General features: G+C 62.0%; 84 protein-coding genes (1 of these 84 only partly in view). 19 read left to right on the forward strand and 65 right to left on the reverse strand.

Annotated elements, in window-relative coordinates; all coding sequences use genetic code 11:
* From guaA to guaB, 4 genes are all read right to left on the reverse strand, one after another.
* Positions 1-1,368, reverse strand: the 5' portion of a protein-coding gene (gene guaA / locus H2510_RS04025) for a glutamine-hydrolyzing GMP synthase (protein ID WP_186626992.1). It extends 222 nt beyond the left edge of the window; the window shows 1,368 of its 1,590 coding nt (coding positions 1-1,368); its start codon is at positions 1,366-1,368; the stop codon falls past the left edge of the window.
* A 67-nt stretch (positions 1,369-1,435) separates the two neighbouring features.
* On the reverse strand, positions 1,436-3,166 hold the full coding sequence (locus tag H2510_RS04030) for a GMC oxidoreductase (protein WP_186626993.1): 1,731 nt from the start codon (positions 3,164-3,166) through the stop codon (positions 1,436-1,438).
* Positions 3,167-3,408: 242 nt separating this feature from the next.
* A complete protein-coding gene (locus tag H2510_RS04035; RefSeq protein WP_186626994.1) occupies positions 3,409-4,548 on the reverse strand; it encodes a GuaB3 family IMP dehydrogenase-related protein in 1,140 nt (379 codons plus the stop codon).
* Positions 4,549-4,611: 63 nt separating this feature from the next.
* The gene (gene guaB / locus H2510_RS04040; protein WP_176224708.1) at positions 4,612-6,135 is read right to left on the reverse strand and encodes an IMP dehydrogenase; all 1,524 of its coding nucleotides are present in this window, start codon (positions 6,133-6,135) and stop codon (positions 4,612-4,614) included.
* Positions 6,136-6,435: 300 nt separating this feature from the next.
* On the opposite strand from guaB, the gene H2510_RS04045 reads away from it, so the two are divergent.
* A complete protein-coding gene (locus H2510_RS04045) occupies positions 6,436-6,840 on the forward strand; it encodes a DUF5319 domain-containing protein (RefSeq protein ID WP_084348502.1) in 405 nt (134 codons plus the stop codon).
* 116 nt (positions 6,841-6,956) lie between these two features.
* On the opposite strand, the gene H2510_RS04050 is transcribed toward H2510_RS04045, so the two are convergent.
* The 3 genes from H2510_RS04050 to H2510_RS04060 all read right to left on the reverse strand — a co-directional run bounded on the left by H2510_RS04050 (position 6,957) and on the right by H2510_RS04060 (position 9,504).
* Entirely contained in the window at positions 6,957-7,970 is a 1,014-nt protein-coding gene (locus H2510_RS04050; protein WP_186626995.1) for an anti-sigma-D factor RsdA, read from the reverse strand.
* The gene (locus tag H2510_RS04055) at positions 7,963-8,541 is read right to left on the reverse strand and encodes a sigma-70 family RNA polymerase sigma factor (protein WP_084348435.1); all 579 of its coding nucleotides are present in this window, start codon (positions 8,539-8,541) and stop codon (positions 7,963-7,965) included. Before H2510_RS04055 ends, H2510_RS04050 begins: the two co-directional genes overlap by 8 nt.
* Positions 8,542-8,664: 123 nt before the next feature.
* The gene (locus H2510_RS04060) at positions 8,665-9,504 is read right to left on the reverse strand and encodes a hypothetical protein (RefSeq protein ID WP_315901211.1); all 840 of its coding nucleotides are present in this window, start codon (positions 9,502-9,504) and stop codon (positions 8,665-8,667) included.
* 808 nt (positions 9,505-10,312) lie between these two features.
* Here H2510_RS04060 and H2510_RS04065 point away from each other — a divergent pair.
* A complete protein-coding gene (locus H2510_RS04065; RefSeq protein WP_186626996.1) occupies positions 10,313-10,606 on the forward strand; it encodes a WhiB family transcriptional regulator in 294 nt (97 codons plus the stop codon).
* A gap of 79 nt (positions 10,607-10,685) precedes the next feature.
* On the opposite strand, the gene groL is transcribed toward H2510_RS04065, so the two are convergent.
* The 3 genes from groL to H2510_RS04080 form a co-directional block, all read right to left on the reverse strand.
* Positions 10,686-12,299, reverse strand: coding sequence for a chaperonin GroEL (gene groL / locus H2510_RS04070; protein WP_186626997.1), 1,614 nt, complete (start codon positions 12,297-12,299; stop codon positions 10,686-10,688).
* Positions 12,300-12,395: 96 nt separating this feature from the next.
* On the reverse strand, positions 12,396-12,695 hold the full coding sequence (groES, locus tag H2510_RS04075; RefSeq protein ID WP_008718149.1) for a co-chaperone GroES: 300 nt from the start codon (positions 12,693-12,695) through the stop codon (positions 12,396-12,398).
* A gap of 219 nt (positions 12,696-12,914) precedes the next feature.
* Positions 12,915-13,454, reverse strand: coding sequence for a potassium channel family protein (locus H2510_RS04080; protein ID WP_315901212.1), 540 nt, complete (start codon positions 13,452-13,454; stop codon positions 12,915-12,917).
* 220 nt (positions 13,455-13,674) lie between these two features.
* Between H2510_RS04080 and H2510_RS04085 the strand changes: the two genes are divergently transcribed.
* A complete protein-coding gene (locus tag H2510_RS04085; protein WP_186626998.1) occupies positions 13,675-15,414 on the forward strand; it encodes an Hsp70 family protein in 1,740 nt (579 codons plus the stop codon).
* Here H2510_RS04085 and tsaD read toward each other — a convergent pair.
* The 8 genes from tsaD to glmS form a co-directional block, all read right to left on the reverse strand.
* A complete protein-coding gene (tsaD, locus tag H2510_RS04090; protein WP_186626999.1) occupies positions 15,411-16,454 on the reverse strand; it encodes a tRNA (adenosine(37)-N6)-threonylcarbamoyltransferase complex transferase subunit TsaD in 1,044 nt (347 codons plus the stop codon). The two genes, H2510_RS04085 and tsaD, sit on opposite strands and share 4 nt — an antisense overlap.
* Positions 16,451-16,927 carry a ribosomal protein S18-alanine N-acetyltransferase gene (rimI, locus tag H2510_RS04095; RefSeq protein ID WP_186627000.1) on the reverse strand — a complete coding sequence of 159 codons (477 nt, stop codon included), beginning with the start codon at positions 16,925-16,927 and terminating at the stop codon, positions 16,451-16,453. The genes tsaD and rimI overlap by 4 nt, the downstream gene beginning before the upstream one ends.
* A complete protein-coding gene (gene tsaB, locus H2510_RS04100; RefSeq protein WP_186627001.1) occupies positions 16,924-17,586 on the reverse strand; it encodes a tRNA (adenosine(37)-N6)-threonylcarbamoyltransferase complex dimerization subunit type 1 TsaB in 663 nt (220 codons plus the stop codon). The genes rimI and tsaB overlap by 4 nt, the downstream gene beginning before the upstream one ends.
* Before the next feature lie 47 nt (positions 17,587-17,633).
* Positions 17,634-18,146, reverse strand: a complete 513-nt coding sequence (gene tsaE / locus H2510_RS04105) for a tRNA (adenosine(37)-N6)-threonylcarbamoyltransferase complex ATPase subunit type 1 TsaE (RefSeq protein ID WP_261392687.1) — start codon at positions 18,144-18,146, stop codon at positions 17,634-17,636.
* Positions 18,139-19,179: an alpha/beta fold hydrolase gene (locus H2510_RS04110; protein ID WP_186627003.1), complete on the reverse strand. Its 1,041-nt coding sequence runs from the start codon at positions 19,177-19,179 to the stop codon at positions 18,139-18,141. Before H2510_RS04110 ends, tsaE begins: the two co-directional genes overlap by 8 nt.
* Positions 19,176-20,372 carry an alanine racemase gene (gene alr, locus H2510_RS04115; protein WP_315901240.1) on the reverse strand — a complete coding sequence of 399 codons (1,197 nt, stop codon included), beginning with the start codon at positions 20,370-20,372 and terminating at the stop codon, positions 19,176-19,178. Before alr ends, H2510_RS04110 begins: the two co-directional genes overlap by 4 nt.
* Positions 20,373-20,514: 142 nt before the next feature.
* Positions 20,515-21,948 (reverse strand): NAD(P)H-hydrate dehydratase, encoded by a 1,434-nt coding sequence (locus tag H2510_RS04120; protein WP_186627005.1) that lies wholly within the window; start codon positions 21,946-21,948, stop codon positions 20,515-20,517.
* Between the two features lie 36 nt (positions 21,949-21,984).
* Positions 21,985-23,847: a glutamine--fructose-6-phosphate transaminase (isomerizing) gene (gene glmS / locus H2510_RS04125; protein WP_186627006.1), complete on the reverse strand. Its 1,863-nt coding sequence runs from the start codon at positions 23,845-23,847 to the stop codon at positions 21,985-21,987.
* A 111-nt stretch (positions 23,848-23,958) separates the two neighbouring features.
* Here glmS and H2510_RS04130 point away from each other — a divergent pair, with 111 nt between their 5' ends.
* Entirely contained in the window at positions 23,959-24,813 is an 855-nt protein-coding gene (locus H2510_RS04130) for a dienelactone hydrolase family protein (RefSeq protein ID WP_186627007.1), read from the forward strand.
* Positions 24,814-24,819: 6 nt separating this feature from the next.
* On the opposite strand, the gene H2510_RS04135 is transcribed toward H2510_RS04130, so the two are convergent.
* The 3 genes from H2510_RS04135 to H2510_RS04145 all read right to left on the reverse strand — a co-directional run bounded on the left by H2510_RS04135 (position 24,820) and on the right by H2510_RS04145 (position 27,373).
* On the reverse strand, positions 24,820-25,062 hold the full coding sequence (locus H2510_RS04135; protein ID WP_186627008.1) for a hypothetical protein: 243 nt from the start codon (positions 25,060-25,062) through the stop codon (positions 24,820-24,822).
* Between the two features lie 71 nt (positions 25,063-25,133).
* Positions 25,134-27,056, reverse strand: a complete 1,923-nt coding sequence (locus H2510_RS04140; RefSeq protein ID WP_186627009.1) for a hypothetical protein — start codon at positions 27,054-27,056, stop codon at positions 25,134-25,136.
* On the reverse strand, positions 27,053-27,373 hold the full coding sequence (locus tag H2510_RS04145; RefSeq protein WP_186627010.1) for a type VII secretion target: 321 nt from the start codon (positions 27,371-27,373) through the stop codon (positions 27,053-27,055). Before H2510_RS04145 ends, H2510_RS04140 begins: the two co-directional genes overlap by 4 nt.
* A 149-nt stretch (positions 27,374-27,522) precedes the next feature.
* Here H2510_RS04145 and H2510_RS04150 point away from each other — a divergent pair, with 149 nt between their 5' ends.
* Positions 27,523-28,563, forward strand: coding sequence for an LLM class F420-dependent oxidoreductase (locus H2510_RS04150; protein ID WP_186627011.1), 1,041 nt, complete (start codon positions 27,523-27,525; stop codon positions 28,561-28,563).
* 36 nt (positions 28,564-28,599) lie between these two features.
* On the opposite strand, the gene glmM is transcribed toward H2510_RS04150, so the two are convergent.
* The 8 genes from glmM to eccCa form a co-directional block, all read right to left on the reverse strand.
* A complete protein-coding gene (gene glmM / locus H2510_RS04155; RefSeq protein ID WP_186627012.1) occupies positions 28,600-29,937 on the reverse strand; it encodes a phosphoglucosamine mutase in 1,338 nt (445 codons plus the stop codon).
* Between the two features lie 108 nt (positions 29,938-30,045).
* Positions 30,046-30,582: a 30S ribosomal protein S9 gene (gene rpsI, locus H2510_RS04160; protein ID WP_084348454.1), complete on the reverse strand. Its 537-nt coding sequence runs from the start codon at positions 30,580-30,582 to the stop codon at positions 30,046-30,048.
* Positions 30,579-31,022 (reverse strand): 50S ribosomal protein L13, encoded by a 444-nt coding sequence (gene rplM, locus H2510_RS04165; protein ID WP_084348504.1) that lies wholly within the window; start codon positions 31,020-31,022, stop codon positions 30,579-30,581. Before rplM ends, rpsI begins: the two co-directional genes overlap by 4 nt.
* Positions 31,023-31,186: 164 nt before the next feature.
* Positions 31,187-31,534, reverse strand: coding sequence for a TraR/DksA C4-type zinc finger protein (locus tag H2510_RS04170; protein ID WP_186627013.1), 348 nt, complete (start codon positions 31,532-31,534; stop codon positions 31,187-31,189).
* Between the two features lie 137 nt (positions 31,535-31,671).
* Positions 31,672-31,962, reverse strand: coding sequence for a WXG100 family type VII secretion target (locus H2510_RS04175; RefSeq protein WP_084348455.1), 291 nt, complete (start codon positions 31,960-31,962; stop codon positions 31,672-31,674).
* 91 nt (positions 31,963-32,053) lie between these two features.
* On the reverse strand, positions 32,054-32,362 hold the full coding sequence (locus tag H2510_RS04180; RefSeq protein ID WP_186627014.1) for a WXG100 family type VII secretion target: 309 nt from the start codon (positions 32,360-32,362) through the stop codon (positions 32,054-32,056).
* 165 nt (positions 32,363-32,527) lie between these two features.
* On the reverse strand, positions 32,528-34,141 hold the full coding sequence (locus H2510_RS21045; protein WP_186627015.1) for a type VII secretion-associated protein: 1,614 nt from the start codon (positions 34,139-34,141) through the stop codon (positions 32,528-32,530).
* Positions 34,138-38,136, reverse strand: a complete 3,999-nt coding sequence (gene eccCa, locus H2510_RS04190) for a type VII secretion protein EccCa (RefSeq protein ID WP_186627016.1) — start codon at positions 38,134-38,136, stop codon at positions 34,138-34,140. The genes H2510_RS21045 and eccCa overlap by 4 nt, the downstream gene beginning before the upstream one ends.
* Before the next feature lie 242 nt (positions 38,137-38,378).
* Here eccCa and H2510_RS04195 point away from each other — a divergent pair, with 242 nt between their 5' ends.
* From H2510_RS04195 to mycP, 3 genes are all read left to right on the forward strand, one after another.
* The gene (locus H2510_RS04195; protein ID WP_186627017.1) at positions 38,379-39,368 is read left to right on the forward strand and encodes an LLM class flavin-dependent oxidoreductase; all 990 of its coding nucleotides are present in this window, start codon (positions 38,379-38,381) and stop codon (positions 39,366-39,368) included.
* A 135-nt stretch (positions 39,369-39,503) separates the two neighbouring features.
* Complete coding sequence (gene eccD, locus H2510_RS04200) at positions 39,504-40,970, forward strand: type VII secretion integral membrane protein EccD (RefSeq protein ID WP_186627018.1); 1,467 nt, start codon at positions 39,504-39,506, stop codon at positions 40,968-40,970.
* 20 nt (positions 40,971-40,990) lie between these two features.
* Positions 40,991-42,415, forward strand: coding sequence for a type VII secretion-associated serine protease mycosin (gene mycP, locus H2510_RS04205; RefSeq protein ID WP_186627181.1), 1,425 nt, complete (start codon positions 40,991-40,993; stop codon positions 42,413-42,415).
* On the opposite strand, the gene eccB is transcribed toward mycP, so the two are convergent.
* Positions 42,364-43,815: a type VII secretion protein EccB gene (eccB, locus tag H2510_RS04210; RefSeq protein ID WP_186627182.1), complete on the reverse strand. Its 1,452-nt coding sequence runs from the start codon at positions 43,813-43,815 to the stop codon at positions 42,364-42,366. The genes mycP and eccB overlap by 52 nt on opposite strands.
* A gap of 262 nt (positions 43,816-44,077) precedes the next feature.
* Between eccB and eccE the strand changes: the two genes are divergently transcribed.
* Positions 44,078-45,763 carry a type VII secretion protein EccE gene (gene eccE, locus H2510_RS04215; protein WP_315901214.1) on the forward strand — a complete coding sequence of 562 codons (1,686 nt, stop codon included), beginning with the start codon at positions 44,078-44,080 and terminating at the stop codon, positions 45,761-45,763.
* On the opposite strand, the gene H2510_RS04220 is transcribed toward eccE, so the two are convergent.
* The 22 genes from H2510_RS04220 to rplN form a co-directional block, all read right to left on the reverse strand.
* Positions 45,733-46,290, reverse strand: coding sequence for an NADPH-dependent FMN reductase (locus H2510_RS04220; RefSeq protein WP_186627184.1), 558 nt, complete (start codon positions 46,288-46,290; stop codon positions 45,733-45,735). The two genes, eccE and H2510_RS04220, sit on opposite strands and share 31 nt — an antisense overlap.
* Positions 46,291-46,341: 51 nt before the next feature.
* Positions 46,342-47,232: a tRNA pseudouridine(38-40) synthase TruA gene (truA, locus tag H2510_RS04225; protein WP_186627019.1), complete on the reverse strand. Its 891-nt coding sequence runs from the start codon at positions 47,230-47,232 to the stop codon at positions 46,342-46,344.
* Positions 47,233-47,237: 5 nt separating this feature from the next.
* The gene (gene rplQ, locus H2510_RS04230) at positions 47,238-47,828 is read right to left on the reverse strand and encodes a 50S ribosomal protein L17 (protein ID WP_088943014.1); all 591 of its coding nucleotides are present in this window, start codon (positions 47,826-47,828) and stop codon (positions 47,238-47,240) included.
* 34 nt (positions 47,829-47,862) lie between these two features.
* Positions 47,863-48,927, reverse strand: a complete 1,065-nt coding sequence (locus H2510_RS04235) for a DNA-directed RNA polymerase subunit alpha (protein WP_084348463.1) — start codon at positions 48,925-48,927, stop codon at positions 47,863-47,865.
* Positions 48,928-49,024: 97 nt separating this feature from the next.
* Complete coding sequence (rpsD, locus tag H2510_RS04240) at positions 49,025-49,630, reverse strand: 30S ribosomal protein S4 (RefSeq protein WP_084348464.1); 606 nt, start codon at positions 49,628-49,630, stop codon at positions 49,025-49,027.
* Between the two features lie 21 nt (positions 49,631-49,651).
* Positions 49,652-50,065 (reverse strand): 30S ribosomal protein S11, encoded by a 414-nt coding sequence (rpsK, locus tag H2510_RS04245; protein WP_084348465.1) that lies wholly within the window; start codon positions 50,063-50,065, stop codon positions 49,652-49,654.
* A complete protein-coding gene (gene rpsM, locus H2510_RS04250) occupies positions 50,065-50,439 on the reverse strand; it encodes a 30S ribosomal protein S13 (protein WP_084348466.1) in 375 nt (124 codons plus the stop codon). The genes rpsK and rpsM overlap by 1 nt, the downstream gene beginning before the upstream one ends.
* Before the next feature lie 214 nt (positions 50,440-50,653).
* Positions 50,654-50,767, reverse strand: a complete 114-nt coding sequence (gene rpmJ, locus H2510_RS04255) for a 50S ribosomal protein L36 (protein ID WP_025347279.1) — start codon at positions 50,765-50,767, stop codon at positions 50,654-50,656.
* Between the two features lie 106 nt (positions 50,768-50,873).
* Positions 50,874-51,095, reverse strand: a complete 222-nt coding sequence (infA, locus tag H2510_RS04260; RefSeq protein ID WP_005140011.1) for a translation initiation factor IF-1 — start codon at positions 51,093-51,095, stop codon at positions 50,874-50,876.
* Positions 51,096-51,509: 414 nt separating this feature from the next.
* Complete coding sequence (map, locus tag H2510_RS04265; protein WP_186627020.1) at positions 51,510-52,304, reverse strand: type I methionyl aminopeptidase; 795 nt, start codon at positions 52,302-52,304, stop codon at positions 51,510-51,512.
* The gene (locus H2510_RS04270) at positions 52,304-52,858 is read right to left on the reverse strand and encodes an adenylate kinase (protein WP_186627021.1); all 555 of its coding nucleotides are present in this window, start codon (positions 52,856-52,858) and stop codon (positions 52,304-52,306) included. Before H2510_RS04270 ends, map begins: the two co-directional genes overlap by 1 nt.
* Positions 52,855-54,177 carry a preprotein translocase subunit SecY gene (gene secY, locus H2510_RS04275; RefSeq protein ID WP_186627185.1) on the reverse strand — a complete coding sequence of 441 codons (1,323 nt, stop codon included), beginning with the start codon at positions 54,175-54,177 and terminating at the stop codon, positions 52,855-52,857. Before secY ends, H2510_RS04270 begins: the two co-directional genes overlap by 4 nt.
* A 295-nt stretch (positions 54,178-54,472) precedes the next feature.
* Complete coding sequence (gene rplO, locus H2510_RS04280) at positions 54,473-54,916, reverse strand: 50S ribosomal protein L15 (protein ID WP_084348470.1); 444 nt, start codon at positions 54,914-54,916, stop codon at positions 54,473-54,475.
* 2 nt (positions 54,917-54,918) lie between these two features.
* Positions 54,919-55,098 (reverse strand): 50S ribosomal protein L30, encoded by a 180-nt coding sequence (rpmD, locus tag H2510_RS04285; protein WP_186627022.1) that lies wholly within the window; start codon positions 55,096-55,098, stop codon positions 54,919-54,921.
* Positions 55,098-55,769 carry a 30S ribosomal protein S5 gene (gene rpsE, locus H2510_RS04290; RefSeq protein ID WP_088943009.1) on the reverse strand — a complete coding sequence of 224 codons (672 nt, stop codon included), beginning with the start codon at positions 55,767-55,769 and terminating at the stop codon, positions 55,098-55,100. The genes rpmD and rpsE overlap by 1 nt, the downstream gene beginning before the upstream one ends.
* Positions 55,770-55,803: 34 nt before the next feature.
* Positions 55,804-56,220: a 50S ribosomal protein L18 gene (rplR, locus tag H2510_RS04295; protein ID WP_088943008.1), complete on the reverse strand. Its 417-nt coding sequence runs from the start codon at positions 56,218-56,220 to the stop codon at positions 55,804-55,806.
* 1 nt (position 56,221) lies between these two features.
* Positions 56,222-56,761, reverse strand: coding sequence for a 50S ribosomal protein L6 (gene rplF, locus H2510_RS04300; protein WP_084348474.1), 540 nt, complete (start codon positions 56,759-56,761; stop codon positions 56,222-56,224).
* Between the two features lie 14 nt (positions 56,762-56,775).
* Positions 56,776-57,174 carry a 30S ribosomal protein S8 gene (rpsH, locus tag H2510_RS04305; protein WP_084348475.1) on the reverse strand — a complete coding sequence of 133 codons (399 nt, stop codon included), beginning with the start codon at positions 57,172-57,174 and terminating at the stop codon, positions 56,776-56,778.
* A gap of 594 nt (positions 57,175-57,768) precedes the next feature.
* Positions 57,769-57,954, reverse strand: a complete 186-nt coding sequence (locus H2510_RS04310) for a type Z 30S ribosomal protein S14 (RefSeq protein ID WP_084348476.1) — start codon at positions 57,952-57,954, stop codon at positions 57,769-57,771.
* 4 nt (positions 57,955-57,958) lie between these two features.
* A complete protein-coding gene (gene rplE / locus H2510_RS04315) occupies positions 57,959-58,531 on the reverse strand; it encodes a 50S ribosomal protein L5 (protein WP_084348477.1) in 573 nt (190 codons plus the stop codon).
* A 1-nt stretch (position 58,532) separates the two neighbouring features.
* Positions 58,533-58,850: a 50S ribosomal protein L24 gene (gene rplX / locus H2510_RS04320; protein ID WP_084348478.1), complete on the reverse strand. Its 318-nt coding sequence runs from the start codon at positions 58,848-58,850 to the stop codon at positions 58,533-58,535.
* Positions 58,851-59,219 carry a 50S ribosomal protein L14 gene (gene rplN / locus H2510_RS04325; protein WP_084348479.1) on the reverse strand — a complete coding sequence of 123 codons (369 nt, stop codon included), beginning with the start codon at positions 59,217-59,219 and terminating at the stop codon, positions 58,851-58,853.
* 307 nt (positions 59,220-59,526) lie between these two features.
* On the opposite strand from rplN, the gene H2510_RS21050 reads away from it, so the two are divergent.
* From H2510_RS21050 to H2510_RS04340, 3 genes are read left to right on the forward strand one after another with little or no spacing between them, the layout of a single operon-like run.
* A complete protein-coding gene (locus H2510_RS21050) occupies positions 59,527-60,540 on the forward strand; it encodes a DUF559 domain-containing protein (protein WP_186627023.1) in 1,014 nt (337 codons plus the stop codon).
* Positions 60,537-61,214, forward strand: a complete 678-nt coding sequence (locus H2510_RS04335) for a hypothetical protein (protein WP_186627024.1) — start codon at positions 60,537-60,539, stop codon at positions 61,212-61,214. Before H2510_RS21050 ends, H2510_RS04335 begins: the two co-directional genes overlap by 4 nt.
* A complete protein-coding gene (locus H2510_RS04340; protein ID WP_186627025.1) occupies positions 61,214-64,393 on the forward strand; it encodes a helicase HerA domain-containing protein in 3,180 nt (1,059 codons plus the stop codon). The genes H2510_RS04335 and H2510_RS04340 overlap by 1 nt, the downstream gene beginning before the upstream one ends.
* A gap of 148 nt (positions 64,394-64,541) precedes the next feature.
* Here H2510_RS04340 and rpsQ read toward each other — a convergent pair whose 3' ends face one another.
* The 11 genes from rpsQ to rpsJ are packed head-to-tail and all read right to left on the reverse strand — an operon-like array spanning position 64,542 to position 69,850.
* Positions 64,542-64,820: a 30S ribosomal protein S17 gene (rpsQ, locus tag H2510_RS04345; RefSeq protein ID WP_084348482.1), complete on the reverse strand. Its 279-nt coding sequence runs from the start codon at positions 64,818-64,820 to the stop codon at positions 64,542-64,544.
* Positions 64,817-65,062, reverse strand: coding sequence for a 50S ribosomal protein L29 (gene rpmC / locus H2510_RS04350; protein ID WP_072806568.1), 246 nt, complete (start codon positions 65,060-65,062; stop codon positions 64,817-64,819). Before rpmC ends, rpsQ begins: the two co-directional genes overlap by 4 nt.
* Complete coding sequence (rplP, locus tag H2510_RS04355) at positions 65,062-65,478, reverse strand: 50S ribosomal protein L16 (RefSeq protein ID WP_084348483.1); 417 nt, start codon at positions 65,476-65,478, stop codon at positions 65,062-65,064. The genes rpmC and rplP overlap by 1 nt, the downstream gene beginning before the upstream one ends.
* 2 nt (positions 65,479-65,480) lie before the next feature.
* Entirely contained in the window at positions 65,481-66,287 is an 807-nt protein-coding gene (gene rpsC / locus H2510_RS04360) for a 30S ribosomal protein S3 (protein ID WP_088943003.1), read from the reverse strand.
* Positions 66,287-66,718 carry a 50S ribosomal protein L22 gene (gene rplV, locus H2510_RS04365; RefSeq protein WP_084348485.1) on the reverse strand — a complete coding sequence of 144 codons (432 nt, stop codon included), beginning with the start codon at positions 66,716-66,718 and terminating at the stop codon, positions 66,287-66,289. Before rplV ends, rpsC begins: the two co-directional genes overlap by 1 nt.
* Positions 66,715-66,996 carry a 30S ribosomal protein S19 gene (gene rpsS, locus H2510_RS04370; RefSeq protein WP_008718309.1) on the reverse strand — a complete coding sequence of 94 codons (282 nt, stop codon included), beginning with the start codon at positions 66,994-66,996 and terminating at the stop codon, positions 66,715-66,717. Before rpsS ends, rplV begins: the two co-directional genes overlap by 4 nt.
* A gap of 13 nt (positions 66,997-67,009) precedes the next feature.
* A complete protein-coding gene (gene rplB / locus H2510_RS04375; RefSeq protein WP_084348486.1) occupies positions 67,010-67,849 on the reverse strand; it encodes a 50S ribosomal protein L2 in 840 nt (279 codons plus the stop codon).
* Between the two features lie 39 nt (positions 67,850-67,888).
* On the reverse strand, positions 67,889-68,194 hold the full coding sequence (gene rplW, locus H2510_RS04380; protein ID WP_027496310.1) for a 50S ribosomal protein L23: 306 nt from the start codon (positions 68,192-68,194) through the stop codon (positions 67,889-67,891).
* Positions 68,191-68,868 (reverse strand): 50S ribosomal protein L4, encoded by a 678-nt coding sequence (rplD, locus tag H2510_RS04385; RefSeq protein ID WP_186627026.1) that lies wholly within the window; start codon positions 68,866-68,868, stop codon positions 68,191-68,193. Before rplD ends, rplW begins: the two co-directional genes overlap by 4 nt.
* On the reverse strand, positions 68,865-69,530 hold the full coding sequence (gene rplC, locus H2510_RS04390) for a 50S ribosomal protein L3 (RefSeq protein ID WP_088943058.1): 666 nt from the start codon (positions 69,528-69,530) through the stop codon (positions 68,865-68,867). Before rplC ends, rplD begins: the two co-directional genes overlap by 4 nt.
* A gap of 14 nt (positions 69,531-69,544) precedes the next feature.
* Positions 69,545-69,850, reverse strand: a complete 306-nt coding sequence (rpsJ, locus tag H2510_RS04395; RefSeq protein ID WP_003938093.1) for a 30S ribosomal protein S10 — start codon at positions 69,848-69,850, stop codon at positions 69,545-69,547.
* A 507-nt stretch (positions 69,851-70,357) separates the two neighbouring features.
* On the opposite strand from rpsJ, the gene H2510_RS04400 reads away from it, so the two are divergent.
* The 7 genes from H2510_RS04400 to H2510_RS04430 all read left to right on the forward strand — a co-directional run bounded on the left by H2510_RS04400 (position 70,358) and on the right by H2510_RS04430 (position 76,739).
* Positions 70,358-70,861: a hotdog fold domain-containing protein gene (locus H2510_RS04400; RefSeq protein WP_186627027.1), complete on the forward strand. Its 504-nt coding sequence runs from the start codon at positions 70,358-70,360 to the stop codon at positions 70,859-70,861.
* A gap of 36 nt (positions 70,862-70,897) precedes the next feature.
* Entirely contained in the window at positions 70,898-71,794 is an 897-nt protein-coding gene (locus H2510_RS04405) for a prephenate dehydrogenase dimerization domain-containing protein (RefSeq protein ID WP_186627028.1), read from the forward strand.
* Positions 71,791-72,744 (forward strand): diiron oxygenase, encoded by a 954-nt coding sequence (locus H2510_RS04410; protein WP_186627029.1) that lies wholly within the window; start codon positions 71,791-71,793, stop codon positions 72,742-72,744. Before H2510_RS04405 ends, H2510_RS04410 begins: the two co-directional genes overlap by 4 nt.
* A 134-nt stretch (positions 72,745-72,878) precedes the next feature.
* A complete protein-coding gene (locus H2510_RS04415; RefSeq protein WP_186627030.1) occupies positions 72,879-73,922 on the forward strand; it encodes an ATP-binding cassette domain-containing protein in 1,044 nt (347 codons plus the stop codon).
* Positions 73,919-74,764: an ABC transporter permease gene (locus H2510_RS04420; RefSeq protein WP_186627031.1), complete on the forward strand. Its 846-nt coding sequence runs from the start codon at positions 73,919-73,921 to the stop codon at positions 74,762-74,764. The genes H2510_RS04415 and H2510_RS04420 overlap by 4 nt, the downstream gene beginning before the upstream one ends.
* On the forward strand, positions 74,761-75,618 hold the full coding sequence (locus tag H2510_RS04425; RefSeq protein WP_186627032.1) for an ABC transporter permease: 858 nt from the start codon (positions 74,761-74,763) through the stop codon (positions 75,616-75,618). The genes H2510_RS04420 and H2510_RS04425 overlap by 4 nt, the downstream gene beginning before the upstream one ends.
* A 152-nt stretch (positions 75,619-75,770) precedes the next feature.
* On the forward strand, positions 75,771-76,739 hold the full coding sequence (locus tag H2510_RS04430; RefSeq protein WP_186627033.1) for a triacylglycerol lipase: 969 nt from the start codon (positions 75,771-75,773) through the stop codon (positions 76,737-76,739).
* Positions 76,740-76,832: 93 nt separating this feature from the next.
* Here H2510_RS04430 and H2510_RS04435 read toward each other — a convergent pair whose 3' ends face one another.
* Both H2510_RS04435 and H2510_RS04440 read right to left on the reverse strand, forming a co-directional pair.
* Positions 76,833-77,894, reverse strand: coding sequence for an alpha/beta hydrolase family protein (locus H2510_RS04435; protein WP_186627034.1), 1,062 nt, complete (start codon positions 77,892-77,894; stop codon positions 76,833-76,835).
* Between the two features lie 106 nt (positions 77,895-78,000).
* Positions 78,001-86,733 carry a non-ribosomal peptide synthetase gene (locus tag H2510_RS04440; protein ID WP_315901217.1) on the reverse strand — a complete coding sequence of 2,911 codons (8,733 nt, stop codon included), beginning with the start codon at positions 86,731-86,733 and terminating at the stop codon, positions 78,001-78,003.
* Positions 86,734-86,748: the final 15 nt, after the last annotated feature.

The following is an 86,748-nucleotide window of genomic DNA, read 5'->3' on the forward strand; positions in this document are numbered from 1 at the left end:
CGCGAGCAGCACGACCGGGCACTGCCATATCTGGCTGTCGAGATCTGCCATCGTCAGTTCCTCGCGCACGATGGAATCGGCATGACGGAGCGTGGCGAGGCGGTCGCGGGTGATTTCACCGACGATGCGGATGGCAAGTCCCGGCCCGGGGAACGGCTGGCGTGCGACGAGATCCTCCGGCAGACCCAGCTCACGCCCCACGGCCCTGACCTCGTCCTTGAACAGCGCGCGTAGCGGTTCGACGAGGGTGAACTGGAGATCGTCGGGTAGACCGCCCACATTGTGATGGCTCTTGATGTTCGCGGTTCCGGAACCGCCACCGGACTCGACGACGTCGGGGTACAACGTTCCCTGCACGAGGAAGTCGACGCCGCTCCCCTGCTCGGCGTTCTCGCCGAGGACCTCGGACACTGCGCCTTCGAAGCTGCGAATGAACTCGCGTCCGATGATCTTGCGCTTTTCCTCCGGGTCGGACACTCCTTCGAGCGCACCCAGGAACGTATCCACAGCATCGACTGTGACGAGTTTGGCGCCGGTGGCAGCAACGAAATCCTGCTGAACCTGTTCACGCTCGCCTTCGCGCAGCAGACCGTGATCGACGAACACACAGGTCAGCCGGTCGCCGATTGCGCGCTGTACCAGCGCTGCTGCCACTGCGGAGTCGACGCCTCCCGACAATCCACAAATGGCGCGACCACTGTCACCGACCTGTTCCTGGACGCGTTCGACGAGTGCGTCGGCGATATTGGCTGCCGTCCACTCGGGCTTGATTCCCGCTGTCTCGTAGAGGAATCGACGGAGGACTTGCTGGCCGTGCGGCGAGTGCATCACCTCGGGGTGATACTGCACCCCGGCAAGACGCCTCTCCGTGTTCTCGAACGCAGCTACGGGCGCACCGGCACTGGTTGCGGTGACAGTGAATCCGTCGGGCGCCTCGGTGACCGCGTCACCGTGGCTCATCCAGACCGGCTGCGTCGCAGGCAGGCCGTCGTGCAGGACTCCGCCGTCGACGGAGAGTTGAGTGCGTCCGTACTCCCTGGTCCCGGTGTGCGAAACCGTGCCGCCGAGAGCTTGCGCCATGGCCTGGAATCCGTAGCAGATACCGAAGACGGGCACATCGAGATCGAAGACTTTGGCGTCGAGCGCCGGTGCATCTTCTGCGTACACGCTCGACGGGCCACCGGACAGCACCAGTGCAATCGGATTCTTGGCGGCGATCTCTTCGACGGTTGCCGTATGTGAGATCACTTCCGAGTACACGTGCGCCTCACGGACTCGACGCGCGATGAGCTGCGCGTATTGAGCACCGAAGTCGACGACGAGTACGGGGCGGGGCTGGGCTGGATCAGGCTGCGGCGTGGCGGTCACCCGATCAGCTTAGTGGGCAGGCTCGGGAGAGCGACGCAGCACTCGACCGGGACGACCCGGCGAAGGATCACGCACCTTCCGACATGGCAGTCTTCGATGATCGAATCTCCACGATCGGCAGACGCAAAGCCGCAGGCGCCGATACGGGGACAACCGGGCTGACAGGCGCGATGGGATCGAGCCGTCGGTACGGCTCACCCTGACGTGGACGGAGATCCTGCTCGCCCTTGTTCGGCCACAACGCGGCAGACCGCTCCGCTTGCGCGGTGATGGTGAGTGACGGGTTGACTCCGAGGTTGGCCGAGACGGCCGAGCCGTCGACGACGCTCATCGTCGGGTAGCCGTACACGCGCTGGTACGGGTCGATGACTCCGTGCTCGGTATCCGAGGCGATCGCGCAGCCGCCGAGGAAGTGGGCGGTGAGTGGGATGTTGAACAACTCGCCCCACGTTCCGCCTGCAACGCCGCCGATCTTCTTCGCTACCCGACGCGTCGCATCGTTGCCCTCGGGGATCCACGTCGGATTCGGCTCGCCGTGGCCTTGTCTGCTCGAGACCTTGCGTCCGAACAGACCGCGCTTGGTGAACGTGGTGATCGAGTTGTCGAGGTTCTGCATCACCAACGCGATGATGGTGCGCTCGCTCCAGTTCTTGACGCTGACGATTCGCACGAAGTCGAGGGGATGTGCGATCGCGGTGACGAGGAATTTCAGCCACCGCGGGATACGTCCTCCCCCGTCGGTCATCAGGGTCTGCAGCAATCCCATCGCGTTGGAACCCTTGCCGTAACGCACGGGCTCGATGTGCGTGTTCGGCGACGGGTGGAACGACGACGTGATGGCCACGCCGCGCGTCAGATCCATTGCCGGATCGACCTTCAACTTGGCTGCGCCGACGATGGATTCGGAGTTGGTACGTGTCAACTCACCGAGCGTGCTCGACAGCAACGGCAAAGCGCCGTCGTCCTTCATTCGATGCAGCAGATTCTGTGTACCCCAGGTCCCGGCGGCCATTACGACGTGGGCGGCGGTGTACGTCTTGGCATCCTTGCGTACCCACGCTCCGGTCCGCTCGGTGGCGACGTCCCATGTGCCGTCCGGAAGCGACCGAAGACCGCTCACGGTTGTCATGGGGATGATGTCGACTCCGGCGCGCTCCGCGAGCGCGAGGTAGTTCTTCAGAAGTGTGTTCTTTGCCCCGTGCCTGCACCCGGTCATGCACTCGCCGCACTCGATGCAGCCGGTGCGCTCGGGCCCCACACCGCCGAAGTAGGGATCGGCGACCTTCTTGCCCGCCTCGTCTCCGAAGAACACACCGACCGGAGTCTGAATGAAGGTCTCGCCTACGCCCATGTCCTCGGCGACGGACTTCATGACCTCGTCCGCAGGAGTCATGTGGGGGTTGCGGACGACCCCGAGCATGCGAGTGGCCTGGTCGTAGAACGGGGTGAGCTCACTGTTCCAGTCGGTGATGTGGGCCCACTGCTTGTCTTTGAAGAACGACTCCGGCGGCTGGTAGAGCGTGTTGGCGTAGTTGAGTGAACCGCCCCCGACACCCGCGCCCGCGAGGATCAGGCAGTCACGCAGCAAGTGCACACGCTGAATGCCGTAGCACCCGAGCTTGGGCGCCCACAGAAAACGCTTGAGGTCCCAGCTGGTCTTCGCGAAATCCTTGTCCTCGTACCGGCGACCGGCTTCGAGAATGCCTACGCTGTAGCCCTTCTCCACGAGCCGCAACGCGGTGACGCTGCCACCGAAACCGGATCCAACGATCACAACGTCGTAATCGGTCTTTCGCATCTTTCGACCTCCACCTCGTACGTACCGCAACCAGCCTCGTTTGCCGACCCGCCACACCTACCAGGTGATCGAAACCACATGGTAGGTGACAGAAAGCGCGAACTGACCACATGGCTGTGACAGTTGACACTCGCCACCTTAGCTGTAACTACAGTTAGCACCATCTTCGGGGCCGACCCGAGAATGCACAAAAGGCGCGCACCCCAACAATCGGGGTGCGCGCCTTCCGCAAGAGACGAAGCTCAGCCTCTGACGTTCAGGCCCACCTTCTGAAACTCCTTCAAATCGGAATAGCCCGACTTTGCCATCGAACGACGCAGTCCACCAACAAGATTGATCGAACCGTACGGCTCACTCGAGGGCCCGTGAAGCACCTGATCGAGGCTCGGCCGCTCCCCTGCCGCAACCGGCAACAATGCACCGCGAGGCATGGACGGATGCGCAGCCGCCGACGGCCAGTACCAACCCCTACCGGGAGCCTCCGCTGCGGCAGCGAGTGGAGCCCCGAGCACCGCGGCATCCGCTCCACACGCGATGGCCTTCGCCAACCCACCCGAAGTGGTGATGCCACCGTCGGCGATCACGTGGACATAGCGTCCGCCGGTTTCGTCGAGATAATCCCGCCGAGCAGCAGCGGCGTCTGCGATCGCAGTCGCCATCGGCACTCCGATGCCCAGGACCTCACCGGTCGTCGTGCCACCCTCCACAGAGCCGTACCCGACGATCACGCCCGCCGCACCGGTCCGCATCAGATGCAGCGCAGTGCGATGGTCGCTGACGCCACCTGCGATCACGGGAACGTCGAGATCTGCGATGAACGTCTTGAGGTTCAATGGTTCGTCGTCACTGTGCGCAACATGCTCGGCCGAAATGATCGTGCCCTGAATCACCAGAAGATCGATGCCGGCCGCAATCAGAGCAGGAGTCAAGCTTCTCGCGCGCTGGGGACTCACCCGAACTGCCACCGTCACCCCCGAGGCACGAACCTGCGCGATGGCGGCTGCGAGTAGTTCCGGCTGCAGTGGAGCCGCATGCAGCTTCTGCAGAAACGCTACCGGCGCATCGGCGTCGAAATCGCTTCCAGCGATAGCAACCAACTCGTCGATCTTCGCTTGGACGTCGGAATGCCGCGCCCACAAACCTTCGCCGTTGATGACACCGAGCCCACCCTGTTTACCGAGTTCGATAGCGAATTCGGGTGACACCAAAGCGTCGGTGGGGTGAGCCAACACCGGAATGTCGAAGCGGTATGCGTCGAGCTGCCAGGCCGTCGAGACCTCCTTCGACGACCGTGTGCGCCGGGACGGCACGATGTCGACGTCCTCGAGCTGGTAGGTGCGCCGGGCTTCTCTGCCCATGCCGATTTCAACGAGGTCGCGCACGGGTGCGCCCCTTTCTCGTGAGTTACAGGTGAATGCTTCAGCACGCCGGATCGGCGCAGCGCATCACCGAGTGGTGTAGTTGGGAGCTTCCGCAGTCATCGTGATGTCGTGCGGGTGGCTTTCCTTCAGACCCGCAGCAGTGATCTGTACGAACTGTGCGTTCTGCAGTTCCTCGATGGAGTTGGACCCGGTGTAACCCATCGCTGCACGCAAACCACCGGTGAGCTGATGAATTACCTGAGACAACGGCCCTCGGAACGGCACGCGTCCTTCGATGCCCTCCGGAACCAACTTGTCCTCGGCCAGCACGTCGTCCTGGAAATAGCGATCCTTGGAGAACGACTTGGCTGCACCACGGCCCTGCATTGCCCCGAGCGAACCCATCCCACGGTAGCTCTTGAACTGCTTGCCGTTGACCAGAATGAGCTCACCGGGCGACTCGGCTGTGCCTGCCAGAAGCGATCCGAGCATCGCGGTCGACGCGCCTGCCGCGAGGGCCTTGGCGATGTCGCCGGAAAACTGAAGCCCACCATCGGCGATAACAGGAACGCCGTGCGGTTTGCAGACTGCAACTGCCTCGAGAATCGCCGTGATCTGAGGTGCGCCCACGCCTGCGACGACGCGAGTGGTGCAGATCGACCCGGGTCCGACCCCGACCTTCACCGCATCTGCTCCGGCTTCGACCAAGGCAAGTGCCCCCGCGCGAGTGGCAATGTTGCCGCCGACGATCTGAACGCGCTCACCGATCTCGGCCTTGAGCTTGCTGACCATCTCGAGGACCTGAGAGTTGTGACCGTGAGCGGTGTCGACTATGAGTACGTCCACACCCGCATCGGAGAGCGCCATCGAGCGCGCCCATGCATCCTGACCGACGCCTACCGCTGCACCGACAAGCAATCGACCGTCGCGATCCTTGGTGGCGAACGGATGCTGTTCCGTCTTGACGAAATCCTTGACCGTGATCAAGCCGGTGAGCGCACCCTGGCCGTCGACGATCGGTAGCTTCTCGATCTTGTGACGCCGAAGGAGCCCGAGGGCTGCGTCCGCCGTCACGCCCTCGCGGGCGGTGATGAGTGGCGCTTTGGTCATGACCTCGTCGACTCGGCGATTCTGGTCGACCTCGAAACGCATGTCGCGGTTGGTGATGATGCCGACCAGCGCGCCGGTTTCGTCGGTCACCGGCAGGCCGGAGATACGGAACCGCGCACACATCGCGTCTACTTCGGCGAGAGTGTCGGTGGGCTTGCATGTCACCGGATCGGTCACCATGCCTGCCTCTGAACGCTTGACGGTCTCCACCTGTGCGGCTTGGTCCAGCAGCGACAAGTTGCGGTGCAGCACTCCCATGCCACCTGCGCGTGCCATGGCGATTGCCATGCGCGCCTCGGTGACGGTATCCATCGCCGAGCTGACGAGGGGAACTCGAAGTCTGATGTCACGGGTTATCTGGCTCGACGTATCCACTGCGCTCGGAATCAGGTCCGACGCGGCGGGCAGCAGTAGGACGTCATCGAAGGTGAGACCGAGCATGGCGACCTTGTTGGGATCGTCGCCACCGGTACGGACATGGGCTCCTGGACTACTCATGTGGATCTGGCCCTCCCTAGAGCCTGGGTGCGCATCGGGCCGCGTCGGGGAGACGCGATATGCGATACGCGTGTGGAAAAAGAACGGATGGAGTACATGATGCGTGCGCGCGCTCGGCCGCGGCGCCTTGTTCCATGGTATCGGCTCCCCGCAGCCAGCGTGAACGCGCACTGTGAAGCCGCCCCGAACGCTCTGCGAACCTCGCCGGAATCGGCAAAACCAGACGAATCGAGCATGTTTGTCGGCGACTCGAGCGTGAACGGCTGGCGCATACCCACCAGTCCTGCGTACCGTGGAGGCGTGCGCGATCAATTGCCTCCAGGTTTACCTCCGGATCCGTTCGCCGGTGACCCCGCCGACCCATCGGCCGCCCTCGACGCTATCGAGCCGGGACAGCCGTTGGATCCTCAGGAGCGGCTAGCCGTCGAGGAGGATCTGGCTGATCTGGCCGTCTACGAAGCGCTGCTCGGCCACCGCGGTATTCGCGGTCTCGTCGTGTGCTGCGAAGACTGTCAGCAAGACCACTACCACGACTGGGACATGCTTAGAGCGAACCTGCTCCAACTGCTGGTCGACGGTACGGTCCGACCCCACGAGCCCGCATACGACCCAGTACCGGACGCGTATGTGACGTGGGACTACTGCCGCGGCTTCGCAGATGCCTCGATGAACGATGCCCTGCACAGCGACGGGTTCGACAGCTGACCTACACCGAAATCTGATCGACTCCAACAACAACGAAGAAAGGCCCGACACGAGAACTTCGTGTCGGGCCCTTCTTGTCGTGTCCGGCGTCTGTGCTGACGTGTCTGCGATTGGACCTAGCTGCCGTCGAGTGTATCGACGCGCTGCTGCGAGGTGCCTCCCCCGCCGGTCGACCCACTGGCAGCTGCCGTGGTGGGACTCGGTTCCTTCACGATCGTCGGCGAAGGTGGCGGGGTTTCGGTGACCGGCGGCGCCGACGTTGTCGGCGGTTCTGTCGGAGTAGAAACCGGTGGCGGCGGTGGCGGAACCTCGACCGGTGACGTCAGCACCGGAGGAAGCGGAAGCTCCTGCGCCGGCACCTGCATAGGAGGGATGTCGGAAGGAATGTTCTCCGGCAGCGGAACGATCGAATCGGTCGCGGGTGGCGCAAACGGCGGGAGCGTGGGAAGCGTCGGGATCAATGCTTGTAATTGATCCATCAGACGGTGCAGCCACATCTCGAGATCTGATCGCTGGGCTCGATCGGTGACCGAATCCGTCGTCGAAGTCGCACCGTCGAGCAAGGTGCGCGCGCCCTGGACATCACCGGCGGCAATCAACTGCTCTGCCTGCTCCAACTTGGATGTCGTATCGATCTGCGCCACTGTCGAATCCGCCTGCTGAGCGAACACTACCGATTTGACGCTCCACAGCGGATCACCCGGCGCGGAGTTGTACGAGAAGACGACCAACCCGCCCATCACGACAGCGATTGCTGCGGCAGCACCCGCAATCGGACGTAGAAAACTGGACCGGCCCCGACGGGAGTTTCTCCGAGACAGATCCGCGGCAGCGATCTCCTGTTCGACAGCGATAACGACTTCGTCGACGCTCGGGGCGCTGGGCAGCGCAGGCGAGACGACCTCGGCTCTCCAACCGGCCAAAAGCAACGCGAGGCGGTACTCGTCTGCGTTGTCCGTGGAGACCGGACCGTCATTCCTGAGAGCCTCGATGAACTGGTCGTCACGACGCACTGCAGCGATGTCGACGGGACCCGCATCGGTGTACGGGTCATTTCCGGGCGATGGAGACGACGACCCGTCGGGTCGACCGATACGGGGAATGCCATCACGGCCGTTGTTCCTAGCCATACATTTCACCCGCTTTCACAACTTCGTTCTTCAACTTCGCGAGGGCTCGATGTTGAGCCACGCGGACAGCGCCTGCAGTACTCCCGACTGCTGCCGCAGTTTCCTCTGCCGACAATCCGACGACAAGGCGAAGCACGAGAATCTCGCGATGCTTCGCCGGGAGGGTTCCCAGCAGTGCAGTCATCTGTCGGCTCGACTCGGATTCCAAAGCTCGCTGCTCGGGTCCGTGTTCGGTGGAGACGACATCTGGTACTTCGGCGGCTGGGTCCGATTTGTTACGTGATGCGCTTCGGTGTGCATCTGCAACCTTGTGAGCGGCAATGCCGTAGACGAAGGCCATGAACGGTCTGCCCTGATCCTGATAGCGAGGCAAGGCGGTCATGACGGCCAAGCAGACCTCCTGCGCAACGTCGTCTGCCGAGAGTTGACCACGCTCGGCGGACCCCACTCGAGCGCGGCAATACCGCACGACCAGTGGACGAATGATTTCCAATACCCGGGAGAGCGCAGCTCTTTCGCCCTGCGCAGCAGCAACGACGAAGGAGTCCAACTCCTCACCCGTGTTGTTCATCGCTCAAGGATTCCCCGCGTTACAGTGACGCCGCCCGGATCGACTGGCGCTCCCACCCGCAGGTGGAACCTAGTAAGGATAGCGACCCTCCCCGTTCATAATCGAACCGCTCGGTCCGCGTTGTCACACAGCGATAACGTCACCACCGCGTCGGCCGAGAAGTGCAGCACTCTCGGCAACGACCTTCTCCGCGGCGCTCCCTTCCCCGATGCCGTACGCCAGCATGGCACTCGCCCAACGCAAAGGGAGGAGTCCTATCTCCGAGCAGGCATCGAGCACCGAATAGGCGAGCGCGCGAGCACCGTCGAGGTCCCCCACCGAGCTGTATGCGGCGGCGGCGACCAGATCGGTCTTCACTCGGTGCCGTAACGAAACGATATCGGTTGCGCGTTCGCGTGCATCGAGTGCGTGTCGCACCGCCGCGGGTCCGTCGCCCGAGAACATCGCCAGCTCTGCCATGACCCACCGAAGTCTCAACTGTGGTCGCCACAGATCCCAGCTCGGGTACTGCGCGAGCGTGCTACTGCATCTGTCGAGAAATGCCGAGGACAAGGCGAATCGCCCCGAACCCAGTGCGTCGGCGGCCAGCCCGGTGAGCGCATCACATCGCGCCTCGACCAGCAAGGGGCATTCGACTCCGCCGGTCACGCCCACCAGAGCAATGGCGAGCCCGTCGAATCGCTCTGCAGTTCGGTGATCACCGATCTGTCTCGACCACGACGCGCGTGTCGATCCAGCAAGCGAGAGCACCGTGCGCCCCGCCGGGAGTGTGTTCTCCAGCGTGTCCAGTTCGGCGCGACCCAGCGCATAGCGCCCCTGTCCCCCCAGCGCAATCGCTCGGAGCCACATCGAAGTCGGGTCGTGCGCCGACGGGAGCGGCCACAGACCGGGATTCGCCCCGAAGGCGGCCGACTGCAGGACATCGACCGCCGTCGGGACACGTTCTGTATCGGCCAGGTGCACCGAGCAAGAGTACCTTCGGGCAACAACATGGTCCGAAATTGGGATCCACCGAGCAGAGCGAATGCGTCGTTGTTCCCGATACCTCGACCATTTACTTGTTTCGCAAACCGAATTCGAACTATTCCGCGACTTGTTTCACAGAATTAACATTTCCTCCGGCGACGAATGCATGAATAATTCCGATCGTTTGTGAACGGAAGGTTAAACCGCTTTTGTGCGCCACAGGTAAAGACCCAGTGCCTTAGCGAACGTGCTGGATATGTACGAGACCAACTCGTTCGCTACCTGCGTTTCGATCTCGACTGTCCCCTGATCGTCCGCAGGCGCGGATTCGCGAGAGCCTCTCACGTTTACCGAGCGCAACCTCAGCCGGTCTACCAGCAAGGATGCCGGAATTCACAGGTCAACTCTCTGCTGATCCCGTAGTGGCCCACCGGGTGCACGACCTTCCATCGCCGGTGAGGGTGTGGACACTCACCCGTCGCGCTGCAGCCACGGCAACTTCTTCGACCGTACCGCCATGCACGAGATTGTTCCGAAGTAAATAACCAACAAGTAAAAGTTTCGTGATTGCCTATGCACATCGACACGGTGAGAAACTATTGACTCGTTTTCCTCGACTCACATAACGTTGTGGATGTTCCGACAAGGTCGGTGAACGCGTACCGACCCGAACTTCAATCATGCTCAGTTCTTGTCGCGGGCCTTGTAAAGAAAGTTCAAGTCGACACCGATGCCATCCCCGCTTGCCGCTCTACCCCCACTCGCCGACTTCATAAGAACGCGAGCCTGCACCCTAGGAGTAGTCATGCCACAGCCGAACCACCTCCCTGGGCCCAATGCCGACATCTGGGACTGGCAGATGCACGGCCTCTGCCGTGGAGTCGACTCGTCGATGTTCTTCCACCCGGACGGGGAGCGAGGACGCGCTCGCGCTCAGCGAGAGACGCGCGCCAAGGAAATGTGCCGCAGTTGCCCCGTACTCGCACAGTGTCGTACACATGCGCTCAGCGTTTCCGAACCATACGGAATCTGGGGCGGAATGTCGGAGAACGAGCGGGACACCCACGTCCGCCACCACCGCCGTCGAATCGCGGTGTAGCCGAAGAACTCGCGCCAAACGCGATGGACCCCCTCCGTTTCGGAGGGGGTCCATCGCGTTTGTTCGTACAGCGGGTCGATCAGTGGTTGTGTCCGTGCCCGCCTGCGGGCTCCTCGTAGTCGACCGGCTTCTCGACGATCGCACTTTCGGTCGTCAGAATCATCCGTGCGACCGAGGCCGCATTGACGACGGCCGAGCGAGTCACCTTGACCGGGTCCACCACGCCGTCGGCGAGTAGATCTCCATAGGTCAGGGTCGCGGCATTGAAACCGTGGCCCTTGGGGAGCTCGGCAACCTTGCTGACCACGACGGAACCGTCGACACCAGCGTTGGCTGCGATCCAGAACAGCGGGGCATTCAGAGCCGTACGCATGACTGCGACACCGGTAGCCTCGTCGCCCGTCAGCCCGAGATCGTCCACGAGCGAAAGAGCAGCCTGCGTCAGTGCCGACCCTCCACCGGGAACGATGCCTTCTTCGACCGCGGCCTTGGCCGCATTGACCGCGTCGTCGACACGGAACTTGCGTTCCTTGAGTTCGGTCTCGGTCGCTGCGCCCACCTTGATGACCGCAATGCCACCGGACAGCTTCGCGAGGCGCTCCTCGAGCTTCTCCCGATCCCAGTCCGAGTCTGTGTTCTCGATCTCGCGACGCAACTGTCCGACGCGTGCATCGATATCGACCTGCGTGCCTGCTCCGTCGACGATCGTGGTGTCGTCCTTGGTGACGACAACCCGACGCGCCTGACCGAGAAGCTCGAGTCCTGCTTCCTTGAGGCTGAGGCCGACGTCAGCCGTGATGACCTGTGCTGCCGTCACCACTGCCAGGTCGTCGAGGAACGCCTTGCGACGATCACCGAAGAACGGTGCCTTGACGGCTACGGCCTTGATGGTCTTGCGGATGGAGTTCACCACGAGTGTCGAGAGAACTTCGCCCTCGACGTCCTCGGCGATGATCAGTAGTGGCTTGCCACTCTCGGCGACCTTCTCCAACAGCGGAAGGAAGTCGGGAAGGGAGGTGATCTTCTCGCGGAAGAGCAGGATGTATGCGTCCTCGAGAACAGCCTGCTGCGCATCGAGGTCGGTCACGAAGTACGGCGACAGGTAGCCCTTGTCGAACTGCACCCCTTCGGTGACCACGAGTTCAGTGCTCAGCGTCGAGGACTCTTCCACCGTAACCACGCCGTCGGAGCCGACACGGGTGAGTGCCTCGCCGACCAGTTCACCGATCTCGGGGTCGCGTGAGGACACTGTTGCAACCTGAGCGATGGCCTCTTTGCCCTCGACCGGAGTCGCGGCAGCGCGCAGCGCTTCGGCAACCTTGTCGGCAGCCTTGGCGATTCCCGATCCGAGTGCAATCGGATTCGCGCCGGCGGCGATGTTCTTGAGTCCACCGCGAACGAGTGCCTGTGCAAGCACGGTTGCTGTCGTGGTTCCGTCGCCTGCGACGTCGTTGGTCTTGGTTGCGACGCTCTTGACGAGCTGGGCACCCAGGTTCTCGAACGGGTCTTCGAGGTCGATCTCACGGGCGATCGAGACGCCGTCATTGGTGACCGTTGGGCCACCGAAAGCCTTGGCCAGCACAACGTGCCGTCCACGGGGTCCGAGCGTCACCTTGACCGCGTCGGCGAGTTTGTCGACTCCACGCTCGAGGGCGCGGCGAGCTTCCTCGTTGAATCGGATTTGCTTTGCCATGTTTTCGGTGTTTCTCCTTCGAGTCGGGACTCGATCGAACGCACTCCGCCCCGGGACCGAAATGAATCGGGTTCCGGGGCGGGGTGCGTATGTGACTTACTTGGCGATGACGGCCAGCACGTCGCGTGCCGACAGAATCAGGTACTCCTCGCCGGCGTACTTGATCTCGGTGCCGCCGTACTTGCTGTAGATGACGGTGTCGCCTTCTTTGACGTCGACCGGGATCCGGTTGCCCTTTTCGGTGACACGGCCTTCGCCGACTGCGACGACGGTGCCTTCCTGAGGCTTCTCCTTGGCTGTGTCGGGGATGACCAGACCGGAGGCGGTCGTCGTCTCGGCCTCATTGGCCTGGACGAGGATCTTGTCCTCGAGCGGCTTGATTTTCACGCTCGCCACGTTGAGCCCTCCATTGTTATGGGGTACGCGTCCGGGGTCGGATCCCCGGACAGCTGTGTTGGGTCGTACATCTTCTACGTTCGTAGCCCTGCGCTCGTTTCCGTCGTCGCGGGTGCCGGAAATTCACTCAGTGCCAACTAGCACTCTATACACGCGAGTGCCAGCACTCAAGGTCTGGGTTCTCCGTTGCCGAAGAGCCGACCATGCCGCGCGCACCGATCAACCGGCGTTTCGTGCCTGCCCTCTCCTTATCGCGGCCAAGAGAAGTCGACCGCCGAGCGCGATGAGCACCAAGTTCCCCACCATCTGTAAGGAAACGACAGCGCGCGCAGAATCGGTCGATGCGGCGATATCACCGAATCCAACGGTGGAAAACACGGACAGGCTGAAATAGAGGCTCCCCATCCGAGACACCGGTTCGGTGAAGTTTTCGTACGCCGCTTGGGACATCAGGAAGTAGACGGTAGAAAAACCGACGAGATACACCGGAACGATCGCCGCGGTTGCTTCGATCGCCTGGACTGTCGGATAGTCGGCCTTCAATACCTTCGTGACCTGCCATGCGGTCACGACGCCCACCCCGATCAGTACGACGCCCAGGATGGTGAGGGAACCGACGTCGGCGATGTCTTTCATCGGGGCGACGAAGTAGAAGGCCGTCAAGAGGACTGCTGTGACGACGGGCCGAAACAAGGCGCGGCACAGAAGTACACGCCGTTCCTTGTCGCCCAGCCGGGAGTAGGGCGTAGAACCAGCCACATTCGGCCCCTCGCGAGAATTGATAGAAACGCAGACCTCCTTGTCATAGCGGTATCGCGGGGCGGAAGTTCACGTTCCGTCGAAAGATTCTGTAACGTTCGGATAACGAGACGATATAGTTCCGATAGTGAACTTCTGACGCAGTACCGGGCTGCCGTGACACGGAGCCGCAACAGCGTCCGGACATGTAGTCGATTTCGAACAGGGTGGGAGGTGCGCGATGAAGGTTGGAATAGGGGTTTCTGCCGGAACGGAGGTCGTGTGCGCTGCCCTGGTCGTGGTGGACGAGGATGGTTCGCACACCGTCGAATACCGCACCGTGTCCGCCGACAGTGAGGCCAATACCGACATCGGTCAGCTGGTCACATCTGCAATCGAATTGATGGCGACCCTGTCTCCTGCACCCGCGGGGCAAGGCGCACATTCGACTGGACGGCGCGAGCCGGACACCATCGCGGTGGCGTATCGCACTGCCGATCAGTCTTCATCCATACGTTCGGCATGCAGCAATTCACACCGTGCGCTCTCGTTGGTACCCGAATCTGCGGCTTCCCACGCGTTCCTTGTCGAGTCCGGGCTCATTGCGCGCTACGGCACCGTCTCAGTTGTCGACCTGGGCGCCTCGGGCTCGACCGTGACGATCATCGACGCCCAGTCCGGTGTCGTCCACGCCTACGAACGCAGCGCCGACTTCGGCGGTGACGCGGTCAACAGTCTCGTCAAAGATCTTGTACGCAGTAAATCGGAACGCGAAAGTCGAGCGCGTGAGGACGCCCGCAGTAACGATTCTGCGCGGTACCGCACGGTCAAAGAACAACTGTCGACATACGATTCGGCATCCATCAGCCACGACGGGGTGACGACCACTGTGGCTCGGACGGAATTCGATGCGCTGATCCGCCCGTCGGTGACAAAGGTTATGCGCCGTGTCACACAGGCGTCCGATCGGACGGGCCGTGCACCCGAAGCGGTGGTACTCATCGGCGGCGGCGCCCACATACCGCTGGTGCGGACCGTCTTCGAGTCCGAACTCGGGCTTCCGGTCCTTACCGTCGACGAACCCGATGCCGCCCTTGCTACAGGTGCCGCTCACGTAGCCCTGACCGCTGCTCAGGGTCTCTACCCCACGGTCGGTGCCACGGCCGGATCGCCGGCTCGATCGGTCGGTCGTTACTCCGGAGCGTTGGTCGGCGCTCTCCTTGTCGCCGGAATCGTCCTCGTCTACGGAATTCAGGCATTGACCCCGTCCGATGACACCGGCTACTCCCCCGCAGGCACCGAAATTCCATCCGAGCAGTACAGCGATCAGAGCACTACCTCGATCGCAGACACCACCAACGCGGCCGATCCGCGGGCCACGACAACCTCCCTCGAGGTCTCGACCGGGAACTCGACTTCAGCCCCGACGTCGGCATCGACCACATCCGAGCGCGGCAACGTCACCGACACGACGCCGACGCCCACCAGTTGGCCGGCGGCATCGACTCCCACGCCGACGCTGCACCCGGCACCGGATCTTCCGTTGATTCCGTTTCCAGCTCCGCCGAATTGGGACGCGATCGTTCCGCTCCCCGACAGCACCACGCCCGTGCCGCCCTCGCCGACTCCGAGCATTCCGGAATCGACGCTGCCTGAGTCGACCCCTCCGCAAGCCACCCCGCCTCAGTCCACCCCGCCTGAAACGACCCCGACCGAACGACCTTCGGTGACGTCGAGCGAGTCCGTTGCGGTCCTCCCGCCTGACACACCGGACGTTGTCCGCACGACAGAAGCCGGCGGGGCACCCGCACCTCAGGCTTCGCCGGAGCTGACGCCCCCACCGACCGTGTGGTCACCGCCCGCTGTTGTTCCAGCGAACCCGGCTTCGCCCTCGGAGGAACCCGCAGTCAGCGTGGCAGAGCCACCGGCGCAACCAGCCCCTGGTCCAGAGACGGCGAATCAGCCGGTCACGACCAACTAGGCGCGGCCCGATATCAGGCTGGTGGACACCGGGAGCCCCGGGTCGGTCGCCGCTCGCAGGTCGGATGCCTCAGCCCCACCCGCTATCAGGTGCGCGCCGAGCGTGGCAATCATGACTCCGTTGTCGGTGCACAACCGAGGCTTCGGAATTCTCAAGGTCAATCCCGCTGCGCTGCACCTAGTTTCGACCAACGAGCGGATTCTTGAGTTTGCGGTGGCTCCGCCCCCTAACACGAGGGTGTTCACATCGACATCCTGAGCTGCGCGCACCGCCTTCATGGTCAGCACATCGGCCACGGACTCCTGAAAAGACGCAGCGATGTCGGCGACGGGAATGCTGTCTCCTGCGCGCCGACGTGCCTCGACGAATCTGGCAACCGCCGTCTTCACCCCGGAGAACGAGAAGTCGTACCGTGCGTCGCGTGGACCCGTCATGCCTCGAGGAAACGCAATAGCATGCGGATCACCTTCCCGCGCAGCATCATCGAGCGCTGGGCCGCCCGGGTAACCCAAACCGAGCAACCTGGCAACCTTGTCGAACGCTTCACCCGCTGCGTCGTCGACAGTGGTGCCCAACTCTACGATCGGAGCACCGAGATCATCCACGTGCAGCAAGTGCGTATGCCCGCCGGAGACCAGTAACGCGACGCACGGCGGCATCGGCCCGTGCTCGAGGGTATCGACCGCCACATGGCCACCCAAATGGTTGACGGCGTAGAACGGCACACCCCATGCGGCCGCATACGCTTTGGCTGCGGCGACGCCGACGAGCAGGGCGCCCGCCAATCCGGGGCCGATCGTCACGGCCACTGCGTCGGGCCGATCGATATCAGCCGTTTCGAGCGCACGCCGCATCGTAGGAACCATCGCCTCGAGATGCGCGCGTGACGCTACCTCTGGGACAACACCGCCGTATCGTGCATGCTCGTCGACACTGGACGCGACCTCGTCGGCGAGCAACTCGCACACACCGGAATCACGCCACCGGACGACACCCACACCTGTTTCGTCACAAGAACTTTCGATACCCAACACGATCACGAGAGCGTGCCTCCATTCCCGACTTCGCGCCGCATCGTGTACGCGTCCGCACCGCTCGGCTGGTAGTACTTACGCCGAGTCCCGACCACCACGAACCCGGTACGGGTGTAGAGCTCGATAGCCGGTTCGTTGTCGGTACGCACTTCGAGGAACACCGGTCCGCCATGACTGTCGGCTACCGCGAGCAAATCGGCCAACAATGCCCCTCCGATGCCGCGGCGGCGCGCGAGAGGATCGACTCCGATGGTGTGTACTTCCGACTCCGCCGACTCCCCCTTGCCCAGCAAGGCGACCCCGGCGTAACCCACCAGCGTGCCACCCTCGCGCGCGGCAACGTAATGATTTTGCGGCGCAGCAAGTTCCGACAGAAAAGCCTGCGCGGTCCATGGGCCGTCCCCGGGAAACAACACGCTCTCGAGTTCGGCGCAACGCTCGGCATCTGCTCTGAGCAGTGGCGACAGAATTACGGTCAAGGTGTCACCGCCTTCGCTGCTGCGCGCTCCTCGAGAGTTTTCGCGTCCGGCCGGCGAAGGTATAGCGGCACGATCGGTGCCGGCGCGGATCCGGCTGCTAGGTGCTCTAGAGCCGCCAGTACCAACCCCTGAGGCGACGGCGACTCCACTTCTCGGACAGGAACTTCGAACAGCGCGACATGAGCCGGAGACCCAGCAGCCGCACTCGCCCCGGCAACATCGAGCAGAGCAGGAGCAACGACTTCCGGGCCTGCGTACCGGACCGCATGTCGGTACCGCGCCCAATACACCTCGCGGCGCCTGGCATCGGTGACGACCACCAGATCGGGCTCGTCGGGAAGTTCGGCGGCAATCGCGTCGAGACTGCAGACACCGTGGATCGGGATGCCCAGTGCGTCGGCAAATGCGGAGGCCGTTGCCATTCCGACGCGAAGTCCGGTGAACGGGCCGGGACCGACACCGACGACTACGGCCTGCAGATCCTGTGGTGTCAGTGACGCGTCGGCCAGACATTGGAGAATGTTGGGCGTGAGGACCTCGGCGTGAAGTCGAGGGTCGACCACGATTCGCTGAGACAGGGTATGCGGCTGCCCGTCGGTGACGCGAACCACACCGGCGGTGACTGCGGGCGTGGAGGTATCGACAGCGAGAACGAGCACGGTTTCTCAGAGTACCCGCATGTCACCGCGGGCCTACCGCGGCACCGTCAGTCCTGCACCGAATGTTGGACTCGGTTCAATTCGACGCACCTGTCATCGGTGTCGAGGTCGCGTCGAATGCGGACCGACACATGAGAGTCGGTGAGCTTCTCGACCAGTCCCTCGCCCCATTCGACGACGACTACAGCAGCTTCCAGATCGGTGTCGAGATCCAGCGCATCCAGTTCGTCGAGGGCAGACTGCCCCGTCATTCCCAGCCGGTACGCGTCGACGTGAATCAAGGACACGGGGGCTCCACCGTTCGGCCGAATCCCGGCCCGGTGTTCGCGTGCAATGACGAACGTCGGCGAGCTGACCCTGCCCTGCACCCCGAGCCCGGACGCAATACCCCGCGTCATGGCGGTCTTCCCCGCACCCAGCGGCCCATCGAGGATCACGAGGTCGCCGGCGACGAGGGTTTGGGCCAGCCGGTATCCGAAGTCTTCCGTGTCGGCCGCCGTCGGCAAGATCAGTGAGCGCCCATCGAAATGCAACGTGGACGGCGGCGGGCGCTCAGCCAATGCCGCGCCATCCGCTTCGTCGACGTGCCCGCACAGCGCTCGCACGGGTGAGGAGGCGAACCAGGGCGGCATTGACTTTGTCCGGAAACTCGAGCTGCACGAGATGACCTGCTTGAGGCACCCGAACGACTTCGGCTTCGGGCAGGGCTCGAGCCATCGCCAACGTGCTCGCGAGCGGGATGATCCAGTCCTCGTCGCCACACATGACGGTCACCGGAATGCGCGCGAGGTGCGACAGCGCATCCTTCTCGTTGTGCAACTCGAGGGTCTTCAGAAAGTTGACGATCGTGACTACCGAGGTGTCGTCGATCATCGATTGCGAGAAGGCGACCAAGCGCGGACTCACCCGCGTTCCGTACGACGCCGCACGAAGCACCGGCGAGATCAGCGCCCGTACAGCCCCGCGTCCGAGCTGGACCACGCCGGGCGAAGTGCGGACAGCAAAGCGAAATGCGTCGATGACGGGATTGTTCAGGCTTTTGCCCAAGCCTGTTTCGGCAAGTCCAGCCGCTGTCGTCGATAACAAGGCAACGCCGACGACCCTGTTCTTGACCAGCTCCGGACGCTGACGCGTGAACGACAGAATCGTCATTCCACCCATCGAGTGACCGATGAGGACGAGATGACCGCGCGGTGCGACTGCACGAATGACTGCGTCGAGATCGGATCCGAGCTGTTCGATGGTGCAACTTTCGGGCGTCGGTTCACCGGACTTGCCGTGGCCGCGCTGGTCGTAGAAGACCATTCGGACCGATGAGCCCCACTCTTTCTCCAGCGCTTGGCGCTGAAAGTGCCACGAGGACATGCGAAGGCAGTACCCGTGTACGAAGATCGCGGTGATGGGGGCGTCGGTGGGCCCGACTTCGCGAACCGCGAGTGGAACTCCGTCGTCGGCGGTGACGATCGATCCGCGATCGGCGTCCATCAGCTCGAGGTTCTCGTTGGCCAGAGGATCCTTGTTCGAACGCAGCACGGTTTCACGCAGGGCTATCCCGACGCTGTTGACTATGCCTAGATGTCCGAGCACATTCATCTGGTCACCTCACCCGCTCTCATCTCCGGTAGTCCCGCGCCGCTGCCCTCGTACGACCTGCGCACACGGCCCCGAATTCCGGTGACTATCTCGTAGTGGATGGTGCCCAACCGATCCGCCCAGTCCTGTGCACGTGGCCCTCCGCCGTCGCCGGATCCGAAGAGGACCGCAGTATCGCCTTCGGCGACCCCTGACCCGCTCGGCCCGAGATCCACCATGCACTGGTCCATGCATACCCGCCCCACCGAAGGAAACAGTCGCGAACCGATCTGCACGTCGAAACGCCCGCTCAGGTTACGTACGACCCCATCGGCGTACCCCATCGGGATGAGCGCGACCGTGGTGTCCTTCTCAGCGGTCCAGGTGTGCCCGTAGGACACTCCGTCACCAGCGCGGACCTTCTTCACCAACGCTACCGGTGCCGACACCGTCATCGCGGGTTGCAGGCCGAAATCCCCGAGTTCCGGTATCGGCGACAAGCCGTACATCGCAATGCCGGGCCGGACCATGTCGAAACGAAGATCGGGACGAGTAACAGTGGCCGCCGAATTGGACAGATGAACCCTCTCGGGCTGCATACCGGCCGCCCGTACGCGAGCAAGAGCAGCACGCAAATTCTCTGCCTGGCGATCGTTGGCAGGATGCTGCGGACTGTCCGCGCACGCCAGATGAGAGAAGATTCCGCGTAAGTGGACGGACTCCTCCGCCACGGCCCTACCCAATGCCTCGATCACCTCGTCCCACTGTTCTACGGGAATGCCGTTTCGGTTCAAGCCGGTGTCGACCTTCAACGACACGACTGCGGAGACGTTCGCAATGCGAGCATCGGCTACTACTGCCGACAGTTGGGCGGCCGAGGACACACCGATTCCGACCCCCGCCGAGATCGCCGGAGCGAAGTCGGTGTCGTGTCGGTGCAGCCAGGCAAGAATCGGGGCAGTGACGCCGGCCCTGCGCAGTGTGAGCGCTTCGTCGAGTGTCGTGACACCCAGTTCTTCGACTCCCGCGTTCAGCGCCACTGTTGCAACCGCCAGCGCACCGTGGTTGTAGCCATCCGCCTTCACCACGGCCATCATCGAGGCTTCACCAGCGTATTCACGGAGAACAGCGACATTGTGGGCGATCGCGTCGAGATCGATGGTGGCAGTCGCACCTGTACCGGAGTTGGGGTCCTCTGCGCTTACTGCTGCCACATCGACTACCGGCACGAGTTCACTGTCCACAACGTTCGATGATGCCACTCGCAACACATCGCTCTCTACTCGGTGCACCGAGGTCCTCGTTCCACTTCGCGCCGATCGTGACCGAAGACACCATAGATTTCTGGCCCACGCCTCACCCTGTGACAGAACGCAGAATCCTGATGGCCTCGGGGAGCGCCGACAGGAGTGGACCGGCCGAAATCGGTGCCGCGAACTCGCCCCTGGACCCATGCGCTGCCGTCGCCGCCGCCAGCGAGTGCGCCCGGGCCCCACACGCTGCAGCAACGGACGCATCGAGGCCGGTAGCCAGTAACGCCCCCAGCACTCCGGACAGAACATCTCCCGATCCTGCCGTCGACGCTGCGGATCCGCCCGCATCATTGACGAGGACCCTACCGTCCGGGTCGGCGATAACCGTCGCTCTGCCCTTGAGCAGCACGGTCACACCCCAACTCGACGCCAGATCACGTACCGCGGACACCTTGTCGGCGCCGGGCACCCGGCCGGTCAACCGCTCGAATTCACCGGCATGCGGTGTGAGCAAAGTCGGTGCCGTGCGCGAGCGAACCAGCTCTGGTTCCGACGCCAGAACGGTGAGGGCATCTGCGTCGACCACCACGGGCAGATCGGAGGAGAGGATATCGGACAACCACTCCCTAGACCTGTCCCCGGTGTCGAACCCTGGACCGACCACCCATGCTTGCACGCGTCCAGTACTCGCCGGATCGGCTGAGACGATGACCTCTGGATAATGAGAGACAACCTCTGCGGCCGCGCTGCCCACGTACCTCACCATGCCCGATGTCGCGGCCACCGCAGCTCCGGTGCACAACAATGCAGCCCCCGGATATCGCTCACTGCCCGCGGCGATCCCTACGACACCCTGCGAATACTTGTCGTCCTCGGCTGTAGGAATCGGCCAGAGGGCGCCGACGTCGGAGGGCTCGAACGCACGAATGTACGGATCAGGCAAGGTCAACCCGATCTCCACGAGTTCGACTCTGCCGCAATGCGGCACCGCAAGCACATGCACGGGTTTGCGCGCACCGAAGGTCACGGTCACCGCAGCTCGAACGGCTGGACCATCCACGCTGCCCGTCATCGGATCGACACCGCTGGGAATGTCTGCGGAAACGATCGGAGCGTCGAGCGCGGAAACGATGGCGGCCGCGTCGGATCGAAGCGGCCCGGTGCCGGAGATGCCGACGATGGCATCGATGACCAGGTCGGGATTGTCCGGTGCGTCCACGACTTTGCCGCCGGCACGTCGAAACGCCGCAAGGCCTTCCGGGTGCGTGCGGTCCGGTTTCAGCAGGACCGCACTGACCGCTACCCCCCGGGCGCGCAGGATGGCGCCGGCCCACAGTCCGTCGCCACCGTTGTCACCGGACCCGACGAGAATGCTCACCCGTCGACCGACGACCCCGCCTGTCCGGCCCACCAACTCGCGCGCCACTACCGTTGCCAGACCGTAAGCTGCACGGCGCATCAGAACCCCCGGCGGCAACGCGTCGAGGAGCGGTCGCTCCGCGTCGCGAACCTGATCAGGCGTGAAATAGTGCCGCATAAACAGTCTCCCGTCGGACGTTCACCTACGTTGCCGCTACTCGACAGTGACGGACTTCGCCAGGTTCCTCGGCTTGTCGACGTCGTATCCCCTGGTCTGGGCCACTTCGGCGGCAAAGACCTGCAACGGCACAGTCGACAGCAGTGGCTGCAGGAGAGTCGGAGCCACCGGGATCTCGATCAGGTGGTCGGCAAAGGGACGGACAGTTTCGTCACCCTCCTCCGCGATCACTACTGTTCGAGCACCACGCGCCTGGATCTCACGAATGTTGCTGAGCATCTTCGAGTGAAGGACCGCGCGCCCCTTCGGCGAGGGCATGACCACGATCACGGGCAACCCGTCCTCGATCAGCGCGATGGGACCATGTTTGAGTTCACCTGCAGCGAAGCCCTCGGCGTGCATGTACGCGAGTTCCTTGAGCTTGAGCGCGCCTTCGAGTGCCACCGGGTAGCCGACGTGGCGGCCGAGAAACAGGATCGTCGGCGACATAGCCAATTCTCGTGCAAGTTCACGCACCGGTTCCACCGAATCGAGCACTTTCTGCACGAGTTCGGGCATCGCTTCGAGGTCAGCGAACTCCCGTGCGACTTCGTCGGGGTACTTCGTTCCGCGAGCCTGCGCCAGGGCAAGTCCGACGAGGTAGTTGGCAGTGACCTGAGCGAGAAACGCCTTGGTCGACGCGACGCCGATCTCTGGACCCGTTCGCGTGTACAGGACTGCGTCGGCCTCGCGCGGAATTTGAGAGCCGTTTGTGTTGCACACGGCGAGAACTCGCGCGCCCTGATCTTTCGCATGGCGTACGGCTTCGAGCGTGTCCGCGGTTTCGCCGGACTGCGAAATCGCGACCACGAGAGTGGATCGATCGAGAACCGGATCTCGGTAACGAAACTCGCTGGCGAGTTCGACCTCCACCGGAAGCCGTGTCCAATGCTCGATGGCGTACTTCGCAAGCAGCCCGGAATGATAGGAACTTCCGCAGGCCACAACGAAGATCTTGTCGACCTCACGTAGCTCCTGATCCGACAACCGCTGCTCGTCCAAGACGATCCGCTGATTCTCGAAGTGCCCGAGCAAGGTGTCCGCGATGGCAGCGGGCTGCTCCTGGATCTCCTTGAGCATGAAGTAGTCGTAGCCGCCCTTTTCGGCCGCGGCCAGATCCCAATCGATATGGAAAGGGCGTCCCGCCGCTACGTTGCCGTCGAAGTCGGTGATCTCGTATCCACCGGCAGTGATGACCACTACCTGATCCTGGCCGAGTTCGACAGCCTCGCGCGTGTGCTCGATGAATGCAGCCACATCCGAACCCACGAACATCTCGCCGACACCTACTCCGACGACCAGCGGCGTCGACCGACGCGCAGCGACAATAGTGTCGGCATGATCGGAATGGGTGAACACGAGAGTGAACGCACCCTCGAGTCTGCGCAACACCGCTTTCGCGCTGGCGACGAAATCGCCCTTCGTCGGGCCCTCCTCGTACGCGCACGAGACGAGGTGGACTGTCACCTCGGTGTCGGTGTCACTGGAGAATTCGATGCCCCGGGCTTCGAGTTCGGCGCGGAGCGGTCCGAAGTTTTCGATGATCCCGTTGTGCACGACCGCGACCGCCCCCGAAACGTCGCGGTGTGGATGTGCATTTCGATCGGTCGGACGCCCGTGAGTTGCCCACCGGGTGTGACCCATACCCGTCGACCCGACGAACCTCTCGGCGCCGACTTCTTCCAGTTCGGCCTCCAGATTCGCCAACCGACCCGCCTTGCGTTCGACGGCGGTGTTCCCGGCACCGTCGAGTATCGCAATCCCCGCTGAGTCGTATCCCCTGTATTCCATACGCCGAAGCGCCTCGACCACTACACCCAGAGCTTGGCGGTGGCCGACGTATCCCACGATTCCGCACATGGTGCTTGAGGGTACTCGGAGACAGACGGAGATCCTCGCGGGAGAACGCGAGAACCACTACTCGGCCCCTTACCCCCGCCGATCACACCCGATCCGATAGCGTCTACACCCGTGGCGACACCTAAGAAGCTCGCAGCAGAACTCAGCAAGCGCGGTCCGCACGAAGTGCTCCGCGGCGACCTCGCCCTCGCCGGCCAACCCGGCGTCGTCTACACCCCGGCGGAGGGCTACAACCTGCCCGGAGTCGCTTTCGGGCACGGCTGGCTGTTGCGCGGCGACCATTACACGAACACCCTGAAGCACCTAGCGTCATGGGGCATCGTCGCCGCGGCGCCCGACACCGAACGCGGGCCGTTTCCGTCACACCGCGGTCTCGCCGCCGACCTCGGCACAGTGCTCGACATCATGACCGGAGTGCGGCTGGGAACCGGAAACATCAGCGTGCACCCCGACAAACTCGCCGTCGCCGGCCACGGCATGGGAGCGAGCGTTGCAGTTCTCGCAGCCGCATCACGCTCGGACATCAAAGCCGTGGCCGCGCTCTTTCCGGCACCGACGGTGCCCAGCGCGGAAGACGCAGCGCAATCCTTGTCGGTGCCCGGTTTGGTGCTGGGAGATTCAGCCATGACCGACTCGCTGAACGACAACACACTCGCGCTCGCCGGCGCATGGGGAGGGCCCTCGACATTTCGACGCATCGACAAAGCGTCGTCCGACGGCATGGTCGAAGGAAGACGGCTACTCAGCCCCCTCGGCTTCGGCGGTACCGAGAAGTCGACAGTCGAGGTCGTCCGCGCGCTACTGACTGCATTTCTGTTGTTCCACATTTCCGGCGACAAGAAGTACGAAGAACTCGCCGGCGCAGCGGAATTGAAGAACACGCGAGTAATCGATCCCCACGCACCGATTGCGGAGCAGCCGAAGCCGAGCGCAATCTCAGCAGTGCGTGCAGTGATCGGTCGCTGACCCTCTTCACCTCAGCCAGCTCGAAGGCGGGTCGTCCTCGGCTCGGGTTGCCTGCACTGCTGCCTGCACTCGCGTATCCAGGTTCGCCGGCAACAGATACGACCGGTATGCGTCCACGGATCGATCTTCCTCGACGTTCTCGTTCGAAACTCCACTCGGTTCCGGACGCGGGCCGTGATCGTCAATTGCGGCCGATGACGGCCCGACACCGGCCGTGGTGCGCGCAATCGTGTCGAGTCGATCCGACACCCGATCCACCGCGGCTCGGTGCTCGGCCCGAATGTGCTGGATTTCGCTCCTCCACGTGCCCCCACCGCCGGTCACAGCGGCCCGGCTTCGGCAAGGTGTGCACCCGAGTCCAACGGTGGTCCCTCTGCGTCCTGCTCCGCCGCTGAAGGTGCCGGACCCTCTGCTGGTGTCCGGGGTTGCGACGGAGTTCCTATCGGGGGTCCTATCGGGGCGGCTTCACCCTCGGCACTCCCCTCGTCCGGCGTGCACACACCAGGTTCGAAATCTTCAGGTTCGGGGTCTTCGGTTACGGAGTCTTCGGTTACGGAGTCTTCGGTCGTACCGAGGTCCGGTACGACGGGTGCAGGCTCCGGCTCGGGCCCTTCCTCCGGTTCCACCTCCGGCTGCTCGACGTTCGATTCACCCGTAGGTCGTTCGGGATCTCGCTGTTCTGGAGCCGAGCCGAGAGCTACGGGCGGAGGTTCGGGAGTCTCGACGATCACGGGAAGCCCGAGCGGACCCATCCGAAGTTCGAATCGACGTACTCCGCCGTCCGGACTGCCGAGTTCCAATGACACCGTTCCATTCTCTGCCACCGCGAGCTTCGCGCTGTGGCCATCCAATTCGGCCTCGAGGTGCCCTCGCTCAGGCGACACTCCACCCGAGTCCGGTTCCACCGGACCAGCAGTCGGCGGAGGCGTATCGGCGTTCACTGGTCCCGCGTCAGCCTTCGGCGGCTCCACGGAATCTGGTGAATTTTGTTCCCGTACAGAACCATTCGAGCTGAACTGCCCCTCTCCACCGTTCGGCGGGGTCGGTGCCTCACCGGATTCGGAATCGAGAATGCGATCCAAGGCCGAGCGAATATCGGCAGTGAGCGGTTCCATCACACGTTGCACCGCCGACTCGATTGCGGCCGCCGAGTCGGGTGAACCGGCTGAACCGGAGGGGCCAGTGCGACTTCCGGTGTCGATGTCCGGGCTCCGCTGCGGCTGTGGCACTGGCATGCTGCTGGTCGCGGGGGCTGTTGTCGGCACAGCCTGTAGCGGTATTGCGGACTGCTGCTGCGCGGGCAGCGGCTGAGCGGGCAACGGCAGTGTCGACTGAGGCACCGTGCCCGGGGCAGAATTCGGGAGACCGTCGGGCGCAATTCGACACCGAGGGTCGGTTCGATCCACAGCCGAGTCGTCGATATCGGTGGACGGAAATTCGGAATCATCGATGGCCTCGGCTGTGTTCGCCACGACTGCCAGAAGATCTCGAACACCGGTGTCCGTAGCCGTGCAGATTTCCACGAATGCAAAGCAGGTCTCGCTGACCGCGGGCCGGAAAACGTCGTTCAGCCACGCATTGCAGACCCTTCGAACCTTGCTCAGTCCCACACTGTCGAGGGGTGTTCGCGTGTCGACCACCTCCGCGACCTCCGGCAACGCAGCCTCGACCGCAGCCAGAAAGGCATTCGCGACCGGTCCGATACTTTGGATGGAATCAGGGTCCAGGCCTGCGAAGTACGCAATGGCGTCGATCGACTCGATCGCTTTGCCGCCGACTCGAGAGAAGTCCATCGATCCCACGACGGCCGCCTTGTCCCGCACGATTTCGCCGATGACATCTGCTGCGGTGTGCATGGATTGGTACAGCTGATCGATCGAGTCCACACGCGAAAGCGCGCGCTGCAGGTCCGATTCCATGTCCGACATCGCCGCCTCGCCGGCCGGGCCCGACCACGAACGGGCCAGTACCGCGCACAGACGCCGCTGTTCCTCGATCTGCGAACGTGCAACCTCCAGCACTCGGCCCAACACGTCGGCATCGGCAGTCAAGGCCGCAATATCCAACCCTCGTTGCTCGTCGTAGCGTGCGCACATTTCGGCGTACGTCCACTCCAGAGAACCATCGATCCGATGCAGCGTCGGGAGGTGACGTTCGAAATACAGCAAGCCACGGGTGCCGCCGTCGAGAAGGCTGTCGACCGAGACCACAGACTCCACACCCGGCATCGTCGGTGATGTCATCGAGGCGATTCGATTCGGGGTTCGTGCAGGGACGTCGACAGCGCATCGTCGACAAATCGATATCCGTCGACGGCGGTACGGAGCCGGTCGGCGTTGTCCTCGGACGCCTCACTCCAGCGTCGTAGCGACGACCCCACAAGTCCGCCGACCGCTGCGATGCGCACACCGAGGTCGCCGTAGTTCCGGCCGGCGACCACCGGACCGAAAGTGAGCCCGCTCGCAATCTCGGCAGCCGACGCAATGGCCTGAGCGGTGTCGCCGAAAGCTCCGCTGACAGCACCGACCGCCTCCGCATCGATATCCAATTCGTCACACATCTCGCACACCACGCTTCCACGTCCGTCGGGCGAAATACCCCTGTCATGTTCGACGCAGCCCGCATGGAATCGGTTCCCTCCGGTACCGGTAACGTCCCAGGTATACAGCTCGGGTTACAGATAACACGCTCACACCTGCGAGGAGTCTCATGCATATCGGAACCACGCTCAACTACTCGGGCGGATTCAAAGAAACCGTGGCCGAGGTAGAAGAACTCGAGAAGTCGGGCCTCGATATCATCTTCGTTCCCGAGGCTTACTCCTTCGACGCTGTCAGCCAACTCGGCTTTCTGGCGGCGAAGACGACGACGATCAAGATCGCGTCGGGCATCTTCCAGATCTACACCCGCACACCATCGTTGACCGCGATGACTGCGGCCGGCCTCGACTACGTCTCCGACGGGCGCTTCGTTCTCGGCCTCGGCGCGTCCGGCCCCCAGGTCGTCGAGGGTTTCCACGGCGTGAAGTACGACGCACCCATCGCCAGGACCCGCGAGGTCATCGAGATCTGCCGTCAGGTGTGGCGTCGCGAGAAGGTCGTCCACCAGGGCAAGCACTACCAGATCCCCTTGCCCGCAGACAAGGGCACCGGCCTGGGCAAGCCGCTCAAATTGATCAATCATCCTGTGCGCGAGAAGATCCCGGTAGTCATCGCCGCACTCGGACCAAAGAACGTCGAGCTCACCGCAGAAATCGCCGAGGGCTGGCAGCCGATCTTCTACTTCCCGGAAAAAGCGGATCAGGTGTGGGGAGACGCGTTGAGCGCAGGCAAGGCCAAGCGAGACCCGTCCCTGGGCGACCTGGAGGTCTTCGCAAGCCCGACTCTCGCCATCGGCGAGGACGCGGAGAAGTACCTCCCATGGGTCAAGCCCCACCTCGCCCTGTACATCGGCGGAATGGGTGCCAAGGGAAAGAACTTCTACAACGATCTCGCTCGACGGTACGGTTACGAAGCCGAGGCCGAGAAGATTCAGGACCTGTATCTGGCAGGCAAAAAGGAAGAAGCAACGGCCGCGGTGCCCGACGAGCTCGTGCGCGCCATCAACCTGATCGGGCCGGAAAGCTACGTGAAGGAACGCGTCGCGGCATTCGCCGAGGCCGGTGTCACCACACTGAACGTCCAACCCCTGGCTGAAAACACCGCAGGACGTGTCGCACAGTTGACCGCGCTTCGTGCTCTGACGGACTGATCCGACCGAAAACACGGATCTCGGGGACGGCCCGAGTCAGACCTGCCCGACCCGATTCGCCAACTCCTCGGCGAGTCGACGGGCGAGGTCCGGCTCGGCCGCCTCCACCATCACCCGCACCAACTGCTCGGTGCCACTGGGCCGCAACAACACTCGACCTGTCTCCCCCAACATCCGCTCCACCTCGGCCACACCCTCGAGCACCGAAGGCGCCGTCGCCACAGCTGCTTTGTCCGACACCTTCACATTGATGAGCACCTGCGGAAGTGTGGTCATTGCCGAGGCCAGATCGGCCAAAGAACGACCGGTCTCGGCCATTCGCGCCATAATTCGCAGCGCGGTGAGCGTTCCATCACCGGTGGTCCCGAAACCGGGAATGACAACATGGCCACTTTGCTCGCCCCCCAAGGCGTAGCCCCCAGCTCTCAAATCCTCGAGAACATACCGGTCGCCTACCGCTGTGGTGCGCATGTCGATATCAGCGGCGCGCATCGCGATGTGCAAACCGAGATTGCTCATGACGGTGGCCACCAGCGTGTTATCGGTGAGCTCGCCGGATTCCTTCATACCGATGGCCAGTATCGCCATGATTGCGTCGCCATCGACAATGCGTCCGGAGGCGTCGACGGCGAGGCAACGGTCGGCGTCGCCGTCGTGAGCGATGCCCAGGTCCGCTCCATGGGACACCACGGCCGTCTGCAAATCCTCCATGTGCGTGGATCCACAGCCGTCGTTGATGTTGAGACCGTCCGGGTCCGCGTTGATCGCGATCACCCTCGCCCCCGCTGCCTCGTACACCGGGGGTGCGACGGCGGACGCAGCACCGTTCGCACAATCGACGACAACGGTGACGCCGTCGAGCCGAATCGACAGTGCCGAGCCGAGATGCGCCGCATATTCCTCGGCGGCACCCGTCATCATTCGGACGCGGCCGATACCCGAACCGGTAGGTGCGGGCATGGCACCGTCTCCGGCTACGAGGGTCTCGATTCGATCTTCGACGTCGTCGTCGAGCTTGTGTCCGCCTGCCGCGAAAATCTTGATTCCGTTGTCCGGCATCGGATTATGAGACGCAGAGATCATGACACCCAGTTGCGCACCGCGCACCGATGTCAGGTACGCAACGGCAGGTGTCGGGAGAACCCCGACGTCGAGCACGTCGACTCCCGACGCCGTCAGGCCTGCGGTCACCGCAGCTGCGAGCATCTCACCACTCGCTCGCGGATCGCGACCCACCACCGCGACGGGGCGTTCCGTCGCTGAAGCCGGCGTCAGGACGGTTGCGGCAGCCCTGGCCACCTTCACCGCCAACTCAGGAGTCAACAAGCCGTTGGCCAGCCCCCGCACGCCATCGGTACCGAAAAGTCGAGTCATCTGGAATTCGTCCCCCTTCGCCAGAAAAAAATTGATCTTCAAACGCCGCGAGGGCAGGCATCCGAAAATTCTGGACGCCTGCCCTCGCGGGTAGAACTGGAAAGAACGTCAGCGCTTGGAGTACTGCGACGCCTTACGTGCCTTCTTCAGACCGTACTTCTTGCGCTCCACCGAACGCGCATCACGCGTGAGGAAGCCGGCAGCCTTGAGGGGCGGACGGTCTTCCGGGGTGAGCTCGATGAGGGCGCGCGCGATAGCCAGACGCAAGGCGCCTGCCTGTCCGGACGGGCCGCCACCGTGAAGCAGGGCGACGATATCGAAGGACTCTGCCCGATCGACGAGGACCAGCGGAGCCTTGATCAGCTGCTGGTGCACCTTGTTCGGGAAGTAGTCTTCGAGGCTACGGCCGTTGAGCTTGAACCCACCGCTGCCCGAGGAGAACCGCACGCGAGCGACGGCTTCCTTACGACGACCGACCGTCTGGATCGGGCGATCGAACAGGATCGGTGCAGGCGCTGCAGCAGCGGCCTCGATCTCGTCGACTACCTCAGGCTCTTCGACTGCCACGAACTCGTCCGCGGCGATCTCGACGACCTCTTCGGTGTTCTCCTGCGACGTCACGTCATTTCCCTCCGGCGCCGTCACTGGGACACCTGCTTGATCTCGAACGGAACGGGCTGCTGAGCTGTATGCGGGTGGTTCGGTCCCGCGTAGACCTTCAGCTTGCCCGCGATGGCACTGCCGAGCTTGTTCTTGGGGATCATGCCGATGACGGCTTTTTCCACGAGGCGATCAGGGGTCCTGTCGAGAACCTCGCCGACCGTGCGCGACTTCAAACCGCCCGGGTGGCCGGAGTGGTGGTAAAGAAACTTGCCATCGCGCTTGTTACCGCTGATGGCAACCTTCTCCGCGTTGATGATGACGACGAAGTCGCCACCGTCTACGTTGGCTGCATAGGTGGGCTTGTGCTTGCCACGGAGCAAGTTTGCTGCCTGGACGGCGAGCCGACCGAGTACAACGTCCGTAGCGTCGATCACATGCCAAGTCCGGGTGGTGTCCCCGGCCTTCGGGCTGTATGTAGACACAAAAATTCCTGTCTTCATGATGTCGCTGCTGGCCAAGACGTGTGTATCCCCTCGGCGGCCAGTTGAGACCCGAGAGCAAGTGATCGCCGCACAACTAGCGCGACGATCTCATCCACGCCATCGTGGGACAATACCGGTTGGACCTGCAGCAGGTCAAAACGCCTTCACCGAAGTCGCACGCAGACTATGCAGCGCCGAGCCGCGGGGAGCGCTTCCAAGCGGGGATCGGCGATAGCTGACCCGCACCGCTCGCACACTCCATAAGAACCTGACGCGACGCGTTCCTGAGCTGCATCGAGCTCACGAACTTCGTCCTCTGCATCACGCGCCAGCCCGATCACCTTTGCTCGCTCGAAGGCGATGGTCGATCCTTCCGGGTCGTGCTCGTCGTCATCGGTGGTCCACTCGGAGCCCGCCACGATCACATCGAACTGTGCACGCAAAGACTCCAGCCGACCCTGCGCTGCACTCCGCGCATCGGCTATGAGCCTGCGTGCTTCGACGGGGTCCATGCTTTCACCTCACAGTTACGACGACGTAGAAGCAACCCGAGTCGAGTATCGATCAGCACTCGGGTTGCTGGTCCTGCGGACACGACACGGCCCCGGCATCGAGCGCAAATGCCGGGGCACATGGCCACACGACTACCTCACGAGAAACGGGACCGGTTCATAGCTTCCTGTTCCATCATCTTCTGGTTGCCGGAGTTGACCGCGCCGATCAGGCTCTGCAGGACCGTGGTGAGCTCGGTCTGCGCCGAATTCCATTCCCCTTGCTTGACCTGGTAAGCGTCGGCATCGGCACCCTGCCACGTCGCAACGAGAGGTTGAATCGACGACTTGATCTCGTCGAGTTTGTCGTTGAGCGACTGCCATTTGTTGGTCATACCTCCGGCCAGATCGGTGATCGAGCCGAAGTTGTATCTGATTTCGCCGTCCATAGTCAGTTCCTCGTTTCCGTTCGGTGGGGCAAGTGATGGACTCTCATGAGATGTGTTCGAGCGCTTCGCAACCGCGAAGCATGCTCGGACATCACAGGTTCAGCGTGCCTGCGACCGAATTGATCGACGAGACGTTGTCCTGCTCGGACTGGTCGTACTCGATACCACTGGTCTTGATCGACTGACTGATGCCCGCGAGCGCATTCTCGAGTTTGAATGCACTCGAATCCCAATTGGTCATGACCTGACCGAACGAGGCCGACGCCTTTCCTTTCCAAATTCCCGATGCCGCAAGGTCGACATCCGAGCGAAGCAGCCTCAGCAGCCCTCCGATCTGGTCGCGCAGGCCGTCGACCTTTGCGGCCACGGCGATCATGGTTTCGATATTGGCTTCTGCCATGTCAACTCCTCGATGTCTTCGGTTCCGAGTATTCGGTCGAGTGCTCGGACTGGGCAGCGGTTCGCCTTCGGAGCAAGTGCGATTCCCCCCTACATCTGATTGGACGCACGCGCGATGCCCTTCGGTTCCATGGATGTGGAAATTTTTGAACGAATTGTTCGCAGTTCACTCGGGTGCGACCGTCACAGTGGAGACGACCCCGGCGCATTCGGCATCGAGGAGGTGCTGCTCACCACGCCGACTCTGGCAACCGATGCTGATCTGTAGATCGTTCTCGACGAAGATCTGCCAGTTCACCGTCGAGTCGATATCGGGAGATTCCGTGTACGACAGTGCTACTCGGCCGCCGATGTCCCTCGCCCGTACCAGATCGCCGACCACGCCATCGGAAGCACGGGCGGCCACCATCGCGGACAGATCGTCGGCTACCTCGTCGAACGATGCACCTGGACGAAGAACGGTGGTGCTGACCACGATTCTGCGATCAGGCAGATCCGGCGGCACCAGAATCGACCGCTCGGCTTCCTCCCGGTGCGACCAGCCGTCCGGAATCCGAAGCTCGACGCGGCCGTAGGTGTATTTCGTCGACGGTCCGTCTTCGACTCCTCTCGGCGCCGAGATAGCGGGTGCGGCGGTGCTCGGCGCCGGCAGGGATGAGGTAACGGGACCGGGCACCGAGGCGGACGGGATGGTCACCGATGCCGAATTCGCGTGCGAGGGATCGGCGAGCCGATCCGGTTCTCCACGCATCGACACGAGGGCCACCAACACCGCCGAGCTCATCGCCACCGCGACCGCCACCAGGACCGCCTGCTGCACCTTCCGACGACGACGGTCACCCGACACCGCGCCGCTATCTACCTCGTCGAGCCAGGCTGCCGCACGGACAGGCATGGGCGTCATCCTCGCCCAGCGATCCTCCGTCTCGCCCTCGAAGCTGCCCGAAGAACCAGCGTCATCCGCTGGGTCCGCCCTCGACTGCCCCGGGCTGTCCGCTGGAATCGACAGCCCTGCACGAGCCGCCATGGACCGAACGATGTCCACGCCGCGCATTCGATGGATGCGATACGGCGATTCGGCGAGTACTTTCGCGTCACCGCCGGCCGTAGTGTCCAGTACGAATACATCCACCCCCTCCCGATGGCGTTGCGTGGCAACGAATGACGAGACCCGGTCGAGAATCGAAGCCTCGGCCCCTCGATCATCACCCAAGTCGCGCGTGCCCTGCACATCCCATCTGCATGTCCTGGTGTATCCGCCTCGGCCGTCGGCGGTGACCGCACACACCACCGAATCGAGTTCTGCCAATTCGACGACGATGGCGTACGAAGGCGCTCGCTGACCGACGGAGTGGGTTGCCGCGCTTGCGGCATCGACCACGATCACCTCACGCGCCAAAGGCATGGCGGCAGCGCGAACGTCGCGCACAGCGACGGGACCCCAGTGCGACGGACATGCAATTTCGAGGACATCGACGATCGGTGGCGCACCGGCCGCAGCGAGCGATGCACCGAGAACGCCGTGCATCAGCACTGCCGTGGGTAGAACGATCGAACCGACAAGGCACTCGGCGTCCTCGACGAAGCTCATGGGGTACGCGTGCGCAACCTCCGGTGGGGTATTCCGCCCGAGTTCGGTTACCAGGTACTCGGGTGTTCCGTCACGCATCGTCACCGTAGGTCGAAACTCGAACTCCGCGGAGCCGAGACCCGACACCGTCAATACCGACACCGGACCGTCCCCGAGACTTACTGCCGCGTAGCTGCTTTCGCCGATCACCGCGCGGTCCACGCCAGCTGAACAAGCGACTGGCCTCGCCTGTCTACCAGCGTGCCACGCCCGGGCGGCATGGCGCTCGGCTTGACCGAACCGATCAGATTCCCCTCGTCGCGACTGCCGCTCATGACCAGACCAGGCGACACGAGATCACGCATACGTGAAATGACGGGGTCGTACAACGCCCGCGATGCCCCGCCCGATCTCCGCGAGAGCACCACGTGCAACCCGATGTCGCGGGCGTGTGGCAGATACTCGACGAGAACGGTCAACGGGTTTCCTGTCGACGTGGCCACCAGGTCGTAGTCGTCGACGATCACGAATATCTCCGGTCCACTCCACCAGGTGCGCTCACGAAGTTGCTGTTGGGTGACGTCGGGCCCAGGCATCCGATCAGCGAGTTTGGCGGCGAGCTCGGTCATCATCGTCATCAGAACAGCTTGCGAGGCTGCATATCCCGCGAGATGGTCGGTGTCGACGGTGCCGAGCATCGTGCGGCGGTAGTCGGCGAGTATCAACTTTACCTGCGACGGCGTGTTGGCTTCGACGAGAGAACTGCAGATCGACTCGAGCAACGCCGTCTTCCCGCACTCGGTGTCACCGAATACCAGGAAGTGCGCCTGCTCGGCGAAATCGAGTGTCACCGGATCGAGTTCTGCCTCGTCGATTCCGATGGGAACCCGCAATTCAGGCACCGACCCGCGTGAGCGTGGCCAGCGGCCGACAAGAAGATCGAGAAGCTCGCCTCGCGGCAGACTCGCGGGAAGCATCCGCACAGGTGGCGCCGAAAGACCGACGTAGGCCTGCGCAACGGCAGCGACCGCATGCTGAATACCGACACCGAGATCGACGGTCGACGAGGAGCCGTCGAGACGCGGCAATCCTACGAGGAGGTGCAACCCCTCCTTCGTGATTCCCCGACCGGGCCTGCTGTCCGGAACCCGTGCGGCCTTCACTCTCCCGAACTCGGAATCGGACGCGTCACCCAACTTCAGTTCGATCCTCGTTCCGACGAGATCCTTTGTTGCAGGACGAATCTCGGCCCACCGCGACGCGGTGAGGATGAGGTGAACGCCATACGACAAACCCTGCGCTGTCAGCGCGGCAAGCTGGGGCTCGAGGGCTTCGAAATCGGATCGAATACTGCCCCAGCCATCTACGACCAGGAAGACGTCTCCGAAACCATCCTCGTCGTCGATCAGTTGCTCGGCGCGACGACGACGAAATTCGACGATCGAGTCGATACCCCGTTGTTGGAATATTCTCTCGCGTCGTCCGATCACTGCCGCGACTTCGGCGACCGTCCGGCGCACCCGGTCGACGTCGAGCCTGTTCGCGACGGATCCGACGTGTGGAAGAGAGGCGAGTCCGCCGAGCGTTCCTCCGCCGAAATCGAGGCAGTAGAACTGCACCTGCGCAGGCGTGTGGGTCAGTGCGAACGACATGATCAGTGTTCGCAGCGCCGTCGACTTTCCGGACTGTGGCCCTCCGACGATCGCGAGGTGGCCTTGGGCCGCCGACAAGTCGACCACCAGTAGATCGCGCCGTTGATCGAACGGGCGGTCCACGATGCCGATCGGTGCCCGTAGCGATGCGATCGCCGCAACCGGCGCCGACAGAACCGAATCGGGGATCATTAGATCGAGCGTGGGCGGCAGATCGAGCGGAGGCAACCAGACCTCGTGGGCCGCACAACCGCTACCCTGCAGTCGTTCGACGACGACGTCGAGCACCGTCCGGCTGTCGGGCCTTACTTCTTCCTCCTGTAGGTGGTGGTCGTGCGGGGCGCCGATATCGTCGACCGACGGTTCGACGGCATCCATCTGCACCGGATAGGCGCTGAAGATCCGCGGTCGAGCGGTCACCGAACTCTGACTGCTCCCCCGTACTGCATCTCGAGGGCGAACGTAGGGCCCGGACACGTATGCCGCCGCGAAGCGGACGATCTCGGCAGAATCGCATTTGAGATACCCGGCGCCAGGTTGTGCCGGTAGATGATACGCATCCGGAACACCGAGAACCGAGCGAGACTCGTTGGCGGAGAATGTCTTCAACCCGATCCGATACGACAGATGACTGTCCAACCCGCGCAGCTTCCCTTCCTCCAGACGCTGACTCGCCAACAAGAGGTGCATGTGCAGTGACCGCCCCAACCGCCCGACGGCGACGAAGAGGTCTGCGAACTCGGGCTGTTGGCTCAGCAACTCCGAGAACTCGTCGACGACGATGAACAACGCAGGCAATGGCGCGAGCGCGGCACCAGCAGCCCTTGCCTTCTCGTAATCGGACACATTGGCATAGTTGCCCGAATCGCGGAGTAGCTCCTGACGGCGATTCATCTCGCCCGCAATGGCGTCCTTCATCCGATCCACCAGCGACAGGTCTTCGGAGAGGTTGGTGATCACCGCAGCAACGTGTGGCGCTCCTTCGAGCCCGGCGAACGTCGCACCACCTTTGAAGTCGACGAGTACCAGATTGAGCTGGTCCGGGTCGTGTGTGGCAATCAGACCCAGAACGAGGGTTCTGAGAAACTCCGATTTTCCCGAACCGGTTGCGCCGATGCACAACCCATGCGGGCCCATACCATTCTCGGCCGACTCCTTCAGGTCGATCTCCACCGAGCTTCCGTCGGGTGCGATTCCGATGGGTACACGAAGGCGATCACGGCCACGACGGGTCACCCACGCGCGACTCGGGTCGAGGAGACCGACGTCGGCGATTCCGACAAGATAGTTCCAGCTCGAGATCGACTCTGTGTCCTCTCCCCCGGAATCGATACCGACATCGACTGCGGTTCGATACGGAGACAGTCTTCGTGCCACGGTTTCCGCCTGTGCGACGCTCATCGCGTCCGAGACGCCGAATACCTCGACGCGTGAGCCGCTGACAGCGCCGATCGAACCGTTCTCGGAGAACAGACGAATGCCTCGACTGGCAGCAAGCCCGGTGCAGAAGTCGGACAGATCGACGATCGTCACCGAATCGAGCCCTGTTCGCGAAAGATCGGTCCCACTGTTGTCGAGTAAGCCACCGTCGACGATGATCACCAGTTGCGAGACTCCCGCGGCCGGCGAGCCACCACGGGCGAATCTGTTTCTCAGTGAAAGGTGTTCGCCGAGCGAGGATTCGAGTTCGAGGAACGATCCATAGATCATTCGCGCAGTGCCTGCACCGTCCCTGGAAACATCGTGCTGAGTGTGGGGAAGCCATTTGGTCCAGTCCCAGAACGCAACCGTGTCGGGCCCGCAGACCACTGCGAGCCGCAACTGGTCGGGATCGTGGAACATACAGAGCGCCGCCACCATCGAACGCACCATGGCCCGTGAAGAATCACGATCGCCGGACACGGAAATGGCAGCGAATCCGCGAAGCGACACCGCGGTGGGGAGACTACCCACAACGGAATGTGCCCGCACGAACCGCCGCAGTGACACCGCAGAAACTGGTTCGAGTTCTTCGACGGGCCCGGTCTCCGGGGGAACGAGGCGCGTCGCCAGACGCTGGTCTCCCCGACCTATCCGAACATGACAGAAGTCCGGATCGGAGGTGCGACGCTCCCACATCCGCGGGGTGCCCGCATACGACCACAGAATCGCCGGGTCAGGGTGCGACCACTCGAGCGCCTTGCGCTGACTGGTCGCGGTTGTCGCCACATCCCTGCGCAGTTGGTCGAGGTAGCGCAGATAGTCCTTGCGGTCTTCGTTGGACTCCGCCGTTCTGGCGCCACCACCTCGACCACCACCGGCAACCATGCCCAGCATCGATACCAGCATCATCGCCGGAAACATCAGCATCATCGGGTTGGCTGCCATACCGGAGGTGAACATCAACGCGACCATGCCGACCATTGCTGCCACCATCACCAGGGGCATCAGCTTCATCAGCAAGTTTCCCGGGACCACCCGAGGTATCTCCGGTGGCGTCTGAAGCGTCACCTCGCCGCCCGGAGTGCGTGGAACTTCACGCCGCGCACCACGAACGAACCGAACAGTATTCACGCCTCGATGCCCCCACCGGTCGGTATCCCCACTACCGCGCACACTTCACGTTTCCCCAACGAGCAGTATGTTTCGCGAAAGGCTAACTCATTCGGTGCGCCACTGCCACCGACCACCCGCTGCTCACCGAGGCGGAATAGGACTACCTCTCGCACGGTTGACTACCTGAGGAAGTGAGACTCACACTCTTACCGGTGTGTCACTTCGCACTCGAGCTCCTCCGCGAAAGGCAGGCGTACACCGTGTCCGTTCCACTCTCGATTCTCGATTTGGCCTTCATCGGCGAAGGCGAGAGCGTCAAAGACAGTTTCGACGCCAGCGTGGAGCTCGCGCAGCGAGCCGAAGAATGGGGCTACCAACGTATTTGGTATGCCGAGCATCACAACATGACCACGATCGCCTCGTCGGCGACAAGCGTCCTGATCGGGCACGTGGCTGCGAACACCAGCCGTATTCGGTTGGGGTCCGGTGGCGTGATGCTGCCCAACCACGCCCCGCTGACCATCGCAGAACAGTTCGGCACGCTGGCCACTCTGCACCCGGACCGAATCGATCTCGGTCTCGGACGTGCACCGGGCAGCGACCAAGCCACCATGCGCGCAATGCGCCGCGACCCGTCTTCGGCTGAGCGATTCCCACAAGATGTGCAAGAGCTGCAGGCATACCTGTCGGACGAATCGTTGATTCCAGGAGTGCGCGCCACCCCAGGAGCGGGAACGCACGTGCCCCTCTACATTCTCGGTTCTTCGCTTTTCGGCGCCCAGCTCGCCGCCGCACTCGGACTCCCCTTCGCGTTTGCATCGCACTTCGCACCCGACGCGCTCGAGCAGGCCGTCGCAATCTATCGACGTGATTTCAAGCCGTCGACACAGCTGGAAGCACCACACGTGATCGCCGGCGTCAACGTCATCGCCGCTGATACCGACGAGGACGCTCAGCGACAATTCCTCGCCACCAAGCGAAGCCGAGTGAGCCTCCTCCTCGGCCGCGGACGCAAGTTCACCGACGAAGAAGCCGATATGTTGCTCGATTCGCCCCAGGGACGCCAGATCAACCAAATGACGACGTATTCCGCCGTCGGCACGCCCGAGGTAGTTCGTGAGTACTTGGACGGGTTCGCGCGCCACGCGAACGCCGATGAGCTGATCGTTGCCTCCGGCGTCGTGGATCGACAGTCGTGGTTGCGCTCGTTCGAGCTCCTCGCCGATGTCAGCAATCTGTCCCCCGTCTGATCTCGGCTGCGGCCTGAGCTTCGTTCGCGGTAGCTGATACACCCTGTACGACGCCGGGACGGTACAGTCTCTCGCTGCCGGCATTCGTGCGGAATGCGGCGGTGATTTGCCGTAATCAATTCCGGGGGGAACTTGATGACAGGGAACGAGCGTCGGCACTCGGTCGGTGCGTCCGCGCCGATCGCGGCGATGGATTTGTGCCGACTGACGATTCTTGCCCGGTCGGTCCAAGTGGACATGGCGCTTCCCACCGATGTGCCGATCGCGCTACTGATCCCGGGGATCGTCGATCTGGCCGGGAATCGAGCAGTGCGCGGCGAGGCTGCAGACACCGAGAGCCGTCGGCCGGGGTCATGGGTTCTTTCCAGAGTCGGTCAACCGCCGCTGGAGGCAACTCAGACGCTGAGCGACGCGGTTGTCCGCGACGGTGAACTCCTCGTCCTCGGTGATGCCGAATTTCCAGCCCCGCCACCACTGTTCGACGACTTGATGCATGCCGTTGCGATGTCGGGAGCTACCGAGAGTCGCCTGTGGACGCCGCGGACTGCCCGGTCGGTCGGGTTCGGTATTGCCGCTGTCGCACTTGTGATTGCCTGTTTCGGTCTTCTTCGAGAGCCGTTGTCTCGAGGTCCCGGGTATACCGCGAACATCTTCCTTGCTATCGCAGCAGCAATCGTGGGACTGCTGTTCTTGGTCGCCGGCTCGATAGTAGGACGTGCCTACTCGGACGAACGCACCGGAATTTTCTTGTCGGGATGCTCTCTGCCACTGGTGTTCACCTCGGGTGTGCTTTTCGTGCCAGGTGCGCTAGGCGGTGCGCATCTGATGCTCGGCTCCGCGGTCGCGGGAGCAGTCGCTGTCCTTGCCCTCCGCCTCGGTGGACATGGCGGGGCATTGTTCACCGGTATTGCTGCGCTTTCAGGCATTGCTGTTTCAGCTTCTGCAGTGATGCTGTTCGGCTCTCTTTCACCGTCCGCAGTCGGTGCCGGCGCCACCGCGGTGGCGTTGTTGGGGCTTGCCGCCGCACCGAGGATGTCGATGATGCAGGCGCGAATGCCGCTGCCCCCGGTGCCGACCGCTGGTGCATCGCTCGACGGAGAGGGTGAGACGGATTCGAATTCTTTTCAAGATCTGGAGGACGTCTCACGCACTGCGCGTAGCTACCTCACCGGTTTCGTCTGCGCTTGTTCGGCTGCCGCAACCGTCGGGGCGCTCGTTGCAGCATTTTCCGGCCACCCGATTTCCGAGATGTATTGGCCGGGAGTCGTCCTGGCGTTGCTGACTGCGTTCGTACTCTTCCTTCGCGGGCGAACGTTCGCCGAACTCGACCATGCAGTCCCCGTTGTTGCTGCCGGATCGATCATCGTTCTCGCCGTGTCGACGGCATGGGTGTTTGCCATTCCCGATCGACCGATCATCCCCTTCGCGGCTGCCATCGGTGTCGCCGTAATCGCACTCGTCTTCGGATCGTTTGTTCCGCAACGCGAATACTCACCAGTGCTCCGACGCGCCGGAGAACTCGTCGAGTACGCGGCGATCGCTGCGATCGTTCCCATCGCCTGCTGGGTCTGCGGCCTGTACGCGGCGATGCGCGGGCTGTGAAAGCCCTGACACGACGGACTATGGGTGCGATCGGTGTCGCGGTCGTCGTGGCTGCATACTTTCTCGGCGGCGGAGCGGCATCCGCGGACAGGCCGTTCGTCGACCCCGCGCTGCTCCCCGAACCGGCTCCACCTGCGCCACCGGAGCCAACCGAACAACGAAATCTCTGCGTGCCCGCTTCGCCCACCCCGGACGGCCCCGCCGTACCCGATGCACAGGGCGTACTCGATTTCCGTGCCGTGTGGCCGATCACGCGTGGTGCCGGTCAAATAGTCGCTGTCATCGATACCGGGGTCTCACCGCATCCTCGGCTACCCGGCCTCCGGCCGGGAGGAGATTATGTATTTACCGGCGACGGGTTGTCGGACTGTGATGCGCACGGAACTTTGGTGGCGGGACTCATCGCTGCACAAAGTGTCCCCGGCAGCGGTTTCGCCGGTGGGGCTCCCGACGCCCAAATTCTGTCGATACGTCAGTCCAGCAACGCATTTCAACGTGCCAGAACTGCAGGGGACGAGGAGGCGGAGACACCAGCAGACAACGCATCCGGATATGGCAACGTCATGACGATGGCGCAGGCCGTGCGCACCGCCGCAGATTCCGGCGCTTCCGTCATCAACATCTCCGAGGTCGCGTGCGTTCCGAGCGGTAAGGGGATCGCCGACGGGCCCCTCGGCGCCGCGATCGACTACGCCGCTCGCATCCGCAACGTGGTCGTCGTCGCGGCCGCCGGCAACACCGGTGGTAGCGGTGAAGCTCAATGTCGCAGTCAAAACCCTCCACCCGATCCAGCCGATCCCGATGCCGAGCAATGGGATCGAATCGCAACCATCGCCACCCCTGCGTGGTTCGACGAGCAGGTATTGACCGTCGGCTCGGTAGACCCGGACGGCCGGCCCTCTGCCTTCACCCTCGGTGGCCCCTGGGTGGACGTAGCAGCGCCGGGCACCTCGATGACCTCACTGTCCCCGACGGGCAGTGGGTTGACCAACGGCACAGTCGACGGGCAGGGCAATACTGTGCCGATCCAGGGCACCAGCTTCGCCGCTCCCCTTGTCTCCGCAGTAGCAGCGCTGATTCGGGCTCACCGACCCGAGCTGACCGCAATGCAAGTGATCGAACGTATCGAGGCCACAGCGCACAAGCCCGCAGATGGCTGGAATCCGCTGATCGGTCACGGAATCGTCGATCCACTCGCGGCCGTAACCGCACAAGTGGAGGGAATCGCATCGGCAGCCGCGGTCGACCCGGTGTCGATGCAGGCGCCCGTCGTACCCGACCCACCGGATCTTCGGCCACGGACGATCGCTACGACGGGATCCATCCTCGTAGGGGTAATGCTCCTGCTGGGGTTGGGAATCGCGATGCCACTTCGGCGCCGAAACCCCAACGGTCAGCCGGCCGGGAGTCGCGCCGCATCGGGATCGGGTCCGACACCGTCGTGAGCAGTCAGTGCCGCGGCACGACTCAATGTGGGCCCAGTGCCCAATAATTGGACGATCTGCCACGGCGCCGGGGCAGGCACACCGAGACCCAACGCATCGACGGCATCAGCGTCGGGCACGCCGAACCGAACTCCGGTATCGGCAACGAAGAACGACGCGTCCTGTCGCACACTCGTCGGTTCGATGCCGGTGGTCTGCACGAAACCACCGCTGCCAGGCTCGAGATAGACCTCATCGGCAGCCGCTCCTCCCCCGTCTGCCTGCGCAAGACGCACCGGACGCGCCGAGTCGACGATAGGAAGAGTGCGCCCAGCCGACATGACCAACTGCGCAGTAGGACCACCGTCGGGGGCAGCCTGAGGAACCCACGTCAAGCATCCGACCGGCTCCGCGGCCGTATCCACGATCCTCGGGGCCACCCGCGGATACATCTCGACCGGCAACCCTGTCACCGTCGGCGCCGAAGGCAACACGTCGGGGTTGAGGGAATCGATCTCGGGGCTGCCCTGCGAATCGGCAAACTTGATCAGCTGCGCCGTCGACTCCGTGATCGCCTGGATACCGCTTTCCAACACGACGTAGTACCGAACGTCGACACCCGACACCTTCACGACCGAACCGATCGTCTTCCCCGCAATCGGGTAGGTCGGAATCTCGCCAGCACGCGCGATCGCCGGTGGCACGATCGCCGGGACCACAGGAACAGCATTCGCAAGTCCGTCACTGACACTCGACGGCCGTACACCTTCGAGACCGAGTGCACGCACGACCGAGCGATCGCCCAGATCGATCCGCGCCCGAACACCGTCGTACACCAGGTAGGTTCCGTCCGTCGTGCTCCAGAGGAAGGCTTCCCCATCCTCGAGTGGACCGATTCTGTCGTCGTAGCGCGGGTCCCCCACCACTACGGTCGTACCGGCGACGGCACCCGTGGAGTCGAGCGTGTCGCACACGGTCCATGACTCCGGCGAGCCGGACTCCCCATGCGGCAGGCTCGACGGCGCTCCTGGTATTCCGACCAGCGAACCCCGATCAAGTTTGGCCAGCTCGGATTCCTTGACGATGACAGGGCTGTCCGGGCTACCGACGATCAACCGCGCCGAGGCCAGATTCAGAACCGGATGAAACGCTTCCTCCACTCGGACGAACATCGCACCCGAGTCCTTCCCCACCGCGATCGTCGCGTCGCCGATCTTGTCCTGGGGCCGAAGCAATGCCAACGCGGCGCATCCGGCAAGACCCAGACACGCGACCACGAGGCCTACCGCCAAAGCCCTCGATTGTGAGCGCATCGGATCGTGCAGCATGCGCACATCGCGACGCACCAAGGCGTGTTCCATCCGTCGGACTAGAAATCGATACCCGCCGACCTGCCACTTGGTTGTAGGCGTTGCCGCCACGAGACCCCCCTGCTGCGCTGCGGGCTCGATCCCCATACGAGCCCTTCCCGCGCGAAAGACTACAGCCCCCAGGCGAAGAGAAGGTCCTCCGCGCCCGTGGCACCTGACGAGGGCAGCGCGCGGGAAGACCCGGTACAGTCTCGGACACGAGTCGACGAGCTGCTCTGCTGCTCGACTACGTGGCCTTCGGGGGGAGGAAAAGTAAATTTTGTCTGCGCCAACACGTTCTCGTGGCAGATCTGGGTCGGGTGACAACCGTCAGGTGTCCGCGCGTTCCTCGATGTACTTCGTTTCGCTGCGGGTTCCCCGGATCGCCAGATTGGTCGGACTCGAGACAGTCCTTGCTGTCGGCGTGGCGATCGCGGTGGCGTTCGACGCCTCGCTTGCCATCATCGTGTCGGTCGCTGCACCCGCAACGGCAGTTCCATTTCTGGTGATCGCCGGGCGGCCGGTCCTCGACTGGGCCACCACGGCGTCACGTTACGCATCGCGCACGTCACCGAATCCCGGAGTCACACAGGACTACTCGGAAGACGATGGTCGAGCAGCTGGAATTCACTGGCGAAGTGGAACCGTATCGTGTGTTCTCGAACTACACCCTCCCAGTGCGGCGATGACAAGGCTCGGCCGCGCGGAAGCATCCACCGATACCGGGCTCGACCTCTCTGCGCTGGCTGAGTGTCTCTCTCAGCACGATATTTCCGTGAGCAGCATCGACATCGTCGCTCACGGTATGCGCACAGCGTCGGGTACACCGGCAACCGACGTCTACGAACGATTGATCGGACCGCTTCCAGCAGTCGCGACGCGCACGGTGTGGGTCACCGTCACGCTGAAGATCTCGCACAATCGTGCTGCGATCGACGCGCGCGGAGGCGGCCAACTGGGGGCATCTCGTGCTGTGTGGGTCGCAACCCAGCGGGTCGCCCGCGCCCTCGACGCGAGGGGAATCAGTTCGCGGATACTGGTGCGCAGCGAGATTCAGTCCACGGCTTCCCACATGTGTCGGGGTGTCGCCGCCAACCGTCTGACCGAGAACTGGGGATCCGCACCACTTCCCGGTGTGATCGACACCGGATTCGGATTCGACTGTCGCAAAATCGATACCGCTGTCCTCACCGAGTTGTGGGCAATTCCGTCGCTGTCGACAACGATCGCGTTTCGCCTGACCTCGGGTTCGAGCTCCAACCGTGTACGCATCAGTGGCGCATGCCGTTTCGTGAACCGTGGAGCCACTCCCCGACCCGACCTGCCCGGCGCTGTATCGATGAACGGGCGCCACCGTGAAGCATTGATTGCGTCCCTCCCACTCGCAATCATCGCTCGTGACCATGCAGAACCTATCCGAGACCTTCCTTACGGCATCGTCGAACGCCTGGACATTCCGATCTCCGGGTGCGGCCAACTTCTCGGGTCGGACACCGCAGGCCATGGCGTCGCAGCACGGGTATATGGAAGAGGCGTCGACACCGTGTTGGTGGCAGGCGAACTGTATTTGGCTCAGCAACTCGTATTTCGCGCACTTTCGACCGGTGCACACGTTCTGATCAGGTCCGATCGACCCCACGCATGGGGACCCCTCGTCGACTCGATCGCGACACCGGACAGGCTACTCATCGACGGCGGCCCACATCGAGGCACCGGAGGATTCGACGTACTCGTGCAGGATTTCGCCGACGCCGTCGTGGTGCCCGCGCGCTCGCAACCCGGCGGCACCACGGTGATGACCGTGACCGAAAGACCACCTCGCGAACCGATGTCGGATCCCGACCTTTCCATCGTTCAACCCGGCGCCGCAGGTGACCGCATCATGGTTCGCGCCGGTCGAAACGAAACCGAGTTGATGCTCGTGACGATTTCGCAGGAAACCGCATTCATCGGCAGGCCCCGCAGCGTGCGAAGCGCCGCCGATCTCACTCAGCCAGGATACGGAAACGCTCTCGACTGAACTTTCGATGCCGTTGCCCACCAATGCAATTGGCTCAACATACGGCCGGCAGCGTCGACCGCAGCACTGTCGTCGGTATGACCGTTCTCATCGAACGCAGTGCGTACCCGGTGAAAACCGACACTGTCGCGGACCGCCACCATGTGCAACTCTGCAGCGACCTGACGCAGTTGCTCCGTTGCGCGCAGTCCTCCACCGAGTCCGCCGTACGACACGAATCCGATCGGCTTGCCCCGCCACTGATATTTCACAGTATCGAGTGCCGTCTTGAGCGCCCCGGGATATCCATGGTTGTATTCGGGCGTCACTACCACCACCGCGTCGACCGCGCCGATCGCCGCTGCGAACGCCTCCCCTGCAGGAGACGGCGACAAGTCCGCGGGGAGCGCGGCATCCATCAGGTCGATCTTCGTAGCCACGACGTCGTTGCGCTCGGAAACGGTCCGTAAGAACCAATCAGCAACAACGGGCCCGACGCGTCCTGGCCGGACACTGGCTAGGACGACGGCAAGTCCGATCGGGTCCATGGTCACTGTGAAAGTCTAGTAGCCCGGTCCCACCATCAACCGACCGATCGGCTAACAGCACCCGCCAGGCTGGGTGATGGCCGAGCGCACTTCGCGTGTCGCCTGGTTCCGCGCTACGAGGTCACCCTCGGGCGGATAGTCGACCGCCATCAGCGATAGTCCGTGCGCGGGCGCAACGGTTACTTCACTCGACCGCGATCGCGTGTTCAGAAGCGCCTCGGTCCACTCCGGAGTCCGACGACCTTCACCCACTGCTTGCATCGCTCCCACGAGACTGCGAACCATGGACCAGCAGAACGCGTCGGCGCTGACGTAGGCACTGACGCGGTCTCCAGTGCGTTCCCAGTCGAATCGTTGGAGCTCGCGGACGGTGGTCGCGCCATCCCTGCGCTTGCAGAAGGCCGCGAAATCGTGCAGGCCCAACAACCTCGACGATGCATCGCGGATCGCGTCGAGGTCGATCTCTCGCGCCCATCCCACCACGCCTCGCACTTCGAGTGGGTCGACTCCGTAGCGAGCGGTACTGAACCTGTATTCGTAGTGCCGGCGAAGCGCCGAGAAGCGCGCATCGAAATCTTCGGACACCACCGAGATCGCCTTCACTCGAACATCAGTGGGCAAGAACCTGGCCATCCGACGTACCAAACGCTCCGGCTCGTCGATACCCCCCACGACATCGAAGTGTGCAACTTGCCCGAAAGCGTGCACACCGGCATCGGTTCGGCCCGCGACCGTCAGCTCGATGCGCTGCCTCAGCACGGTCGAAAATGCGTCTTCCAGCACTCCGCACACAGTCCTGATGCCGGGCTGTCGTGCCCAGCCGGAGAAATCCGTGCCGTCGTATGCAATGTCCAAGCGAACTCGGGTAGCGGACCGCAAAGAAGCGGACCCGCCATCCTCGGAAGGAATGGCGGGCCCGCTTCGGTCGTGCAAGGAACTCAAGAGGACTAGTCCTTCTTGGCTTCGGTTTCAGTCGACACAGCCTCGGCATCGGCGGCGTCCGACGCGTGAGCGTCGTTGTCCTCGATACCATCGACTACAGCTTCGGCGTTCTCGACCTCGGCCTCGGTCGCGTCGGCCTCGACGGCCTCGACGACGTTGTCCGCGGCAGGTGCCTCGGCAGCTGGAGCAGCCTGCGAAGCCTTCACGCGACGAGCGCGATCTGCTTCGTTGGACACCGTCTGCTCGTTGACGAGCTCGATGATGGCCATCGGCGAGTTGTCACCCTTGCGGGGAACTGTCTTGATGATGCGCGTGTAGCCACCGTCGCGATCGGCGAAAAACGGCCCGATCTCGGCGAAGAGCTTATGTACGACATCTTTGTTGTTGATGATCTTGAGAACCTCACGACGATGAGCGAGATCGCCATGCTTTGCATGGGTCACGAGCTTCTCGGCGTGGGGACGAAGGCGCTTGGCCTTCGACTCGGTGGTGGTGATGCGGCCGTGCTCGAAGAGTGCCGTCGCGAGGTTGGCCAAAATGGCCTTCTGGTGCGACGCCGACCCGCCGAGACGGCGGCCCTTGGTGGGCTTGGGCATGTTGAATCTCCTAGTAAGAGCTCCAGCGAGCTGGTTACAGCTGTTCTGTCTCGGCGTAGTCCTGCTCGGCGCCTTCGCTTTCAGCGAAGGATCCGGCGTCGGTGTCGCTCCACGTACCCGTGGTGGCGTCGTATCCGGGCACGGTCGTCGGATCGAAGGACGCGGGGCTGTCCTTGAGTGAAAGACCAAGCGAGTGCAGCTTGACCTTTACCTCGTCGATGGACTTCTGTCCGAAGTTACGAATGTCCAGCAGATCGGACTCGGTACGACCAACCAGCTCGCCGACGGTGTGAACACCCTCGCGCTTGAGGCAGTTGTAGGAACGGACTGTGAGGTCCAGATCCTCGATGGGGAGTCCGAAGGAAGCGATGTGATCGGCCTCGGCGGGCGAGGGTCCGATCTCGATTCCTTCTGCTTCGACGTTCAGCTCACGGGCGAGGCCGAAGAGCTCAACCAGGGTCTTGCCCGCCGAAGCGAGCGCATCCCGCGCGGTGATGGAGTTTTTGGTCTCCACGTCGAGAACGAGCCGATCGAAGTCGGTGCGCTGTTCGACGCGAGTGGCCTCCACCTTGTACGTGACCTTGAGCACGGGCGAGTAGATCGAGTCGACCGGGATACGGCCGATCTCGGCGCCTGATGCCTTGTTCTGGACGGCAGGGACATAGCCACGACCGCGCTCGACTACGAGCTCGATCTCCAACTTGCCTTTGTCGTTCAAAGTCGCGATATGCAGATCCGGATTGTTCACCGTGACGCCGGCCGGAGGAACGATGTCGCCTGCGGTGACAGCGCCTGGGCCCTGTTTGCGGACGTACATGGTGACCGGCTCGTCCTCTTCGGAGCTCACGACGAGGCCCTTGAGGTTCAGGATGATGTCGGTGACATCTTCCTTGACTCCCGGAACAGTGGTGAATTCGTGGAGAACGCCGTCGATACGGATGCTGGTGACAGCAGCGCCGGGGATCGACGACAGCAGGGTACGGCGGAGCGAGTTGCCGAGTGTGTAACCGAAGCCAGGCTCGAGCGGCTCGATGACGAATTTCGAGCGATTGTCGGCGATGACCTCTTCGGTCAGCGTCGGGCGCTGTGAAATGAGCATTGTGTGTTCCTCCTGTACGGACGTCCGCTATTTGACGTCCAGGTGTGGAGACGCATACGCATGTGAACTTGTCGAAAGCTCACATGCGTGGTGCGTCTTACTTCGAGTAGAACTCGACGATGAGCTGCTCCTGGAGCGGCACATCGATCTGTGCGCGCTCCGGCACCCGGTGAACGAGGATGCGAAGACGGTTCGGAACTACCTGCAACCATGCGGCCACCGGACGATCCCCGTAGCTCTCACGAGCGATCTGGATCGGCAGTGTCTGCGCGGACTTCTCGCGGACATCGATGATGTCGTACTGCGATACGCGGTAGCTAGGGATGTCCACTCGCTTGTTGTTCACAAGGAAGTGACCGTGGGTGACCAGCTGGCGTGCCTGACGGCGCGTGCGTGCCAGACCGGCGCGGTACACGACGTTGTCGAGACGCGTCTCCAGGATTGTCAACAAGTTCTCACCGGTCTTGCCGGGGCGACGGTTGGCTTCCTTGTAGTAGAGACGGAACTGCTTCTCCATGACGCCGTAAGTGAAGCGAGCCTTCTGCTTCTCCTGCAGCTGGAGCAGGTACTCGCTCTCCTTGATCCGCGCGCGGCCATGCTGGCCGGGCGGGTAGGGACGACGCTCGAATGCCTGGTCGCCTCCAACAAGGTCAACGCGCAGACGACGAGACTTGCGGGTGATAGGACCGGTATAACGTGCCATTTTCTAAACCTTTCCTTCCCGCTAGACCCGACGCCGCTTCGGCGGACGGCAACCGTTGTGCGGCTGGGGGGTGACATCGGAGATGGTGCCGACCTCCAGGCCTGCGGCCTGAAGCGAACGAATAGCGGTCTCACGGCCGGAGCCGGGACCCTTGACGAACACATCGACCTTCTTGACACCGTGTTCCTGCGCCTTGCGAGCAGCACTCTCGGCTGCAAGCTGGGCCGCGAACGGAGTCGACTTACGCGAGCCCTTGAAGCCCACGTGGCCCGAGGACGCCCAGGAGATGACGTTGCCTGCGGGGTCGGTGATCGAGACGATCGTGTTGTTGAACGTGCTCTTGATGTGAGCAGATCCGTGCGGGACGTTCTTCTTGTCCCTGCGACGCGTCTTCTGTGTCTTCTTAGGACCTGTACCGCGTGCTTTAGGGGGCATTACTTCGCCTTCTTCTTGCCGGCAATGGTGCGCTTGGGGCCCTTGCGGGTGCGCGCATTGGTCTTGGTGCGCTGTCCTCGGACGGGCAGACCACGACGGTGGCGAAGGCCCTGGTAGCAGCCGATTTCGATCTTGCGACGAATGTCGGCCTGAACCTCGCGGCGCAGGTCGCCCTCGACCTTGAGGGACTCCTCGATGTACTCGCGGAGCTTGCCCAGATCTTCATCGGACAGGTCCTTGCTGCGCAGGTCGGGATTGACCCCTGTCGCAACCAGGATTTCCTTGGAACGGGTACGGCCAACGCCGTAAATGTATGTCAGTGCGATCTCCATGCGCTTTTCGCGCGGAAGATCCACACCTGCGAGACGTGCCATGTGGCAATCCTTTTCGTGTCCGGAGGTCTGCTCCCAGTCCGTCCCCTGTGCCTCTGTACTGCCGAAAACAGATCCTTCTCGAAGCAACCGTCTTCTAAAACTCAGTGGGGCCCCGGCCTCCGTGCCGGGGGTATGCCGCAACGCGTATGTCGCGGTTGGTGCTGGGAGGTCATCTTCTAGCTATGTGCCAAGCAGAAAGCGAAATGCTCGGTGGTTATCCCTGACGCTGCTTGTGACGCAGGTTGTCGCAGATCACCATGACTCGCCCGTTACGGCGGATCACCTTGCATTTTTCGCAGATCTTCTTGACGCTCGGCTGAACCTTCACGTCGTTGATCTCCTGTGTGTAGCTCGTGCGCATCGGCCCGTTCACGAAGAACGAATCAACACGTTCGAGCATGGTTCTCTTCGACCGGACCTGGCCGAAGAAGCTCTTACTTGTAGCGGTAAACGATGCGCCCACGCGTGAGGTCATATGGAGAGAGCTCCACTACGACGCGATCCTCGGGAAGGATACGGATGTAGTGCTGCCGCATCTTCCCACTGATGTGAGCGAGTACCTTGTGGCCGTTTTCGAGCTCGATGCGAAACATCGCATTGGGCAAGGGTTCGACAACTCGGCCCTCTACCTCGATGGCGCCGTCTTTCTTTGCCATATCCTCCGCGATCCTGGCTTTGTACACCTGGTTGATTGCATATGTGATTCGTTTACCGTGATGCTCACGCCGCCGCTCAGCCGAGGCTGGCAACTTCAACTTTCAGAACCGCAACATCCATTGCACGAGCAGCAATTTCTATTGTCTGAGCTGGCAGTATCAGCCGGTTGACCGCTAGCCAACTTACGTAGGCATGCGAGCAACCAGCGCGCATGGCGCACCGTCGACCTATGTTACCGGCAAACCCTCACCAGGCCAAATGAGGTCATCCGTAAGTGAGCGAAAGAGGCGGAGATTCGTCCGAATTGGCCTTGATGCGCCGCACCCGAAGCAGCACAGAAATGAGACGCCTGTCACCCGAGATCAGGTCGGCAAACGCTCACGGACACACTGCTACGCGGCGGCCGAAGCAATTCAGGGGCGCAGAGTCAGGATCCGGGGACCGTCGTCCGTGACCGCAACGGTGTGCTCCCAATGCGCCGCCCGCGAGCCGTCAGTTGTCACCACGGTCCACTCATCGGACAGGATCTCGGTCTCGTAGGTACCGAGTGTGAGCATCGGCTCGATTGCCAACGTCGATCCCACGACCAGTTCAGGCCCCTTGCCCGGAGCGCCCTCGTTCGCAAGGAACGGGTCCATGTGCATTTCACGTCCGATGCCGTGACCGCCGTAACCGTCGACAATTCCGTAAGCGCGACCGTGAGCCTTTTCCGCCGCGCGTGTTCCGTTTTCGATAGCGTGCGAAATGTCGGTGAGCCGATTTCCTGGGAGCATCGCTGCGATTCCAGCTTCCATCGACAGCCGCGTCGCTTCGCTGAGCAAAGCGTCGGCCTCGATGAGGTCTCCGATTCCGAACGTCCACGCCGAGTCGCCGTGCCAACCATCGAGAACTGCACCGCAGTCGATCGAGACCAGATCTCCGACGACGAGGATCTCCTCGGCCGACGGGATTCCGTGCACAACTCGGTCGTTGACGGACGAGCAGATACTTCCGGTAAACCCGTGATACCCCAGGAAGGAAGGGACCGCACCGGCGTCACGAATGACAGCCTCGGCCACCTTGTCCAATTCGAGGGTCGACACTCCCGGCTTGGCCGCATTCCGCACGGCTACCAACGCTGAACCGACGATCGCGCCTGCTGCAGCCATGGCGTCCAACTCGCCCGCGCTGCGGAACGGAACTACCTTACGTTTACGACCGAAAGCCATCAGTTGTCGAGATCCTCGATCGCCTTCAACGCGCGAGCGCTGACTTCTTCGACCTCACCAATTGCATCGACGGTGAGGATCCGGTCCTTGTAGTAGTCGAGCAGCGGCGCCGTCTCATCGCGGTAGACCTTGAGCCGGTTGCGGATGACGTCCTCTTTGTCGTCGGCGCGCCCACGGGAGAGCATGCGAGCGACCACGACGTCTTCGTCGACGATGAACGACAACACACCATCGAGCTTCGCACCCATATCGGCAAGGATGGTCACGAGCGACTCTGCTTGACCCACCGAGCGCGGAAATCCGTCGAGGAGAAAGCCGTTGACGGCGTCCGGTTCCGCCAAGCGGCTACGAACCATGTCGACGGTCAGTTCGCTCGGTACGAGATCTCCGGCATCGAGGTATTTCTTCGCCTCGATGCCGAGGGCGGTCTTCTCGCCGATGTTCGCGCGAAAGAGATCGCCGGTCGAGATGTGCGGTACACCCAGCTTCTCGGACAGGATCTCGGCTTGGGTGCCCTTGCCGGCACCGGGAGGACCAAGAAGAACAAGTCTCACTTGAGGAACCCTTCGTAGTTGCGCTGCATCAGCTGACTTTCGATCTGCTTCACGGTATCGAGGCCGACGCTGACCATGATCAGCACAGCGGTGCCACCGAACGGCAGGTTTTGTGCGCCGCCGGAGCTCCCGATGTCGAGGAACAGGTTGGGCAGAACGGCAATGGTGCCCAGATAGATAGCGCCCGGCAACGTGATGCGGCTGAGCACATAGTTCAGGTAGTCGGCGGTCGGCTTACCCGGTCGGATACCCGGGATGAAACCACCGAACTTCTTCATCTCATCGGCACGTTCCTCTGGGTTGAACGTGATCGCGACGTAGAAGTAAGTGAAGAAGACGATGAGTCCGAAGTAGATGGCAATGTAAACCGGATTAGCCGGGTTTACCAGGTACTCGTTGATGATTCGCTGCCACCAGCTCGGGTCCGTCGCTGTACTGGCGGAGGTGAGCTGTGCGATCAGGTTGGGCAGGTACAGCAGCGAGGACGCGAAGATCACCGGGATGACACCGGCCTGGTTGACCTTCAGCGGAAGATATGTCGATGATCCGCCGTACATCTTTCGGCCGACCATCCGCTTGGCGTATTGGACCGGAATTCGACGCTGCCCCTGCTCGACGAACACAACGCCGGCGATGATGAGTAGTGCTGCAACGCACACCAGACCGAATACGAGCCCTCCGCGGCTGTCCAGGATGGACTTGCCTTCGGACGGGATGCGCGAGGCGATGCCTGCGAAGATCAGGAGCGACATGCCGTTTCCGACTCCGCGCTCGGTGATGACCTCGCCGAACCACATCACCACTGCAGCACCTGCGGTCATGACGAGGACGATGATGATCAGACCGAAAATGCTTTGGTCGGCAATGATGTCCTGTTGACAGCCCTGGAGTAGTTGGCCGCGGGACGCGAGTGCCACCAGACCGGTCGCCTGCAGAATCGCCAAAGCGATCGACAGGTAACGCGTGTACTGGGTCATCTTCGCCTGGCCCGACTGGCCTTCCTTGCGGAGTTCCTCGAACTTGGGGATGACGACGGTCAACAACTGCACGATGATGCTCGCCGTGATGTACGGCATGATGCCGATCGCAAACACGGACAGCTGTAGCAGCGCGCCACCGGAGAACAGGTTGATCAGCGAGTAGATACCGGCTTGATCGCCGCCTGATACCTCATCGATGCACGCCTTGACGTTGGCGTAATCCACGCCTGGGGATGGGAGCGTAGCGCCGAAGCGATACAGGGCAACCAACCCGAGGGTGAAAAGGATCTTCCGTCTCAGGTCAGGAGTCCTGAGGGCCGACACGAAGGCGGAAAGCAAAGATCCTCCTGGCACGACTGCGTTGGTGGTCGGTGTCTGCGGAGCCGTTACCGGCCTCGGCGACACTCGACCATGGACTGCGAACAATATGTATCGTCCGCATGGAAAAGCACTTGCGTGAACTCTAGAACTCTAACAGTGTGCAGCAGTCGACCTGTCGGTCAGTCGCCGCCCTACCCGGCCGGACTATGTAGAGATGCCGGTGAGGCAGCGATGGCCGCAGCGTTGGCCCGTTAAGGCTTGTCGCTGCGGCCATCGACACACGATGAGCTCACTCGACCAAAGTCGAATGTGGCTAGACCTCGGTTACAGAACCGCCGGCTGCGGCGATCTTTTCCTTGGCCGAACCAGTGAACTTGTTGGCGGAGATATCGACCTTGACCGATATCTTGCCGTCGCCGAGCACCTTGACGGGCTCGTTCTTGCGGACTGCACCCTTGGCGATCAAGTCAGCAAGGCTGACCTGGCCACCTTCGGGGAAGAGCCGCTCGATGTCGCGAAGGTTCACAACCTGAAACACGACGCGGTTGGGGTTGGTGAACCCCTTGAGCTTCGGAAGCCGCATCTGGAGAGGCATCTGCCCACCCTCGAAGCGTGCCGGCACGTTCTTGCGAGCGCCGGTTCCCTTGGTACCGCGACCTGCGGTCTTACCGCGCTTGCCACCTTCACCACGGCCGACGCGAATCTTCGTCGACTTGGATCCGGGCGCTGGGCGCAGATGATGGAGTTTGATGGTCATGGTTAGACCTCCTCAACTGTTACGAGGTGGCGCACCTTGTTGACCAGACCGCGATTTTGCGAGTTGTCCTCGCGGAGGACCGTCTGGCGAATGCCTTTGAGTCCGAGAGTCCGCAAGGTGTCACGCTGTGTTCCGCGCTGGCCGATGGTGCTTCTGATCTGGGTCACCTTGAGCTGAGCCATTACTTGACCGCTCCTGCCTGTGCACGTGCACGCAGCATTCCGGCGGGTGCAACCTCTTCGAGGGTCAGACCGCGGCGAGCCGCGACTTCCTCGGGACGCTGCAGACCCTTGAGTGCTGCGACGGTGGCATGCACGACGTTGATGGCGTTGTCGCTACCGAGCGACTTCGACAGCACGTCGCGGATCCCAGCGCACTCCAGCACGGCACGGACAGCACCACCGGCGATGACGCCGGTACCGGGGCTGGCCGGACGCAACATGACGACGCCTGCTGCCGCTTCACCCTGGATCGGGTGCGTGATGGTGCCAGCGATCATAGGAACGCGGAAGAAACTCTTGCGAGCTTCCTCGACACCCTTCTGGATTGCTGCAGGAACTTCCTTGGCCTTGCCGTAGCCGACGCCGACCAAACCGTTGCCGTCTCCGACGATGACGAGGGCGGTGAAGCTGAAGCGACGACCACCCTTGACCACCTTGGAGACGCGGTTGATGGCAACCACGCGCTCGATGAAGTTCGACTTGTCGGCAGCGTTTCCGCCACGCGAGTTGTCGCGACGGTCACGACCACCGCGATTGTCACCGCGCTGGCTGTTGTCACCGCCGGCTGCGTTCGGGCCACTGTTCTGTCCGGCGGGGCCGCTTCCGCCGTCACGCCGTTGACGTCCCGGCATCAGGCTGTCCTTCCGTTTTCGGTCATTGTCATCATCAGAACGTCAACCCGCCTTCGCGAGCTGCTTCTGCCAGAGCCGCGATGCGGCCGCTGTAGCTGTTTCCGCCGCGGTCGAATACGACAGCGTCGATTCCAGCAGCCTTCGCACGGCTGGCGATGAGCTCGCCCACCTTGGCGCTGACGGCCTTCTTGTCGCCATCGAGTGCACGCACGTCGGCTTCGATGCTCGAGGCGCTCGCGAGCGTACGGCCCGCAAGATCGTCGACCAGCTGGACGTGAATGTGACGCGAAGAACGGTTGACGACCAAGCGGGGACGCTCGGGCGTTCCGGAGATCTTCTTCCGAAGGCGGAAATGACGGCGTGCCTTCGACAGGCGACGCTTCGTCGACACGTCCGTGCCGCGCGGAGTGCGCTTCACGACGTTCGCTTTGTCTGCTGTTTGCTGGCTCATATCACTTACCCGTCTTCCCGACCTTGCGGCGGATAACTTCACCCTCGTAGCGGATGCCCTTACCCTTGTACGGGTCGGGGCGCCGCAGACGACGGACGTTGGCCGCGATCTGGCCGACCTTCTGCTTATCGATGCCGATGATGGTGAATCGCGTAGGCGACTCGACCGTGAACGTGATGCCCTCAGGTGCTTCGATCAGCACGGGGTGGCTGTAACCGAGCGCGAACTCGAGGTCCTTGCCCTTCACCACAACGCGGTAACCGACGCCGTGGATCTCCATCTTGGTGGTGTAACCGTTGGTGACACCGGTGATGAGGTTTGCGACTAGCGTGCGCGAGAGGCCATGCAGCGAGCGACTACGACGATCGTCGTCCGGACGGGTGACAGCGAGAGTGCCATCTTCCGACCGAGCAATTTGAATGGGTTCGGCGATCGTCAACTCGAGGGCACCCTTGGGGCCCTTGACCGCGATGTTCTGCCCGTCGATCGTGATGTCAACGCCCGCGGGGACCGTGACCGGCAATTTTCCAATACGTGACATGGTGGTGGCCTCCCCTACCAGACGTAGGCGAGGACTTCTCCGCCCACACCCTGCTTGGCCGCCTGACGCTCCGTGAGCAAGCCTGTGGACGTGGAGATGATCGCCACGCCCAGGCCGCCGAGAACCTTGGGCAGATTGGTGGATTTTGCGTATACGCGAAGACCGGGCTTCGAGATACGACGGATGCCTGCGAGGCTGCGCTCGCGGCTGGGTCCGTATTTGAGGTCGACGATGAGGGTCTTGCCCACCTCGGCGTCCTCGGTGCGGAAATCTGCGATGTAGCCCTCGCGCTTGAGGATGTCGGCGATATTCGCCTTCAACTTCGAGTGGGGAAGCTTCACCTCGTCGTGGTACGCCGAATTGGCGTTGCGCAGACGGGTCAAGAAGTCTGCAATTGGATCGGTCATCGTCATGGTGTGACCTGTGCACCTTTCTCGTAGCGGTTCCCATGCAGCACGCGCGAGCTGGTGCCCCGTACAGGGCCTGACTCGTCACATCGTGGGCCTACAGCGAAGTGAACATGTCCTGACCGACTGTTGCCGGTCAGGGGTTGCGCTCCTGGCAATGCATCGCTGCACTGCCAGGTGTCACGAGCTTCCGTGTAGGAGAACTCGAGGTTTGCGTTCGATATTGCAAGAACTCGCGTGCAGGCACGACGAAGCCCGGGCAACCGCTCTAGTGTAGGGAACCGGTCGCCATTCTCAAAATCGGTCGTGGTACGGGACTCGAGGACACCGGGCGAGATCGATCCGGAAGGCACGGCAAGTTCATCGGTCCCATGCGGCCTCTTCGCCGGAGCCGAAGGCGTCAGTACGGTCTGAGCCGGAGGCGTCAGTACGGTCATGGCCGGAGGCGTCAGTACGGTCATGGCCGGAGGCGTCAGTACGGTCATGGCCGGAGGCGTCAGTACGGTCGTGGCCGGATTCACATACAACAAAACGAGCGTGGGTCCCAGTTCAGGGACCCACGCTCGTCAGCGTGGTGCGATGAGGCCCGAGGGCCTCAGATCACCAGGAGCTCTTGCGGACGCCGGGAAGTTCTCCAGCGTGTGCCATCTCGCGAACACAGATTCGGCACAGGCCGAACTTGCGGAATACTGCGCGGGGACGGCCGCAGCGGTTGCAACGTGTGTAACCTTGCACCGCGAACTTCGGCTTCTTGTTGGCCTTGTTGACCAATGCCTTCTTCGCCATGGACTCAGTTCTCCTTGAACGGGAAGCCGAGGTGCTTGAGCAACGCACGGCCTTCTTCGTTGTTGGTTGCGGTGGTCACCACGGTGATGTCCATGCCGCGCGGACGATCGATCTGGTCCACGTCGATCTCATGGAACATCGACTGCTCGTTGAGGCCGAACGTGTAGTTTCCGTTGCCGTCGAACTGCGTGCCGGAGAGGCCGCGGAAGTCCCTGATTCGGGGAAGGGCAATGGAGGTCAGCCGGTCCAGGAATTCCCACATGCGGTCGCCACGAAGTGTGACGCGGGCGCCGATGGGCATGCCTTCGCGGAGCTTGAACTGAGCGATGGACTTGCGAGCCTTGCGGATCTCCGGCTTCTGACCGGTGATCGCTGCGAGGTCGGCAACTGCACCGTTGATCAGCTTGGCGTCACGGGCGGCGTCGCCGACACCCATGTTGACGACGACCTTGACGACACCGGGGATCTGCATGACGTTCTCGTATGCAAACTCGGTGTTCAGGGCGTCTTTGATCTCGGCGCGGTAGCGCGCCTTGAGGCGAGGCTGTACGCCCGCGGTGTTCTCAGTGGTAGTCATCTCAGATGTCCTTCCCGTTTTTCCGGGAAATCCGAACGCGCTTGCCGGTCTCCTCGTCGGTCCGGTAACCCACACGCGTCGGGTTTCCGTCCGAATCGACTACTGCAACGTTCGATACGTGGATCGGGGCTTCCTGCGTGACGATGCCGCCCGAAGACGCGCCACGCTGATTGGAAGAGACCGCAGTGTGCTTCTTGATGCGGTTGACGCCCTCGACGAGAACCTTGTCATTGTCCGGGTAGGACTGAATGACCTTGCCCTTCGCACCCTTGTCTTTGCCTGCGATCACGAGAACGGTGTCGCCCTTGTGCACCTTCATTTACAGCACCTCCGGGGCGAGCGAAACGATCTTCATGAACTTCTTCTCACGCAGCTCGCGGCCGACTGGGCCGAAGATGCGGGTTCCACGAGGATCGTTGTCCGGCTTGATCAGCACGGCAGCGTTCTCGTCGAAACGGATGTACGAGCCATCCGGACGGCGACGCTCCTTGACGGTGCGGACGATGACGGCCTTGACGATCTCGCCCTTTTTGATGTTTCCACCGGGAATGGCATCTTTCACCGTAGCTACGATGATGTCGCCGATTCCGGCGTAGCGACGTGACGAGCCACCGAGAACGCGGATGCAAAGGATTTCCTTCGCGCCCGTGTTGTCAGCGACGCGTACTCGCGACTCCTGCTGAATCACTAACTTCTCCTAGACCTGGATTTGCTTACGCGGCGGATTTCCGTCCCGACGCGCGCGGTCGGCTGCAAGGGCGGCAGTGGCACGAAGACACACCGCTGCCCCAGGCAACCGGTCAAGTGTAGGGGAAGCAGCCGAAAGAGTCCAAATCGGTGAGTCCGAAAGTGGCGACTCGTTGCGCGAAGAGAAACGGACCACCGGTATGGTTTCGCGATGTGTATGCGCATCGCGGGAGCGAACCGGTAACTGTGGCATGACGACTGGGCACGTCGACACTTGGTGTCTCCCCCTCGATCGAGCCGTCTGCCTCGTGGGCGCACCCGGAGATGCGATCGCCGTCGCACTCGAGGATCTGTCGGACACGGCTCCCGCCTTGATTCGAGTTCATGTCGAGCCGAGGGATCGTCAGTCCGCTGTGATCGAGCAGGTGCTCTCGGCCTTGACTGTGATCGCGATCGAACTGTTTCCTGCATGGTTGCCTGACGCATCGTCGATCACCGGTCGCAGCTCGCTGGATTTCACAGCGGTTCGGATCCATGCACGTCACCTAGCCTCGAACAGCGATCACTACGGCCCGTTTCTGGCGGATCTCGCCGAACGATCCCTTGGCAACAATGCAACGGGACGTCCGTTCTCCGACGCCGAGGTGGCGGAAGGTTTGGCCGGCATCCTCGGCGCCAGTTGGCAACGTGAACAGGTCGCGCTTCTGGTGGATTCGGACAAGCTTTCACCGATGCAGCAGCATGCCTTCGCGGCTGCGTCGGAGTGGCTGGCCGCCCGCGGGTTCGCCGTATGGCTCGTCGACAATCCAGTGCCTACCGTCGACCGCCTGTCCAGCGTGTTCGTGTCGTTGCCACGAGAACTACTCGACGTGGACGACACCGGCCAGCGCTCTCGAACGAGGCCCACGGTCGAGTATTGGGCCGTCGCTGGAAGGCCTCACCCGGGCAGCGACGTGGAGAAAAGCGTCGATCGAGAGCTTTCCAAGCATTCGTGGGCCACGAATCGGCGACTCAATCACCCTTTCCAGTACAACGAGATCGCGCAGAAGTACTTTCTCGACATTGTGTGGCTCGAAGACTTGTTCGCCGTCGAGTTGGACGGTCACGAACATCGGTCCGTCTGGAGTAGAGCCAAAGACGACAAGCGTGACGAAATTCTTCGTGGCGTGGGCTTCGAGATTCTGCGTATTCCCAACGAGCGTGTGCATGCAGACGTATGGCAGGTTGTCCACGAGATACAGGCTGCGCTGTACCGACACCGCCTCATCCGGAACTCCGCTTCGAATGCACTTACCGCCACGAAAGAAGGATCACACCAGTGACAACCGAGCTGACATTCGTCGAACGGACCACACTGCTCGTACTGATGGCGGAATCTCGACCACTGAAGCTCACAGAGTTGAGGGTCCTCGGCTCCGAACTGAGCGCTAAGTCGCGAGACAAGCTGCTCGGGGCCGAACTGATCGGGGTCGAGAAGGTCGGCCGCGGAATTGTTGTCGACCTCACCGACAAGGGATGGGCCCGCGGAAGCCAGGAGTTCGGGGCTCCCGCCCCGTCACAGGCGAGCCGCAGTGGCGGCAAGACTTTGTACACCCTGCTCCGCGCGATGCGCCGATACTTCGATCGCGTCGGGATCGAACCCAATGAGGTGTTTCTGCCCGTAACAATGGACACGAGCCAGAAGCACGCCGTCATCGGTCCCGTCGTCGAGAATAGTGCGGAGAATGCTGTCGACTCCGACCCCGAAAGCCTGGTTCGCGACAGTTACCACCGCCTTGCCAGTGAGCCGCGAGCATGGGTCTCGCTGACGCGACTTCGCGAGGCCCTGCGGACCATGGACCCATCGGTGCTGGACGCCGCTCTGAGTTCGCTCTATCGCGCTCAAGAGATCAACCTGATCCCCGAGGCCAACCAGGCGACCTTGACCGATCCCGACCGCGCCGCAGCACTCCGCATCGGCGGCCAAACGCGTCACATGATGAGGATCGACCGCTGATGACCATGGACGCCGAGCAGTACGCAGCGCTCTCCTCCGTTCAGTTGACCTGGGCCCCCACCCCCGACGACGTCTGGCGCACCAACGAACTTCACGTCGGTGGCATGAACGAGAACTCACTGAGCAGCGTCATGCGGTCGTTCGACGAAGCTGACAAGCGCCCGACCTCGAAACCGCTGGGAGTGGTGATCCAGGGCGCCGCAGGTTCGGGAAAAACTCATATGTTGGGCCAGGTTCGTGAAAAAGTTCAAAACGCCGGCGGTTACTTCTTCTTGATCGAATTGCTCGACGAGAAAGTTTTCTGGGACTCGGTGCTCCACGGAATACTCACCGACATCGAAAGACCGACACCGGGTTTCGACAGCCAACTCGAGAAGCTTCTCTGGGATCTCGGAACCGACGTCGGACTCGGTCGCATGGAATGCCGGGCGCTGCAGGGCGAGCGCACCGTCAGCCCCGATTTGATATCGCAGTTCATCGATCGACTGCGTCGCAAGTACCCGGACCTCAAACAAGCACGTCACACACTGCGGGCACTGGTGTTGGCAGCGAGCGCTGACTTCGACCTACAGGATCTGGGCGACGCGTTCCTGCGGTCGAACGATGCACTCGACCACGAGCAGCGGACTTATTGGGGTCTCCCCAATGCCGTGCTGACCTCACAACAAGTGGCCGTCGATATTTCGTGGCTGCTTTCGCTGAGCGCACCCACTGTCGTTGCTGTCGATCAAATTGACACCCTCATAGCTCAATCGCGCATGCAGAGCGATCCGAAAGGAGCGTTCACGGCCGAACAGGGCACCCAGCTCGACAATATCGCTCACGGCCTGATGGGACTGCGGCAGAACCTCGTTCGTACCGTAGCGGTCATTTCACTACTACCCAGTGCGTGGACTTTCATCGCCGACAACACGGTCGAGTCAGTGAAAGACCGCTTCCACGTAGCCGAGTCGCTGCATCAGATTCCGACGAGAGAGATCGGCGTCGAAATCGTCGTCAAACGCTTCGCAGCCCGATACGACGAAGCCGGATTCACTCCCCCACATCCGACGTGGCCCATTGCGCCCGAAGCATTCGACGATGTAAATCTCTACAATCCGCGCACCCTGCTGCGCAGCGTGGACGATCACATCCAAATTTGCCTACGCAACAACGACATCACCGAACTTAAGACCCTGAGCCCACTCGTTCCGCCGGAGGCAACGATCCCCCCTCCCCCCGGCAATTTCGCAAAACTCGATGCCCGATTCGCGGAACTGCTTGCCGTGGCCGATCTCTCTGCGTTGGACGCCGACGATGAGGACGACACAGTGCCCTCATTACTCGGTGCTGGACTCGATGCCTGGATCACCGAAACCGGCACCGTAGAGTACAAATTCACGCGCGACGCCGAACCCGGGCGCAAACCGTCACTTCACGGGCGGATACGGCGAATCCTGGACGACGTCACGGACGACCAAGAACACTGGGGATTTCGCGCGATTGCTGCCACCCATCCGATTTCCGTACAGAACAGGATCCAAAAGGCCTGTACTGCTGCTGGATTGACGCAGGGAACCGACAAACGACGTCTAGTTATCCTTCGGTCTGCGCCCTGGCCGAGTGGGCCCAAGACCGCCAAGACGGTGCAAGCATTCGAAGATGCAGGCGGGATCGTCGTCTCCTTCACCGAAAGCGATGTCCTCGCACTGTCCGCGTTGAAAACCCTCGCCGCCGAGAACGACGAGAACCTGCAGGCGTGGCTGGTTGCAAGGCAGCCCGCTCACGAGATCGCCCTGTTCCGCGACGTACTTCCGACGACACCGGTTCTCGCCGAAGCACCGGGAGCGAATACCGTCGTTCGCCCACCGGCTACCGACCCCGGCCTGTTTCCTGTCACCGACGCGCGAACCGGAGAACAAGCACCGGCACCGGCACCAGCCGAGCCCGGACCACCAGCACAACCGCTCTCGGACACGGCGATTCCGCTGGGTACACCGACAGAAGGTGGACCCGAGGTCAGTGTCGAACTGGAGACACTCCGTAAGCACACCGCTATCTTCGCCGGCTCCGGGTCCGGCAAGACGGTTCTCATCCGTCGCCTTCTCGAGGAGTGCGCTCTCAAAGGTGTCTCGGCAATCGTGCTCGATCCCAACAACGACCTGTCGAGGCTGGGCGTCGAGTGGCCCAGTGGTACTCGCAACTGGACGGGCGACGACGAAGCCAAGGCCTCGGACTATTTCTCCCACAGCGAGGTAGTCGTGTGGACACCTCGTCGTAGTGCCGGTCGAGCATTGAGCTTTCAGCCTTTGCCGAATTTCGCGGAGGTCATCGACGATCCAGACGAATTCGATTCCGCGGTGGAGAGTGCCTTGTCCTCGTTGGCTCCGCAGGCAATGGCAGTGGGCGGGACGGCAAAGAGTCGACAGATGATGGCAGTGCTTCGCCAAGCGCTGGTCGACTTCGGCCATCGTTCGCAGGGAAGTCTGGACGATTTCATCGACCTCCTCGAGAACTTTCCGGACGGCGCCAGCACCCTCAAGAACGGTGTGAAAATCGCTGCCGACCTCGCAGAGAACTTGAAAGCGTCCACGACTACCGATCCCCTGTTCGGCGGTGCGGGATCATCGGCAGATCCAGGGATGCTGCTGACTCCCAGCGCAGGTAAGGGCGCACGAATCTCGGTCATCAACATGTCGGGGCTGACGACGGCATCGCAAAAAGAGAACTTCGTCAATCAGCTTCAGATGGCACTGTTCGCATGGATCAAGAAGAATCCGGCCGGCGATCGACCCCTCGGGGGGCTGTTCGTGCTCGACGAGGCTCAGAACTTCGCCCCATCGGATAGAACGACGATCTGCCTCCACAGCACTCTTGCGCTCGTGTCGCAGGCCAGGAAGTACGGATTGGGGATGGTCTTCGCGACACAGGCACCGAAGGGTCTCAACAACAAGATCCCAGGAAACTGTGGCACTCAGTTCTACGGTCGACTCAACGCACCGGTGCAAATCGAGGCTGCCAAGGAAGTTGCGCGGGTCAAGGGCGGAACAATCCCCGACATCGGTAAGCTCCCCGCCGGCGAGTTCTACGCAGCGGTCGAGGAGTCAGCGTTCGTACGCACCAAAACCAGGCTCTGCCTGTCGTATCACCCGAAGAGTCCACCGACCGAAGAAGAGGTCATCCGATTGGCGCGAGGATGAGTTAACCGGACTGGTTGCACTGGAAACGTCCGCCCATGAAGACAACAGCGCAGCTGTGCTCGGCCTACCGTGAATCCAGAGTGCTTGCCTGAACACAGCAAAGCCCCCGTCCGCGATAGCGAACGGGGGCTTTGCTGTTTACTGCTGCTTACTTGGCCTTTTCGAGAACCTCTACCAGACGCCAGTGCTTCGTGGCGGACAGCGGGCGGGTCTCCATGAGCTGAACGCGGTCGCCTACACCGGCGACACCGTTCTCGTCATGAGCCTTGACCTTCGTGGTGCGACGGATGATCTTGCTGTAGAGAGGGTGCTTGACCCTGTCTTCGAGCTCGACCACGATCGTCTTCTCCATCTTGTCGGAGACGACATAGCCGATCCGAATCTTGCGGTTGTTGCGTGTTTCAGTCACTGTCTTTTCCTCGCTCATGCCGCGTCACCTGCAGTGTCCTCGGCAGGACCGGTGGCCAGACCGAGCTCGCGCTCACGCAGCACCGTGTAGATACGAGCAATCTCGTGGCGTACTACGCGCAGGCGACGGTTGTTGTCCAACTGTCCGGTCGCCATCTGGAAGCGAAGGTTGAAGAGTTCTTCCTTCGACTCGCGCAGCTTGTTGACCAATTCTTCACCGGTGAGCTCACGGAGCTCTGCGGCTGGGGTTCCGGTAGCCATCAGAACTGCTCCTCCCGGGTGATAATGCGTGCCTTGATAGGCAGCTTGTGGATGGCGCGAGTAAGTGCCTCACGCGCAACGGTGTCGTCCGGGTACGAGAGCTCGAAGAGCACGCGGCCCGGCTTGACGTTCGCAATCCACCACTCGGGTGAACCCTTACCGGAACCCATGCGGGTCTCGGCAGGCTTCTTGGTGAGGGGCCGGTCCGGGAAGATGTTGATCCAGACCTTGCCACCACGCTTGATGTGGCGAGTGATAGCGATACGAGCAGCCTCGATCTGACGGTTCGTGATGTAGGCGGGCTCGAGAGCCTGAATGCCGTAGTCACCGAACGTCACAGCGGTTCCGCCCTTGGCGGCACCCGAACGTCGCGGGTGGTGCTGCTTGCGGTGTTTGACCCGCCGTGGGATCAACATCGTCAGCCCTCCTGTTTCGGCTCGGACGAGGCCGGAGCCTCGGCGGATGCTGCGCGACCGGCCTCAGTGCTGGTCGCGGTGGTGCCCGAGGCACCGGAGCGACGCGGACGTGACGGACGTTCGCGACGCGGGCGCTCGGGTCCGCCGGCAGCTGGAGCCGCAGCAGCGAGCTCGCGCTTGCCACCGACGATGTCGCCCTTGTAGATCCAGACCTTCACGCCGATACGGCCGAAGGTGGTCTTGGCCTCGTACAGCCCGTAGTCGATATCCGCACGAAGAGTGTGCAGCGGCACACGGCCTTCGCGGTAGAACTCCGACCGGGACATCTCGGCGCCGCCGAGACGGCCGGAGCACTGGACGCGGATGCCCTTGACGTTCGGCTGACGCATGGCCGACTGGATGGCCTTACGCATTGCGCGACGGAAAGCGACGCGGTTGCTGAGCTGCTCGGCAACACCCTGTGCCACGAGCTGTGCCTCGGACTCGGCGTTCTTGACCTCGAGGATGTTGAGCTGAACCTGCTTGCCGGTCAGCTTCTCGAGTGCTCCGCGGATGCGGTCCGCCTCGGCGCCACGACGGCCGATGACGATTCCCGGACGTGCCGTGTGGATATCCACGCGGACACGATCACGGGTGCGCTCGATTTCGACCTTCGCGATACCCGCGCGCTCCATGCCGGTGGCAAGAAGCTTGCGGATGGCGACGTCTTCCTTGACGTACTCCGAGTACTGCTTGTCTGCGTACCAACGCGACTTCCAGTCAGTGGTGATACCCAAGCGGAAGCCGTGCGGGTTGATTTTCTGACCCACTACTGAGCCCCTTCCTTGGACGCCTGGCCCTTACGACGGTTACGACTCGTTCCGCCGGTCTTGGGCAGGCTCTCGACGATCACCGTGATGTGACTCGTGCGCTTGCGGATCCGGAATGCCCGGCCCTGAGCGCGCGGCTGGAATCGCTTGAGGGTTGCACCCTCGTCCACGAATGCAGTCGCCACGATCAGCGTGCTGGGATCGAGATCGAGGTTGTTCTCTGCGTTTGCCGCTGCTGAAGCGATCACCTTGGCGACCGGCTCGCTGGCTGCCTGTGGCGCGAACTTCAGGATGTTGAGCGCGTCCTCGACGGAGCGCCCGCGAACCATGTCCACGACACGACGAGCCTTCATCGGCGTCACGCGAACATGCTTCGCGATTGCCTTTGCGGTCGGGTTGGCAGTCGGATTGGCGGTTTCGGTCTTACTCATCGCCTCTTCGCCTTCCGGTCGTCCTTGATATGACCCTTGAACGTGCGGGTCGGTGCGAACTCTCCGAGCTTGTGTCCGACCATCGAGTCGGATACGAACACCGGCACGTGCTTGCGGCCGTCGTGCACCGCGAACGTGTGTCCGATGAAGTCGGGGAGAATTGTCGAGCGGCGGGACCAGGTCTTGATGACCTGCTTGGTTCCCTTATCGTTCTGGACGTCGACCTTCGCGAGGAGGTGATCGTCTACGAACGGGCCTTTCTTCAGGCTGCGTGGCATTCTGAACTCCCTCCTAGCGCTTGTTCTTGCCGGTACGGCGACGACGGACGATGAGCTTGTCGCTCGCCTTCTTCCTACTGCGGGTACGGCCTTCGGCCTGTCCCCACGGGCTGACCGGGTGGCGGCCACCGGAGGTCTTACCCTCACCACCACCGTGCGGGTGGTCGACCGGGTTCATGACGACACCACGGACGGAGGGGCGCTTGCCCTTCCAACGCATGCGGCCGGCCTTGCCCCAGTTGATGTTCGACTGCTCGGCGTTGCCGACCTCGCCGACAGTTGCGCGGCAGCGCACGTCGACGCGACGGATTTCACCGGAAGGCATACGCAACGTGGCGTAGGCGCCTTCCTTGCCGAGGAGCTGAATGCTCGAGCCGGCAGAGCGTGCCATCTTCGCGCCGCCGCCCGGACGAAGCTCGACCGCGTGAATGGTCGTACCTGTCGGGATGTTGCGCAAAGGCAGGTTGTTGCCCGGCTTGATGTCGGCGTTGGCGCCCGATTCGATCGGTGACCCCTGGGCGATGCCCTTGGGTGCAACGATGTATCGCTTCTCGCCGTCTGCGAAGTGCAGCAATGCGATGTTGGCAGTGCGGTTCGGGTCGTACTCGATGTGAGCGACCTTGGCCGGCACGCCGTCTTTGTCGTTGCGACGGAAATCGATCAGACGGTACGCGCGCTTGTGTCCGCCACCCTTGTGCCGGGTGGTGATACGACCGTGTGCGTTACGTCCACCGCGACCGTGCAGGGGGCGAACCAGCGACTTCTCGGGTGTGCTGCGAGTGATCTCCGCGAAATCGGAGACGCTCGAACCACGACGGCCCGGAGTGGTCGGCTTGTACTTACGGATTGCCATGAGTCTTCTCGTCCTCTATATCCGAAGAGTCCCAGTCGCTTACGCGACCGGACCTCCGAAGATCTCGATGGGCTTGCTGTCGGCGGAGAGCGTTACGAGCGCGCGCTTGGTGTCCTTGCGCTTGCCGTAACCGAATCGGGTCCGCTTGCGCTTGCCCTGACGGTTCATCGTATTGACGCTGGTCACGGTGACGTCGAAAATCTTCTCGACGGCGATCTTGATCTGCGTCTTGTTCGAGTCCGGGTGCACCAGGAAGGTGTACGTTCCTTCTTCGATCAGCCCATAGGACTTCTCGGAGATGACCGGCGCCAGCAAGATGTCGCGGGGATCGGCGATGGTGGTCACTTGCTATCCTCCTCGTTCTTCGCAGGACCTGCGATGAACGTATTCAGCGCTTCCACGCTGAAGATGACGTCATCAGCTTCGAGCACGTCGTACGTGTTGAGCTGGTCGGGTGCGATGGGATGCACGCCGTCCAGGTTCTGGACGCTCTTCCACGCTGCGGTGTCTTCACGGCCGACGACGAGCAGGACCTTTTTACGGTCCGAGATCTCGGCGAGGAACGCCATGGCACCCTTTGTGGAAGGAACCTGCCCTGCAACCAGTTCGGTGATGACGTGAATGCGCTCGCTGCGAGCCCGATCGGAGAGGGCACCGCGCAGAGCGGCAGCCTTCATCTTCTTGGGTGTGCGCTGGCTGTAGTCACGTGGCTTCGGACCGTGGACCGTGCCACCGCCGACGAACTGAGGTGCACGTGTCGAACCCTGACGGGCGCGACCGGTTCCCTTCTGACGGTATGGCTTCTTGCCGCCACCGCGAACCTCGCCACGAGTCTTCGTGGAGTGGGTTCCCTGACGAGCTGCTGCGAGCTGCGCAACGACGACCTGATGCAGGAGCGCGATGTTGGCAGGCGCGTCGAAGATCGCGGCAGGCAGATCAACGGTTCCGTTGGTCTTGCCGCCGAGCTCCTTGACGTTCAGCGTCAGGTTGGTTTCGGTCTTCTTGTCGAGGCTGGTCATGCCCGTGCACCACCCTTCAATGCAGACTTGACGATCACGACGTTGCCGCGACGGCCCGGGATTGCTCCCTTGATCAGCAGAAGCCCGTTCTCGCTGTCCACCTTGTGGACCGAGAGGTTCTGCGTGGTTACGCGATCGCCGCCCATACGTCCGGACATACGCATTCCCTTGAATACGCGACCCGGAGTGGCGCAGCCACCGATAGATCCTGGGCGACGGTGCACAGCCTGTGTACCGTGGCTGGCTCCCTGACCCTTGAAGCCGTGACGCTTCATGGTTCCGGCGAAGCCCTTGCCCTTGCTGGTGCCGGTGACGTCGACGTATGCGCCGTCCTCGAACACTGCAGCGGTGAGCTCCTGGCCTACCTCGAACTTGGAGGCATCGGCGACGCGGAACTCCACGACGTGACGACGGGGCGTGACGCCTGCCTTTTCGAACTGGCCGGTGATCGGCTTGTTGACCTTGCGCGGGTCGATCGCACCGAATGCGACCTGGACGGCGCTGTAGCCGTCGCGTTCCATGGTGCGGATCTGGGTGACCACATTGGGGCCTGCCTTGATCACGGTCACTGGAACGACGCGATTGTTCTCGTCGAAGACCTGGGTCATTCCGAGCTTGGTGCCCAGAATTCCTGTTGCAGGCCGATTCTTGTTATCAGTCATCGTTGTCTCCGCGCTCACTGGATGTTGACATCGACACTGGCAGGCAAATCGATGCGCATGAGCGCGTCGACCGTCTTCGGCGTCGGGTCGAGGATGTCAATGAGCCGCTTGTGAGTGCGCATCTCGAAGTGTTCGCGCGAATCCTTGTACTTGTGGGGCGAACGGATGACGCAGTACACGTTCTTTTCGGTCGGCAACGGCACCGGTCCGACGACGCGGGCACCCGTACGGGTGACCGTCTCGACGATCTTGCGTGCTGACGCATCGATCGCCTCATGGTCGTAGGCCTTGAGCCTGATGCGGATCTTTTGTCCCGCCACGCTTAGTGTCCTTTTCTTGCCGCTTGTCGTAGAACCGGCCGTTCGGCCTGCTCCACCTCGTATGCACAGTCCCCGAGTCCGGCCGACTCGGAAGCCGTCGAACTCGAACTGCCTTCGTGCTCACACGACGAACCGAACGTTGGCGATCAGGCGTTACCCGATCCGTTGCCGCTGTTCATCTGTCATGGTTCTCCGGTCCACGCGGTCGGGCGTGTCGCATTTCTACTGACACTTCGACCGTTGCTCCGTCGTCTCCAACCCTGAGGTCTTCGCTTTCGAAGCTGCAGAACCGGACGCACTCACTCGGAGTGCTGGTTCTTCGTGCTGCATTTTCGTAACACTTGATCCAACTGCTTGGAACTCACCCAGGTGCAGTCGCGAAAGACCGCGTCCCGTGTCCAGGCAACCCGACCAGTATGCCGCAGACATGGCTCGAGCACAAATCAGGTCTCGTGCACACTCACGATCAGCTTCGCGGTCGAACTTACCCAGCAGTAAGGTAGATCCATGGAAGCGACGCTACCCACCACCGGACCCACCTATCGCGCCTGGTTACGGCTCCCTCAGAACACTGTGGGATCGGCTGTGTTCTCGCTCGCGATGTGTGTACGCGTGCCATATTTCGGCTCGGTTCTCCCCCGCGTGCGCTCGATGGCACCGGGCAAATGCACCGTGACGGCTCCGAAATGGTGGGGAATCCGAAACCACCTCGGGACCTTCCATGCCATCGCCGCATGCAATCTCGCCGAAGCTGCCATGGGAATGCTCGCCGAGGCGACGGTACCGACGACCCATCGCTGGATTCCCAAGGAGATGAACGTCCGCTACCTGGCAAAAGCCACCACGTCGTTGACCGCTGTCGCACAGTTGGCAGACCTCCCCGACTTCGATGCGATCGACGAGTCCATCCAAGACGGGTTCGATCTGGTCGTACCCGTATCCGTCACCGATGCCCACGGGCTCGAAGTGGTGCACGCCGACATCACCGTCTGGATCTCCCGCAACCGTTGAGCGATGCCGGGGGCTGGAAGCGGCAATACTGCTCGTATGAAGAGGTTCGACGCGGTGGTCATCGGCGGCAACGGTGAGGTGGGGCGATTGATCGCCTCCCTACTGGCCGCTGATGGTGACACGGTGCTCACTCTCGACCCGGTTGCCCCGACCGCTGCAAGGCCTGGCATAGCGCACCTCGTCGGCGACATCGTCGACCCCGACGCCGAAGCGCGCGCGGTGCTGCGAGCCACCCCGCTGGTCGTGCTCGCGGTGCCCGAATCGGTGGCAATGGAGACCGAACTGACCTTCCTCGGCGCGCGCTCGCTGCTGGTCGAGACTCTGTCTGTCAAGTCCGGATTCGCCCGGAAGGTCGACGCCGCCGACCCGCCTGGCTCGATTCTGGGCATCAACCCCATGTTCGCGCCATCTCTCGGGATGGACGGCCGCCCAGTTGCCGCCGTGGTCCACCGCGATGGGAGCGCAGTCGAAAACTTTCTCGGACGGATCTCCGACTGGGGCGGCCGAGTCGTGCACGTCGACGCGGAACAGCACGATCGACTGGCCGCAGCGACACAGGCGCTGACCCACGCCGCTGTCCTTGCGTTCGGGTCGGCCCTGGCAAAGCTCGAAGTGGACCCGAGACTGATCGATTCTCTCGCTCCACCGCCGGCAACCACTCTGCTAGCTCTTGTCGATCGCGTCACCAGCGGTGAGCCCGCGGTGTACTGGGATGTTCAGGCCGGCAACCCCTACGCCGGGCGCGCGAGAGATGCGCTCGCCGAATCACTCCAAGAATTGAACGAGATCGTCACCTCCGAATCCGAGACCGACTTCACCTCGTTCATGGGGCAGGCCGGCGCTGCGGTCCCGAACCATACTGCGTACCGGGCTCTGTGCACCCGTCTTTTCGGTATCGTTCGTGGTAACGCACACGAGGGGGATCGATCATGATCGAGAAGCCGTCACTACCGGACTTCGACGCGGACGACGTCGTCGAGAGTGCCGTCGTGTCACGACTGGCAGGCAACTGGAACAAGCGTGCCACTGTCAAGAAGAGCGAGCCCGACCTCGACGATCTTTTCGACACCTCCAAGCACGACTACCCCGAGGCATTGATTCCGTTCGCCGATCACGATGTCTATCGCACTCTTTCGGACACGACCCGGGCAAAGTTGCGAGCTTGGGGCTGGATCGCCTTCAACAAGAACGTCATGGACGTAGAACAGCATGTCGTACATCCGGGCTTTGCCCTGCTGGCTCAGGATGCGTTCGATATCGGCATGGGTGACGTGCTGGCTGTCGCTGTCACGCAGGCCATGGTCGACGAGCAGTACCACACACTCATGCACCTGAATGCGAGCGCGCTGACGCGTCGCAAGAGGGGCTGGGCCCTGTCCGAGCGGTGCCTTCCACTCAGCGGCACAGTACGCAGAAGACACGCCACTCAGGCGAGTGCAGTCGATTCCAACGACGCTGCGCTCAACTCACTGGCATTCATGACTGTTGCCGAGATATCGATTACGTCCTACCTGAATCTGATCGAAGACAACGAACTCATTCAACCGGTCAATCGTGCCACTGTCGCGCTGCACAATCGAGATGAGTATTGCCATGCTTCGATCGCCGACGAGATGGCTGCCATTGTGTTCGAATCCTTGAATTCGGGAGATCGTCGGGTGTTTCTCGACGGTCTCGCCGACGGAATGGACGCGTTTTCGAGCACCGACTTCTCGACTTGGTCTGCAATTCTGCAGCAAGAAGGCGTCGTCGGCGGGGATTGCATGCTTCAGGAAGTCGAGACGGACGGCAGTCGCAAGCAATTGGTTCAGGACTACGGTGGAATTCGATCTTTGTGCAGGAAACTCGACGTAGAAGATGAAATCGGTATCGATTGGTCTTAGCCGCAAAATTGCGTTGGAGCGACCGGCAGGTAACGTTTCGACGGGGTGCACCCGATGAGTGACGTGAAGGATGCCCCTCACAATCTGCTCCACTGCCCTTCTGCCCGCTCCAGAACCGACCGCACGGAGTATCGATGCCCCTATCCGAGGACGTAGCTGTACTTGTGGAGGACGTCCACAAGTCGTTCGGTGACGTTCACGCCCTCCGCGGAATCAGTTTCTCGGCACCCAAGGGGACCGTTCTCGGGATTCTCGGCCCTAATGGCGCAGGTAAAACCACTGCAGTCAAGGTTCTGTCCACACTGCTCACTCCCGACACAGGCCGCGCCGTCGTCGCTGGGCACGACGTTGTCACCGATGCCGCAGCGGTACGTCGTTCGATCATGATGACCGGCCAGTACGCGGCACTCGACGACACCTTGTCCGGCCGCGAGAACATCGAGCTGTTCGGCCGTCTGATGGGTTTGGACAAGAAGGCGTCGAAGACGCGGGCACTCGCACTTCTCGAAGAGTTCGATCTGGCCGACACCGGTAAACGTCCCGTTCGGGGCTATTCCGGTGGCATGCGTCGGCGAATCGACATCGCGTGCGGTCTCGTCGTCCGTCCCCAGGTCGTGTTTTTGGACGAGCCGACTACGGGACTCGATCCCCGGAGTCGTCAAGGTGTCTGGTCGCTCGTGGAAGCGTTGAAAGCACAGGGGATCACAGTCCTGCTCACCACCCAATATCTCGAAGAAGCCGATGTATTGAGCGACAACATCATCGTCATCGACAAGGGCACCGTCATCGCTGGGGGAACCTCGGACGAGTTGAAAGCTCGAACTGGTGGCAGCTACTGCGAAGTGGTCCCCCTCGACCCTTCGCAGTTGCAGCATGTGGCCAACGTGCTCGGCGAACTCCTTCCCCCCGCAAGTCGCGTCGACCTCGGTCCGGAAGCGGTGCGACTTTCGGTCCCTGCCCCGGACGGTGCTGCAACTTTGTCCGAGATCTTGCGACGCATCGACACTGCTGGAATCGCCCTCGCCGACATCGCACTTCGCCGCCCCTCGCTCGATGATGTCTTCCTCACTCTGACCGGCCATTCACATTCGAGTGATGAGGAGGTACCGGTTTCTACCGAGGTCGGGCCGCCTGCACCACCAGCTGCCAGGACCGCGTCAGAAGTCGAGTACCGATGACGGCGACGAGTGCGCGCACGCGTGCATCCGATTCGGACCTTGTCAGCGGTTCTTCGGTGTCCACTACCTCGGTCCGACGACAGGGCCGGCCGTCCGGCTTCGTGCAGTGGCAGGTCTTGACGGCTCGAACCGTGTGGACCATGGTGCGTCACGGCGAGCTTGTGGTGGCGGTCATTGCACCGCTCATCTTCACCGTCGGCTTCTACTTGCCACTCAAGTTCGTCATGCAACTGCAGGGTATCGATTACGCCCAGTTCCTGATGCCGATCATTGTGCTCCAGGCGATGGCGTTCACAGCCATCTCGGCGTCGCAACGTGCTTCTTCCGAATCGTTGAGTGGGCTCAATACACGATTGCAGACGATGCCAGTAGTAGGTGCAGTGCCGCTGGTGTCACGAATATCCTCCGGAGTCGTCCGATCCGTGGTGTCTTTGACGGCAGCCCTCGGATTCGGATATGTCATCGGCTTCCGGTTCAGCGCGGGGTTGGGACAGGCCATTCTTTTCTGTGCGTTCGCGTTGGCGATCAGCACGATGCTCTCCGTCGGCGCCGACGCGATCGGCACTCTGTCGAAGAGTCCGGAATCGACCAGCCAAATGCTCACGCTTCCCCAGTTGATCCTCGGGATGGCCTCGTGCGGCTTCGTTCCCGAATCGGGGTTTCCCGAATGGATCCGACCCTGGGTACGGAATCAACCGATCTCTCAATTTTCGTTCTCGATGCGCGACATGGCCGAGGGCGGCGTCAGTTTCCACGTGCTGTTTCCCTCGCTCATCTGGATTTTCGGTCTGCTGGCGGTATTCATTCCCCTGGCCATGTGGGCTAGTTCGAGGCGCTCATGACTGCCTCACCCATCGCGCCCGGCAGCACCCCGCCGGTAAGCCGATTGACGTTCCCGGAACCGACACTCGACTATGCCGAGAACTCTGCCCGCGCACTGTGGGCGCACAGTCTGATTCAGTGCAAACGGCTTCTCATCCGATGGACTCGCGATCCGTCGACGATGATCCAGGCACTGCTCTACCCTGCCTTGACGCTCCTCATGTTCAGGATCGTGCTCGGCAACTCGATCTCTGCCGCAACGGGCTCACCGAGCGTGTACGGGACGGTTCCTATGATCGCGCTGGTCGGTGCGATGTTCGGATCGATCGTCAGTGCCGTCGGCTTGAAGGGCGAGAAGACGAGCGGTTTGCTCAGTCGGTTCGCGACTACGCCTACCCACCGAGCATCCGGCCTGGTCGGTCGCATGATGGCCGAAGCTATTCGGGTATTTGCAACGACGATCGTCATCGTGGCGGTAGGGATGGTTCTCGGTTTCCGCTTCAACCAGGGCATTCCTTCTGCTATTGCACTCTTGTTGCTACCGATTGCGTTCGGGATCGGCTTTGCGGTGATGGTGACTTTCCTTGCGACCATCGCAGGCGACTCACCGCTCGTCGAAGTCGTGTCCATCGCCTGCACACTGCTGATGTTCTTCAATTCGGGCTTCGTCCCAGTCGCTGCGTACCCGCCGTGGCTACAGCCCGTCGTAGCAGCTCAGCCCATGTCGTGCGCGGTCGATGCGATGCGCGGCTTATCCCTCGGCGGGCCAGTGTTGGTCCCGGTGCTGCAGACGCTCGCGTGGGCAGTCGGCATGGTGGCGGTATTTCTGTACCCCGCAATCCGAGGCTACAAGCGTGCGGCCGAGTCTGGATAGTAGGTAAAAGTTCACTTATCTAAGCTTTCAGGTTGTTTTACCTGCAACCGGCGCTGTTATCGTGAGAGACGAACCGGAGACGAACCTCGCCTCTGGTTTTTGCTTTGAGCCGCTACTTCCGAGTAGTCGAACCGAACGAAGGGTCGTTGTACGTGCCGAAACACAGAGGCAGGGTCGCCATAGCTCTCGCGTCCGCGGCGTTGATCTCACTGGGCAGTACAGCAGTTGCGACTCCGTTGGCCGCCGCGGAGGAGTCGGTTTCCCCGTTGCCACCCGAGTTCTCCGACATGGGACCGGCCCCGGCAGGTGCGAACGACTGGTCGTGCGTCCCATCGGAAGCGCACCCCCGTCCGGTGGTACTCGTGCATGGCACCGGTGCAGATATGGCCACGACGTGGCAAACGATGGCTCCTGCACTGGCCGGTGAAGGCTACTGCGTGTTTGCACTCGACTACGGCGCCGTGCAGACGCTACTCGACCCGAACCAAGTGATCTGGGGCCTCGGTGACATCCCGACTTCGGCGGCGCGTTTGGCAACGTTCATCGACGCAGTGCTTGCTCGAACGGGTTCGGCGAAGGTAGACATCGTCGGTCATTCACAGGGCGGAACGGTCGCGCGTCAGTTTCTGAAGTTCAACGGTGGCGTCGACAACGTCGATCCCTCCAAGAGCAAAGTGGAGAACCTGGTGACGCTGGGCGGCACCAATCATGGGACCAACTTCGGCGGCATCGAGCAGATGTACCTCATCCTTTCCGCAGCAGGACTGGGCCAGACCGATATCTCGGAAATGCTGTTCGGCTTGACCGGAATCGGTACCGCCGGTCGTCAGCAATTGATCGGCTCCCCCTTGTTGCAACGTCTGAACGCGGGCGGTGAAGTGGAACCAGGAGTGCGATACACGGTGGTAGGTACGAAGTTCGACAAAGTCGTCACGCCTCCCGAGCGAACTTTCCTCGATCCGAGCGGTTCGGCCGAGGTACGGAACATGTGGGTTCAGGACGGCTGTGAGTCCAACACAGTTCCGCATCAGGGCTTGACCTTCGATGACCGCGTTACCTATATCGTCCAATCCGCGCTCGATCCGACCTTCTCGACCGAGAACGCCGCCCCGTGTTCCTGACAGGACAGTAGCTGTAGATTTCCAGCGACATGAAGAAGGCCCCATCCGCAGATTTCTCGGATGGGGCCTTTCTTGTTCTCTGGATCTCTACCTTCAGACTCCGAGCGATCGTGCGAGGACGGGCCATGAGTTCTTCAGGTCGTCCTGCCAGTAGCCCCACGAGTGACTACCGGAATCACGGAAGTTGAACGTGGCCGGGATGCCGAGTTCACCCAAGCGGTCGGCCATGTTGTGGGTGCAGTAGTTCGTGGCAGCTTCGATGATTCCACCGACGATGACCTGGTTCGCCAAGGTGCCCGGCTTCCCGTTGATCTCGGGACCGTTCAAATTGTCGTACTCCCCTGGCAGTCCGTTGCCATTGGAGATGTAGAGGTCGAGGCCGCGAAGGCTTTCGGCGTGCACATAGGGATCGTTGTCAACCCACATAGGATCGTCTGTAGGCCCCCACATGTTGAGGGTATCTCCGCCACCCCAAGTCTCCGTGGTGAGCTTCACGAACTGCTGGCCGATCGGATCGCTGGTCTGCGCGCACCCGCTGTACGCGGCAACGCCCTTGTAGAGACCCGGCGCGTTGATCGCCAACTGCATGACCGATGTACCCGACGAAGACACACCAGCAATCGAATTCACACCGTTTGTGCCGAGACCGGCATCGATCAGCGGGGGAAGTTCTTCGGTGAGGAACGTGGTCCATTTGTTGATACCGAGGACCGGATCGGCCTGCTTCCAGTCGGTGTAGTAACTCCACTTGCCACCGACGGGCGAGACCACATTGACGTTTTTGTCTGCGAAGAAGTCGATCGCATCCGTGCGGAAGCGCCAGGTTGCACTGTCTTCACCGCCGCCGGCTCCGTTGAGAAGGTAAAGCGTCGGCCGAGGAACACTCGTGTCGGCCGGTCGCCATACGTCTACCGGAACTTCCTTGTCCATCGCCGCGGAGTACACGTAGACGATCAGATGCTGATCGTCCATGACCTTGGTGTGGGTGATGCGGGAACCGTCTGGGGCCGTCACCGACTCGAGTACGTCACCGGATGCGGTCAGCGGGTCTGCAGCTGCCGATGTGGCAGTTGCAAGGGGACTCACCGCAAGTGCGGCAGCGACCGCAATCAGCGCGTATCGACGCCGAATCGATCTCGGCCTTGTGAGGTTCATATAATGTTTCGCTTTCATCTCGAGTGTTCACCCACACTAGCCAAAGTGGGTGCGGTCTCCGACACCGACACATACGTGGTGCCTGTCGGGTAGAACTGGCAATCTGTTACAAATACGCATCCAAAATCGGACCTATCTCGGCCAGGGACTTTGGCGAGGTCATCTGGGAGTGAGGACCGGAAATGGGCCGCTCGATGATGTCTCCTCCTACGTATGGTCTCCATCTTTGCGCCGCACCCACCTGCGTCGGCAAATGTTCCGTAGCGCTGAAGTACAGCAGATCGCCACTGAACTCGGACGGGCGATATTCACTGATCAGCTCGGCCGAACGAACTGCACCAGCAAAGATTCGCTTCAACCGCTCACGGTCGATGACCGCCAGATCCGATGGTATCGCCTGCTGTAAGCGGTCGACGTCGGCTTCCGAGAGATTTTCCATGCTCTCGATTCCATCGACGTCGATTCCGACCTCGGCCAGCGCTTCCCGCAGCGAAATACGGAAATCTTGGACAACGAGATTGAGATGACTGTCCAGCAGGGCCACCGTCCCGACCGTCTCGCCCAACCTTTCCAGTTCGACCGCCATGGCATGTGCAATTACCCCACCCAGTGACCAACCGACCAACCGGTACGGCCCATGTGGCTGAATTCGTCGGATCTCCTGGACGTATCGAGTAGCCATCTCTTCGATCGAACGTGGGAGCTCGACATCCTCGGACAACGCTGGAGATTGAATTCCGTAGATCGGCCGCCCACTGGCCAGATGCTGTGCAAAGCCCGCATAGCACCAGGCCAAGCCGTACATCGGGTGGATGCAGAAGACAGGATCCAGATCGCCTGCACTACGGATCGGCAATACGACGGCAAGTGCAGCATCGACATTGGCGTCGAAATCGACCGTCGCCGCCAACGACTCGGAGATTCTGTTCGTCAATCCGCCCACGGTGGAATCTCCGAAGAACCACTGCACGCGCACTGCAGCACCCGTTTCGACACGAAGACGTGCGGCGGCCTGGGTGGCGCTCAAGGAATTCCCACCGAGATCGAAGAAGTCGTCGTCGATGCCAACCCTTTCCACCTCGAGCACATCACCGAACACTGCGGCGACCAACGCCTGCAGCGATGACTCCGGGGCGCGGTATTCCGCGGAAACGAACTCCGCCTTCGGCAGTCTCCGACGATCGAGCTTGCCGCTGGCGTTGAGCGGGAGCTCGTCGAGTTCGAGGATTACCGATGGAACCATGTACGACGGCAGATCCGCAGCCAGTGCCCGAGAGACGGCACGGCCATCGATCGACGATCCGGGTTCGGCCACTACGTAAGCCACCAGGAATGCACCTGAAGAAGAAGATTCGTCGTTCAGAAGAACTGCGGCCCTTGAAACTTCGGCGAGCGAGGACAAAGCAGCCTCGATTTCACCGAGTTCGACGCGCTGTCCACGCAGTTTGACCTGAAAGTCGGAACGCCCCACGTACTCCAGATACCCATGCGAGTTCCACCGAACCAGGTCACCGGTGCGATAGAGGCGTGAGCCCGGCGCGAATGGATTCGCGACGAAACGTTCAGCAGTCAATCCCGGTGCCCGGGCATAACCGCGTGCAAGCTGCGTCCCTGCGACATAAAGTTCTCCTTCCACCCCGACCGGCACACGTCGCAGGTGATGGTCCAGAACGTATACCTCCGTATTCGCAACGGGGGATCCGATCGGCACCTGCACGGTGCGGCTGTGCTCGGTCGATTCGGTCATTCGACGTCGACCGATATCGAAGGACGTCACCACCGTTGCCTCAGCAGGACCGTACCAATTGTGCAGCGCTGCAGATGAAATCGAGGCCGACTGTGCAACCTGCCGGTCGCCCAGAGCTTCGCCCGCGGCGAACAAATAGCGAAGTGAAGCCAGATCCTCACTCTGTGCCAGATCCATGAAGGCGGCCAACATCGAAGGGACGAAATGGATCGAAGTTACTTCGTGTTGGGCGACGATCTTCGAAATTTGTTCCGGATCCCGATGCGCCATCGGTGGAGCGATCACCATACTCGCGCCAGTATGCAAGGGCCAGAACAATTCCCAAACAGATATGTCGAACGTGATCGGCGTCTTGTGTAGAACGACGTCGCCGACACCGTGCGGGAAAGCACTCTGCGCCCACTGCAGCTGATTGACCATCTGACGGTGGGTCGTGACGACCCCCTTCGGCCGACCCGTCGAGCCCGAAGTGTAGATGGTGTACGCCGCATTCGACGCGCGCAACTGACCTCTGCGTTCGTGGCCACCGATGGGCCCGGCATCGAGTGCGGACACGTCGAGTGTGTCCACCTGCATCACCGGCACTGCCGTGTCGGCAACGAATCCATCGGAAACAGTCGTCAGCACCAGCATCGGACGAGAGTTCTCGATGACGTAAGCATTCCGGTCGCTCGGCTGATCGGGGTCGATCGGCACGTACGCGCCACCGGATTTGACCACGGCGTACAGGGCCACGACGAGGTCGATCGAGCGCGCCATGGCAACTGCCACGTTGTCATCGGGGCCCACACCGAACTCGATCAACCATCGAGCGAGCTTGTTGACCCGGGCATCGAATTCACCGTAGGACAGTCTTACGTCGCCGAATATCAGCGCAGTCGACTCCGTGTTGGCCGCGACGCCCGCATCGAACATCGAGACCAACGTCGTGGACCCGTCGTAGTCCGGCCGGGAAGTGGCGTTCCACAGCTCGAGGCTTGCACGCTCCTCATCGAGCAGTACATCGAGATCGTCCACCCGAGAAGAGGATTCGGATGTGAAGCTCAACAGCACCTTCTCCAGCCTTGACGCCAACGATTCGACGACGGGCCCTTGGAACACATCGCGTAGATACTTCAGCGAAATGTGCAGTCGATCGTCGAGGATCGCGATTACAGTCAAGGGATAGTGCGTTGCACTCGTGGAATCGAAGCTCGACGCCATGTTCCCTGCACCCGAATTCGCTTCCGACAGTCCTTGACCATCGACGGGTGCAGACTCGAAGACCACCAGGGAGTCGAAGAGCGTTCGCAAGCCTAGGCTTTCCTGAATGTCGCTCAGACCGAGGTAGTGATAGTCGAACAAGTCGGACTGCTCACCCTGCAACCTTCGCACGAGGTCGGCTAAGGTATCGCCGGCCTTCGTTCGGACCCGAACCGGAATTGCGTTGAGGAACAGTCCGACCATGGATTCGACACCAGCCAGCGTTGGCGGACGACCGGACACCGTAGCTCCGAACACGACGTCCTGAGAATCGGTCAACCGCCCGAGCAGCACTCCCCAGGATGCTTGAAGGACCGTGTTGACGGTAACCCCAAGCTCCGCTGCCAAACTCGTCAGCCTTCCGGTTGCCTCGGTGCTCAGTACGAACTCGACTGCACCGACACCCATCGAAATCTCGTGTGAAGGGTCGAACGGAGCCAGGATCGTGGGCTCTTGGACACCTTCCAAGGCAGTGGACCACGCCGCGACGGCCGCATTGTCGTCTCGGTCGACGAGCCATTCGAGGTAGTCCCGATAGGGCCTGACGGGCGACGCATTGGATACATCAGTGTCTGCAACATAGAGATCGAGCAGATCGCGCATCAGGATCGGTGTCGACCAGCCGTCGAACACGACGTGATGGCTGGTCACAATCAGATCCATCCGTCCGGACGGCCCGCGGACGAGAGTGAATCGAAGCAGAGGGGGTCGTCCCATATCGAAGTGCCGGGAGAGGTCATCGGCCTTGATCCGATCGAACTCAGCACCGAATTCGGCCTCGATTACCTCGGTCGAGTCGACCTCGAGCCATGGAACCTCCACGTTGTCCAGGACCAACTGGAAGGAGGTACCCGAATTGTCGACGGCGAATGCAACTCGGAGGTTTGCATGTCGATCGAGTAATCGCTGCGCGGCCCGGTGCACCCTCTCGACGTCTGCTCCGACACCCAGCTCCACAACAGACTGGGTGATGTAGACATCTATCGACGATTCGGCCGCGTGGGCATGGAAAAGCAACCCACGCTGCAGCGGTGTAAGCGGCCATACGTCTGCCAGAGCTGGGAATTCGGCTTCCCATTTGTCGATCTCGTGTTGAGATACCTCGACAAGGCCGAGGTCGGACGGCGTCAAACCACCGGCAGAAAGTTGATTCGCGTGATGACCGAGGACGTCGATAACACTCGACAAGACGGCGAGAAAACGGTCCGCCTCGTTCGAAGGGATACGGGCATTGTCGACAACGCCATCCAACACCAACGAGTCCTGGACAATTCTCAATTCGAGATCGAGCGCCGGGCGCCTGCCGCACGCCGGGCAGTAGACATCGTCGGTTCGCGAATCCGGCAGCATCCGCCACTGCAGGGGCGTCTCGTTAGGCCCACGATCGGCCGATGGCGCGGACTCTGTTCCGACGGTGCGCAGTGCGACAACCAGATGTTGTGCCTCTGAGCAGTCGTTTGCATACGGGCCTTCGAGTATCGACGAAGAGTCTCGCAGTTGTTCTTTGGCCGTCTTGATCGCGCTGGCCAGCGGGCCACCATCGCCGACGGTCAACTCGCCGAGGGACATTGGCTCGTAAATCGACTCGACGGCGTAGTGGTCGATAAGCCCCCCTACCGTGTTGGCGAGGTCGACGGATGCTTCTGCTCGTAGGTTCCGCTCGAGAACAAGGGTCGTACGGGGAGACTTCGAAAAGTCACCGTTCCAGACCTGGAGCGCCAAAGACACAGCCACGCCTAGCATTTCGTCCACAGTAGCGCGATAGAGCATTGGAAGCCTGTTCACGAGCGCACTCGCGCTTGCCGGATCGAACGAGGTCGTCGATATGGACGCCAGGGAAGCAAGGTCGGGCAAACTACTGACTTGTTCCGAGGGCGCATCGCGATCAGGCGCCGACTCGCTGTCGATCTGAAGGATCGCCCACTGCCGCACCGAAAGCGATTCCTCGACTACATGTTGGTTCGATCGACGAAAGCCGAGACCAGCATTCCGAATTCGATCGAGATCCGACGCAATCAGTGCCATGGATGCTTGATCGGCCACGAGTCGATGTGCAACGACGATCAGCCTGGCAGGCTCCAACGCCGGTGCGGTTCCAACGTCGGATTCGCACAGCCAGACGAACTGGATCGTCGTTCCGTCCTCGAGTCGAAGCCTGGACACAGCGTCATTTGCCGCCGTGCGCTCGTATTCGTCGAGCTCATCGGCCGTGACGCCCCGCGGGAACTCGACGCGAGTGAGAAGGCGGCCGGATTCGATACCATCCAGACCCAGGCAGCGCAGGCTCCAGCTTCCATCCGCCTCTTCGAACAAGGTGGATCGCAAAAAGGGGTGATCTTCGACGAGGGACTGAAGATCTTCGAACAAACGAGAGTCTTCTGCTCCGTCAGGCAACTGGAGCACCATTCGATGTGCAAGCCGATCGCGTCCGACGGCGGTTCCGACGAGCGTTCGCGCATACGGTGTCAGCGGCATAGGTCCGGTGGCGTCTACCGAGCTTCCACCGAGCGCACTGCTGATCGTCCCTACTGCGACTGCAACCCGAGCAATACCTGCAACAGTTTTGTACTCGAACACATCTCGGGGCGAAAACTCGATGCCCATCGCGTGGGCTCGGGCGACGAGCTGGATCGAGACGATGCTGTCTCCGCCGACAGCGAAGAACGAATCGTCCACACCCACACGCTCACGACCGAGCAGATCGGCGAAGATGCCGGCGATGGCAGTTTCCATGACCGTGACCGGCGGCCGATATTTCGTTGCCTCGAACTCGGGTTCGGGTAGTGCACGCCGATCCAACTTCCCGGCCGGCGTCAGTGGAATGTCGTCCAGAAACATCACGGCAGACGGAATCATGTACGGAGGCAACGCTCTGGAGATATGAGCGAGGACGGCATCCGCGTCGGCTGGCTCATTGTCCGATACGTGGGCATACGACACCAGCACGGTGTTACCCGCCGCTGTCCGGTGCCCGACGGTGACGGCGAAGTCAATCGAATCGTGCGTCGTGATGACTGCGTCGATCTCGCCCAGTTCGATCCTGAATCCATTTACCTTGACCTGGAAATCCGATCGTCCGATGTACTCGATGTCCATGTTCGAGTTCAACCGAACTACATCGCCGGTTCGGTAAAGGCGTGACCCCGCGCCGAACGGATCAGCGACGAATCGAGAGGCCGTCAATGCCGGACGACGGTGATAACCACGCGCCAAAGCTGTCCCGCCCAGATACAACTCCCCCAGCGCACCGATTGGCACCGGGCGCAAGCTCGAATCCAGTACGAAACTGCGAGTACCGGCGATCGGCTTACCGATCGTCACCGGTCCGAGAGCGTCGAGTGGCTCGCTGCAGGTCGCCACAATTGTCGACTCGCTCGGCCCGTAGGCATTGAGAAAACGGCGGTCGCCAGTGGCCCAACGAGCGACCAGTTCTGGACCGCACGCCTCGCCCCCGGACAGGACCGTCCGCAACGACATCAGGTCGGATGGGTCCACGGTAGCCAGGGCCGCCGGAGTGATGAGCGCATGAGTGACCCGTTGGGACTTCAACAACGCAGTCAGTGCCTCGCCGCCGAACGTCGATGGCGGTGCAATGACCATCGTGGACGACGCCGACACTGCCATCAGCAATTCGAAGACGGACGCATCGAAGCTGGGCGAAGCAACGTGCAACGTTCTCGACTCCGATGTCAGCCCCAACTGACGACGTTGAACCGACACGAGATCCGCTATTCCCTCATGTGTAACGATCACACCCTTCGGGCGGCCCGTCGAACCGGAGGTGTAGATGACGTAGGCAGCATTGTTTGCCGACACCGGCGACACACGATCGATCTGCTCGATCCGCTCCGCCGGGGCACGATCGCATCGAGCCTGCAGAGTTGGGTCACCGAAAACATGCCACCCGATGTCGGCAGGCATGGCATCGACGAATTCGGACGAAGTGATGCCCACTGCCACTCCGGAATCGTCGAGCATGTAACGCACCCGATCTTCCGGGTAGTTCGGATCGATCGGGACGTACGCGGCCCCTGTTTTGACCACTGCCCAGATGGTGATGATCATTTCCAACGAGCGAGGCAACGCAACGCCGACGAAAGCTTCCGGGCCTATCCCCTCGCCAATCAACACGCGGGCGAACCTATTCGAAATCTCGTCCAACTCAGCGTAAGTCAACGAGACACCCTCGAAGGTGACGGCCACGGCACTCGGATCGAGCTGCTGAGCCTGCTCTAGCACCTCAGGCAGAGAGCAAGACTCGACATTCGAAGGAACCCAGTTTCTGGTCAACGCGTGGTATTCGCTGTCACCGATGACAGAAAGCTCGCCGAGAACAGTGTTCGGACCGGCAGTCATACCTTCGAGTACTCGGGTGAGTCTCGCGCCGAATCGTTCTACCGAGCTCTCGTCGAACAAGTCACGCGCGTACGAGAAACTGCCAAGCATTCCGCTGGGATGTCCGTCGGAGTCGACGTTTTCGATCATCGACAAGGAGAGGTCGAACTTCTCGATGATCGAACCGAAATCGAACGGAGCTATGACGATGTCGCCAAGTTCGAAACTGGACCTCGGTAGGTTACCGAAGGTCAGTACGACTTGAAACAGCGGATGCCTCGACAGCGACCGCTCGACGTCGAGCGTCTCGACCACTTTCTCGAAGGGAACATCCGCGTGTGCGAATGCTTCGAGATCACGTTCCCGAGTCTGCGCCAAGAGATCTGCAACGGTCGACTGCTCACTGAGCCGACTACGCAGAACCAGGGTGTTGACGAACATACCGACCAGGTCTTCGACCTCGGGCACAGTACGGCCGGCAATCGGGGTTCCGATCGCAACGTCGTCGGACCCCGAGATACGACCGAGCAATATCGCCAATGCCGATTGAACCACCATGAACATAGTTGCGTTCGCGCTGCGCGCAAGCACGATCAGCTTCTCGTGAAGCGCGGTATCGATCGGAAAATGAACGATGCCACCAGCCGCCGTGGGATGCGCAGGGCGGGTCCGGTCAGTGGGCAGGTTCAGCTCATCAGGAAGGCCTGAAAGTGCCGTCTTCCAGTATGAAAGCTGCTGCGCAGCAATAGACTTCGAATCGTCCTCACTACCGAGAACCTCACGCTGCCACAACGCATAATCGGCATACTGCACCGCAAGAGGAGCCCACCCCGGAGCCTCGCCGGCAGAACGTGCCGTATACGCCACCATCACATCACGAGTGAGCGGGCCCATCGACCACCCGTCGGCCGAAATATGGTGCGCGACAAGAACGAGTACATGCTCATTCATGCCTGTCTGTAACAATTCGACCCGCAGCGGAACGCCCGCAGTGACGTCGAACCCGGTCGACAGCATCACTGCCACCCGACGATGCACCTCCGACTCGGGCAGAACCACCGGCACCAACGCCGGAAGGAACTGGCCGACGGGCAAAATTACCTGCTGCGCTACTCCACCGTCGGTCTCGGGATACATCGTTCGAAGCGACTCGTGGCGGGCGATCACATCGGCGATCGCCGCTCGCATCGCAGCAACATCCAGCTCACCCGACAAACGAATCGCCACCGGCACGTTGTAGGCCGGCGAAATCGAGTCGAATCGGTTCAAGAACCACATCCGCTGCTGCGCCAACGACAACGGAACAACATCCGGCCGCACCTGCGCCACCAACGCAACCCGAGCACCCGCACCCACCTGCGACTCCACCAACAACGCCAACGCACCCACCTTCGGCGCATCGAACAGAATCCGCACCGGAAGTCGCGTGTCGAGCGCCACACCCAAACGAGAAACCAACTGAGTCGCAATCAGCGAGTTACCACCGAGCTCGAAAAAGTCATCATCGAGACCCACACGCTCGAGACCGAG

Source organism: Rhodococcus sp. BP22 (assembly GCF_014281965.1).
GTDB lineage: Bacteria > Actinomycetota > Actinomycetes > Mycobacteriales > Mycobacteriaceae > Rhodococcoides.

Excerpts from the sequence above, each read along its gene's own strand:
- H2510_RS04030 (WP_186626993.1), bottom strand. The coding sequence starts at position 3,166 with ATGCGAAAGACCGATTACGACGTTGTGATCGTTGGATCCGGTTTCGGT.
- guaB (WP_176224708.1), bottom strand. The coding sequence starts at position 6,135 with ATGAGTAGTCCAGGAGCCCATGTCCGTACCGGTGGCGACGATCCCAAC.
- H2510_RS04050 (WP_186626995.1), bottom strand. The coding sequence starts at position 7,970 with ATGGCTAGGAACAACGGCCGTGATGGCATTCCCCGTATCGGTCGACCC.
- H2510_RS04055 (WP_084348435.1), bottom strand. The coding sequence starts at position 8,541 with ATGAACAACACGGGTGAGGAGTTGGACTCCTTCGTCGTTGCTGCTGCG.
- H2510_RS04065 (WP_186626996.1), top strand. The coding sequence starts at position 10,313 with ATGCCACAGCCGAACCACCTCCCTGGGCCCAATGCCGACATCTGGGAC.
- groL (WP_186626997.1), bottom strand. The coding sequence starts at position 12,299 with ATGGCAAAGCAAATCCGATTCAACGAGGAAGCTCGCCGCGCCCTCGAG.
- H2510_RS04085 (WP_186626998.1), top strand. The coding sequence starts at position 13,675 with ATGAAGGTTGGAATAGGGGTTTCTGCCGGAACGGAGGTCGTGTGCGCT.
- H2510_RS04110 (WP_186627003.1), bottom strand. The coding sequence starts at position 19,179 with ATGAATGTGCTCGGACATCTAGGCATAGTCAACAGCGTCGGGATAGCC.
- H2510_RS04120 (WP_186627005.1), bottom strand. The coding sequence starts at position 21,948 with ATGCGGCACTATTTCACGCCTGATCAGGTTCGCGACGCGGAGCGACCG.
- glmS (WP_186627006.1), bottom strand. The coding sequence starts at position 23,847 with ATGTGCGGAATCGTGGGATACGTCGGCCACCGCCAAGCTCTGGGTGTA.
- H2510_RS04140 (WP_186627009.1), bottom strand. The coding sequence starts at position 27,056 with ATGACATCACCGACGATGCCGGGTGTGGAGTCTGTGGTCTCGGTCGAC.
- H2510_RS04145 (WP_186627010.1), bottom strand. The coding sequence starts at position 27,373 with ATGTGTGACGAATTGGATATCGATGCGGAGGCGGTCGGTGCTGTCAGC.
- H2510_RS04150 (WP_186627011.1), top strand. The coding sequence starts at position 27,523 with ATGCATATCGGAACCACGCTCAACTACTCGGGCGGATTCAAAGAAACC.
- glmM (WP_186627012.1), bottom strand. The coding sequence starts at position 29,937 with ATGACTCGACTTTTCGGTACCGATGGCGTGCGGGGGCTGGCCAACGGC.
- H2510_RS04170 (WP_186627013.1), bottom strand. The coding sequence starts at position 31,534 with ATGGACCCCGTCGAAGCACGCAGGCTCATAGCCGATGCGCGGAGTGCA.
- H2510_RS04175 (WP_084348455.1), bottom strand. The coding sequence starts at position 31,962 with ATGGACGGCGAAATCAGATACAACTTCGGCTCGATCACCGATCTGGCC.
- H2510_RS04180 (WP_186627014.1), bottom strand. The coding sequence starts at position 32,362 with ATGGCAGAAGCCAATATCGAAACCATGATCGCCGTGGCCGCAAAGGTC.
- eccD (WP_186627018.1), top strand. The coding sequence starts at position 39,504 with ATGACAGGGAACGAGCGTCGGCACTCGGTCGGTGCGTCCGCGCCGATC.
- mycP (WP_186627181.1), top strand. The coding sequence starts at position 40,991 with ATGGGTGCGATCGGTGTCGCGGTCGTCGTGGCTGCATACTTTCTCGGC.
- H2510_RS04220 (WP_186627184.1), bottom strand. The coding sequence starts at position 46,290 with ATGGACCCGATCGGACTTGCCGTCGTCCTAGCCAGTGTCCGGCCAGGA.
- rplQ (WP_088943014.1), bottom strand. The coding sequence starts at position 47,828 with ATGCCCAAGCCCACCAAGGGCCGCCGTCTCGGCGGGTCGGCGTCGCAC.
- H2510_RS04235 (WP_084348463.1), bottom strand. The coding sequence starts at position 48,927 with ATGCTCATTTCACAGCGCCCGACGCTGACCGAAGAGGTCATCGCCGAC.
- rpsD (WP_084348464.1), bottom strand. The coding sequence starts at position 49,630 with ATGGCACGTTATACCGGTCCTATCACCCGCAAGTCTCGTCGTCTGCGC.
- rpsK (WP_084348465.1), bottom strand. The coding sequence starts at position 50,065 with ATGCCCCCTAAAGCACGCGGTACAGGTCCTAAGAAGACACAGAAGACG.
- rpsM (WP_084348466.1), bottom strand. The coding sequence starts at position 50,439 with ATGGCACGTCTCGCAGGTGTGGATCTTCCGCGCGAAAAGCGCATGGAG.
- infA (WP_005140011.1), bottom strand. The coding sequence starts at position 51,095 with ATGGCAAAGAAAGACGGCGCCATCGAGGTAGAGGGCCGAGTTGTCGAA.
- map (WP_186627020.1), bottom strand. The coding sequence starts at position 52,304 with ATGGCTTTCGGTCGTAAACGTAAGGTAGTTCCGTTCCGCAGCGCGGGC.
- rplO (WP_084348470.1), bottom strand. The coding sequence starts at position 54,916 with ATGACCATCAAACTCCATCATCTGCGCCCAGCGCCCGGATCCAAGTCG.
- rpmD (WP_186627022.1), bottom strand. The coding sequence starts at position 55,098 with ATGGCTCAGCTCAAGGTGACCCAGATCAGAAGCACCATCGGCCAGCGC.
- rpsE (WP_088943009.1), bottom strand. The coding sequence starts at position 55,769 with ATGCCGGGACGTCAACGGCGTGACGGCGGAAGCGGCCCCGCCGGACAG.
- rplR (WP_088943008.1), bottom strand. The coding sequence starts at position 56,220 with ATGAGCCAGCAAACAGCAGACAAAGCGAACGTCGTGAAGCGCACTCCG.
- rplF (WP_084348474.1), bottom strand. The coding sequence starts at position 56,761 with ATGTCACGTATTGGAAAATTGCCGGTCACGGTCCCCGCGGGCGTTGAC.
- rpsH (WP_084348475.1), bottom strand. The coding sequence starts at position 57,174 with ATGACGATGACCGATCCAATTGCAGACTTCTTGACCCGTCTGCGCAAC.
- H2510_RS04310 (WP_084348476.1), bottom strand. The coding sequence starts at position 57,954 with ATGGCGAAGAAGGCATTGGTCAACAAGGCCAACAAGAAGCCGAAGTTC.
- rplE (WP_084348477.1), bottom strand. The coding sequence starts at position 58,531 with ATGACTACCACTGAGAACACCGCGGGCGTACAGCCTCGCCTCAAGGCG.
- rplX (WP_084348478.1), bottom strand. The coding sequence starts at position 58,850 with ATGAAGGTGCACAAGGGCGACACCGTTCTCGTGATCGCAGGCAAAGAC.
- H2510_RS04340 (WP_186627025.1), top strand. The coding sequence starts at position 61,214 with ATGACCATGGACGCCGAGCAGTACGCAGCGCTCTCCTCCGTTCAGTTG.
- rpsQ (WP_084348482.1), bottom strand. The coding sequence starts at position 64,820 with ATGAGCGAGGAAAAGACAGTGACTGAAACACGCAACAACCGCAAGATT.
- rpmC (WP_072806568.1), bottom strand. The coding sequence starts at position 65,062 with ATGGCTACCGGAACCCCAGCCGCAGAGCTCCGTGAGCTCACCGGTGAA.
- rplP (WP_084348483.1), bottom strand. The coding sequence starts at position 65,478 with ATGTTGATCCCACGGCGGGTCAAACACCGCAAGCAGCACCACCCGCGA.
- rplV (WP_084348485.1), bottom strand. The coding sequence starts at position 66,718 with ATGAGTAAGACCGAAACCGCCAATCCGACTGCCAACCCGACCGCAAAG.
- rpsS (WP_008718309.1), bottom strand. The coding sequence starts at position 66,996 with ATGCCACGCAGCCTGAAGAAAGGCCCGTTCGTAGACGATCACCTCCTC.
- rplB (WP_084348486.1), bottom strand. The coding sequence starts at position 67,849 with ATGGCAATCCGTAAGTACAAGCCGACCACTCCGGGCCGTCGTGGTTCG.
- rplD (WP_186627026.1), bottom strand. The coding sequence starts at position 68,868 with ATGACCAGCCTCGACAAGAAGACCGAAACCAACCTGACGCTGAACGTC.
- rplC (WP_088943058.1), bottom strand. The coding sequence starts at position 69,530 with ATGACTGATAACAAGAATCGGCCTGCAACAGGAATTCTGGGCACCAAG.
- H2510_RS04400 (WP_186627027.1), top strand. The coding sequence starts at position 70,358 with ATGGAAGCGACGCTACCCACCACCGGACCCACCTATCGCGCCTGGTTA.
- H2510_RS04405 (WP_186627028.1), top strand. The coding sequence starts at position 70,898 with ATGAAGAGGTTCGACGCGGTGGTCATCGGCGGCAACGGTGAGGTGGGG.
- H2510_RS04410 (WP_186627029.1), top strand. The coding sequence starts at position 71,791 with ATGATCGAGAAGCCGTCACTACCGGACTTCGACGCGGACGACGTCGTC.
- H2510_RS04415 (WP_186627030.1), top strand. The coding sequence starts at position 72,879 with ATGCCCCTATCCGAGGACGTAGCTGTACTTGTGGAGGACGTCCACAAG.
- H2510_RS04420 (WP_186627031.1), top strand. The coding sequence starts at position 73,919 with ATGACGGCGACGAGTGCGCGCACGCGTGCATCCGATTCGGACCTTGTC.
- H2510_RS04425 (WP_186627032.1), top strand. The coding sequence starts at position 74,761 with ATGACTGCCTCACCCATCGCGCCCGGCAGCACCCCGCCGGTAAGCCGA.
- H2510_RS04435 (WP_186627034.1), bottom strand. The coding sequence starts at position 77,894 with ATGAACCTCACAAGGCCGAGATCGATTCGGCGTCGATACGCGCTGATT.